At 40.5% G+C, this 106,903-nt stretch carries 86 protein-coding genes; 52 read left to right on the top strand and 34 right to left on the bottom strand.

What is annotated here, in order from left to right:
- Together ABDW16_RS12400 and ABDW16_RS12395 are read right to left on the bottom strand one after the other, a co-directional pair.
- On the bottom strand, positions 1 to 231 hold a 231-nt coding region (locus ABDW16_RS12400; RefSeq protein ID WP_343670106.1), incomplete at its 3' end, for a hypothetical protein.
- Between the two features lie 110 nt (positions 232 to 341).
- Entirely contained in the window at positions 342 to 1,640 is a 1,299-nt protein-coding gene (locus ABDW16_RS12395) for a thioredoxin family protein (RefSeq protein WP_343670105.1), read from the bottom strand.
- A gap of 404 nt (positions 1,641 to 2,044) precedes the next feature.
- On the opposite strand from ABDW16_RS12395, the gene ABDW16_RS12390 reads away from it, so the two are divergent.
- The gene (locus ABDW16_RS12390) at positions 2,045 to 2,959 is read left to right on the top strand and encodes an alpha/beta hydrolase (protein ID WP_343670103.1); all 915 of its coding nucleotides are present in this window, start codon (positions 2,045 to 2,047) and stop codon (positions 2,957 to 2,959) included.
- Here ABDW16_RS12390 and ABDW16_RS12385 read toward each other — a convergent pair.
- On the bottom strand, positions 2,956 to 4,032 hold the full coding sequence (locus tag ABDW16_RS12385; protein ID WP_343670102.1) for an acyltransferase: 1,077 nt from the start codon (positions 4,030 to 4,032) through the stop codon (positions 2,956 to 2,958). The two genes, ABDW16_RS12390 and ABDW16_RS12385, sit on opposite strands and share 4 nt — an antisense overlap.
- Positions 4,033 to 4,344: 312 nt before the next feature.
- A complete protein-coding gene (locus ABDW16_RS12380) occupies positions 4,345 to 6,915 on the bottom strand; it encodes a TonB-dependent receptor (RefSeq protein WP_343670100.1) in 2,571 nt (856 codons plus the stop codon).
- Positions 6,916 to 7,238: 323 nt separating this feature from the next.
- Here ABDW16_RS12380 and ABDW16_RS12375 point away from each other — a divergent pair, with 323 nt between their 5' ends.
- Positions 7,239 to 7,781, top strand: coding sequence for a sigma-70 family RNA polymerase sigma factor (locus tag ABDW16_RS12375; protein WP_343670098.1), 543 nt, complete (start codon positions 7,239 to 7,241; stop codon positions 7,779 to 7,781).
- Positions 7,782 to 7,821: 40 nt separating this feature from the next.
- Positions 7,822 to 8,922, top strand: coding sequence for a FecR domain-containing protein (locus ABDW16_RS12370; RefSeq protein ID WP_343670097.1), 1,101 nt, complete (start codon positions 7,822 to 7,824; stop codon positions 8,920 to 8,922).
- 103 nt (positions 8,923 to 9,025) lie between these two features.
- Here ABDW16_RS12370 and ABDW16_RS12365 read toward each other — a convergent pair whose 3' ends face one another.
- The 3 genes from ABDW16_RS12365 to ABDW16_RS12355 form a co-directional block, all read right to left on the bottom strand.
- Complete coding sequence (locus tag ABDW16_RS12365; protein ID WP_343670096.1) at positions 9,026 to 9,589, bottom strand: hypothetical protein; 564 nt, start codon at positions 9,587 to 9,589, stop codon at positions 9,026 to 9,028.
- 266 nt (positions 9,590 to 9,855) lie between these two features.
- On the bottom strand, positions 9,856 to 10,176 hold the full coding sequence (locus ABDW16_RS12360; RefSeq protein ID WP_343670095.1) for a LytTR family DNA-binding domain-containing protein: 321 nt from the start codon (positions 10,174 to 10,176) through the stop codon (positions 9,856 to 9,858).
- Between the two features lie 15 nt (positions 10,177 to 10,191).
- Complete coding sequence (locus ABDW16_RS12355; RefSeq protein WP_343670094.1) at positions 10,192 to 10,509, bottom strand: hypothetical protein; 318 nt, start codon at positions 10,507 to 10,509, stop codon at positions 10,192 to 10,194.
- 289 nt (positions 10,510 to 10,798) lie between these two features.
- Here ABDW16_RS12355 and ABDW16_RS12350 point away from each other — a divergent pair, with 289 nt between their 5' ends.
- From ABDW16_RS12350 to ABDW16_RS12335, 4 genes are all read left to right on the top strand, one after another.
- On the top strand, positions 10,799 to 11,671 hold the full coding sequence (locus tag ABDW16_RS12350) for a hypothetical protein (protein WP_343670093.1): 873 nt from the start codon (positions 10,799 to 10,801) through the stop codon (positions 11,669 to 11,671).
- A 19-nt stretch (positions 11,672 to 11,690) separates the two neighbouring features.
- Complete coding sequence (locus ABDW16_RS12345) at positions 11,691 to 12,269, top strand: hypothetical protein (RefSeq protein ID WP_343670092.1); 579 nt, start codon at positions 11,691 to 11,693, stop codon at positions 12,267 to 12,269.
- Positions 12,241 to 12,879, top strand: a complete 639-nt coding sequence (locus ABDW16_RS12340) for a hypothetical protein (RefSeq protein WP_343670091.1) — start codon at positions 12,241 to 12,243, stop codon at positions 12,877 to 12,879. The genes ABDW16_RS12345 and ABDW16_RS12340 overlap by 29 nt, the downstream gene beginning before the upstream one ends.
- 66 nt (positions 12,880 to 12,945) lie before the next feature.
- Positions 12,946 to 14,520, top strand: a complete 1,575-nt coding sequence (locus ABDW16_RS12335; RefSeq protein WP_343670090.1) for a prolyl oligopeptidase family serine peptidase — start codon at positions 12,946 to 12,948, stop codon at positions 14,518 to 14,520.
- Here ABDW16_RS12335 and ABDW16_RS12330 read toward each other — a convergent pair.
- The 4 genes from ABDW16_RS12330 to ABDW16_RS12315 all read right to left on the bottom strand — a co-directional run bounded on the left by ABDW16_RS12330 (position 14,506) and on the right by ABDW16_RS12315 (position 20,110).
- Entirely contained in the window at positions 14,506 to 15,036 is a 531-nt protein-coding gene (locus ABDW16_RS12330) for a sigma-70 family RNA polymerase sigma factor (protein WP_343670089.1), read from the bottom strand. The genes ABDW16_RS12335 and ABDW16_RS12330 overlap by 15 nt on opposite strands.
- A gap of 257 nt (positions 15,037 to 15,293) precedes the next feature.
- Positions 15,294 to 15,632 carry a hypothetical protein gene (locus ABDW16_RS12325; RefSeq protein WP_343670087.1) on the bottom strand — a complete coding sequence of 113 codons (339 nt, stop codon included), beginning with the start codon at positions 15,630 to 15,632 and terminating at the stop codon, positions 15,294 to 15,296.
- An 85-nt stretch (positions 15,633 to 15,717) separates the two neighbouring features.
- A complete protein-coding gene (locus ABDW16_RS12320; protein ID WP_343670086.1) occupies positions 15,718 to 17,046 on the bottom strand; it encodes a RagB/SusD family nutrient uptake outer membrane protein in 1,329 nt (442 codons plus the stop codon).
- A 13-nt stretch (positions 17,047 to 17,059) separates the two neighbouring features.
- Complete coding sequence (locus ABDW16_RS12315) at positions 17,060 to 20,110, bottom strand: SusC/RagA family TonB-linked outer membrane protein (RefSeq protein ID WP_343670085.1); 3,051 nt, start codon at positions 20,108 to 20,110, stop codon at positions 17,060 to 17,062.
- Positions 20,111 to 20,336: 226 nt separating this feature from the next.
- Here ABDW16_RS12315 and ABDW16_RS12310 point away from each other — a divergent pair, with 226 nt between their 5' ends.
- The 4 genes from ABDW16_RS12310 to ABDW16_RS12295 all read left to right on the top strand — a co-directional run bounded on the left by ABDW16_RS12310 (position 20,337) and on the right by ABDW16_RS12295 (position 24,136).
- Positions 20,337 to 20,885 (top strand): sigma-70 family RNA polymerase sigma factor, encoded by a 549-nt coding sequence (locus ABDW16_RS12310; RefSeq protein ID WP_343670083.1) that lies wholly within the window; start codon positions 20,337 to 20,339, stop codon positions 20,883 to 20,885.
- Positions 20,886 to 20,959: 74 nt separating this feature from the next.
- Positions 20,960 to 22,120 carry a FecR domain-containing protein gene (locus ABDW16_RS12305; protein WP_343670081.1) on the top strand — a complete coding sequence of 387 codons (1,161 nt, stop codon included), beginning with the start codon at positions 20,960 to 20,962 and terminating at the stop codon, positions 22,118 to 22,120.
- Between the two features lie 26 nt (positions 22,121 to 22,146).
- Positions 22,147 to 23,142 carry a hypothetical protein gene (locus ABDW16_RS12300; protein ID WP_343670080.1) on the top strand — a complete coding sequence of 332 codons (996 nt, stop codon included), beginning with the start codon at positions 22,147 to 22,149 and terminating at the stop codon, positions 23,140 to 23,142.
- 745 nt (positions 23,143 to 23,887) lie between these two features.
- A complete protein-coding gene (locus tag ABDW16_RS12295) occupies positions 23,888 to 24,136 on the top strand; it encodes a hypothetical protein (protein ID WP_343670079.1) in 249 nt (82 codons plus the stop codon).
- A 47-nt stretch (positions 24,137 to 24,183) separates the two neighbouring features.
- Here ABDW16_RS12295 and ABDW16_RS12290 read toward each other — a convergent pair whose 3' ends face one another.
- From ABDW16_RS12290 to ABDW16_RS12280, 3 genes are all read right to left on the bottom strand, one after another.
- Positions 24,184 to 26,784 (bottom strand): prolyl oligopeptidase family serine peptidase, encoded by a 2,601-nt coding sequence (locus tag ABDW16_RS12290; RefSeq protein WP_343670078.1) that lies wholly within the window; start codon positions 26,782 to 26,784, stop codon positions 24,184 to 24,186.
- A 153-nt stretch (positions 26,785 to 26,937) separates the two neighbouring features.
- The gene (locus ABDW16_RS12285; protein WP_343670077.1) at positions 26,938 to 28,431 is read right to left on the bottom strand and encodes a RagB/SusD family nutrient uptake outer membrane protein; all 1,494 of its coding nucleotides are present in this window, start codon (positions 28,429 to 28,431) and stop codon (positions 26,938 to 26,940) included.
- A 26-nt stretch (positions 28,432 to 28,457) separates the two neighbouring features.
- On the bottom strand, positions 28,458 to 31,874 hold the full coding sequence (locus tag ABDW16_RS12280; protein ID WP_343670076.1) for a SusC/RagA family TonB-linked outer membrane protein: 3,417 nt from the start codon (positions 31,872 to 31,874) through the stop codon (positions 28,458 to 28,460).
- 186 nt (positions 31,875 to 32,060) lie between these two features.
- Between ABDW16_RS12280 and ABDW16_RS12275 the strand changes: the two genes are divergently transcribed.
- The 6 genes from ABDW16_RS12275 (at position 32,061) to ABDW16_RS12250 (ending at position 39,485) form a co-directional block, all read left to right on the top strand.
- Positions 32,061 to 32,603 carry a sigma-70 family RNA polymerase sigma factor gene (locus tag ABDW16_RS12275; RefSeq protein ID WP_343670075.1) on the top strand — a complete coding sequence of 181 codons (543 nt, stop codon included), beginning with the start codon at positions 32,061 to 32,063 and terminating at the stop codon, positions 32,601 to 32,603.
- A gap of 219 nt (positions 32,604 to 32,822) precedes the next feature.
- Positions 32,823 to 35,402, top strand: coding sequence for an outer membrane beta-barrel protein (locus ABDW16_RS12270; protein WP_343670074.1), 2,580 nt, complete (start codon positions 32,823 to 32,825; stop codon positions 35,400 to 35,402).
- A 202-nt stretch (positions 35,403 to 35,604) separates the two neighbouring features.
- Positions 35,605 to 36,156, top strand: coding sequence for an RNA polymerase sigma-70 factor (locus ABDW16_RS12265; RefSeq protein WP_343670072.1), 552 nt, complete (start codon positions 35,605 to 35,607; stop codon positions 36,154 to 36,156).
- Positions 36,157 to 36,215: 59 nt separating this feature from the next.
- Positions 36,216 to 37,328, top strand: a complete 1,113-nt coding sequence (locus ABDW16_RS12260; RefSeq protein ID WP_343670071.1) for a FecR domain-containing protein — start codon at positions 36,216 to 36,218, stop codon at positions 37,326 to 37,328.
- Between the two features lie 45 nt (positions 37,329 to 37,373).
- Positions 37,374 to 38,363 (top strand): hypothetical protein, encoded by a 990-nt coding sequence (locus ABDW16_RS12255; RefSeq protein ID WP_343670070.1) that lies wholly within the window; start codon positions 37,374 to 37,376, stop codon positions 38,361 to 38,363.
- Positions 38,364 to 38,483: 120 nt separating this feature from the next.
- Entirely contained in the window at positions 38,484 to 39,485 is a 1,002-nt protein-coding gene (locus ABDW16_RS12250) for an AraC family transcriptional regulator (protein ID WP_343670069.1), read from the top strand.
- Here ABDW16_RS12250 and ABDW16_RS12245 read toward each other — a convergent pair.
- On the bottom strand, positions 39,446 to 39,895 hold the full coding sequence (locus ABDW16_RS12245) for a MauE/DoxX family redox-associated membrane protein (protein ID WP_343670068.1): 450 nt from the start codon (positions 39,893 to 39,895) through the stop codon (positions 39,446 to 39,448). The genes ABDW16_RS12250 and ABDW16_RS12245 overlap by 40 nt on opposite strands.
- A gap of 186 nt (positions 39,896 to 40,081) precedes the next feature.
- Here ABDW16_RS12245 and ABDW16_RS12240 point away from each other — a divergent pair, with 186 nt between their 5' ends.
- The 13 genes from ABDW16_RS12240 to ABDW16_RS12180 all read left to right on the top strand — a co-directional run bounded on the left by ABDW16_RS12240 (position 40,082) and on the right by ABDW16_RS12180 (position 59,983).
- Complete coding sequence (locus ABDW16_RS12240; protein WP_343670066.1) at positions 40,082 to 42,970, top strand: SMEK domain-containing protein; 2,889 nt, start codon at positions 40,082 to 40,084, stop codon at positions 42,968 to 42,970.
- A 313-nt stretch (positions 42,971 to 43,283) separates the two neighbouring features.
- Positions 43,284 to 43,520, top strand: coding sequence for a helix-turn-helix transcriptional regulator (locus tag ABDW16_RS12235; protein ID WP_343670065.1), 237 nt, complete (start codon positions 43,284 to 43,286; stop codon positions 43,518 to 43,520).
- Positions 43,521 to 43,616: 96 nt separating this feature from the next.
- Complete coding sequence (locus tag ABDW16_RS12230) at positions 43,617 to 44,501, top strand: DUF4007 family protein (RefSeq protein WP_343670063.1); 885 nt, start codon at positions 43,617 to 43,619, stop codon at positions 44,499 to 44,501.
- Positions 44,491 to 47,709 carry a hypothetical protein gene (locus ABDW16_RS12225; RefSeq protein ID WP_343670062.1) on the top strand — a complete coding sequence of 1,073 codons (3,219 nt, stop codon included), beginning with the start codon at positions 44,491 to 44,493 and terminating at the stop codon, positions 47,707 to 47,709. Before ABDW16_RS12230 ends, ABDW16_RS12225 begins: the two co-directional genes overlap by 11 nt.
- On the top strand, positions 47,706 to 48,812 hold the full coding sequence (locus tag ABDW16_RS12220; protein ID WP_343670061.1) for a phosphoadenosine phosphosulfate reductase family protein: 1,107 nt from the start codon (positions 47,706 to 47,708) through the stop codon (positions 48,810 to 48,812). The genes ABDW16_RS12225 and ABDW16_RS12220 overlap by 4 nt, the downstream gene beginning before the upstream one ends.
- Positions 48,813 to 48,823: 11 nt before the next feature.
- Positions 48,824 to 49,501 carry a hypothetical protein gene (locus tag ABDW16_RS12215; RefSeq protein ID WP_343670060.1) on the top strand — a complete coding sequence of 226 codons (678 nt, stop codon included), beginning with the start codon at positions 48,824 to 48,826 and terminating at the stop codon, positions 49,499 to 49,501.
- On the top strand, positions 49,501 to 49,902 hold the full coding sequence (locus tag ABDW16_RS12210; protein WP_343670059.1) for a nucleoside 2-deoxyribosyltransferase domain-containing protein: 402 nt from the start codon (positions 49,501 to 49,503) through the stop codon (positions 49,900 to 49,902). Before ABDW16_RS12215 ends, ABDW16_RS12210 begins: the two co-directional genes overlap by 1 nt.
- Positions 49,895 to 51,043, top strand: coding sequence for a cysteine desulfurase family protein (locus ABDW16_RS12205; protein WP_343670057.1), 1,149 nt, complete (start codon positions 49,895 to 49,897; stop codon positions 51,041 to 51,043). The genes ABDW16_RS12210 and ABDW16_RS12205 overlap by 8 nt, the downstream gene beginning before the upstream one ends.
- Positions 51,044 to 51,072: 29 nt before the next feature.
- Positions 51,073 to 52,671, top strand: coding sequence for a DEAD/DEAH box helicase (locus ABDW16_RS12200; RefSeq protein ID WP_343670056.1), 1,599 nt, complete (start codon positions 51,073 to 51,075; stop codon positions 52,669 to 52,671).
- Positions 52,672 to 52,805: 134 nt separating this feature from the next.
- Positions 52,806 to 54,611 carry an ATP-binding protein gene (locus ABDW16_RS12195; protein ID WP_343670055.1) on the top strand — a complete coding sequence of 602 codons (1,806 nt, stop codon included), beginning with the start codon at positions 52,806 to 52,808 and terminating at the stop codon, positions 54,609 to 54,611.
- Between the two features lie 2 nt (positions 54,612 to 54,613).
- Positions 54,614 to 55,588 carry a hypothetical protein gene (locus tag ABDW16_RS12190; RefSeq protein WP_343670054.1) on the top strand — a complete coding sequence of 325 codons (975 nt, stop codon included), beginning with the start codon at positions 54,614 to 54,616 and terminating at the stop codon, positions 55,586 to 55,588.
- 222 nt (positions 55,589 to 55,810) lie between these two features.
- Positions 55,811 to 57,322, top strand: a complete 1,512-nt coding sequence (locus ABDW16_RS12185) for a hypothetical protein (RefSeq protein ID WP_343670052.1) — start codon at positions 55,811 to 55,813, stop codon at positions 57,320 to 57,322.
- Between the two features lie 120 nt (positions 57,323 to 57,442).
- Complete coding sequence (locus tag ABDW16_RS12180) at positions 57,443 to 59,983, top strand: alpha-glucuronidase family glycosyl hydrolase (protein WP_343670050.1); 2,541 nt, start codon at positions 57,443 to 57,445, stop codon at positions 59,981 to 59,983.
- 446 nt (positions 59,984 to 60,429) lie between these two features.
- Here the strand turns inward: ABDW16_RS12180 and ABDW16_RS12175 are convergent, their stop codons facing one another.
- The 3 genes from ABDW16_RS12175 to ABDW16_RS12165 form a co-directional block, all read right to left on the bottom strand.
- A complete protein-coding gene (locus ABDW16_RS12175; RefSeq protein WP_343670049.1) occupies positions 60,430 to 61,098 on the bottom strand; it encodes a DUF2306 domain-containing protein in 669 nt (222 codons plus the stop codon).
- Between the two features lie 15 nt (positions 61,099 to 61,113).
- Positions 61,114 to 61,353, bottom strand: a complete 240-nt coding sequence (locus ABDW16_RS12170; protein ID WP_343670048.1) for a hypothetical protein — start codon at positions 61,351 to 61,353, stop codon at positions 61,114 to 61,116.
- Positions 61,354 to 61,916: 563 nt separating this feature from the next.
- Positions 61,917 to 62,762 (bottom strand): HNH endonuclease signature motif containing protein, encoded by an 846-nt coding sequence (locus ABDW16_RS12165; RefSeq protein WP_343670046.1) that lies wholly within the window; start codon positions 62,760 to 62,762, stop codon positions 61,917 to 61,919.
- Between the two features lie 161 nt (positions 62,763 to 62,923).
- Here ABDW16_RS12165 and ABDW16_RS12160 point away from each other — a divergent pair, with 161 nt between their 5' ends.
- On the top strand, positions 62,924 to 65,278 hold the full coding sequence (locus tag ABDW16_RS12160) for an ABC transporter permease (protein ID WP_343670044.1): 2,355 nt from the start codon (positions 62,924 to 62,926) through the stop codon (positions 65,276 to 65,278).
- Positions 65,279 to 65,291: 13 nt separating this feature from the next.
- On the opposite strand, the gene ABDW16_RS12155 is transcribed toward ABDW16_RS12160, so the two are convergent.
- The 4 genes from ABDW16_RS12155 to ABDW16_RS12140 are packed head-to-tail and all read right to left on the bottom strand — an operon-like array spanning position 65,292 to position 71,654.
- Positions 65,292 to 66,560, bottom strand: coding sequence for a hypothetical protein (locus ABDW16_RS12155; RefSeq protein ID WP_343670043.1), 1,269 nt, complete (start codon positions 66,558 to 66,560; stop codon positions 65,292 to 65,294).
- Positions 66,547 to 67,905: a radical SAM protein gene (locus tag ABDW16_RS12150; protein WP_343670042.1), complete on the bottom strand. Its 1,359-nt coding sequence runs from the start codon at positions 67,903 to 67,905 to the stop codon at positions 66,547 to 66,549. The genes ABDW16_RS12155 and ABDW16_RS12150 overlap by 14 nt, the downstream gene beginning before the upstream one ends.
- Positions 67,905 to 70,175, bottom strand: a complete 2,271-nt coding sequence (locus tag ABDW16_RS12145; protein WP_343670041.1) for a hypothetical protein — start codon at positions 70,173 to 70,175, stop codon at positions 67,905 to 67,907. The genes ABDW16_RS12150 and ABDW16_RS12145 overlap by 1 nt, the downstream gene beginning before the upstream one ends.
- Before the next feature lie 18 nt (positions 70,176 to 70,193).
- On the bottom strand, positions 70,194 to 71,654 hold the full coding sequence (locus tag ABDW16_RS12140; protein WP_343670040.1) for a ferritin-like domain-containing protein: 1,461 nt from the start codon (positions 71,652 to 71,654) through the stop codon (positions 70,194 to 70,196).
- A gap of 210 nt (positions 71,655 to 71,864) precedes the next feature.
- On the opposite strand from ABDW16_RS12140, the gene ABDW16_RS12135 reads away from it, so the two are divergent.
- From ABDW16_RS12135 to ABDW16_RS12125, 3 genes are all read left to right on the top strand, one after another.
- Positions 71,865 to 74,438, top strand: a complete 2,574-nt coding sequence (locus ABDW16_RS12135; protein WP_343670039.1) for a glycoside hydrolase family 78 protein — start codon at positions 71,865 to 71,867, stop codon at positions 74,436 to 74,438.
- A gap of 81 nt (positions 74,439 to 74,519) precedes the next feature.
- Entirely contained in the window at positions 74,520 to 76,013 is a 1,494-nt protein-coding gene (locus ABDW16_RS12130) for an acyl-CoA dehydrogenase family protein (RefSeq protein WP_343670037.1), read from the top strand.
- 250 nt (positions 76,014 to 76,263) lie between these two features.
- Positions 76,264 to 76,479, top strand: coding sequence for a hypothetical protein (locus ABDW16_RS12125; RefSeq protein WP_343670036.1), 216 nt, complete (start codon positions 76,264 to 76,266; stop codon positions 76,477 to 76,479).
- Positions 76,480 to 76,553: 74 nt separating this feature from the next.
- Here the strand turns inward: ABDW16_RS12125 and ABDW16_RS12120 are convergent, their stop codons facing one another.
- The 3 genes from ABDW16_RS12120 to ABDW16_RS12110 all read right to left on the bottom strand — a co-directional run bounded on the left by ABDW16_RS12120 (position 76,554) and on the right by ABDW16_RS12110 (position 79,523).
- A complete protein-coding gene (locus ABDW16_RS12120; RefSeq protein ID WP_343670035.1) occupies positions 76,554 to 77,543 on the bottom strand; it encodes an aldo/keto reductase in 990 nt (329 codons plus the stop codon).
- Positions 77,544 to 77,705: 162 nt separating this feature from the next.
- Entirely contained in the window at positions 77,706 to 78,557 is an 852-nt protein-coding gene (locus ABDW16_RS12115; protein WP_343670034.1) for a helix-turn-helix domain-containing protein, read from the bottom strand.
- Between the two features lie 54 nt (positions 78,558 to 78,611).
- Positions 78,612 to 79,523 carry a DNA/RNA non-specific endonuclease gene (locus ABDW16_RS12110; RefSeq protein ID WP_343670032.1) on the bottom strand — a complete coding sequence of 304 codons (912 nt, stop codon included), beginning with the start codon at positions 79,521 to 79,523 and terminating at the stop codon, positions 78,612 to 78,614.
- Between the two features lie 66 nt (positions 79,524 to 79,589).
- Here ABDW16_RS12110 and ABDW16_RS12105 point away from each other — a divergent pair, with 66 nt between their 5' ends.
- Entirely contained in the window at positions 79,590 to 80,294 is a 705-nt protein-coding gene (locus ABDW16_RS12105) for a hypothetical protein (RefSeq protein WP_343670031.1), read from the top strand.
- Between the two features lie 24 nt (positions 80,295 to 80,318).
- Here the strand turns inward: ABDW16_RS12105 and ABDW16_RS12100 are convergent, their stop codons facing one another.
- Genes ABDW16_RS12100 through ABDW16_RS12085 form a run of 4 tightly spaced genes read right to left on the bottom strand, consistent with a single transcriptional unit; the run spans position 80,319 to position 84,439 of the window.
- Complete coding sequence (locus tag ABDW16_RS12100; RefSeq protein ID WP_343670030.1) at positions 80,319 to 82,028, bottom strand: GMC family oxidoreductase; 1,710 nt, start codon at positions 82,026 to 82,028, stop codon at positions 80,319 to 80,321.
- A gap of 5 nt (positions 82,029 to 82,033) precedes the next feature.
- A complete protein-coding gene (locus tag ABDW16_RS12095) occupies positions 82,034 to 82,528 on the bottom strand; it encodes a gluconate 2-dehydrogenase subunit 3 family protein (RefSeq protein ID WP_343670029.1) in 495 nt (164 codons plus the stop codon).
- Positions 82,529 to 82,576: 48 nt separating this feature from the next.
- A complete protein-coding gene (locus ABDW16_RS12090) occupies positions 82,577 to 83,005 on the bottom strand; it encodes a hypothetical protein (protein ID WP_343670028.1) in 429 nt (142 codons plus the stop codon).
- A gap of 21 nt (positions 83,006 to 83,026) precedes the next feature.
- A complete protein-coding gene (locus ABDW16_RS12085; protein WP_343670027.1) occupies positions 83,027 to 84,439 on the bottom strand; it encodes a hypothetical protein in 1,413 nt (470 codons plus the stop codon).
- Between the two features lie 158 nt (positions 84,440 to 84,597).
- On the opposite strand from ABDW16_RS12085, the gene ABDW16_RS12080 reads away from it, so the two are divergent.
- From ABDW16_RS12080 to ABDW16_RS12070, 3 genes are all read left to right on the top strand, one after another.
- Positions 84,598 to 85,146: a hypothetical protein gene (locus tag ABDW16_RS12080; RefSeq protein WP_343670025.1), complete on the top strand. Its 549-nt coding sequence runs from the start codon at positions 84,598 to 84,600 to the stop codon at positions 85,144 to 85,146.
- Positions 85,147 to 85,523: 377 nt separating this feature from the next.
- Entirely contained in the window at positions 85,524 to 86,528 is a 1,005-nt protein-coding gene (locus ABDW16_RS12075; protein WP_343670023.1) for a hypothetical protein, read from the top strand.
- A gap of 461 nt (positions 86,529 to 86,989) precedes the next feature.
- Positions 86,990 to 88,195 carry a hypothetical protein gene (locus ABDW16_RS12070; protein ID WP_343670022.1) on the top strand — a complete coding sequence of 402 codons (1,206 nt, stop codon included), beginning with the start codon at positions 86,990 to 86,992 and terminating at the stop codon, positions 88,193 to 88,195.
- Between the two features lie 119 nt (positions 88,196 to 88,314).
- Here ABDW16_RS12070 and ABDW16_RS12065 read toward each other — a convergent pair whose 3' ends face one another.
- Entirely contained in the window at positions 88,315 to 89,556 is a 1,242-nt protein-coding gene (locus tag ABDW16_RS12065) for a DEAD/DEAH box helicase (protein ID WP_343670021.1), read from the bottom strand.
- 258 nt (positions 89,557 to 89,814) lie between these two features.
- Between ABDW16_RS12065 and ABDW16_RS12060 the strand changes: the two genes are divergently transcribed.
- On the top strand, positions 89,815 to 90,042 hold the full coding sequence (locus ABDW16_RS12060; protein WP_343670019.1) for a hypothetical protein: 228 nt from the start codon (positions 89,815 to 89,817) through the stop codon (positions 90,040 to 90,042).
- Between the two features lie 378 nt (positions 90,043 to 90,420).
- Positions 90,421 to 91,131 carry a DUF1345 domain-containing protein gene (locus tag ABDW16_RS12055; protein ID WP_343670018.1) on the top strand — a complete coding sequence of 237 codons (711 nt, stop codon included), beginning with the start codon at positions 90,421 to 90,423 and terminating at the stop codon, positions 91,129 to 91,131.
- Positions 91,132 to 91,134: 3 nt separating this feature from the next.
- Here the strand turns inward: ABDW16_RS12055 and ABDW16_RS12050 are convergent, their stop codons facing one another.
- Together ABDW16_RS12050 and ABDW16_RS12045 are read right to left on the bottom strand one after the other, a co-directional pair.
- On the bottom strand, positions 91,135 to 92,082 hold the full coding sequence (locus tag ABDW16_RS12050; protein WP_343670017.1) for an HTTM domain-containing protein: 948 nt from the start codon (positions 92,080 to 92,082) through the stop codon (positions 91,135 to 91,137).
- Between the two features lie 911 nt (positions 92,083 to 92,993).
- A complete protein-coding gene (locus tag ABDW16_RS12045; RefSeq protein ID WP_343670016.1) occupies positions 92,994 to 93,254 on the bottom strand; it encodes a hypothetical protein in 261 nt (86 codons plus the stop codon).
- 358 nt (positions 93,255 to 93,612) lie between these two features.
- Between ABDW16_RS12045 and ABDW16_RS12040 the strand changes: the two genes are divergently transcribed.
- The 5 genes from ABDW16_RS12040 (at position 93,613) to ABDW16_RS12020 (ending at position 97,161) form a co-directional block, all read left to right on the top strand.
- Entirely contained in the window at positions 93,613 to 94,287 is a 675-nt protein-coding gene (locus tag ABDW16_RS12040) for an NUDIX domain-containing protein (protein WP_343670014.1), read from the top strand.
- A 130-nt stretch (positions 94,288 to 94,417) separates the two neighbouring features.
- Positions 94,418 to 94,954 (top strand): NADAR family protein, encoded by a 537-nt coding sequence (locus ABDW16_RS12035; protein WP_343670013.1) that lies wholly within the window; start codon positions 94,418 to 94,420, stop codon positions 94,952 to 94,954.
- 7 nt (positions 94,955 to 94,961) lie between these two features.
- Positions 94,962 to 95,492: an RNA 2'-phosphotransferase gene (locus ABDW16_RS12030; protein WP_343670011.1), complete on the top strand. Its 531-nt coding sequence runs from the start codon at positions 94,962 to 94,964 to the stop codon at positions 95,490 to 95,492.
- Positions 95,489 to 96,430 (top strand): ADP-ribosylglycohydrolase family protein, encoded by a 942-nt coding sequence (locus ABDW16_RS12025; RefSeq protein ID WP_343670010.1) that lies wholly within the window; start codon positions 95,489 to 95,491, stop codon positions 96,428 to 96,430. The genes ABDW16_RS12030 and ABDW16_RS12025 overlap by 4 nt, the downstream gene beginning before the upstream one ends.
- Positions 96,430 to 97,161: a metallophosphoesterase family protein gene (locus tag ABDW16_RS12020; RefSeq protein WP_343670009.1), complete on the top strand. Its 732-nt coding sequence runs from the start codon at positions 96,430 to 96,432 to the stop codon at positions 97,159 to 97,161. Before ABDW16_RS12025 ends, ABDW16_RS12020 begins: the two co-directional genes overlap by 1 nt.
- An 18-nt stretch (positions 97,162 to 97,179) precedes the next feature.
- Here the strand turns inward: ABDW16_RS12020 and ABDW16_RS12015 are convergent, their stop codons facing one another.
- A complete protein-coding gene (locus ABDW16_RS12015) occupies positions 97,180 to 97,791 on the bottom strand; it encodes a hypothetical protein (RefSeq protein WP_343670008.1) in 612 nt (203 codons plus the stop codon).
- A gap of 56 nt (positions 97,792 to 97,847) precedes the next feature.
- Here ABDW16_RS12015 and ABDW16_RS12010 point away from each other — a divergent pair, with 56 nt between their 5' ends.
- The 7 genes from ABDW16_RS12010 (at position 97,848) to ABDW16_RS11980 (ending at position 105,752) form a co-directional block, all read left to right on the top strand.
- Positions 97,848 to 98,294, top strand: a complete 447-nt coding sequence (locus tag ABDW16_RS12010) for a DUF1572 family protein (RefSeq protein WP_343670007.1) — start codon at positions 97,848 to 97,850, stop codon at positions 98,292 to 98,294.
- Positions 98,295 to 98,521: 227 nt separating this feature from the next.
- A complete protein-coding gene (locus ABDW16_RS12005) occupies positions 98,522 to 100,747 on the top strand; it encodes a T9SS type A sorting domain-containing protein (protein ID WP_343670005.1) in 2,226 nt (741 codons plus the stop codon).
- A 228-nt stretch (positions 100,748 to 100,975) separates the two neighbouring features.
- Complete coding sequence (locus tag ABDW16_RS12000) at positions 100,976 to 102,559, top strand: flavin monoamine oxidase family protein (protein WP_343670003.1); 1,584 nt, start codon at positions 100,976 to 100,978, stop codon at positions 102,557 to 102,559.
- A gap of 9 nt (positions 102,560 to 102,568) precedes the next feature.
- On the top strand, positions 102,569 to 103,792 hold the full coding sequence (locus ABDW16_RS11995; RefSeq protein WP_343670002.1) for a histidinol-phosphate transaminase: 1,224 nt from the start codon (positions 102,569 to 102,571) through the stop codon (positions 103,790 to 103,792).
- Between the two features lie 8 nt (positions 103,793 to 103,800).
- The gene (locus ABDW16_RS11990) at positions 103,801 to 104,784 is read left to right on the top strand and encodes a Hint domain-containing protein (protein ID WP_343670000.1); all 984 of its coding nucleotides are present in this window, start codon (positions 103,801 to 103,803) and stop codon (positions 104,782 to 104,784) included.
- 201 nt (positions 104,785 to 104,985) lie between these two features.
- Positions 104,986 to 105,528: a hypothetical protein gene (locus ABDW16_RS11985; protein ID WP_343669999.1), complete on the top strand. Its 543-nt coding sequence runs from the start codon at positions 104,986 to 104,988 to the stop codon at positions 105,526 to 105,528.
- 11 nt (positions 105,529 to 105,539) lie between these two features.
- A complete protein-coding gene (locus ABDW16_RS11980) occupies positions 105,540 to 105,752 on the top strand; it encodes a hypothetical protein (RefSeq protein WP_343669998.1) in 213 nt (70 codons plus the stop codon).
- 100 nt (positions 105,753 to 105,852) lie between these two features.
- Here the strand turns inward: ABDW16_RS11980 and ABDW16_RS11975 are convergent, their stop codons facing one another.
- The gene (locus ABDW16_RS11975) at positions 105,853 to 106,602 is read right to left on the bottom strand and encodes a hypothetical protein (protein WP_343669997.1); all 750 of its coding nucleotides are present in this window, start codon (positions 106,600 to 106,602) and stop codon (positions 105,853 to 105,855) included.
- Positions 106,603 to 106,903 lie beyond the last annotated feature (301 nt).

Below are 106,903 nucleotides of genomic sequence, written 5' to 3'. Positions count from 1 at the left end.
CCATTTACCCCCTATTTTTTTGAATATAGCATCTACATGTTTATTAAGCTGTGTATTTGCATTACTTATTGTATAGCTTGCAAATTCACCATCATTGGATAGCATCCCGTTGCTAACTATCGGCCAATTTCGAGCACAAGAAGTATCAATTAATGGAAGGCTTGTCTGCCTACCAAATATGTGTTGGCTCAATAAAATTAAAACAAACAATATACTAATATATTTTATCATAAAATTTTATTTCTATAACACTAGCACTCGAATATAAGTACAATTACTGCAAAACAATGGCAATTCAATTACTCAATACAAAATTCCTACTTAGCTAAAACTTTTATAATCTACTCCTTTTTCCATGTAGGTATTCCTTGTTCCATTTTGGATTTTATATTCAAAAAATATTCATTTGAATGCTTATTATCTTTGGACAAATCTATTGCCTTCTGCTCGTTGAGGATTGCTTCGTTTTTCTTTCCTAATTTATACAATAAGTTTGCTCTTGTATCATAATAATCATAAACTCTAGGATAAGAATCTCCTGTAATCTCAATTACCTTATTTGACCAATCCAAGGCCCTTAATAATGCATCAGAATCATTACATTCAGAAAACATTAACCACGCTCTATTGTTAAGGTCGAATGCTACATTTACAGGTGGATTTGCTAACATTGCTTGATCCACTAAATTTGCGTATTCATTCCAATTTCCGACTTTCTGGTAGAAATATAATTTTTCCGGCGGCAAAATCAAGTCAGCAAATACCTTATTATATTTGTTCTTTATATTGGAATAGAGTGTGTTCCAATCAGGGGATAATGTTACAGCTTTTTTATTATTCCATAATTTACTTGAGACTTCCTCTTTATCAATTATTGCAGCCAAAAACCAATTTATCAATCCTAATTTAGCACTATCAACAAGTTTTGGATGATAATAACAATATTTAAAAAATCTATCTTTAGTACTAATAAGATTATAGTTAGATAATAAAAACTCAATATCTTTTTTACTATTCAACAGTTCTTTATCAGTTAAATGATCTAAATGGTTGATTTTATATCGTGTGCCAATCTGTATAGATAAGTCATCATCTCCAAATTTTTTTGCTAGGTTGGCTAAATCAGGTAAATCCTTTATTTCGATCTTGTTAGCTTTAAATTCTTCAATCCGTCGATAATATTGTTTGGTTGGATCCTGAGCTTCTTCGGCTAAATGCATAAAATTTAAACAATTCATAAACCCCACACCTCTATGAACCATTTCCCCATTGCTTGAGAAAAACAATAAAGTGGGAAATGCCTTTATATCATACTTTTTTATAAAATCTTTAACCATTTCATATCTTGATTCTATTAAAATATCATCTGAGGTTGTACTATCCATTTGAAGTTTTATGGATATATATTGAGAATTCATGTAGTTTCCAACCAAACTGTCTGAATAAACTTGGCTATCCATCATTTTGCATGGGCCACACCATGTTGTATAACAATCTATGAAAACTCCTTTATTTTGTTCTCGAGCCAGAGTTAAAATTTCATTCCAATTACCTTCCTGAAAATAAACCCCTTTATTTTGTGCCATAACGATATGGTTTTCAAGAACTATAAATAGTAAGATTATTATTCCCTTTTTCATACTGTAACAATTTTACAATTATATGTTGCAATGCTTTCTTCATTGTAACATGTAACAGGAATTTATTAATTTTAAGCAGTGATAATATATATCATTTTCTATATGCAAGTATGAAATGAATTCCCCAATCATTTTAGTTTAATTTATTAGTGGCATCAAATTCTCTGGCAGAAGATCAATATGAATTAGAAAAAATTACTACCTTAATTGGGCTAAATAAGAAAAAGACAAGATTTTCTGAACCTCTAATTATCTCTTTTTGAGGCAACAAGAAGCAAGTATGTTCATAAAGGACTTAAGCAGTAAGAGAAGCAACCAAATATAGCTGAAAGATTAATTATAGTAGTAGAATTCCCAAACCGTATTACTTTTATAAAATTCTCAAAAAAACAAAAACATATTTAATGCTAAAATGGTTTACTACTTGTTCTTTGCTAATTGCCACTATATCTGCAAAGGGGCAATTTTTGATACCATTGTATAAGGATAGTATTCTTAATTATAAAGCTACTAATGAGAAGGAAACTATAATTGGTGACCCTAATTGTCCAGATTTCTATATAAAAACTATATTTCCATCATTAGAAATTTATTTTCCTGATAGCAGCTGTAATAAAAAATGTGGTGTATTAATTATCCCCGGAGGTGCATATAAGTTTCTTGCTTATAAAGATGAGGGAAGAAAAGTAGGTATTTGGCTTTCCCAACATGGAATTACTGCCTTTATATTAAAATATCGGTTACCTAACGATTCATTAATGTTAAATAAAACTATTGCCCCTTTTCAGGACGCAGAATCGGCTATTAAAATCATTCGACTTAATAATCTAAAATGGCATATAAATATTAATTCAATCGGGGTTATGGGCTTTTCTGCTGGAGGTCATTTAGCCTCATATTTAGCCACTCAATTTAGCAATCCTAGCATCCCAAATTTAGAAAGAATCAACTTAAGGCCAGATTTTTGTATTTTAATATATCCAGTTATTAGTATGAAGGACTCATTAACACATTTAGGTACAAGAAATAATTTACTCGGAAAAAATCCTTCACTAGAGAATATCGAAAAATATTCTAATGAAAATTATGTTACGAATAACACTCCTCCGACTTATTTGACTCATGCCAAAGATGACAAGCTAGTAACTATTAACAACAGCCTTATTTTTTACCAAGCCTTATTAAAAAATAACGTTGCTGCCGAAATGCATCTTTTCCCAAAAGGTAATCACAGTTTTGTGTTAAAATTAAACGAAGATGAGTGGCTAATTCCCATCATGAAATGGCTGACTAATGGAGGATGGTTAAACAATAACTAAACTTTAAGATTAAACCAATACATTATTTTTTTTTCTATCAATAAATAAAATAAAATTCCTGAGAAAATAGCTATAATGAAGAAAATAATTACACCTAAATCTGGATAAAAATTTAACCCTGCTTTATAGTGAAGTATAATAATCACATATAATACAGGAATATGTAAAAGATAAATTGCATAGGAAGCATCACCTACAAGTAAGAATAATCTGCTGTTCCATAATTTATTTAGTCCGTTATTTGTTTCTAAATAAACACATCCTGCTACAAGAAAAGCACTTGGTATACCCCAAATGATTACTCTCAAAAATCCTTGACCGTGAAGGAGTATATTACCAAACTCAGAAATATTCCCATAACCATTAAATATATTAAAGAGATAACTAATAATGCCCAATATGATAAGCAAATAGCTTATTGAAGCACTTATTTTGAATTTATGATAAATTTGGTAAATTATGATTCCTAATACAAATTCAATCATAATAGGGCTTGTAAAAAAGAAAATTCTTAAATCGTTATGTCTAAAACAAACACCAGAAATAATTAAAGCTCCAAATATTAATATTAAGCACAAGAGCTTTTTTTCGAGTTTAAAGAGAATAGTTCCCAGGAAAATCAAATAAAACCACCATTCAAAACTTAAGGTCCAACCGACTGATAAAATTGGGGAAATTGGATGTGAGCTATCGAATAACGGGAATAATATAACTGTATCACATAATTTATTTATCATTTCCTCCAAAGGAAATGGAGTGTAGTAATAATAAAACACTATTAGTTGAATAAGAGAAGCCAAATAATATATTGGATTTATTCGAAGAAACCTCTTTATTAGAAATTCCTTTGCTTTTGTTAAGCCTATATATTCATTTGCGATATAACTAATAATAAATCCCGATATCACGAAAAAGAGATCAGCGCCAATAGCACCAAAGTTACCCCAGTAGAAAAAAGCGCCTTGCTTTGAAATCGAAAACTTCTCCTGTACATCTATTACATGTGAATATACAACGAGTGAAGCGGCAATGCCACGCAAAAATTGAATACTATTTAGTTTTTTGGGCATCATTAAAGTTAATCTGATAAAGATATCAAATGAAACTGAAGAACAATTTCAGTAATCAAGTAATGTAGATTCCGGATTATAGTAGCGAAACTTGTTGATTCTTCGTCACTTTTGGTGTCAATTAATTTAACAGCACCAATCCCTTGCGTAAAAGATTGAATCTCGTTAGTCTGAATATTTGCAAAAGAAATGAAGAATCACCTTCCTCAAAATACACAATAGAAAAAGAACTCATAATTACTTTCTGGAATTACGTCGTTCACCACTGGTATTATCAAATTCAAAAAATAGCGTTGAATAATCATTCTTTGTTTATTAATTGACTCTACGGAAATCATATATTATATTAACCATCAAATAACGCCCTCTATTATTTATATTAGTTGATGCAATACCATTTGAAGTAAAACTTTGAGAGATAGTTGCTTTATTATCCAACACATTATTTACATATAAGGAAGTAATTAACCTCCTATTCAACGACCAAAAATGAATTCTTGAATCTAAAAGCAAAGAACCATTATTGAACGTCTTATCGTAACTGAAATTCTTTTGACCAGAATATACAAGCTCTACAGAAATACTTTTAGTTATTTTAAAATGATTATAACCATTATAATTTATTGAATGGATATTAATTATGGTATTATTTCCATTAAATACATTTCTATTATAAGAATACATAACACTTGGTGAAGTGCTCCAAAACCCCAATCCAAATTCAAATCCAAATTTCATACTGGCAATAAGTGATGTAACCCTCCATTTTGCCGAATTATAATATTGATCATTTGCAGAATAAGAAACCCCTTCCTCTAAATTAATATTACTTCTCTTGCCAACCTGTTTACTCCATCCACTTTTATTCCCAATTGAATAATTCCCGTTTGTATTCAAAAAATGGGTTTCTTGTTTTACTGTCCCCAGCCCATCTTCAACTAACAGAATACTGGTCGTTATCTTATTCCTTATTGTACCTAAAGAAAAATTTGAGAACAAACTACTTTTACCTTTACTTCCCCTATATTCTATTGTTAATGAATGATTATTAACTGGCTTAAGATCAGGATTGCCTATAAGCGGATTTTGTAAATCCGAATAATCCGGAACAATTGATAATTGATTATAAGTAGGGTAATCATTATTCCCTTTATACAACATCCTAACGAAAGAACTCTTCGAAAATTTATAATCAAATTGCCAAACAGGATAAAATGAAAATCCTCTTTTTTCAGAAGAACCCAACAACATATATGAAAGAATATTCCCACCAATCCAATAATTCAGCTTATCACTATTATACTCATAACTGATCTCCCCCTCCATTTGACGAATAACGAAATGAAAGCTATTACTTAAAGAATCAACAGGCTCCAACTTACCGCCTGTTTCCTCAATTCTGGTCTTATAATCATTACTGGATAATGAATTAAAATAGCCGTACTTGATTTCCAAACTTCTTTTATCTCCTATAGGTTCAATAAATGAAACCGCTATTTTATTTTCATAGGTATCATTATTCCTGTTTATCAACTGATGTATGCTTGAATCCTGGAATTGAGTAGTATCTGTCTGATAGTAGCGAATGCTATTCTTCGAATTCAAATCGGTATTATTTTTTTTCAAATTCCCGGTGTATAAGAAAGCCAGGTTTCTACCCGGCTTTTTGAACGAATGAATATAAGATAAGTCTCCATTCAATGAATTGGCTTTACTTTCAGTACTATTGATTGAATACTGATCTTTTCTTTGGAATCCTGACTGAATATTTGTTATTTCACTATAGCTCTTCCCCTTACCAAGATTCCCATCTAGATGGATAATGAGCTTATTATCCTTATCAGGATTAAATTTCCATTCTGATTTGAAAGTTCCATTTTCGGACTGGCTATTTCCAGTTGAATTTATATTATTATATAAAGTTCCATCACTGGTAATTGTTTCTGTTGAACTATTTGAAATTATCTCTGTATTCTCACTTTTATAATATACACCAGTATTAAACGAAAACTCATCATTATTTTTTTTTCTTAGCCCAATATCGATATTAGAATTATTCGCTTTCCCGGTATATTGTCCCATATTGCTATTTGCCAAGGCTATATGATACTCTTGCTGATCACCAAATCTAAAGGCACTTGCAGCCAAACGATATAGGTTATATTCTCCATACTGTGTCGACAATCTCCCTGCTGTTATATCTTTAATACTTTCACTGGTTCTCAGATTAATAATTTTCTGCGTCTCCCCCCTTGACGTTCCCCTCATTCGGTTAATATCTCCATGGTCATCTATCAATTGTATCTTATTAATAAGAGATGCCGGAATCAAACTTGTCAACGTCTTAATATCACTGACCATAAACTCCTGCCCATTAATCATAATCTTAGATACCTTCTGCCCCATCATACTGATTGTACCATCACTATTCACCTCTAGACCTGGCAATCGCTTCATCAGATCCTCAACCATATCATGCTCTGATAGTATAAAACTGTTCACATCATATTCAACCGTATCTTTCATAAAAGTAACTGGTCGTAAAGTTCCTTTTACGACAAACTCCTTCAACATCTTCATACTAACCCTTAATACCACCTGGAAGTCGAGTCCCCTACCCGGCGAAGAATTTCTCTCCCACGAATCAAAGCCCAAAGAAGTAACCCGCAATCTAAAAACCGGATTTTTCACTCCAACAATCCTGAAAGTTCCATTGTCGGTACTGATACTTCTTAACGTATCACTCGCTGTCATTAATGTCACATTCGCCCCGATAATTACTTGGCCTGTGGAATCTCTAATTGTACCCGTAACTATATAGTCTGATTGCCCGTATAAGCAGAGAGAAGCAAGAAATGAGGATAAGATTAACAAAACAATTTTCATAATTGGGTAAACAGACGTAGACAATGGAGATACTTCTTTTTGAAGTTAAAGTATTAACCCGTCGCAAAAGTTAGGAGGAAACGGATATAGTTACTATTCACCTTTCATTAAAATAAAAGAATAAAGCAATACTTAAGCTATTCATTTAAATAAGTCATCAATCTAAAAACTTCAATTAAACCATATATTCATCCTACCCACTCCTACCACTCATAATAAATTCTCCATCATTAACTTCACATTAACCACTCCCTATTTTTTTATCAATAGATTTGAATCGGTATCAACAATTGTCATGTAACCTATATCAGAGGGGGCTACTTATGTTACACAAATCAGACGAAGAGTTGCTTAGGGAAATTAAAGAGGGCAACGAATCCACTTTCGCAGCGGTGTATAACCACTACAAACCATTATTATTAATGGAAGCCTATTACAAAATCAGGTCTACTGCCGAAGCAGAAGATATGGTACAAGAAATCTTTACTTCGCTTTGGAACCGGAGAAAGGAGATTCCGCTAACTATCCCTCTGAAACATTATCTGTACAAAGCAGTGCACCTCCAATACGCCTATAAGTGCCGTAAAAGTGAGGTAGCCAAAAAATTCATCCAGCACTCCATGTATGTCTCCAAGGAAGGCACAATCACCCATGCATTAGAAAATAAAGAAATATATCACCAAATCAAGGAAGCGATCGCTACAGTAACTGCCCCAGCCACCAGGAGGGCTTTTGAGCTACTGTACATAGAGGATAAAAGCCACAAGGAAATAGCCATAGACATGAATATCCAACCCCAGGTAGTTAAAAACCAGGTAAGCCGGGCGCTTAAAATAATCCGTTCCCACCTCAAAAAAGTAATATGATTATGTTACTTTAGGTTGTAATCCGCAATCTAAAAGCATCATGAATACAGATTATGAACTGATACACCGTTTAACTTTAGAAGAGTTGGCTGAGGTGATCAGTGATGAAGACCTTGTCTACCTCAAAACAACCATTCGGGAAGACCCGGAAGCCTTTAATATTTGGTTCGAAACCAGGAATATCCTAAACGAACCGGATGTAAAAGAATTCCTGGAACGATCTCGCCCGGTAGAAATGATATTTCAAGCAACATTAAAAGGCAAAAAAAGGCCGGGTTCCTGGAAATTTTATTTGTTAAGCATAGCTGCTATCATTATAGTTGGTCTTTGCCTCTTCCATTTTTATTATCCCCCAGTAACCAGGTTCCCGGTCACTAATGACGCCTTTTCTAACAAAGATATTCTCCTGGAGCTCCCCGGTTCAGGTAGTATTAACCTATCTGATAATCATGATTCCGTCAAAGTAAATGATGTCACCATTCATCACAAAGGTGATTCAATGACTTATGCTGCAGCTGTTGCCCCAAGAGGAATGGCCAAATTGACTATACCGAAGGGAAAAGATTACAAAATCACATTAAATGACGGTACTATAATTTGGCTGAATTCCACCACCACACTTCAATTTCCCTTGTCTTTTGAAGGTGATACAAGAGAAATATCACTCAACGGAGAAGCATACATCGAAGTGGCGAAAAGCACCACACCATTTTTCGTAAGATTGCCAGGTACTACCTTACAGGTATTGGGAACTTCATTTAATGTTAATACTTATGATAACAATAAAGTGCAAATAGCACTGGTCAATGGAGCTGTCAAAGTACAAGATAAAATATTGCACCCAGGCCAGCAGCTGATTTATGCACCTAATAGTATGGATATAACCTCATTTGACGAATCAGCTCTCTTAGGTTGGCGTCGGGGTTTATATATTTTTAATAACACTTCTCTTTCGGAAATAATGCAGGTAATACCTCGTTGGTTTGATAAGCAGGTTATTATGGATAATCCTTTAAAGGGGAAATCTAGATTTACGGGGGTAATTTATAAAAATGAGCCTGTAGAGTATTCATTAGACATCCTAAAAGCAACCAACGACTTTGATTATTATATTCAAGGGGATATTATCCATATTAAATAAAGGATACTGATTAGACCAATACATCATTTTAAATATACCAATTACTCTCCTATCAAGTTTACCCCAAAAAGGCGCTTCGCTCAATGCGAAGCGCCTTTTCTACTTACAACTGCACCTCCATCACCGTTTCATTCGCCGGTAGATCCTTCGCCACCGCTCTCACCTTGCCTCCTGCTACCGCACCATTCGCCACCGTCGCCGTATACAACCAATCCAGCCCATTCGCCTCCAGCACCGCATCTCCCTGTTCAATTACATCACCACCCGCTGAATAAATACTCACTTTCACACTCGCCACCTTGAAATCATCCACTGCCCGCACAGTAATTGTAGATCCAACCTGGCCATCATACAGCTCTGTATTAATCTTCGTAATCTCCGGTGCCTTAAACGCATCTCTCACGGCCACATTATAAGCACTCTGATCGCCCTTCACCGCCGCCGCATACAGCGCCTTCAAATTCGGATCGGCCATGGCCGCCCTGCCATAAATGATACTTTGTTTGAATTTAGACTGTACCTTCAGCTGCTCCTCCGTAGACGGCACACTACTTGCACCCCGATGCTTACCCACCTGAATATTGCCGGATTTCCGCCTTGTAATAGTCAAAATTTTACCGATCGACCCTGAACCATCCTTCAGGATCAAATTATCTGATTTTGCCATAAAATTCTTTTTAAAGGGAGTTAAAAAATCAACTTTTTGAAAGGCCTTTGTTCGACGCTAGTTCGTCGCTTCTTCGTCGCTTGTTCGATTAAAAACCATCCAGTGAAATGAAAGGTGCCTCTCCTTCACTCCGGGCACTGCCTGGATGATTGATGCCTTACGACAACAATATTAAAACGACAATCCACATCAAAATGAAAAATCTTTTGAGGAAGCTATAAGTATAGGTTGAGAAGCAATAAAGTGGAGTTAAATAAAACAAACAGTCACATGATAATATGAATCCGGCTGAATAAATTGGGAGCATAAGCTCTTGACAGGGGAATATCCCTGTCAAGAACTTTAACGCTATTCTCTGTCACACTGGTAATATGCTCTAATGCAACAATGTAACTACGATGTACACGGCAAAAGAGTACCACGGGTAGTTGTTCCTCTAGCTGGCTGAGCGTACTACTTACCAGGTAATTACCCTCTCTTGTGATGATCCGGGAACATCCGCCACTGGCCTCTACCAGTATGACGACTCGGCTATTCACCTTCGTGAAAAGCCCCTTACTTTTTCGGACAAACAAGTCTACATACATAAATAAAAGTAGTTTTTAAATCCCTTTCTTCAGAATATAAAGCCGTGCAGCCGTATACTCAGGTTCAAAATCCGGAAAGGCTTTACAGAACTCTCTTAAAGACAATGGATAGTCTTCAGATTTACCCAATACGGCACGTGCTTTACTCAGCTTTCTACATCCGGTTTTGTGGGATTTTCGGGTTAATAATGCGATATCTTCTGGTAATATCGCTGTTACAAGAATGACATTAATAATGTCATTTGAGACATTATGGACATTTGCACCACGTTCCAAATTCGAATAGTTTTCATCATTAAATTTATTTTGGGTTTCATTAACGTGGTATAACAAATATAAAAATTTTTGTTCTTATCACGATCATTTTTAATCATTAAAATTCACAATTATTGATGCTTCAAAAATTGAAACAGCGTACCAGCAAATGGCCACGGCCGAAGAAAAAAGTATTTACTGAATTGAAACACGTAGCACGTGTGGCAAAACTAAATTACACCGGGTGCAGTCGTGACCTCGTCTACATGCAGCCTGATCGCAGTAGATTTTATCATTTCTCAAAAATTATTGGTGGGTATATCCTTTGCTAACCCATTTCCATCTCATCAACCTAAAATGCAATCCCATGACCTTTCCATTTTTACCCCTTCACCACCTCAGAAATAGCATAGAAGATTATCTATCTACCCCCGATGACGATACTGGGCACTTCTATGAGCAAGCCCAGTCCAGTATAGAACATATGCACTATACAATAGCCGACTTCATGTTATCCTCAAAAGATGACGCTGTACTAAAAAGGTACATGCGCACCTGGCAGGAACAGATCAGGCAATTATTCGACCTGGTACCTTTGTCCTGGGTAGAAGACCTGGATATTGATGATCTGCCCGACTTTGACGATCCTGCCTCCCGGCATAAAAACTTATGCTATGAATCCTTCCGTCTCTTAAAAGAAATGCAGGCGCAATACCCTGCTTATTTTGACAAAAGCGGCGCACCTCCACTCATTTATATAGAGATAGAGAAATCAATGCATCATCACCAGGTACTGATCATCGCCCAGTGGATGGACGAAAAAGGCCGACACCTGAAAAAGCTGTGGAACATTTTACATTTCTCTATTCAGCGATTATGGCATCAGGGAGCCAACCGGTTTAGCTACCAGGACCATGATTATACCTGGAACCTGCTGACCCAGCTGATGACCCAGATTAACACACATGGAGACAATTTGAATCAGGATCACCTATATGCCTTGATGTTTTATCTCAACTTCAATGATATCGGCTTCTTTCATCACCTCACATCTACCACCACAAAAGAGATCGCCAGCACCGTCATCCCCAACGAAAAAATTAATATCCTAAAGGATCTCGATAACATGATGGAAGATCTCCTCGTCAGAAATGACCAGGTCCTGGACCCAGGCAATCCGTCCATTAATATCATGTTCCAGCGCTGGCTAAAAGGCCAGCTGGAAGAGCTGCAATCCTGATTCTCAAAACTATATCAATATGAATTATATCATTCATCTCAACGCTTTCCTGGCCAAGGCTGCAAAGGAGGAATGGATGGTACCCCACCATATTTCCCTTTACATGGCACTGTTCCATACCTGGAATAAACTAGGGTTCAGAAAGGCTTTTAACGTACGCCGGGAAGAAATCATGCAGGCGGCAAAAATCAAGGCTAAGTGTACCTATTACCGCAGTCTACGTGAGCTGGATGCCCGGCAGTACCTGGTTTACCTGCCATCGGACTCCCGGTTTACCCCTGCCACAGTTTCTATGATCCCAATGGGTATGCATAATGGCCCCGAACAGGGACCACTAAAAAGACCATTATTAAAAACTAATACAAACGTTATTACAAATGATGTGTCAAATGGTCTGCCAACCCTGGACGAAGTACTAATTTTTTTCGCTACCCACAAGTATAACCTGGAAGAAGCCCGGAAATTCTGGTTTCACCACGAAGCTACCGGGTGGCTGTCAGGAAATACACCCATTCAACACTGGCAACCACTTGCTCATAAATGGATGTTAAGCGCCCCTCAAACGAAAAATGATGAAGATTATCACCAGCCTTTTTGATTACAAACAGATTCTTCATCTCCTAGCCGAAAAAGGCAGGGAACAGTTCGGAAAACACTTCCAGATCTACAACGAAGACCTTTCCGTACTGCTCCCTGTCATCGCCTGGATGCTTCGTGATGAAGAAGTAGCAAAGCAGTTCAATATCGACCTGCAGAAAGGTATCTTCCTGGGCGGACCCGTAGGAGCCGGGAAAACGCATATCATGCAACTCATGCGCCTGGTAGTGCCAGCGCCTTTTGACTACGACATGCACAACTGTGACCGGATCAGTACAGAGTTTAGCCGGAAAGGGCCAGGTATCCTGGACAAATACATAGGTAACCCCGAAAATAGTAGTAAAAACAATCATCGCGCCTGGTGCTTTGACGACCTGGGAAGGGAAGACGTAGCACACCACTATCGAATCACCTGCGAGGTCATGAAGAAAATCCTGGTGAGAAGATATGAGTTATTCACCTGTTTTGGAACTATCACTCACATTACATCTACACTGACCACCGCTGCTATTGAACAGCGGTATGGTTCGGAAGTAAGGAGCCGAATGCGGGAGATGCTGAATAGAATTGTTTTTGATAAGGGGACTAAAGACAAAAGAAGAATGATGTGATTCATACCTTTCCACCCATCAGTATTGTCTTATAATTGATACCATCATGCCTTTAAGTCAGGTACTATGCCAACCTTTTTCACAATTTTACTGTTCACCCTCCTACTGGGTCCGACAGCTGATACCGGGATGCGGCAGCTGAATGACAGTAATACAGAAATTTGTTTTATAGGTAACCATTATGCTCTCTTGCAAAACAAACTCAATTACCAGGAATATTACTGGAATAAAACAATCATTGCCACCCTCTATCTTGTAAATATTACGACTGGTCAGAAATTGAAAATTGCGGAAAACCCAAAAGCTTTACTCATTAATGGTACTTTATCCCCAACCGAAAAATATGTAACCTGGTATGATGCCGCACTAAAATGCTATCGCATTTACGATATCACTACCGGCACCACACACTCACTTCCCAAGCAAATCACCACCATCTTAAAATGGCAGGGAAGCGACACCTCATTCATAGCCTATGACAACTACGACATATGGGAAATGAATCTTACCCGTGCCCGATGCCTGACCAACAACTATGGCCAAAAGCAAAAAATTATTTTTCGCCAGCTGGATGATACCTTACTCATTGCCCTCGATACGAAAAACAAACAAAACGGGTTCTGGCGACTTACACAATCAGACCCTGTTAAATACACTATGGATGATTGCCTATATTACTTTCCGATCTACCCCATTGATCAATATAAACCCATTTATGCCAATGGGACTTACCTGGTCAGAAAACAAACCGCTCAATCCCCGCCCAATCTATACACCACAACTGACTTCAAATTATTTACACCACAAACAGATCTACCACCTGCTTATACCATTCATGCACAGCTATTGCGCTTCAAAGGTATTACCGGAATCTTATACACGCCCCGAAATATTGACCTCGCTCAAAAACATCCTATCATATTTACCTATTATGGTCAATACAGCAATAACCTAAACCGTCACCTTCCACTCCAACTCAGCGAGGGCACACTCAACATTCCTACCTATATCAGCAAAGGCTATATTGTTTTCATCCCCGATATCCACGTCAAACCAGGTGCGCCTGGCCCAAGCACAGCACATACGGTTATTCAGTCAGCAAAATACCTAAGCAAGTACCCGTTTATAGATAAAACAAAAATGGGCCTCCAAGGCTTCAGCTTTGGCGGATACATTACAAACTACATCATCACCCACTCCAATCTATTCGCTGCCGCACAGGAATCCTCTGGCCCCACGGACTTCATTAGCGGGTACGGCAGCATTCGGAAACTAACAGGCAATACCTATCAACCTTTATATGAAACAGGACAAAACGAAATGAAGGTGCCTCCCTGGAAGAACCCAAAAAGATATGAACGAAATTCACCTATTCTAGAAGTTCATCATATCAATACACCGCTATTGATGATGCACAACGAAAATGATAACCAGGTCCCCTGGGCACAGGCAGCTGAACTCTTCACGGCTTTACGCCGATTACAAAAACCGGTCTGGTGGTTACAATACAAAAACGAAGGCCATCAACTTACCAACCTTGACAACCAACTAGATTTTTCCACAAAGCAAATGGAATTTTTTGATCATTACCTAAAAGGCGCGCCAATGCCTGGATGGATGCGCTATTTAGGACAACCCTAATATATCCCTTAATGACTTCCTGGCCTTACAAATCTGGTTGCGCACCACTTCCACCGTGATCTTCATATCCCGGGCAATCTCTTTATAATTCTTGTGCTCCACTACATGCATCCGTAATATCTCTCTACACGCAGGTGGGTATACCTGCAAAATCGCTTCATGTATTTTGGCCAGAAATTCCTTTCTGGCCAGCTCACTATGTCCATCTACTTCGTCTTCAATATCTGGTAATTCATTTGCCAGGTTTTTCCGTCGCAACTCATACTCAACACAAGCCTCCTGGGTACGATGATATAGATAATCCTTTAGAGGTACATCCACATCAATCTCCTTTCTATTTTCCCATAACCGGGAAAACACTTCCTGTAAAACATCATCTGCCGCTGCAGCATCTTTTAAGGTAACTAAAGCATGATAGTGTACAAGTCCTCCATAAGTAGTATAAATGTGAGTAAATACAAGGTTATTGCCTTTCTTGAGTAGGGATAACATTGATCTTTCATCTGTGTTATGCATAACGGGCTTTTTATTTGGTATAAAATAGTTTCCGTACTATTTCAATTAAAATAAATTCCAGGCTGGCACGAATGGGAAACCACCAAAATGTAATAGCATTCGAATCATTATTGTAACATGACTAACTTAATGATTAACAAATATTCACATTGATTTTAACATTCCCACAACACTTGTCATTGCCCCCTGCCGGAGGCAGTAGCTCCGGAAATCGATTCTCTTTTCCCGGAGCACTCCTCCCAAAAAGAAAAGTTTCTTCATTGATCCTCATCTGCATAAATCGGCAAATTCCATGAAAGCCCATACGGCACCGAATAAGTAACAAAAGACCCCCCGATAGTTGTAGTAGCCAATGTCACATCCAGGTATAATGGGAAAGTTGGATGCACACTTAACTGCGTAGGCACTGTCTGAAACGTTCTGTATGGCCCCAAGGTTGCATATTTTAATTGCAATGTGGCCCCATTTGCAGAAAAAATACCTGTTGTTGTCAGGTACAGGTTATTTAAGTTATAATTACTGACTTTATAAGCCAGTAAAAAATTGACCACTAAAAAAAAAGCAGTCACACCGAGAAAGATTCTTGCTTTTTTCATGTCCCAAGTTTTATACATAAAGGTAGAATTACCCTTACGGATATACTTAGGACTGCTGTCCGCTAATTAGGACAAAGAGCATTGATTAATAGCCTGTATTCTGCTTCAGGTAAGGATTTGCCTTCAACTCATATTCCGTGAGCGGGTACAACTGTTGATAAGCCTGCCAGCTACTGGTTTTCATTTTCATCACCTCATCTATGTTTCCGCCCCGTTTTAAATCAAACCATCGATGCCCCCATTCACTGAACAACTCAACCCTACGCTCCTGCATAATGGCATTTAATATTTGTTCCTGTGTACCAGCCGTTACGCTGGTAAGTCCAGCCCGCTTCCTGATTACATTCAGGTCTGCCAGCGCTCCATCCAGGTTCTTCAAATGCGCGTTTGCTTCGGCATGAACCAGGTAAAGTTCACCAACCCTTATCATCATCAGGTATTCTAAAGGATTATCTACAGGCGAGGTATTTTTATACTTGAAAGGATAACCATTCAATGTCCAGCTTTGCATCCTGTTATCCCCGGGTTCAAATGCAGCTAGCAAAGATTTACTGCAGATAGCCAGGGTATCTACAAGAAACAGGTAACCTTCTTCAGTATATTTATTCTTCACTGGTTCTAATTGCCAGATGGCCTCCTTGCTACTTTTGACAAATACATCCGCCAATGGTACTGTATCAAACAAATACTTTTTGTTTAGAACGGTATCAGCGGCTTTAATTGCCTTTTCATATTCACCAGTATATAAATAAACACGGGCTAGTAATGCTTTGGCAGACCAGGTAGTCGGTCGTAACCGATCTGTAGAAATCGATTCAACGTCGGCACCCAGGAAATCGCCACTCAATATCGCTATCGCATTATCCAGGTCCGTTACAACCTGCGCATATACAGTTAATAAAGCCGTCCTGGGTTGCACCGCGTTATATTTATAATCTGTACCCAATAACAATGGCACATCTCCATATAAATTAACCAGGCAGAAATAACTAAATGCCCGCACAAATAAAGCTTCGCCCTTTAATTGCCGTCGTATTCCCTCCTTCAATGACTGACTCTTTTCCAATCCTTCCAGTACTAAATTTGCCTGGTAGATATAATTATAGAAATCCTGCCAACAATCCACATCTCCTGCCACCAATGTATTTTGATACAATGCCTGTTGGATAAAATCTACTGTCTGCAAGGCAAATTCGTCTGCAGAGAGCCCACATAAAAACGACAATCCCTTGTTCCCGGTAATGGAACCGCCACTGCTCATTGTAGAATAAATACCGTTGATGGCAGCAATCGCGGTGGCATTATTCTCGTATACCGTTGTCGATGTGACTTTACCAGTAGGCTGCCCGGCATCTAAAATCTTATTACAGGCGCCACCCAAAAGTACAATCATTAAAATGTATAAGTATTTCATGTGTGTGTCACTTTTAAATTTGTATCTGGATCCCTATGTTAAAAGATCTAAGTAAAGGAAGCTTAGAACGGCTTTGTGTTTCCGGATCCAATCCTTTGTAGGGCGTAATTGTAAACAGGTTCTGGCTTTGCACATATACATTACCATCTTCCAGGTGTAGTTTCCGTAATGGTAACCTCCTGGACAAGGTGATGGATTGGCACCGCAAATAGGAACAATCCACATAGGCCATATTGCTTTCCAGCATCTTCAGGTAACTTGTTCTGTAGGTGCCTACCGTCAAGCGCTGATGCATGGCAGTTTCACCCGTATTATCCCAAATTCCGGCAATTGCATGCTTGTCCTGGTTACGCTGCATGCCTGGTGCGTATACACGGTCATACAGGTCGGTGAGTCCCATTGTCTTCACATACACAAATAACATATCCAACCGCCATCGCTTATACATGAAAGTATGTTGGATACTCCCATAATACGTTGGGGATTTGTTTATCCAATAGGACCTGGATAGATTTTCGTTGGCCGCCACCGTATTTCCATGACCGTCAGAAAATACATAAGCACCGGTTTGTTTATCCACACCCTCAGACTTATACACGAAAACGGAACCCACTGGTTTGCCTACCAGTAAATAATTGCTGTTGGCATCTGATCCCGGGTAAGACAGCAACTTATTTTTAGGGATAGTCATATTGACTACCGATGACCAGCTAAAATTTGCCGTCGTAAGATTCTGTGTACGCATTTCCAATTCCCACCCGTTATTCCTGATCACTGCCGGAATATTGCCCACAATATTGTTGATGCCCACCATGGTGGGTAACGGATACGAAGCCAATTGGTTTGTAGAGCGATATAGGTAATAGCATGCTGAGACCATCAACCTGTCGTTCCAAAAACCCAGGTCTAATGCCAATTCCAGTTTTCTCGTCTTCTCCCTGGCTAAATCGGGATTAGCCAGGCTATTAGGAGACAGGGCATAACCATTCTGATAGTTATTTACCGGCGAATATTCATCCGTGTATTGATAGTCCCCAACCTGGTCATTTCCTGTTGAACCATAGCTCACCCTTACTTTACCAAAACTCAGCACCTTCAGATTTGAATCAATCAAATGTTCTTTGAAAAAAATCCAACCGGCACCTATTCCTCCAAATGTGGCATACCTGCTCCTGATACCCAACCGGCTACTCCCATCTCTTCTGACACTTAAATTCACTAAGTACTTTCCTTTATAATTGAACCCGATTTTACCGTAGGCAGCCAGGTACTTGTACAGGCTTTTGTAATTAGTGGCGGAAATAGAATCTGCATATGCCAGGTTATCATAATGCCCGTCATCTTTATATCCACTGGCAACCATTGTGGTTCTGCTTTCCATAGCACCCTGGTAAGTACCTCCTATTAACATATCCAGTTTTAAGTCGCCTATCGAATCGGCGTAGGTAATTTGTGGTTCCATGATGGTAGATCCCGCCTCGTAATGATACAAAGTCATACTGCCAGTTGCGCCACTCCTGACCGAAGGTGCTATCATAGCAATCGGCATGATCGTTTTACTACTTCCTTTCAGCAACTGGTCACCCAGCAATAACTTCAATTCCAACCCTTTTCTAACCCGGTATTGCGCTACGAAATTCCCAAACCGGTTATGCACATTGGCGGTGAAAAGAGGGCCTACTAACCCAATATAAGGATTGACCCAGGAGTAGTTCAACTCATTATCAATGTACGCTGGTGGTGTATTGGGTGGTAAAAAGATATAATTAATGAAATCAGAGGATGGTAAAAAAGAATGGATATTAAAATAGCTCCAACTTCCACCCAGGTGAAGGCGTTGAGTGGGCGCCCCCCGGGAGGCATTTAAATGCACACCCCATCCTTCCTGGTAAAAATCGCCTGGAAACACCGTTCCATTTTTCTGGTAATTCGTACCCACATAATACTGGGTAGTATCATTTCCACCAGTAAAGGCCGACTGCATATTGTAAAATTTGGCCGCTCTACCAATTAATTCCTTTTGCCAATCTGTATACCGGGTGGTATCCCAAGTCAGCAGGTCAGGCGCATTCTGAGCAGTAGGCAAAATTTTATCATTGATAAGTGCTTTCCTACGCATATCCAGGTACTCTTGTGTATTTAACAGGTGATAGCGCCTGGGCACATTCGCAATTCCAGTCTTCACATTCAAGGATAACCTCCCTGGTCCTTTCCTTGCAGTTTTTGTTGTGATAACAATGACCCCATTGGCGCCTCTCGAACCATAAATAGCAGTAGCATCGGCATCCTTTAATACATCTATACTCTCTACATCGGCAGGATTAATATAAGCCAATGCAGAAGCCACCGCCCCCCAGATGGTGGAACCCAGTCCATCCGTAATCTGGGATTTCACAGGTACACCATCTACGACAATCAAAGGCATAGTGCTATTCATCAGGCTCAACTGTCCCCTGATTTTAATATCTATGGCAGTACCCAACATACCGCCGCTCATACTGATTTGCAATCCTGTCACCGGCCCTTGTAATTGGTTCAGGATATTACCAGTCTGTTGAAATTGAGGTTTTATTCCCGGCGCTCTTACAGCTGGCACGGTATTTCCCGTATTCAGCAGGATAGTTGTTATTTTATACCCGTTTACAACTATTTCATCCAGGTTCCTATGCCACATGATTTCCTTAATCCCCTGGTCCAGCTTCCGCTGGTATTGTAAGATCTGCTCATCAGGCTTTCCCTCCCTGATGGCAATCCCATTGGTGTCAATTTTCCAGATAAACCCTCTTTTAATCAACAGATCCGCTAATACTTCTTCTAATGGCCACCTACAATAACTGGCATTTACCTTGACATCCTGGTTCAGTTTATCATTACTATACCCAATTATCAACTTTGTCTGCCTTTGAATTTCCTCAAATACCGTTTTCAATGTTACATCTTGTGCATTGATGGTTATTTTATATCCGGAATACTGGCCATACACCTGTTGCGGACCACAGGTTAAGACGAAAGCGCAGATATAAAAAGTAAGAACTTGGAAACTTCCAGGTATAAGAAACTGCATACGCTCGTTTTACATTATTTCAAAAAACTCTAAAGTGTCTTTTAACTGATCGTCTCATATTCACAATAATACCCTAGTAATCTCTTTGCCTATATAAGTAGCCGTAGATGTCAAAAAGTACCCATATACGAAGAAGAATAAATTTCCGCAACCATTAACAATGAGTTAACTAACGACGGAATTCCTATTCGTAGCTTAGATATTCAAAAAGAAACAATAGTGTTATATGAGCAATAGCCATAATCACATTGGGGATGACTTACTGGTACTCATAAAAAAGGGGGATGAGTTAGCATTCGCAGCGTTCTGCGATCTGTATCGCACATTCCTCTTCGTAAATGCCAACAAACGTTTACAGAATGAAGATGAGTCAAAAGATGTAGTACAGGAAATTTGCATCTGGATATGGGAGCACCGCGCATCCATCGATGTTTCAAAGGGAGTACAGGCCTGGCTGATGGGCGCTGTACGCAATAAAACATCGGACCTGATCAAGCAGAAAATTGCGCGCCGGCGCCGGGAACAACATTTTTCCGATCAGCAACAACGGATCGTTCAAATGGTACCCTACATTGAATTAAAAGAATTAGGGGCACAGATTCATTCAGCCATCAATGGCATTTCACCTGCCACACGTCAGGCATTTATTTTATCTTATCTTGAAGATAAAAGTCTGAAAGAAATTGCCGAGGAAATGGGGATTAATGTTCAGTCTGTTAAGAACCATATTCACCGGGCATTGAAACTGCTCAGAAAAAAATTGCCAAAAAAATAGGCGAAACGATAAGTACCTTTTTCATTTTGATCCTACATAGTAAAGTATCAAAGCTTTACTCAAAATTCCAGAACATGCCGGTAGACGACGACTATATAGAGCAGCTTGTGCTGGAAGAAATTACCGGGGTTATATCCCCGGAAGATCGTGTGAAGCTTTTGGAGCTAATAGCGCAGGAACCGCAAGCGAAATCTATCTGGGATGAGCTCCATGCCCAGTTGCCGGAAAACTATATGGAAGAACTCCGCCAGAAACTAGCTGTGGAGCTTCCAGCTGATCGGATTATTGAACAGGTTCGGGAAAAGCGCAAGGTAAAACGGCTCAAGGTAGCCTTTCAAACCACCGCTTACCTGGCAGCTGCAGGCCTATTATTATTTGTGGTCAAACTATTATGGTGGCCGGCACCTAAGGTGGCCCAACCCATTGTGGAAAATACCATCTCTACCAGGGGAGTCAGCCTGGAGGTCCCAGGCAAGGGGACCTTTTCATTGAATAAGCGATTTGACACCCTGTCTTTGGGGGTTGTCACAGTATATAAAAATGAAGACACGATCTGGTGGGCAAATGGGGACAAAGTAACAGATGCCCATGCGGTCATTCCTGATGGAATAAATTTGTACATGCGGTTTCCGGATGGAAGCACCATCTGGATGAACGCGGGGTCTTCGATCAATTTCCCCATGGCATTTCATGGCAGCACCAGGGAACTTTCTATAAAAGGAGAAGCCTACCTGGAGGTAGCCAAAGATCCAACACGGCCATTTATAGTAGACGTACCCAATGCAAAGGTAGCCGTATTGGGCACTGCATTCGGTATTAATACCCTGGATGGGAAAAAGGTATCGGTTGCCCTGACCAGGGGATTAGTACAAATGAGGACCTTTAAGGACTCCCTGCTACTCACACCAGGTCTGGCTGTCAACTTTAAACAGGGACAAAAATTAAAGGCAGTACCTTTTGATACAACAGCATTGCTCAAAAGACAAAAGGGGATATATACGTTTAATAAGGCGACAATTGGGGAAATCGCCAATGTCCTCAACCGGGTAAGGCCGGTTCCACTGATGATTCAAGACAATGTAGACACAATGAAGTTTACAGGAGCGATAAATATGAAAGCCCCCTTATCAAGAATATTTGAAGATGTGCGGTGGGAAAACCCGGAATTAGATTATGACGTTTCTCTGAACCAGGAAGATTCGGTAATTCATCTGCTTAGAAAAAAAGGTAGATAGCTTATTCATCTCATTAAACCATTATCATGCGGTCAACGCTTAATAAAGCTAATAAACTATTACTCATAGAGAAAAAGAATAAAGCAATCCTACCTGACGGAGACCTACCTGAGGAATACCGTAAGCTACGGATTCCATCCACAGGTTATTATTTTCGCCAGGATGGGGATTGTGACATCCTTTCTCAACATATCGATGTCGGACCTTTCAGCCTTTGGATGCACGATATCTTCGCGAAAGAAGATATCGTGCTGTTACCCTACTCACCGTATCACATATGGGCATTGCATTATATGTATGAAGACAGCCTGGTCGTTGAAAAAGGAAATGGAAGTGAGTTTAACCTGGAAGAAAAGGAGTGCAACCTATTCAACCTCCAACCAGGGCTACACAAAGTACCTATGGAGTCTGATAAAAAGGTATTATCTGTTCACATTAATATCAACCCTGGCTCGATACAGGGATTAGTTACAAAATATCCTTCGTTAGAAAAGCTATTGAGTCAGCCTTCACCAGATGTCAGTAGTCTGATCAACGAGTCATCGCATCATATCAATCCAGTTGCCGATCTGCTGATCCAAAAAATGCTCAGTTGTCAATACACCGGTAGTCGGGCTTATTATTTCATCCGTCGTTGTTGTGCCGATCTCTTTCTGAATTTTGCCAAACAGGATGAAGACGCCAGGGAGCCGCTCCTATTTTCCAGTATACTCCACATGGATACTTATATCCAGTTATTCGAATACCTGGTAGACCATCCTCATCGTATACATTCAATCCCTGAACTCGCGTATATGTATTTTCAAACCCCCGAGGAGCTAAGCCTGGGGTTTGAGCAACATTTCTCCATCAGTATAGAAGGATTTATGCATATGATGTTTATGATGACGACATATAGCCTTCTTCATAAACAACAGCTTTCATTGACGGATGTAGCCGAAACGAGCAAGTTCAATAGCGTGACAGAGATGGTCGCCCAGTTGGAAGCCTATTACGATTGTACCCTCAAACAAATGCAATAGTATCTTAATTAAGTCGTTTTAACCCTATGTAAACCTACCGTGTCCTGGTTCCCAGGACACGGCTTTTATTTCCCATAAATCACCCGGATCTCCTAAGTAATTGCCTCAGATCTCAACCTACCTTTACACTAACGAAAGCAATATTTTTCTTTTTTCATTCTGTCATCCATTTTTTCAGTTTCCCACCAAAACGACCAATATCCTGGTCAACATTTGCTTTTTTCATTACCAATATCCATGCGCAGCAGAAGTGAATCCGGGGAGGAGAAAAACAGGTGCCGGATACCTGGATTGTCATTTGAAGAGAAGTGATACCATGGCCCGGGTTTACTTTCTGCTGTTTTAAAGCAATCCGTCATCTCCAAAAAATTGGTCCACCATTACTAAGTTTAAAAGAGGCATCCTACCGTAACTTTATCATCGTAACCCAAATGAGACCACCGTATCATTTAAAACTTATTAGAAATAAGAATTTTCTATGCAAACTATTATCACACATATCCACCGATGTTAAATTGATTCTGAAAATCTCACATGCTTACCTCACAGATTAGCTAATAGCAAAGCTATATTCAAAAATATTATTTACGGGAATAACCCTATGTATGCGATATGGTAGACAAGGATCCATCTACACGCGCATATTGGGCCATCAAAGGGAAGAAGCCGAAAACCCTTAAAAGAGAGTAGGCATAATTATTAAAAGACAAAGTTTAGCTTTTTGAATCAAAAAGCAAATTTTACTATGAAAAGAGCAAAATTAATCCTTGCAGCAGTTGCTGTTCTCGCTATCGCAGGTGGTACATTGGCTTTCAAAGCAACTTCTCGTGGTACCCAGGTTTACTACACTACTAACGCTTTCAATGCAATTGCTCCTGCTGCTAACTCTGTAGCTAATGCTTACATTACTACAACCGGTACTAACAGAAAATACTGGACAATTGAACCAGGCACTGAAGCTGTAGAATACAACACTATCGCAACTGGTCTGTAATTAAAACAATCTATTAAGAAGGGAAGAGCTCATCGCTCTTCCTTTCTTTAATTATTATTTGCCTTCATCCATGAAGGCATTTCTGTATTCTTCAGGTAGTAATTAAAAAAAGCGGTTTGTCTCAAGGTATAATCCAAAGAATTCCGCTCACTTCGAAGTACATGATTTTCCCCTTCATATACCAACAACCAAACCCTCTTCTTAAATTGCCTTAACCCATTAAATAACTCCATTGCCTGGCTAAAAGGCACAGCCCGATCATCTGTAGTATGCATTGCTAAAAGTGGTGTGGTGACCTTATTAAGAGAAAATAGCGGGGAGTTTTTGATAAAACGTTCAGGATTACTCCATAATATTTCACCCATACCCAGTTGTCCATTACTTGCCATCAAATGGTTGCTCTTACCCGATGCGCCTAAACCTCCCGCAAAACTAACAATATCGGTAACACCAGAGGATGAACACGCTGCGGCAAAAATATCTGTTTGGGTAATAATGTAGTTAGTTTCATAACCACCAAAACTATGTCCTTGAATAGCCATCTTTGTTGAATCAACATAGTCTTTGGTTTTCATATACATCGCTGCAGATACAATAGAATTATAGGCACTTTTCCCAGTCTCACCCACTTTGAAAATTACATCCGGTACAAACACCAAATAACCCTGGCTTACATACCAGGGAATATTAATTGGACCAATAGATGGACCCGGATTCAGATAAGCATGCAAATTTCTGGACCATTGATCATAATAGTGAAAAATAATAGGATACTTTTTATGCGAATCAAAATCTTCTGGCTTATATAATATACCCTGTACAGTACTCCTATCAAATGACTGCCAGGTATGTAATTCCGTTGTCATCCAATTAAATCTCTTTTCTGGATATATAGCAGTAACGGGAGCAAATACTTTAAAATCTTTAGTGACAAACAAATTGGGAAATTCCTTTTCGCTCATTTTCTTAACCAACCATAAATTAGCATCTTTGGCTTTAATAGGACGCGTGTCAAATCCATTTTCTATAGGAAGGTATGGCATATAATAGGAATACGCATTCATTACCAATTTCTGCGGGCCCTTTTTATCTCCCAACTTTATGCGGTAAAATCCATTATCCTTATTTGTATAGTTATATCCCATTAAAACTAACTGCTTGCCATTTTGAAATGAGAATTTTTCCAAATTCTCTACTGGATAAAAAGCAATATCTGTTCTTGCTCCATATCCATTTGTTAAATTAACGGGCTCCTTCAGGCCTTGTGGATCTATTTTCCAAATGTCACGCTCCGCGTACAAAATAAAAGCGCTGTCATTATCAAACCAATAACTTCTATATCCATTTGACTCCATAAATTCATGGGCATATTTATGGGAAGGCACCTTATTGAATTGTGAAATGCGTAGAGTCACGTTAGTAACTTTTCCTGAAGAAGTCTCATACGTGCAATAATCTTTACTATCATTTTCGTAATATAAAAGATATTTGCCCCCGCGAGAAAACATAGGGTTCTTCATTGGCAATTCCACCTTATGTCCATCAATTAAGGAAATGAGGAACATCTTGTTCTGGCTTCTGGGATTCCAATATTCATCATCTGGATCTCCTTTTCCTGAGTATTGCTGGGTAATCCCAAAATCTCCAGCATAGTCCAACAAAAGTTCGTTTCTTGCCGTAATAGGGATTACCTTTCTTGATATTAAGTTAACCACATACTGTATTTCAGTTGATGATCGCCCATTATCTTGTTCAGATTTCAACCGGGTATCAGCATAATTCCATATAGTAACCGTGGCGCCTGTTGAATCCGCCTGCTTAAATGCAGGAGTATTCTTCATACCGAAAACAAGGAACAGCTTTTTATCATCAGGCGAAAAGCCACCGATTCCCTTCAACATCAGCAAAGAATCAATTTCTAAACTATGCTCTTTCAATATTAATTGCACGTCCTTACGCACTGGGGAGTATAACCAAACCCCACTCATACCATTTTGCTTTCCTGTAAAAGCTACCTGTCCAAGTCGATGATCAAGGGTAATATTATCCACATCTAATCCTTCCCAAAACTCAGTACTACTTTTATGCTTTAAATCATAACAAGATAATATGGATGTTCCATCATTCCCTTTTTTCGTGAGTACTAACCTGTTTTGCTCTTTATCAAACAAGTAGTCATTAACTTTATCTATCAAAAAATGACTATTATTCGATATTTGTGTCACATGGAGATTCTCGGCATCACCAGCTACTATATAAAAGATATATTCGGGGTTGGCTTGATACCTGGTTACATGTTGGATATAATCAACCTTATCAGAGCCGATTTCAAAAACAGCCACTGAATCTCTAGATAATCTAACAACCGCCTTCTTTCCATCCAAAGAGAAAGTAAGATCTGAAGTTGCATTAGGTAATATTTTCTTCCATTTTCCAGAAACAGCCTGAATCACAAGCTCTTTTCTTCTAACTCGCCAATAGGATTTGTAAGCAATTTTATATGAAATATATTTCCCATCACTACTGATCTGTCCACCTTCTATTGAAGGCCACTCTCTAAACACCGCTGTGTCTAATGCTGGCTTTTGCCCATTTACTTTAATTATAAATATTAAAAATACAACCAGGGCTGAAGTATAGTGTTTCATTGATGATGGATATTAATGAAGAAATGGGCAAACATAAAGATCCAGGATGCAGCATGAAAAGATTTCGTCCTTTCATCCATCCTGAATCTTACAATAAAATCACAACGAATTTACTTAGTACAAAAATTATTTATTTAGGAGATCAGGGTTTTCTTAATAGCCCTCATTCTGAACCAGGTTAGGATCATTCGTCAATTCTGACTGATATATTGGGTAATACTGGTCGTAAGAATTCCAGGTTCCCCCTTTTACAGTAGAATAAACACTCATGACTTCGTCTACCTTACTTAACCTTTTCAAATCAAGCCATCTATTTCCCCACTCTGAAAAGAGCTCAATACGCCTTTCATGCAATATCGCCGACAGCAAGGATGCCTGGTTATTACCACCTGCATAATCAGCCAAACCTGCTCTATTCCTGATAGCATTTAAATCATCGGCAGCGGCAGACAGGTTATTTTGCTGTGCATTGGCTTCGGCCCGAATCAAATATTGCTCCGCCAACCTCAATACCATCTTATATTCTGTCACATCCGCATTTAAAGTGGCGCTTTTGTATTTATAAGGGAAATAGTAAGAAACGCCGTCCGCTATTGTCGTATCCACCCAATTTATCCTTCGCTGATCATTGACTTCAAAACTATTCAATAAACTATCACTCAGGTAAACGGGATTAAATTCACTTGGTCCGGTTTCCGGAATCACAAACAACTTTGCATCCTCTGTATTCCAACCTAAATTCACTGGCTGCAATTGCCAAATCGCTTCCTGGCTATTACTTAAAAAGACACTGTTTAAATCCGTCAAGCTAAATAATGAACTATTATTAATTACTTCGGTTGACAATGCTACTGCATCCTTATAATCCTTTGTGTACAAATAAACCCTTGCTAACAAAGCCTTAGCCGCCCATTTATTAGGAACAACCCTTTCACTGCTCGTACTGTAGCCATTGCTTCCCACAAAATTTTCATTCAACAAGCCTTCAGCCTCTACCAGGTCCTTCACTACTTGTTGATAAACAGCATCTACAGAAGATCTCGCTAACACCGAATTTTCTTTATAATTGACAGTCAACACTAATGGAACAGGACCGTATAGATTAACCAGGTAGAAATAATAAAATGCTCTTAAGAATTTAGCTTCCCCCAGCAACTGACTTTTTACTTTTTCAGAGATCCCACTAGAAGCATTTATACCATTAATTGCATCATTTAATTTATAGATAACCGGGTAAGAGGTCAACCAGGGATTAGGACCACTAGTGTTTAGCAAATCATTTTGATAAAATGCTATATAGCTGCCATTTGTCACCCCACTAAATAAAGTAAATTCGTCAGCCGACAAACCAGGATACAATGACATAAAACTATTGATAGAACTACCATCCGAAAGAGCGACCAAACTCATATTGGCATATATACCATTCAAAACAGCAATCGCATTCGCGTCCGAAGCAAAGGCATCACCACCAGACGTATATATCAAAGGCGTGTCCACTTCCACAAGTTTGTTGCAAGCCGATATTGAGAAAACCATACTCATGCATAACAAATAAAATCTCCCCCGGTAAAATTCAATCTGTCGAAGACCTGTCAGGAAAAACCCTCTAAAAGCCACAAATATTTTAAGATATATTGAGTTCATATTGTAAATGATTTATACTAAATTTTTCAAAACCCTACTTGCAGCCCAAAAACAAATGTCTTTAATGGAGGAAGTGTTGTACTTTTCAAAGATTCAGGATCCAGTCCTTTATATCCAGTAAAAGTCAACAAGTTCTGAGCTTGGGTGTAAACTTTAACATTCGTAATATTTGCAGAGCGTAGCCATTGCTGTGGTAACTGCCAGGAAAGAGAAATATTTTTCAACCTGCAATATGAAGCGTCTCTATAGGAAATAGTACTAGCCGTAGCATTACTATAAGCACCAGCAAGCGAATTATTTGCGTTAAAACGTTGATGAGGTGCATCATCTCCAGCCTTCCGCCATCTATCCAATACAGAGGTTGGCTGATTCCGATTAAAAGAACCAGGATAGGTAGATCCAGTAAAGTAATTCTGGCCTTTTCTTTTCATGAACTGGAACAGAAAATCAAGTGAGAATCCCTGGTAGCTGAAACTGTTACTAAATCCAGCATACCAATTAGGGGATGTAATGACATAATTATATTTATCGGTCGCGAAATTTGGCGTACTTGTTAATTCACCTTTGCTATTGCGAAATTGGTATTTACCCGTCTCAGAATTAACACCGGCATAAGTGTAAATCTTTGTAATATTGATAGACTGTCCAACAATTAAGAGGCTTGCATAAGATGAGCTGGCAAGATTATCAAACCTAATGAGTTTATTTCTTGGAATGGTGAGGTTGAAATTCGCGTTCCAGTTAAATTTTTTATTTTGAATCACATTGCCGCTCAATGTAAACTCCCAACCACTGTTCTGAACAGTTGCTGGATAGTTAGTGGTTATTGACGTTACCCCCGTTATACTAGGAAGTGCATAGGGCATTAACTGGTTTGATGAGCGATTGATATAGTAATTGGCATTTAAAATCACCCTATCTCGAATGAATCCTAAATCTAATCCAACATTTGTTTTCTTTGTCAATTCCCATTGCAGGTAGGGGTTGTAAATTCCGTTTGATTCCAATCCAATGATACCTCTATAAGGCACCTCTACAATAACAGGGTAATAAAGATTTAAAAATTGATAATCACCTATCTGGTCATTCCCCGTTGTACCATAGCTAAATCTCAACTTTCCATAGCTTAAAGTAGGGAAATAATCTCTCAAGAAGTTTTCGGCAGAAAATACCCATCCTATACCCACTGCTCCAAAATTCTGAAACCTGTTCGCAGGTCCAAACCGGCTACTCCCATCACGGCGTGCGGAAAGGTTTACAATATACTTGTTATTATATATGTAGTTAATTCTCCCAAATACACCTGAATATTTATACACAGATGCAACGGCACCGGAACTGGTAAGACTGGCAGCAGAATTCATATCCTTAATGGCCTGGTCAGTGTTATACCCAACCCCCATTATCTGGTTGCCTGTACTATTATTCCGCTGAATAGAACTGCCTAATAAAACATCCAACTTGCCATTGCCCAAGGCATGGTTATAAGAAATTTGAGGTTCAACAATCCAGGTATTAATATTATACTTACCATAGTACCCCACCCTAGTAGCAAATGGCTGCGCATCAGGAGCATAGGATGAAAGTGGCACCTGCACAACTTCATCCGTATTCATATCTGTATAACCAAAACTGCTTTTAATGTTTAATCCTGGCAAAATATTATAAGTCAATGCCAGGTTGCTAATCAGGTTCTTGGTTTTCGTATCAAATTTGTTATTTAAATCAGCCAACGGGTTTTTGAATGTAGAAGCGCCTGCAGCATTCAACATAAAATTAAGCGTCCCATCGGCATTATACAGCGGTGGCGCATCAGGCGCCAAATAAGAGGCATAGGAAGCAAGGTCAGATGTCGGCAATTGATTATTATCAAATAAATAACTGCCTGAAAACTGCAATTGAAACTTATTATTATCTGTATTGCTGGTTATGCTAAAATGAGCGGATCCTTTCTGATCTGTAAAATTTCCCGGTATAACGGAGGTCTCCCTATGAAAGGTGCCACCAACCAGGTACTGAATATTATTATTGCCTCCCGACACTGATCCATTTAAATTCATATACTGGGCAGATTTCCCTATTAATTCTTTCTGCCAATTAGTATTACGGGTGGTATCCCAAAAACCGTTTATATCATAATCAGTAGATTTTACGGTTCCTTTATCATTGACAATGGCTTCATGACGCATTTCCAAATACTGTGGCGTATTCATCAGGTCCAGGTATCTTGCCACCTTTCCAATTCCCTGGGAATAATCAACATTAACTTTTGACTTACCGGCCTTCCCCTTTTTGGTAGTAATTAAAATAGCACCGTTCGCTGCGCGCGATCCATAGATTGCTGTTGCATCCGCATCTTTTAAAATGGTTATACTCTCGATGTCGGAAGGATTGATAAAGTTAATCGTACTCCCCTTGGCAAGTGTGTTTACACCACCCACTCCCTGCACATTTCCTGTAATAGACAGTCCCTGGGAAGGGTATGGCACACCATCAATAACATAAAAAGGATCGTTCCCTCTCAAAATGCTGTTTTGCCCTTGGACGGCAGTAACCACGCCTGAATTACTATAACCTGTTTTCTGGTTAATGTTGAGTCCCGGCACCCGGCCAGTCAGTGCCAACAACGGGTTGGACACGGGACTATGCTCTATATCCTCAGCTTTTATCGTAGACACATTACCAGTAAGCATTCTTCCAGAAGTTTTACCGTACGCGATCACGATAGCCTCATCCAAGGCGCCAATAGCAGTCTTCATCTTTACAAATACCAATTCTTCCTCCTTTACAACCACTTCTTTGGTCTCATATCCTATGGACGTGATTAACAGTACAGCACCTGGCTCTACATTATCTAATTTAAAAGAGCCGTCGACATTTGTTTTAGTCCCTCTTTTTGTGCCTTTTATCAAAATGGTTGCACCTGGTATGGGGGCATCATTTGCGTCAAGTATTTTACCATTAATAATACCATCTCCTTTCGGGGTTTCGCCTGGTATAATGTCTCCTCCTTTCCCAACATTGTGTTTCAGCAAGATAGTGCCATCACGATATTGCCATACAATACCTTTTACCCCGAGCAAACTAGACAGTACATCGTCTAACATTGTTTGTTGAAAAGATGCCTTTACTTTTTCATTCATGTTAAATGCACCAATAGCATACATAAACCGTAACCCGGTTTGTTTCTCAATTTGCTTCAGTACATTGTCAAGAGAAATGTCATTGGCTACGATGGTGACCTTTTGTTTACCATATTGCTGATGAGCTGAAACCCTTTGAAAAGCAAGGGTATTAATAAGTAATACACAAAGCAGTATCCTGGCTACTATCGTACCATAAGGTGTAGGAACACACATAACAGAAAACAGTTGGTTTTTGTGAAAAATACAGGCATAAAACTGAATAGACGTAAGCTTCCCCCACTTGACTAATGGGATCATTCACAAGCATTTAATTAACAATTCTCGAACATACTCTTGCACCCCTCTAAACAATAACGCTAAAACCTGGTATTGGTTGAATTGGTCTTAAAACTTAAAATCGTCACAAAACAAAAAAAGTACTCATGGGACTTAACAAAAAGTTCATACAGTACTTTTTGCCGCAGTGTACGATTAAGGGGTATCATGTTACATTTAAAAGATGCCGAACTGTTAGAGATGGTCCGGAAAGGTCAGGAAAGCGCCTTTACCATCCTATACAACCGTTACCAACCAGTCATGCTGACAGTAGCCAAGAAAAAACTCTCAAACTTGCAGGAAGCGGAAGATGTTGTTCAAGAAATCTTCACGTCCTTCTGGCAACGCCGGGAACAGATCTCGCTATCGATCCCGGTAAAGCATTATTTCCTACGCGCTGTGCATTTTCAGTATGCTTACAAGTGCAGAACGAATGCCGTTGCTAGAAAGTATGAGCACTTTCTGTCCGGAACCATTTTGGAAGATGGGAACCTGGCTTTCCTCGAAAACAAAGAACTTGGCTACCAAATTAGATCAGCTATTCAAAAAATTTCAGCTCCTGCATGCAGAAAAATTTTTGAACTGGCGTATATAGAAGATAGGAGTTGCAATGAGATCGCTACTTCTCTGAATATTTGCGCCCAGGTAGTCAGAAACCAAACCAGCCGTGCATTAAAAGTTTTAAGAGCAGAGCTCAGGCAAGTTGTTTGAACATGTCTTAGCCTTTATAGATTCCGCGTTATTGAAAGAGTCAATCCTCCTTTATTTTTCCTCACTGCAATTGTATTACAGCACATAAGTTTACATTCACTAAGTAAAAAATTATAACCCACAGGATACTGATGCCATTGTATTAAGGACCCGAGACACAATAATGATAACCTAAAAGCCAGCGATAATTGTATCCATTGTAAACTGATACCCCTTCTCATGATAAGGATATTATTTTCAATAGCCCTCGTTATTATGCCATTGATAGTCAGTGGGCAAAACAAATTCTATGTAAGAGGCCAGGTAAAAGACACTTCAGGACAGCAATTAATTGGTGCTAATGTATGGCTATTTACCGCTAAAGACACCTTTCATACAATCACTGATGACAATGGGAGTTTTGGCTTCAAGCAGATCCCGGGAGCCGCATTCTCTATTAAAATTACAATTTTGGGATATGAAATATTTAATAATACATATTCATTAAATTCAGATAATTATAATATTATTTTACCAATTATATTTTTAAACACCAAACCTAATATTCTAAGAGAAGTAATTGTCAAAAGTCGATTTTCCCCGATAACCTTAAAGGAAGATACGATTGAATACTCAATAAGCCAATACCATTTAAGAGAAAATGCTCAAATTAACGATCTCCTTAAACGACTACCAGGTATAGAAGTCGACAGAGATGGTAATATCAAATTCATGGGCAGGCCTATTAGTAAAATAAAAGTCAACGGAAAGGAATTCGTAGTAGGTAATATCCAGGACCTCTTAAAATTAATCCCATTAGAAACTTTAGAAAAAGTACAGGTAATTGATGACTACGATAAAATGGCAGAACTTACAGGTAGGCCTACCGAAACGAATGCCAAAGTTTTAAACCTGCAAACCAGGCATCATCTCAATACTACCAATAACCTAAAAACAGAAGTGGGTGCTGGTACAAATAAAAGATACGCAGCCGATGTATTAGGATCGGCTTTCGACAATAAAAAACAAATCATCATCAATGGCAGGGCGACTAATTCTATACCTGGGCCTGGAGAAACTAGTTACAAAAAAGGTATATTATTATACAGGAATCAGTTAACTCAATCGTTGTATACCAACGGTGGCATTTTTGCTGAACATGGTAGCCACAACGAACAAGTCTATAGTAACATTACTAACCAAACCGCAGATGGCAATATTCGTCAGAATAATACAACACACCAGGCAAGTACTTTTGATAATTACAATTTTGCTGAGACAATAGATCTCAAAGATCAAAAACAGAACACCGTTAGCATGCAAGTAATTGGTGAAAGAAAATTACAAACAGATAATAGTAGCATACTATCTTCACAAAGTGGCCTGCAACACTTAGATCAATCAATAGAAAATATCACCAACAAAGTTTTGCCAAATATTCGAGGGAGTATTTATGGCGCTCACCACTTTCGTCGTGCGGGAGAACTCTTAGCTCTCGGCTTCAATTTTAACTATGCAGGCAATAAAAGTGACCAATATATTCATAATAACACTATTTACTACAATAATGACGGCACTATAGCTTTAGACTCTCTGCTACATCAATTAATATCTAAAACTAATAACCTCCAAACAATATCCCTACAAACATCATATATTAAGCCATTCAATGCCAATTCTTCCATGGAATTGAATTATACATTGCGCTCAAACAAAAACATATTCAAACAACAAACGCAATGGGCGAACAAAGAAGGGAAAATGAATATAATTGATTCATTAAGTAATCAATTTAACTATCTTAAAGTAGAACAGAAGATCGGAATTAATTATAAAAAAACAAGTCTCAAAATTGATTATACATTCGGAGTGAACTTATTCTATGCCTCCTATGGTACCAACCGTAGTAAATGGCTATTACCAAGTTCAAATGTAAGTTATAAAATAGATAAGACTTCCCGGTTAGCATTTCGCTATGAGGGCCGTCCTATTTATCCTGACTATAATCAGCTTCGCCCTATCCCTGACAGATCGAACCCATTATTTCCAATCGTAGGAAACCCCAATCTGAAGGCAAGTATTTCCAACCTCTTTACTTTGGATTATAACAAGGTTTCAAAATCAATATTATTTATCTCCTTATCGGTTTCCCCTATTTTGAATCAAGTAGTCTCTAACACTATATTGATACAAGATACGCTCAACACCGTTATTCAAGAAACCCACTACCGAAACTCCAATGGTGCTTACACACTATCAGGCAATTATTCCTGGTCACATCCATTTTCTGAAGGTAAATACCAGCTCTTCCTGGATGGTAGCAGCTACTTTAATAATAATATCTTTTACTTACAAAACATACGCAATACCAGCCAAAACCTTACAGTCTCTCAATCTCTTCGTACTGGCATTTATCAAAAGTGGATCGAGCTAAACACGGGAATAGGGTTTACTTTCAATCACACTAATTACTCAAGTCCTCTCACCCCTTCTTCTAATATTCGGAGTTGGAACATGAATCTTAACACAAAATTCTTTGTTGGAAAGTCATGGTCCTTATGGTTGGATATTGTCAAACAAATTAATACAGGCTATGCAAATGGGGTAACTGCCAATCCCACCGACCTGGGCGCCACTATAGAAAAAACATTGCTAAAAAATATGCTCATATGCCGCCTGCAAGGGTTTAACCTATTAGACCAAAACTCCGGCGTCGCCCAAACTATCTCCGCTAACACCACCACCCAAACTCGTACCAACCAACTCGGCCGCTACATCCTCTTCTCCCTCCTTCTCGACCTCAAAAAAACCAAAAAATAAAACTTTCGTACCATTAACAATAAGTTAACTTAACTATACCCCCTATTTATTAGCTTAGTAGGTGTAATTATGGGGGATACCACTACCAGGTAATCAATAAAAGACATATATTGTGTCACTCATTTCGTTATCGTATATATGTCATGTGAGTACACAACAACCTGACAACATTACTAACCAAGGCTGAAATTTAACTATCGTTATGCAAAATCTAAACAGCTATAACGACGAACAACTATTTCTGTTACTGCAGGGGGGAAACGAGGATGCATTCAATACACTGTTTGAACGCTACCGCAAACGCCTGTTCCTGGAGGCCTTTACCCGTTTACAAAACGAGGAAGAAGCCAACGACATTGTACAGGAAGTTTTCATGTGGCTCTGGAAAAAAAGATCCACACTCGATATCGGCAACTGTCTTAAACCGTACCTGGTACGGGTAGTACGTAATAAAGTAGTAGACCATATCCGTAAAACTACCACTGCGAGAAACCACCAGCAACAATATCACTGGATTGCAGATACGCACACGACTAAAATACCTATGGAAAATAAAGAGCTCGGTCAGCAACTTTCTGATGCCATTAATAGCATCACGCCTGCCAGCCGTCTCGCCTTCGAACAACTCTACCTCCAGGACAAAAGTCTCCGGGAAATAGCCGTAGACATGGATATAAACGTTCAGTCCGTTAAAAACCACATTCACCGCGCACTAAAAATGCTTCGTAAGAATCTGAAACACAGCTTATCTTAATCAGAAATTTCTTACCCAAATAAGTACTTTTTCAAATTTTATACGATCTAAAGGGAAATATGTCTGTAAATCCGGAATATATTGAACAATTAGTGTTGGATGAGATAGCAGGGGTCATTACACCGGAAGACAGTGCTGCCCTCAATAATCTCCTCGCGCAGGAACCGGAAGCGCTTGTCATTCGTAATGACCTATATGCTCAGTACGGCGAACACCCCGTTCTCGAAAAACTTGCTGATACACTCCCCGTTGAAAAAGTATGGGCGGGCATCAGGAAGCAAAAACGAGGAAAGATCTTATTGCGTACCAGTATCGGTATTGCCGCTGCTATACTCGTTATCGTCAGTGTCTATACTATTTTATTAATACAGGGCACCCGCCAGCCTGAAATTGTCCATGTTCCGTCCCCAAAAAATGTTGCGCTGCAGTTGCCAGGTGGGCAAGTGGTCAACCTGGGCAACGCGCAGCGACAGGTACAGCTTGGCAACCTGACCCTCAATAACAAGGAAAAGACTTTATCATATACGGGTAGCACAGATCAACAAGCTACCCTCATCGTACCTGCAGGCAAAGACTATTCAATCACATTGTCCGATGGTACCTTTATACAGCTGAATGCCGCCTCCAAATTGGTATTTCCCTTTGCCTTCAGGGGCAATACCCGGGAAGTTACTATCAGGGGAGAGGCCTACGTGAAAGTAGCCAGGGATGCTACTCATCCATTTATCGTACACCTTCCTAACAGTACCGTACAAGTACTCGGCACCGAATTTAACATCAATACCTACGATAGTGGTCAGGTAAAAATCTCCCTGGTGAGTGGCGCAGTCCAGCTAAAAGCAGCGCAGGATTCCCTGCTCCTGCACCCCGGGTATGCAGTTAATTATACACAGGGCAATAAACTCCAGGAATCCCCTTTTGATGAAGATTATGTGCTTTCCTGGCGCAATGGCCTTTATATATTTAATAACACCTCCCTGGCTTCACTGTCCACAGTCATTACCCGCTGGTATGGTATTCCCGTTGTTACAGATGGCCCAGCTGCCGCCAGCCACCGCTTTAGTGGTGCCATGAATCGCAATAAGCCCATTGCTACTTTCCTGGAAGGCTTAAAGTTCACAGGCCAGTTTGATTATTATTTCGACAAAGACAGCGTATTGCATATGAAGTAAAAATAGCCAGGGGCCGGTATAAAAAGAACCCCATTACAGTTAATCATGCATTCCACATTGTATAACGTGAACAAAAGTTTACCGCTCGAAAGAACCATTTATAGGTATACACCTGCTGATGCAATTCCTGCTGAATTTCTCCAGCTTATAATACCAGGAGCCGGCACCTTTTTCCGCCAGGATCCGGAATGTGATATACTCTCCCAGCATCTTACACTAGGTCCATATTCTGTATGGCTCCATGATATCTTTTCAAAAGAAAATATCCAGCTACGAACATATACACCCACTCCTATTTTCAACATCCAGTTCATGTTTGAAGATAGTCTACCCCTACCTAAAGCCGGCTATACCCTGGACGAAAGAGAATGTAATGCTTTCTATCTCCTCCCTGGTCAGCCGCAACGGGCACCGATGAATGCGGACAAGAAAATCTTTTCATTCCAGGTTAATATCCAGCCCACCAAGATGGCGGAACTCATCAATAAATTTCCCCAGTTCCAGGAATTGATGCATGGCATTCATCCCCGGGTGTCTTCCCGGATCAATCCCCGCCCTTACCATATTAATGCAGTCTGCGATATGCTGATTTGCAAATTCATGACTTGCCATTATGGAGGTACTGCCGCTCAATACTTTTTACAACGCTGTGTCACAGATATATTAGTCAATTTCACGGCCCAGCACACTGATTCGCAACAGCCCTTCCTGTTTGCAAGTATGGTGCATACGGATACCTGTCATAATATCTTCAATTACCTGGCCGACCATCCTCACAAGACAAATTCCCTCGCCTCCCTGGCTTATATGTATGATATAGATGAAAAGGAAATGGAACAAAGCTTTCGGCAACACTTTGCCATATCCATAACCGATTACATGCATATGATCAAAATGATGATGGTCTGGCACTCACTACAAACATCCTCCTTTCCATTATCAGAGATCTCACGGGTAGCTGGATATCAATCCACTAATGAACTGGTAAATGATTTAGTAGCCTATTATGGGGTAAACCCAACCGATCTCCTTTAGGAGATGTTACGTTTTGAGTAAAAATGCAATGAAAATATTAGCTAACATGGAAATTATCAAATTTAGAAAGCTCAACGTTCATCATCGCCATTAAAGAATATTTTTCAAAATGCTACTGCTATGTTTATTGATTCAGCAGGAAAAACTGAGAAACTCTTCTATGTAGAAAGAGAAGAAGCCGCTTACGACGAGGTGACAGCCCTCCCGGAAGAATATCTTCAATTAATTTTACCTTATGCTGGTGTATTTTTTGAAACCGATGAGTCCTGCGACATCATCAGTCAACACAAGCAGTTAGGTCCATTTTCATTTTGGATTCAGGAAGTCTATGCACATACAGACATAGTGCTTTGTCCATACACACCTTATCACATATGGGCACTACACTTTATGTATGATGCAAGCCTGGAGGTAGAATTATACAAGGATTCATCTTTTACCCTGCAGGAAAGAGAATGTAACCTTTTTAGCCTGGAATCGGATTTGCATAAAGTACCCATGGTAGCAGGGCAAAAATTGCTCTCCTGTCATATAAATATTATCCCGGAAGAATTTAGGGAATTAGCGTTGTTACATCCAAAATTATCTCGTTTGGCAGCTTTGCAATCACAAGGGGTAACTGGTCCCCTCAATCAATCTCCCTATCATATTAACCCAGTTTGTAACTTTTTGCTGGAAAGTATGCTCTCCTGCCGCCATATCAATATACCGGCAGAGGTATTTTTATTACGTTGTTGCCTGAATTTATTCTACAACTTCGCACAGCAGGATTTACAACTACCGTTGGTTGTAACGGATATATTGCACAGGGATCAGTTCAGCGAGCTGTTCAAGTTCATGATCCAAAAGCCTTACAAAAACTTCACCATTCCAGAACTTGCATGGATGTTCGACCTTTCAGTGAAAGATCTCACAGAAGGTTTTCTCAAACTGTACTCCGTTCCAATACATCACTTCATCAGGATGATAAAAATGATGATGGTATTTGAATTACTGACAGAAAAGGCGACTCCACTTTCGACCATAGCAAATGCAGCAGGTTATGGATCCTGGCAAAATATGGACAGGGTTTTCAAATCATATTATGGATGTGAATTGGAGGAACTAAGGCGTGCAATGTGATGCCCTTTCCGGTAAAGCCAAATGCCGGCTATTGCCAATAAAATATATGCACAATTCAGAATCAAATGATCCTTCCAGGACAATAATTCTATTACACCACCACAACTACAAGGTAAGTGTGCGCTCAACTTCATAATCAATAGGATATAGATTGTGAAAGACAACATCAACCCTAACGCAAAATATAATCCCTTTAATCGCCAGGCTGGCACCATCAGCATGATGGAATCGGCGATCTCCGCTAGTGGAACAGCCCATGCTATCAATTTTGCAACGGGGGCCAATACGGGAGACATACCAATCTGGGCACTGAATAAAGAAAAATCCAGGAATTTACTAATAGCGGTATACACAAAGAGGATAACAAACAACATACTGATTACCTCTAGGATGAAAGCATATTTTTTCATGGTTTGAGTACTTGCAGCTTTAAAGATAAAGTCCGGGAGGAAATAGATTTTTAGGATATCTAAACAATACTTAGTAGAAGAATAGGTACTGCAATTATTATAAATATAATTTCAGTATAAAATATAAAAAGTATGTTACAAATTGTATATAAATGCAACTACTTTGAAAATTAGCTAATCAAAGACATGTTCCAACGAAAGCTATTAGAAAGTATTAATTTTTATTTTTCTACGTTTAGTGCCCAGGTAAAAACCGCCAATGCAAACAATGAATATGATATCAATATCCATGCAGAGAATGTAATTATACCAATATTGAATACCATCTTTGGTTACAATCTAAAAAATGCGAACTACACTGATCAAAAAAATGTAAAAGCCATTGACCTCGTTGACATAGAAAAAAAAGTCGCTTTCCAGGTAACCTCCACTAATAATATTGAAAAAATAAAAAACACCCTTGAAAAATTTATCAATTCAGATTACATAAATAAAATTGATAAATTATACATATATATACTCACAGAAAAGAAAAAACCTGGTTTAAGATCTGAATTAGCAATAGAAAATATAGTCCAAGGCAAACTGGATTTTTGCATCCAGGATAATGTCCTTGATGCAACCGACATGTATGTAATATTGAATCAGAAGAATGACTTGGAAACGCTGATCAGGGTAGAAAAGCAATTACACCTCCAATTTGGAAAAGGAGAAAATAAGGATAGAACTTTCTATAATAGGCTAAGCAATTTTATTGAAAAATATAAGGAGAGCTGCATAAATAATTTTTCCCGAATTAATTTCTTTGGCCTGGCCATTACCAAAAGACCGAGAGAGGTTGAGTTATATGACCTATTTGTAGCCCCTAATTTTCGACTTTCCGGCCTCTATGGGCAAAATCTCCATGAACTACTTTTTGATGACGAAAATTTAGCTGCTATTAGGAAGAAAATAATTAAGTCCAAAAAAAAACACCCCAAGGAGATCAAGGAGCTCAAGGAGATCAAGAGACTCTACGACTTGTACTACAAACTCCTTCGTAGCAAAAGCGTAAAAACAGGGAGAATGGAATTTGACAAATTTTTCCTCTCATCGAAACATATTGCAGTAATTGGAAACCCCGGGGCAGGAAAATCGCTCATGATAAAATATGCAATCTGCAAAATACTTGAAAAAGACTCCAATGTATTTTCGTCAGCGGAAATATTTAATTACACACCTTTTCGGATTGAATTACACAAATACAATAAAACTAAAAAAAGTGGGTCTTACAATATTCTAACTTACCTGAAAAAAAATTTAAGTGAAGAATACCAAATTGAAGATATTACAATTGATGATCTGGCTCAAATATTCAGCAAATACAAGACATTGGTATTTTTCGATGGGCTAGATGAGATCTTTGATGTCCATGAACGAATTGACATCAGGAATGATATTGAAATTTTCACAAAGCAATATGAAAATTCCAGGACAGTTGTTACATCAAGGTTTGAATCCTACGAAGAGGTAAAGCTGAATGAAAAGATTTATCACACCTACGAAATATTAGATTTCGACGATGATCAGGTAAAGGATTATGTAAATAATTGGTATACCTTAGAAGAAACCAACCGGTCAAAAAGGAATTTTGAAATAAAAAATTGCCTGGAACAATTAAATTCAGTAGATGATGAAATAAAATATAACCCCCTACTATTATCATTGATCATCATCCTCTACAGGAACCAACTCGAAATACCTGCCAGCAAACTGGAAATTTATGAAAGCTGTACCAATACAATCGTAGACCAACGGGATGAAAGAGAGAAAAAACTGGAAATAAAGACCGCTGTAGGGAATCGTATAGCAATTTTTTCCAATCTCGCCTACTGGTTATTTAAAAACGAAAGCGAGGGAAAAAACCATGTCAATTACGATAATGTAAAAGAGTTCACCAAAAATTACCTGCTTAACAAAGGTGAATTCCAGGAAGAAAATATTGCAGAAAAAGCGAGTAAAGAATTCCTGGAATTTGCAAAAGTGAGATCTATATTTCACGAAAATAAATTCACACACAAAACATTCCTGGAGTATTTCACGGCATTTTATATTTATAGCTCCATCTATAATAAATCCAAAAAAGAAGACTTAACAAACCTTATAAAAAATTATATCGGATCTTCCTCCTGGTCCATCGTACTTGAATTATTAATCTGCAAGATTGATAATAATCAATTGGATTTCGAAATAGTAGATGAAATAATTAGTACGCAGATCCAATTGAAAGAGTTGGATGCTATTATATTTTTCCTGCAGATCCTGAAGCACTTAAAAAATATTAGCCCAAAGAAAACCACCGACCTAATCAAACAAGCGATCGAATATTGTTTGAAGATGAATGATGGTAGTTCAGAATACAAACCAGATTACCAGGAGATAATTATTAACCAGTTGCACTCACTTGCCCAGTATAGCAAATACGAACAATATTTACTCAATTCTTTTAAAGAGGTAGCCTTAAAACCGGGAATAGACCTGGTATGCCTAAATGTATTTGCTTATGAATTTTCTATTCTTTCAAATTCTGACATCTTTATCCAGGCGATCACTGAAACTAACAAGAGCATTGAAACTGATTATATTTTCCTTTTAAGAAACTATGCGAGGCTCCAAAATGAAACTACATACCTGGATACATTAAAGTTGTTTATAAAACAATATGGAGTAGACAAAACAGAACATATATATTCATCCTATTTTAATCTACCTATATTTAAAACTGATACAAAATTCAACTGGAACATCTATTACATATTTACTGGCCCACTGGATTCGAATAAAATTTATGAAAAATATAAAACATTGATCAGTGTAGGCATTTCTCAAAGCTCCTTGCAAAATTCAGCTAAGGCCATTTCTGTTTCTTCTGATCCAATACTATACGGGTTACTGGGGCCGATAAAAACGGAAAATATTTACTTCAATAAGTTCATAATTACATTACGAAAAATCCATGGCACTGATAAATTCTATGAGAATATATCGATGCCCCTTGAAATTAAAAACTATATTTCAAAAATACTTCTAAAGTAGTTATTGTGTATTGGATATTATGATCAATGGTTATTGTAGCCTAAAACGGAAATATCGGGTTTGTTTTCCCAAAACTAAATGCCTTATTGCCCAAAGTATAAATGCTTTCAGAGCGAATTTTTTGCGTAACGAAGGAGAATCTTGCCCCCAAACCTTTCCTTGTGCTGATCTGGTCAGGACGAAAGAGCGACAGAAGCGAAGCATGCCTTTGGAATAGCCCGACCTGGGGAGCAGTGCTTATCAAAAGCTTTTCAGAGGTTTTGAACATTGTGTTGATAAAAGGTAATACTATTTAGGTTAATATTACATATTTTTGCCTAAAACACAAAATATTTTGACTTCCAAAGAAATGAACAGGATCAGGGTTGTATTAGCCGAGTTAAACAAAAAGAATAAATGGCTAGCAGACAAACTTGGCAAAAATCAAGCAACTATTTCTCAATGGTGTAATAATGCAAGACAACCATCCGTAGAAACGTTGTTTGACATTGCTGAAGCTCTTGATGTAGATGTACGAAAACTATTGGTTTCATCAAAATATAGTGATTGATTTGACAACACATGAACATAAATGGCTACAATAGTAAACAAATTTTGATTATACAAGAATAAGTTTAATCGCTAAAAAGTAAGACAAGGAAAACAAATGAGCACATTGACTATAGATACACTTAAATATACGTTTTCTGGACACGATTCGTTTCAATGCCGACAACTTTGGCTTAAAAAAGGATTTGACTATATACAAGAAAAAAGATCTTTCAATGATGAATCGGCAGTGGTAGAATTAGGCGTTGGTAAAAATATGGTTTCAGCTATCCGGTATTGGATGAAAGCATTCAACATTATTGACAGTAAAGACAACCTTACTTTCTTTGGAACGAAGCTGTTTGACGAGAAAACCGGCTATGACCCATATCTAGAAGATGAAGCAAGTATATGGTTATTGCACTACCAACTTGTTAAAACAGAATTGGCTTCTATTTACACTATTATCTTTAATGAATTTAGAAAAGAGAAGATTTTCTTCACGAAAGAAACTTTTTTAAATTACCTGAAACGTATTCAGGATTCAAATACGGGATTAAGTTTTAATGAAAATACTGTTGCAAAAGATTTTGCCGTTTTTGTAAATATGTATAAGAATGACAGTGAGAATAACGATGTGGAAGATAGCTTTTCCGGAATTCTTTCAGAAATAGGACTACTTAAAGCAATCGGGAAAGGTAAGGACGAACAATTTCAAATTGAAAATAACGAAAGAGATAGCTTACCAGAAGCAATTGTGCTCTTTTCAATCTTGGATAATCCTAACTATGGCAATTCAATCAGCTTAAATTCTTTGGAATTCGACGCCAATAGTCCAGGTTCCATCTTTGCATTGAACCGCTCAGGATTGATGAACAAAATTTCCAGTATTGTTAGTGAAAACAAAAGCATCACCTTCACTGACCATGCAGGCATCAAAGAACTTCAATTTAAGAACAAACCAAACGCATATTCAATTTTAGATAAATATTATGGCCAATAATTTCACCACATCGGTAAATATCCTCAGAGATACTGAGAGGGATTTCAACTATATCCCTACACCCAATGCAGGGCAAGTTGTGAGCCAGATTGTGAACGATTTTAAAAAGGGAATTCGTTCATTTAACATTGTGGGTACATATGGAACTGGAAAATCTTCCTTTCTTTTAGCATTGGAACAAAGTATGAATGGAAAGAAACGATATTTTGAACCCAATTTCATTGCTAAACCCCAGGCCCATTTCATAAAAATTGTTGGTGCATATACCTCCATAGTAGAGCAGTTTGCCGATATATTTGAAGTAAACACAAATAAAAATAAGCACGAAAATATTCTATCCGAAATTTTCAACCGCTACTATTCTTTGGATAAAAACAATGGTATTTTGTTTTTATTGCTAGATGAGTTTGGCAAGTTCTTAGAATATGCAAGCAAGCATAATCCAGAAAACGAATTGTATTTCATTCAGCAATTAGCTGAGTTTTGCAATAATCCCAAATATAACATTGTACTGATTACTACGGTTCATCAAAGTTTTGAATCATATGCCTATTCATTAAGCAGTACACAAAAACAAGAATGGATAAAAGTAAAAGGACGTTTCCGTGAAATTACGTTTAACGAACCTGTAGAGCAACTTCTCTATTTAGCATCAGAGTATGTTGCTGACAACTTTGAAAATAAACTACCAAAGTCATCCATTGAGAAATGTTTAAAACAAGCGGTTTCCACGAAGGCATTCAATTTCAATAAAGATTTCCTCCATAATATAGCTATTAAACTATACCCGCTGGATATTCTTGCGGCAAATACCCTTACGCTTTCGTTGCAGCGATATGGACAAAATGAAAGGTCATTGTTTACATTCCTCGAATCAACTGACCATACTGGCTTAGCAAAATTTAATAAGCGGGAAAATCCATTTTATAATTTAGGTTGTGTATATGATTATTTGAACTTCAATTTTTATTCATTTCTTACTTCTAGGTACAACCCGGATTTTTCTGCATGGAGTTCCATCCGTTCGTCGATAGAGAATGTAGAACGAACATTTGAAACGTCTATAAACGATTATGTCAAAGCCGTTAAAACCATTGGATTGCTGAATATCTTTTCTGCAAACGGCGCTGTATTAGATGAATCTTTTTTAGTCAACTATCTTGACATAGCCTGCGATGTTTCAGATGGGACCTCAATCATTAAAAATCTTGAAGCAAAAAATATTATTCGTTTTCGGTCACATAGTAAGCGTTACGTCTTATTTGAAGGAACAGACCTGGATATTCAGAGTGCGCTCATTGAAGCCGGAAATAAAATATCGGAAGTAGGAGATATAACAACCCTGCTGAATAAATACTTTCAATTTACACCTGTATTTGCCAAGCTCTATTCATACGAAAAAGGTACGCCAAGATTCTTTGAGTTTAAAATCTCGGAGTTCCCTATTAAAGATGTTCCCAAAGGAGAGATTGATGGAATTGTAAATCTTGTGTTCAATAGCAAATTGAGAATTGCCGATGTACAGGAAGCCTCAAAGACTCAAAAAGAAGCTATTATTTATTGCTTTTTCAAAAACTCTACCGAGATAAAAAGTTTATTATTTGAGATTGAGAAGATCCAAAAAGTAATTGACGAAAATAAAGAGGACAAGGTTGCAAAGCGTGAATTGGAAAATATTGCTGATTCACAAAAACGATTGCTGAATCATTACATTGCTGATAACATTTATACAGGAAGCAAAGATGTAAAATGGTTCTTTAAAGGAGAAGAAAAACAAATTGTTGATAAAAGGGATTTCAACAAACTACTTTCACAAGTATGTAGCATCGTATATGATGCTACACCTGTTTTTAAAAATGAATTGGTCAACAAACATCGTATTTCATCATCCATTCATACAGCCAAAAAGAATTATTTCAAAGCCTTAGTAAATAATTGGGATGAGGAAAATCTAGGATTTGAGGAAACAAAATTCCCTCCCGAAAAAACGATTTATTTATCCTTGTTAAAAGGAAACGGCATTTCACCGGTTCGCGAAAATACATTTGACATTGTTACTGTCAATAGAACCTCTTCTTTCAATAAGCTTTGGAAAGCATCAGAGAAATTTTTAGAAACTGCGAAGTCTGAAAAGAAACGAGTGTCTGAATTTGTGGAACTGCTGAGCAAACGACCTTTTAAATTAAAACAAGGGTTGATTGATTTTTGGATTCCGACTTTTCTCTTTTTGAAGCGTGACGATTTTGCTTTGTTCAATGAAGATATATACATCCCTTCTCTATCAGAAGAAAATCTTGAATTGATTGCAAAGTATCCAAATGACTACGCTATTAAAACTTTCGATATTGAAGGCGTGAAATTAGACATCTTCAATAGTTATCGAACATTTCTTAATCAATCCACAGAACTGAAGTTTGATAACAATTCATTTATAGAAACGATAAAACCATTTATTGTCTTTTACAAGCAACTGCCAGAATACTCTAAACAAACCAAACGTCTTTCATCTGTTGCAATAAAAGTTCGGCAAGCAATAGCTACGAGTAAAGACCCAGAAGAAACATTTTTTGAGGCCTTTCCTAATGCTTTAGGCATTTCACTCGGTATGTTGCAAAAGGATAAATCGAAATTACAAAGCTATGCTACAAACTTGCAAAATGCTGTTCGTGAATTACGAACCTCTTATGATGAGTTAACAAAACGATTTGAAGAATTCATTTGTAATGATTTTGTAGGGAAAAAGGTTGAATTTGAAGAATATAAAGAACACCTACAAAGCCGGTTTTCCAAACTTAAAAAGCATTTACTTTTAGCCAATCAAAAGACGTTTGTACAGCGTATTGACTCAGCATTAGATGACAAAAAGGCATGGCTAAATTCCATAGCGCAATCTATTACAGGCAGAACACTTGAAATGTTTACCGATGAAGATGAAATGGCATTGTATGAGAAGTTTAAAGGAATAATATTGGAATTAGATAGTTTAACCACTATTTCAAAAACCGATATTGACGAGAAAAATGAAGAAGTAATTGGCGTAAAGATTGACACATTCTTTAGTACCATCAATCCAAAGATTGTAAGAGTGCCGAAGAATAAAAGTCAAGAAATTGAGCAATTGAAGACTGCTATGAAGAAGAAGCTTGGCAATGATAAAACATCTAACTTAGCAGCCGTTTTAAACCTATTAAAAGAGTTATTGCAATGAGTAAGGTGAGACATGTATTAGGCATCTCGGGCGGCAAGGACAGTGCTGCATTAGCTGTCTATATTAAAACCAAATATCCGTTATTAGATATCGAATTCTATTCCTGCGATACAGGAAAAGAGTTAGACGAAACATACCAGCTTATTAAAAACTTGGAAGTATTTCTTGGCATAAAAATAAAGCTGCTACAAGCTGCCGAAAACAGCTCTGAAGATCCATTCGACCATTTTTTGAAAATGTACGGCGGTTTTCTTCCTTCTTCAAATTCGCGCTGGTGTACCAAGAAACTAAAATTGGAGCCGTTTGAAAAATATGTTGGTGCTGACCCTGTCATCTCTTATGTAGGTATTCGCGGCGATGAAGAAAGAGAAGGATATATTTCAACTAAAAAAAACATTCAATCTATTTTCCCTTTCCGGAAAAATATTTGGAGTGAAGATGTAGTGGCTAAGATGCTTTCTAATCAAAACATAGAAGCAACTGAATCTTTTGCTAAAAATATTGACTTTGGAAGGTTCCAGAATAAAGTATTACAAATCATCTCAAGAAGAATTGACCCTTCATTTACACAAGTACAAAAGTTAAACATGCTACTTGATACCGATGTAAAAGGGTTCAATCATTTAGTTTTCGAGTTTTTAAAAACAACAGATTATCCATTAGCCAACGAAACTTCATTTCCATTGCTTGACAATGAAGATGTATTGGTGAGGGACGATATATTTAGGATTCTAAAAGAAAGTGGTGTAGGTGTGCCTGCTTACTACAATATGATTGACTTTGATGTGAAAGGCAAAACCGGGCAGTATGCGAGAAGCCGTTCGGGGTGCTATTTCTGTTTCTTCCAGCAAAAAATTGAATGGGTTTGGCTATACGAGCAACATCCGGAGCTGTACAAAAAGGCAATGGAATATGAGAAAGATGGTTACACCTGGAGCCAGGGCGAAAGCCTGGAAGAACTGATTCAACCTGAAAGGATGGAAAAAATAAAAACTGAATACTTAAAAAGAATGGAACGAAAAGCATCTCAAAACCAATCACCTTATCTTATTGATATCTTAGGAGAGGCTGAAGGGGTAGGTTGCGCAAGTTGTTTTATATAAAGCTGTAAAATATGGAAAGTGTAAAAAGTTTTTTTGATTCTTTCAAAGAATTTATTTGGGATATTATTGGGTATTTATTACCTGGAAGTTATATTCTGATTATACTTTCTGCCTGTGTTAATAATGAATTTTTCGTATTTCCATCCCTTGGAACAAGCCCAACTGATTTGTATCCATTTATTTTTCTCGTTGTCTCTTATCTTTTGGGCTATGTAGTTTATGGCTTTGGGTGGTTAAAAGAAAGTATTCTTGGAAAATATTCTTATGTTAAGAGGATAGAAGCGAATGTAGCAAGACGAAAAGAATTTTCTATTTCTAAGGAATTTATATCAAAATCCCTTCAAAATAAAGGCTCTACTTATGATTTAAGTACTGCGACTGTAAGAGAGATAAGAAATATTGCAATGAGTTTCGCTCCTGAAAGTGACCAGAAAATTTACACCTTTACATTTAGGTCTGAGCTATCCAACCAAACAGCAAATGCTTCAATTGTTGTTGGATTTCTGGGACTGCTATTTTCAATTTTCAAATCAATTCCATTGCACATCTTTAAAACAGACACAGCTCATATTATGATTTATGTATGCCTGATTATATGCTATTTTTTTTTAAATCAAACTAGAAATAGGTTTTATGATATTGCAATGGGGCTTCCATTTTCAATTTTCACAGCAAATCAAATTAAATAATGAGCTATAAACCGAAAGTTTTTTTATCTGGAGGATTTAAAAGTAACTGGCAATTAACGGTCATTGAACAGCTTAATGACCAATTTATTTTTTTTAATCCAAGGGAACATGGTTTAGAGCATTCTGATTTCTACACAACTTGGGACATTCATTTTGTAAAAGAATGTGATATTCTTTTTGCCTACATGGAAGCATCAAATCCTTCTGGATACGGTTTAGCATTTGAACTGGGAGTTGCATATTCATTGAACAAAACAATAATTCTGGTTGACGAAAAGTCAAAGGAGGACCCAATGTTTGCGAAATATTTCAAAATTCTGAATAAACCATCAGGAGTTGTATTAAATAATTTGGCTGAAGGAATAGAGTATTTGGAAAAATTTTCACTTCAAAATGTCTGATATTAATTATACAATATATTTTGATAACAACGCTACCACCCCTGTCGACTATCGGGTGTTAGACACAATGCTTCCATTTCTGAAAGAAAACTTTGCCAATCCAAGCAGTACCCATCAATTTGGGACTACGGTAAACAAAGCCGTAAAAATAGCAAGGACACAAGTTGCGGATTTAATTGGGGCGGAAGAAAACGAAATCATTTTTACAAGTGGCTCAACCGAAGCCATCAATATAGCACTGAAAGGTGTTGCAGAAAGTTATGCAACTAAAGGTAAACACATTATAACAGTTTCAACCGAACACAAAGCTGTTTTGGATACCTGTAAACATCTTGAAACCAAAGGTTATGAAATAACTTATTTACCAGTGCAAAAAGATGGCCTAATTGACTTAGATGAATTGAAGGGATCCTTGCGCTCAGATACCATTCTTGTTTCCATAATGTTTGTAAACAACGAAACTGGTGTAATACAACCTATTAAGGAAATAGCTTTGCTTGCTCACGAAGCTGGAGCATTATTCATGACCGATGCAACCCAGGCAACCGGTAAAATAGAGATGGAGGTAGATGCTTTAGGAATAGATTTGCTATGCCTGAGCGGACATAAAATATATGCACCAAAAGGAATAGGAGCATTGTATGTAAGACAAAACATCAAACTGCCGGCGTACACTCACGGAGGTGGACACGAACATGGTTTGCGTAGCGGCACCTTGAATGTTCCCGGAATTGTTGCTTTGGGAGCAGCTTGTGAAATTGCTATACGGGAGATGAAACAAGATGCTGAAAGAGTTGCTATTTTACGTACTGAATTAGAAAATGAATTGCTGAAAATCCCAGAAACATTTGTCAACGGAAGCCGTGAAAGTCGAATGTATAATGTGACCAATATTTGTTTCAGAGGATTTGATGCGAATGTTTTGATAGGTAGAATGAAAAACTTAGCAGTTTCCAATGGTTCTGCTTGCACATCCTTAGTTGTTGAACCTTCGCATGTTCTTACTGCTATGGGATTATGTGATGATGATGCTTTTGCTTCACTGAGATTTTCCTTAGGTAGGTTCAATGTGGAAAAAGAAATTAAGGAAGCTATTGAAATTATAAAAGCACAAATGAAAAATATAACTGTTGTTTTTTAATTAAATACGCTTAATGTTAAAGAATAAATATGCTGAAGTTTGAGAATTTTGTTACCCGACTTAATGAAGAAATAATTCAAAAAATAGTTGGCCGGTCTGCAATTCAAATTCTGAATTCGCTAAATACTGATTTAACGAGAATTAGTCGTTTGCAAAATGTGTTACTAAATATTTATTCACCTATTGAGCTTTTACAGCAAAGGGAAATCAGGAATGAACTCATAGATATTTTAAAAGAGTCAGAGGCAAAAAACCTGTGTTCTTTACTTAAAAAATCTGTTGAAAACGATGTTTATTCGACGTTAAAATCCGTTAAGTTTAATTCGGAAAATGACAGGAGTAAGTTGTTAGAATTTTTTGAAATTGTTATTGAAGACATTCCTAATGAATATCAGTTTGTTCCTGTAAAATATGCTGAAGCGAATTATTCGCTTTTCAAACATCAAAGAAAAGCTATTAGAGAATTGAACCACAAGCTTTACAATGATGGAAAAAAAGTGATGCTTCATATGCCCACAGGTTCCGGCAAAACACGAACGGCAATGAATGTGATTTGCAACCATTATCGGATTCATGAGCCAACCGTTGTCATCTGGCTTGCACATACAGAAGAACTTTGTGAGCAAGCTACAATGGAATTTGAAAGAGCATGGAAAAACCTTGGTAATCGAGAACTGAAAGTTGTACGATATTGGGGTAACAGTTCCGAAAAGATTAGCGACTTGAAAGATGCTTTTATTGTTGGTGGTTTAACTAAAGTGTTCAATCTCCTGAAAACAGACGTGGCTGAGATAAGTAAGTTAGCGAGTCACTGCTCTTTAGTTGTAATGGATGAAGCACACATGGCTATTGCGCCAACATTTAAACTCAATTTACATGTGCTTACGAGTTTTAATTCTTCCTTGCTTGGTTTGTCTGCTACTCCCGGAAGAACCTGGAACGACCCTAATGCAGATTTGGAGCTTTCTAAGTTTTTTAACCGCCAAAAAGTAACTTTACAAATAGAAGGATACCCCAATCCTGTTGATTATTTAACAGCAGAAGGATATTTGGCCAAAGTACAGAATGTTCCGTTATTCTACCAAAGTGGGTTCAAAATTTCAGATAAGGATCTTGAGTACTTAAAAAATAATTTTCAATTATCAGATTCATTTTTGAAAAAGCTTTCCGAAGATCAACAGCGCAATATTCTAATATTAAAAAAGGTTGATGAGCTTATTACACGGCATAAGCGTATAATTTTGTTTGCCATGAATGTTGAACATTCAAACCTACTTGCTACTTGCTTACAAGCAAGAGGGATAAACGCTTTTTCAATAACAAGCAGCACTGCATCAGACCAAAGGAAAAGGCTTATTGATAGATTTATATCTGATGGGGAGATACCGTTAGTGCTTTGCAACTATGGCATTCTGACAACTGGTTTTGATGCACCTAAAACAAGTTGTGCTTTAATTACAAGACCAACTGACTCTTTAGTTCTTTATAGTCAAATGGTAGGCAGAGCTATTCGCGGTACAAAAGCGGGAGGGAATGAAACGGCAGAAATAGTAACAGTTGTTGATAGCAGTTTACCAGGCTTTGATGCAGTTGCAAATGCATTCTTTAATTGGGAAGATGTATGGTAGTCTATTAATAGAGTATATTATGCTATGTTCTAAAATAAGGATCAATAACATACAATAGCTGAAGTGAGTAACACAACCCAAGCTTAATAGTAGTATTACTACTACGTTTATAATAATAAAAAAGAAATTAAAATATGGATAATTCAATAGTTCCAGCTCATTTGGCTGTAAAAGCGATGAGAGATAATGGTTATAAAAATGCTGCTTATGCTATAGCAGAATTAATTGACAATTCAATTCAGCATGGAGCAAAACTAGTCGAGTTATTGTGTTCAGAAATTGAAGTTCAATTTTCATCAAGGACAGTTAGAAGAATAAATAAGATTGCAGTTTTGGATAATGGTAAAGGGATGAATAAGGATATTTTAAGAATGGCGTTACAATTTGGTAATGGCACCAACTTAGAACCAAGTAATCAAAAAGGAATAGGAAAGTTTGGAATGGGGCTGCCTTCTTCATCTGTTTCTCAAGCAAAAAGAGTTGAGGTTTGGACTTGGCAGGATGGGATAGAAGGAGCAATCTATACTTTCCTGGATATTGACCAAATCATTAATAGAGAAATGAAAGATGTTCCAGAACCAACAAGTAAAGCTATTCCGGAGTTATGGAAGTCGGCCGGAAGCAATTTCGACAAAACTGGAACTCTTGTTGTGTGGTCGAATATTGACCGTTGTATTTGGAAAACTGCTCAAAGTATTATTGATAACTCTGAGTTTCTTATTGGTAGAATGTACCGTAAATATATAGATGAAGAGACAGTAAGCATAAAAATGGTTGCATTTAATGAAAACAATCCAACAAGACCATATATTATAAAAACTGCGTTACCAAATGATCCTCTTTACTTGATGTCAAAGACCTCTTGTCCGGAGCCGTATAATGACAAACCAATGTTTAATAAGTGGGGAGGTGAGGATTATGAAGTAAAATACACAATTCCATTCAAAGGAGAAAAGCATTATGTATTCCTAAGATTTACTTTAGCAAAAGAGGAAGCAAGAAAAGGATTTAACCCTGGTTCAAGACCATATGGCAAACATGCAGCTAAAAATATTGGTGTTTCCATTATTAGATCAAATAGAGAATTAGACCTTGACCAAGCATGGGCTATACAATATGATCCCGTAGAAAGATGGTGGGGAATAGAAATTGAGTTTCCCCCTGCACTTGATGAGGTTTTTGGAGTAACAAATAACAAGCAATTCGCTAATAATTTTTCAGATTTAGGGAAATTTGGTTTGGAAGATTTGGTAAAAGATGGGAAGACATTAGTTCAACTCAAAGAAGAACTTCAGGAAGAAGGTGACCCTAAGGCATTGCTTATTGAAATTACAGAAAGAATTGAATCCAGTTTAGGAACAATTAGAAAATTGCTGAGAGCGCAAACTAAAAACGAAGAAAGAACCGTAAAAAAAAGATATGAAGATCAAAATTCTGCTGAAAAAAAAGCTACTGAGGCAACAGCCGAAAGAATAAAGGAAGGACATAAGGGAACCAGTGATATTCAGGAGGAACAGGAATCGGAAAATGAAAGAAAAGAAAATGTCGAAGCCTCTTTAGAAAGTGAAGGAATTGGAAATGCTACTGAATTAACTGATTGGTTATTCAAAAGCAATCTTAAATATTCGTTCGTTGAAGCAGATATTGAAAGTCATGCCTTTTTTACTGTTAAGACTAAAGGTGGGAAGATTTTGATCTCGTTAAACACAAACCATCCAGCATATAAAAATCTGGTAGAAGTGTTAGAGTCATCAACAGAAGGTGTTACTTCTGAAGACTTAATGTTAAGATTAAGAAACGCTTCTGATGGCTTAAAACTTCTGTTAATGGCATGGGCAAGATATGAAGATGAACAGGCAGATGGTCCTTTGAAGAATAGGGCACAAGACACAAGACAAGATTGGGGACGGATTGCAAAACAATTTTTACAAGAAGATTAACGATGCTGCATAAAAACGGGATTAACCTTCATACCAAACTCAGCGAATACATTAGTAATTCGCAGGCCCTTTTTATTTTCTCTCCGTACATTAAACTCGAAACACTTAAAGAACTTATTGATGGCAGTGAGAAAGTAAAAGCAGTTTTTGTTAGATGGGAAACAAAAGATCTGATACTCGGTGTATCAGATTTGGAGATTTATCCTTACTTAAAGTCAAAGGGTATTGCTTTATTTCGCAATGCACGACTTCATTTAAAAGCATATCTTGACGAATACAAGAACTGTTTTCTTACCAGTGCAAATATTTCTTCACGTGCATTGAATTTACCTACTCATTCAACTTACAATTATGAACTTGCCACAGTTGTAGAAAACTTAAGCATTGAAGATCGTCTATATTTTAGCATTATTGAAAGCGATAGCATCTTAATCACAAATAGTATATACAAGCAATTAAGTGAGCAATTGCCAGAAAAGAAAAAAGAATTCCCTAATGAAGACGAATTTGCATTAAAGTTCGAGGCTCCCGATAAGAACTTTTTAATTTCAGCACTTCCAATGACTTATAACATTGATACACTTTATAGAATTTATGAAGACAAAGAATTTGTAACTGAGACAGAGCTGAACTGTGTATTACATGATTTGGCTATTTACAAAGTCCCCTTAGGATTATCTTCAAGCGAATTCAGACAGAAGCTTTCAGAATCCTTTTTTGCTCACAAATTCATAAAAAGTTTCTTAGAAAATTTAGAAGCGACTAGTGAGATTTATTTTGGCACAGCAAAAGACTGGATACATAAAAACTGTACAGATGTACCCGTCCCAAGGAAATGGGAAATCACTGAAAATATTCAAATACTTTATAGATGGATTGTAAAATTGGGGGATGGCAAATATGTTGTTGATAGACCTAATTACTCTGAACGATTAAGCATTGTTTTCGACAAAAAATTGACAAAAAAAGACCGTTAACGCATTTTCATTGAAGGAGAAATAAAGCTCAGGATTGTCGAGTTTAAATTTCATCGAGAACTATGGAGCAGGTTTAATATCCCAAATTTAGATTTACAATTAGAGGCAACAAAGCAACTTCCTGTAATCTAATCATACTCTCTATCTCCTAACTAAATCCCCGCCATAACCATTAAATTATCATACAATACCATTTTCATTCATGCAATAACCCTGAATAACATGAACCCATTGCCATCCCTCGAAAGTAAACAAATAACCACCTATAATACACAAAATTACTACTTCTCGATGATAGCCATTACGCTAAGCATCGTCATTTATACCATATTCAAAACGTTCTACCCCTTTCCCAATCTTAATTTTGACTCCTACTACTATGTAAAAGCGGCTGTATACAACTACAATGTATGTAACTGGCCGATAGGATACCCTAAATTCATCAGGTGGCTCGGCTATATTTCCCATTCCGCCAACTTCCTGGTAGGCACACAATATTTTTTGCTAAATGCCTCTTTCTTGTATTTCTTCTTATTCGTAAGAAAATATTTCGGGCTCGGCCTGGTACCATCTATCCTGTTATTCATCTTCTTATTCCTAAATCCTATTTTTATATTCGCATGCAACCATTTGCTATCCGACTGGATCTATACAGCATTTAGTATTATATGGGCATTACAATTATTATTGATCCTATTTAGGTTTCGTCCTTACCTGGTATTCACACAAGCAATATTATTATTTATAATATTCACATTGCGGTACAACGCCACCTACTATCCGGTCATAGCTATTTTAGCAATCCTGATGGCTCGAATCTATCTTAAATGGAAGATCACAGGGATCATCTTGTCCATTTTATTACCACTGATATTTATCGAATTCACCAGCAGAGCCTGGGAAAAAGAAGTAGGTGTCAAACAATTCTCCTATGCAGGCGGTTGGAAAATAGCCAGCAATGCCCTCTACATGTACGAACATGTGTATAAAAACGATACAGCCCCTGTTCCTGGAAAGTTCAGGGAACTAGATACCAGGGTCAGAAAATACTTTGACGGCCCCCATGTAAACGTAAGCCTATGGTATGCTGATAAGGAAATTACGAATGGAAGTTTTTACATGGCCGTAGTGCCAACGCCATTAATGGACTACATGCTATACAAAAATGGGCTAAAACAATGGACCTTGGAATTTGATAAACTGGCACCATTTGGTGTTTTATATAAAGAATATGGTACTTATTTAATTAAAAAACACCCCATCGCTTTTTTCAAATATGTAGTAATGCCTCAGACTAAATCGTACCTGCTTCCCTATCCTGAAAACCTAAAGGAGAATCTCCCCGCCTTTTATCTACAGACGGATGACTATGGGAACATAGCAGCAAAGTGGTTCGGACTCTACTCCCTGACTATACCCGAATATTATATCAACCTGAGGACCACTTTACTGTCTCATCAAAAAGGCCTATTTGCCTTCATTCACGGCTTCTGTTTATTGTTATCCATAAGTTTTCTCCTGGCGCGTGGCATCAAGCATACAGAAAAAACATTACTCAAAGGGCTAGCTATCATAACAGGTATTTGCTTATTGAACTTCCTCTTTATGATAGTGACCCAAACCAGTGAATTAAGGTACCAGTTCTTTGTAATCGTACTGGAGCTATTCCTTACGCTTTATTTTTTAGAATCCATTTATTTAATAGCGATCAATAAACGCAGGGTGACTCATTAAAATAATTCACTTTTTCAATAGGAAATTACCGCGGGGAATACTTATAAACTATTAAATTGAGTACTTAACCTCGACTCACACGATAGCTTATATTCAATTTCTCACATGTAATAATTAGAAATGAGATTAATCCTGCTTTTAAGCTTTTTTATACTCCAACAAATAGCAGTCTTCTCGAAAGTTCCGCCAATTTTCATTGACAAAGCGGCCAAAGGGCGGACTGTACTGGCAGCCAAAGAACTGCAAAGGTACCTTTACTTGAGGACGGGGCAGTTACCAGTAATAAAGACAGTCACTAAAAATGAAAAATTACCTGGCAATAGCATATTTGTAAGTACAATTCAAACGATACAGAACTATCCTGCTATTAAAGACGGGGGTATCGATAACCAGCTTACCGGGGAAAGCTATCAACTACTCTCCATCCCAGGTCCAAAATTACTGATCATAGGTGGAGATGAAACAGGTACCCTATACGGCGCATACAAATTCTTGACCTCTACAGGAATTGGGTTTGAACCCGGAGATGATATTATTCCCGATCAAAAAATAACTGGAATAAAATTGTCAGGTTTTAAAAATACCTATAAACCAGCATTTAATCTCAGGGGTATATTGCCCTTCCATGATTTTCCAGAAGGACCTGATTGGTGGAATGAAGATGATTACAAGGCATTCATCACCCAGCTGCCTAAAATGGGCATGAACTTCATAGGCTTTCACACCTATCCGGATAGTAAATTTACCGGCTATTATAAACCAGAACCATTGGTGTGGATTGGTACAAAAGAGCACTTTGATTCAGTTACGGGAAAAGTCACTACAGCTTCTCCTGTCATGCATTTCAATACCAACGATAGTACATTCGATTACTATCCCAAAAATACGTCTGACTTTAGTTTTGGTGCGGCCCAGCTATTTGAAACAGGTAACTACGGCGCTGATTACATGAAAAACAGGTCTAAATGGCCTCATACACAAGAGGAGAATATTGACATCGTCAATCAATCCGGCACTATTTTGCAACATGCTTTTTCGTGGGCCAACAGTCTTGGTGTAAAAACATGCCTGGGTACGGAAGTTCCCCTGGCCGTACCTGGTAGCGTGCTGCAGGAACTAAAAACTGATAAAAAAAATATCAGTGATTCCTTAAAACAAGAACTATACAAAACATTATTCAACAGGATAAAAGCAACTTATCCACTCGATTATTACTGGTTCTGGACGCCAGAACTATGGACATGGATTGGAGAAAGGCCCGGAGAAGTAGATCGCCTGGAAAAAGATCTCATGAACGCAATCACCGCGGCAAAAACGGTAAAAGTCCCATTTACCCTGGCTACCTGTGGATGGGTATTAGGTCCATCCCGCAACCGTGCAGAATTTGACCAATTACTACCTAAAGAAATGCCGTTTAGCGTAATCAACCGGCAGCAAGGATATGCACCAGTAGAACCTGCATTTGCGAGCATCACCGATCGGCCTAAATGGCAAATCTCCTGGTTGGAAGATGATCCTGCATTAATCTCCCCCCAATTTTGGGCGGGTCGTACCCGGAAAGATGCACAAGATGCCTATAACTATGGCTGTACCGGCCTGATGGGCATTCATTGGAGAACACAAAATCTGTCACCTGCATTTTTATCGCTGGCAAAAGCAGGTTGGGAAGCCAATACCTACAAAGAAACCATAGTTGATACCCAAAGAGACTACCCCGTAAAAGATGTCTACGACGAATGGGCTTCCCTGCAATTTGGCAAAGAAGCGGCAGTATCCATCTCTCCCATTTTCCAAAAACTGGATGGCGCGCCCAAAATTCCTCCTGGTGTAGATAGCTATCCTGGAAATTTCCCAAGAGCATCCAACTGGGGAATCATGGGGCCAGGAATGATTGTAGCCAATAAAACCCCGTGGGAAGAAGTGAAAAAGCAATACAGCTTTATCAACGACTACGAGCAATGTGAACAACTCGTCAAATCTCCCTCCAATAAAGCACACTATCAATATTGGTTATACAACTTCTACTATGCACGTTCCCTGGCCCGAACCGGGTGTATGCTGGGGCAGATGGATACCATTGCCGCATTGCTGACCAAAGAACCAGGGATGACGGTCAAAAAATCATTAGCCGAAAAGTTACTGCTGACGAGGGATAGCACGGTCCAGGTATGGAAAGAAATGGTGACGTGGTTATTACAAGCTGTAAACACAACTGGAGAACTAGGCACGATCGCCAACCTGGAACAACATAATATGGAAAGAATGCAATTCCTGGTAAGGTATGATAGCCTGATCAGTGCTGTTAAAGGAAGTCCTGTTGCCCCTGTACACCTGACCCATGAATATGCTGGGCCTTCAAGAATAGTAGTAACCACTAAAAGAACGATATTATCACCTGGTGAAGACCTGAATTTACGAATCAGGATCTTAACAGCTAATAAAATTGAATCAGTCGTATTCCACCATAAAAGATTTGGTTTATCCCAATTTGAATCGAAGCAGGTCGAAAGAGAGGGGGGCAATGTTTATAAATTGAACTATTCTACGAAGGATATTAAGCAACAGGATTTCGAATATTACATCACTGTAAAGTTATCTACTGGAGAACAGTTAAGATACCCAACGGTTGACGATAAGACACAGACAATCGTGATCTGGTAATACCCAATCTCATATTTTATTCAAAATAAAAAACAGGAATTACCAGAATAGGCGGTAAAAATATACTATATCCTTACTGCCTATTCCAAACTTAACCCCCTCGGAAAAATATTCTCAAAAAAAATAAAAAATTTTTCTCCTTCCTCTCATACTTTTCTCATTTCAGCTTTGTCTTACTTATACCCTCTAAAATGAACCAGGTTGGTATTCATATCAGCCATGCTCTTTGCTTTCCCTTTTAACCTCAAAGGCACCTGGAATTTAAATAAAACCAGGAGTCACGTATGTGGAAAAGCTGCATACAAGATCACCTCATAATAAACCAGATTGTCTTACCATACGAAGACAACGAAGCCGAAATTGTTTGAAATCATTACCCATGTCACCCGATCAGCCACCGCAAAGGAATTTCCTTTGGAACGGTGGCTGATCGGTGGTGTTTTACTTTATAATATTGTTTTGAAACGGCGCTTAAAAAACCTTCTCCTCCGACTCCTCCAAATCAAAATCTCTACAAAAAGCAGGTTAGGAATAAATCCCATCCATGCATTAATAGAATAAACAATTAATGGGTTAAAATGCAGGATCGATATAAAAATGGTGCTCCATACCCTCAATGTGATCGCCGAAAAAGTGAGCGCATAACTTCTCATCATAAAATTCTTGTGCGAAAACACATCATGATTTCTTATAGCAGTGACCGCTTTGAAGGTAAAGAACCACCAAAGGCAATCCAGCACCACAAACCCCAATTTGGAGATCCAAGGACCAATAGCTGTAACAGCTAACACCATCCCTGTTGGAAAATTGACAACTAAAATATCATAAGCATACACCTGTCCTAATATTCGATGAACACTTTTAAATTTAGTTAGTACTGTATTTGAAAATTGGGGAATGCCACTTAACAAAGCTAAAAATGCAGAGAAAACATGGATATAGAAGGAAATTTTCCAGATAGGAATATGAATATATTGTTGTTTAAACGCCAGGAAGCTTATATTATCTTTGAAAGTTGTATAGGGCAATACAAAAAGCAATACAAACGCGGCAGTTAATAATATTAATGAAGAATATAATAATATTTTGAGGACGTCAGTTATTAACTTCTTCATATTACATTACTTATGTTATGCATTAACTGTAACTCTTTTGGGAGTAGCATCCTCTCTTACTCCACCACAAATTGTACAAAACAATGTGAAATGATTACCAAAAGTTGTAGTATATCTCACTGGAAAAAAATTGGTAGCGGATATAGTAGTCAGGCACTGGTAACTTCCGCCAAAATGCTTACCAGGCCTATAAGCAATACTACTACCAACCGTAATCAATCCAATAGCAGACAACATGATTTTCGCTCTTTTCATAATGTATGCATTTAAAAGTGATGAATAGTAGTACCTGTCTCACTGATAAAGTTATCACTAACAGAAAAATAATAAGATAGTAAGCAATTAAATTGATTGAGAGATTCAACTCCACGTTTAGAATTAGCTATAACTATTATTTTGGGAGTAGCTATGCGAGCGGAAATATGCCTACAAGCATTTCATTTTCTATAATTCCTAATTAACCCGGCGTTTAAAACGCACAGGAGAAAATCATCATAATCACATCATTATCAATATAATACAAACAGTATAATTTAAAAAATTTATTGCCCCAATTTAATTTTGTATTCAAAATTTGTCTTAATATTACCTGGGATTTTTAAAATATTAGTTTAATAAAAAGCCGTGAAGTAAATCCGCAAAAGTTCTCTTTAATTGGATTTCAGGCGAACTGCTTCGTGCCATTTGTATAACCATACAAAATACAATGGCCCCGTTCCATTTGATTGGAGATCCAGTAAATCTTTACTGGATCTTTATTATTTGTCAGGTTTTATTGAATTCTTCCCTTAGCCCACGCTAAAATTAAATTATTACTATCAGACGCTAACACTTACAAACTTTTTCCACCTTTGTGCCAACGCAGCTCTATCAGGTCTCATTCCATCTTTCCGCTGCCTTAATACCATCCCATCTAAATATTCATATTCACTCCCCTTCAATTTTCTCCCTATCCGCACTTTTAAGGTATCAGGTTCAATCCCAATTAAATTTGCATCAAACAATATATGTAAATCTACTCTCATGAGCAGCCCATTAGTCGAATGATTATTGCCCTTTTCCTTATGTGGTTCAATATGACAAGCGATGAGTAATTGTTCTATGCTGGAGCCACTAATGCAACAACGTCCTTCATACAGTTTCATGAGTCCTTCCTTTAATGCCCTTTGTCCAGTTCGCAACCGCTTTAAAGCGGCTACCATTTTTTTGATCACATCATTAGGCGCTTCTGCATGAGTGACAATTGCTTCAATTACTTCATCGATGTCCTTTTCCCCTGACGGCTGTATGATGTCCCATTCAATCTTGACAGGAGTTGTTTCTTCATGATTAATGGCAATTCCCAACCCTTCGTACAAAAACGGGCTCCTATCCTGATCTCTTGTAAAAATATGCACAGGCACCTTTCTACTTAACATTTCTTGAATGGAATTTTGTCCTACATGGGATTCATTCTTTCCATGCCAAACGAGTAAATCGTCTCCTTCCCAATGGTTGTCATAGTCATGGCCAGTTCTTCCCGCCACCCCAATATTTGCAAATATATAATAGCAGCCCTCATACTTGACGTAACCCGTGTTCCAAGAGCCTTTTTGCCTTTCTACGGGTACAGACAATTCTCTGTAGATGTCTTCTTTATAATATCTCTTTTTGGGTATTAGCATAATTTCGCAGTATAAAATTGACTACCAAATATACAAATTCGAACACCCTAATCTCAAATCCGAACACCATCTAATTATTTATAATATTTAAAATTAAAAACAATAACCACTTAAAAAATGGCCATCTTTTTGTGCCACCCCTTCCAGCCAAAAACCAACTCATGTTCAAAAACTATCTCAAAATCGCTTTTCGCAACATCATCCGTCACAAATCCTACACCACTATCAATGTGCTAGGCCTCGCAGTCGGTATGGCTTCCAGCATTTTGATCTTACTATGGGTACAACATGAAAAAAGCTACGACCGTTTTCACAAAAACGCCGACCAGACCTACCGGGTAATCGTCAACGCCAGTGGTTTTATAGCAGCTGTAAACCCTGCCGGGATGCCTGCAGGGTTGAAAGAAGCGATTCCACAGATAAAGAATACCGTAAGACTCAGTCATATAGGAACCCACCTCTTTCAGGCGAATGAACTGAAGTTCGAAGAGAAAAGGGTATTCTATGCTGACCCAAGCTTCCTGCAGGTATTCAACTTTGCCTTTGCAAAAGGAGATGCAAAAACGGCGCTCGATAGAGTAGATGGCGTGCTCATCACCCAGGACATGGCTAAAAAGTACTTCGGTACGGAGAACGCGATCGGGAAAACATTAAGACTGGATAACGCAAACCAGGTCACAGTAACAGGGGTATTGGCTAACATCCCATCCAACTCCCACCTGCAATTTGATTTCATCCTTCCCATGACGGCCATTGCGAATAGCAATGATGATCTAAAAAATAACACCTGGGGCAGCTTTAATTTCTACACCTATATCCAACTGGATAAAAGCTTTGTCCCTACACCAGCAGCTTTAAATAAATTAAACGCGGCCATGACCAGGGTATTTAAGCAACATGGATCCACCATGAAGGCTGAATTCCAGGCACAACCTATGACGAGCATTCACTTATCGCCTGCTATGCAGGTAGACTTACCCGGTCATGGAAATGTGCAATATGTAAATATCTTCTTCATAGTAGCCATCTTCATTCTGATAGTCGCCTGTATTAACTTCATGAACCTGGCCACCGCCCGTTCTGCAAGGCGGGCAAAAGAAGTGGGATTACGTAAAGTAATTGGTGCCGTAAGAGGACAGTTGATCAGGCAGTTCTTAGCTGAGTCTTTATTAATATCATTTTTCTCTCTTATACTGGCTTTGATTATTGTCTGGTTATTCCTCCCTGTATTCAATTTACTGGCAGATAAAGATCTTAGTCTCCATCTAAAAGATGCTGGCATCCTGGCGGGCATTGCATTCATCACCGGATTACTCTCCGGCATCTACCCGGCACTCATTCTTTCGGGGTTCCAACCTATCAAAGTCCTGAAAGGAAACCTCAACCTCCCCGGTGGAAATTTGATCTTCCGCAATGGACTGGTGATCGTACAATTTGTAGTATCTATTGTACTATTAATAGGAACAGCAGTTGTATTTAAGCAACTTCAGTACATCCGAAACAGAAATATGGGATTTGACAAATCCAACCTGTTATATATACCTATCACAGGTGAATTACCCCAAAAAATGCACGCATTACGCACTGCATTGGAACAAAATCCACATACCGCTAATTACACGATCATGTCAGAACTCCCCATCAATATTTACAGTGGGAATCTGAATGTAATGTGGGAAGGAAAAGATCCTAATCTACAGGTTGTCATTCCCAGCCTGGAAGTAAGTGAAGACTTTACAAAGGTTTTCCAGATAAACGTTTTAAAAGGGAGAGGCTTCTCTACCGCATTTAATGATTCAAGCAGTTTCGTGATCAATGAAACAGCTGTCAAACTAATGGGAATGACAGTCGATAACGCCATAGGCAAACCATTGTTTTACAATGGCACCAATGGCAGCATTATAGGTGTAGTGAAAGATTTTAATTTCAAACCTATCCAACAGGTAATTGAACCATTGATCTTACGCCTGAATAGATACGGCGGATATGTAGTGGTCAAAAGCCGACCCGGCAGTACAGAAGCGACTATCAAAGCTTTAGAAAAAATAAGCGAAGACTTAAATTCGGCCTATCCCTTCAATTATAACTTCCTGGACCAGGACATCGCCAACCAATATAAAGGCGAGCAGCAGATGAGCAAGATCTTCAACCTATTCTCTATACTGGCGATCTTCATTTCCAGCCTGGGATTATACGGTCTCTCCGCCTTCCTCGCGCAGCAAAAAACGAAAGAGATAGGTGTAAGAAAAGTACTCGGGGCTTCAATACTAAATATTATATATCTCCTGACGACTGGTTTTACAAGACTGGTACTGATAGCTGTTGTTATAGCAATACCTATTTCCTTATTAGCCATCAATCGCTGGTTGGAAACCTTCGCATACCATGTGCAAATCAGCTGGCTGATATTTGTACTCGGCCCTTTAACAGCATTAGTCATTGCCTGGATGACCGTAAGTTTTGAGATACTAAAAGCAGCAATGATCAATCCGGTGATTAGTTTAAAAAGAGACTAAGATACAAAAGCCTTCATGCATGAAGCATGAAGGCTTTTATCATTATCCTGTGATAAACCAGCCATCGCAGGATCTCCATTCCAAATAAATGAATGCCTTCATTTACACATCGCTGATCTAATTGCCTGATCAACTCCACCACAGGCTTTTCACTCACATATACAAAAGGCTCATCACTGTCAGGTAATTTTACCCCATATTCATAATGGATCATTTCACTCCCAAGCACCGGCACAGGCACTATCTCTGCATTTGGGTTGAATATTAATACATCCTCTTTTCTGATTGCCAATACCTGGTCCGGATGCAAAGGTGACAACTGCCCGCTTCGCTGCCGCCAAAAATTACTTTCATAAATTCCCTGGGATTGATAAAACTGCTGCGTCCAGCGTACATGTTTACTCACTTCACCTGATATCATATTCCTATAAAACGCTACGCCGGCTGATACATCCCCCTTCAATATCGTATTCACCACCACCGCTCCCTGCACTGCCGTTTTCAATGCCTTCTGCACGCCCTGTGCCGACAACGGATCCATCGTAAACACCGCATCTCCTATCTTAATAAAATTCCTCCCCACCGGCGACTCATCCACATAAGCAGTAGCCGTACACATGTTCACTTCCCCAAAATCTTTCAAAGACATTAACCGACACACCCGCATTTTCTCCGCAAAAAAATCTTTCACAGAACTAAACTGCTGCACCTCTCCCGGATCTGCAAATACAAAACTCAAACCGCCGCCACCCCAATACCAACAATCCCTCCCCGCCTCAATAAAAGTCTGTGAAATACACCTCGCATACGCCGCCACCGTAACCGGCAATATAGCACGACGGCGCCCCTTTAACAGAGGGCGCCGTCCGGTAGCTGCCACAAGAAATCTTGCTGAAAATAAAAGTTCCTGTTCTATATAAACATCCCACTCACTATGTATATTCTCTATCGGATATGCATTCCCAAAAATGACCCGCGCACCCGATGCATTCAATAATAACTGATCAAACCATCCCCTATCCACATGCCAGCCGCCTTCTTTTTCTACCACCTCATCATTCTCCCATAATAATAAAGAGCGCGGCGAAAGAGATTGATCCACCTCCACTTTTAAAACGCGCAACCAATGCTCCACACCCGGCGACAATGAAATCCCTACATGCGCTCTTGGAAACACCACCTTCTCAATCACCACTACACTATACCCCATTTCAATAAGCCGCTTTGCCATAGCACTCCCGGCAGGTCCGCCTCCGAAAATACAAACATCATATTTTGTCATAACCCGGCATCAACCTGTTTATCCTTTCATAAGACTGCAAGGTAAAATGCAGCCATCCCCTGATATAATCACAAGCGCCTCTTCCTCTTTCCAACACCTCATGATGACAACCACCCCCACATAAATACCTTGCCCAACACCCACTACATGGCTGCTGCTGATGCACATGCCGGTCAGTCAACCATGCCTGTTGTAAGGTAGCATCCACCCCATTATCCACACTCCCCATTCCTGCTCTTGCATCATTCACAAACCGATGACAGGCTGCCAACTCTCCATTCGCAGCTACACCTAAATACCCCGCTCCGGCACCACAGGGATAAGGTCGATGCGTAGACTTAGCAATCTCCTTATAAGCATTCACCATATTCAAAAACGGATACCGCCGTCCACTCAACACCGCCTCTTCAAACTGTAATCCACAAGCAATCATCTCCGCTAATAAATGTTCCAGGTCATACGCACTCATTTCATGAGCACCATCATCCGCCCGCAGCAAAGGCGAAAAACCTACACTATGAAACCCCATATCAATAAACGTATCCAACGCTTTATGTAACTCCATATTCATCGGCGTAACCGTCACCCTTGCTGATACCTGCATGCGTTGCTGCAATGATAACAACGGCGCTATATTCGCCATCACCTGGTCATACGTACCACGACCATTTTTCAAAGTTCGTATCCTGTCGTGATCCTCCTTCAATCCATCCAGACTAATCGTCACCGCAAAACCAAATTCCTCAAAAAACTGCGCATCTTCCGCTCTTATCAAAGTACCATTAGAAGTGATCGAAAATCCTATCTCCACCCCGCGCACAGCCGCCTGCTTGGCCGCATACGCCGTTGCCATACGAATACCGGCTCTGTTCATCAATGGCTCGCCTCCCATAAAAGACAATTGCACCTTATCACCAGCAGACTTATCCTTCAATAACAAATCCACCGCCTTAAAAGCCATCTCCACATTCATACTACTCGCCACACCCGTTCCAAACTCACCCTGACCTGCATAACAATAACTGCATCCCATGTTACAACTCTGCGAGATGGCCAATGATAACGCATGCAAAGGCGGGTCAGGAATCGCATCATCAATAAGAGCCGGACCATCTATTTCCATCCCTAACAAACCCAAAGCAATAGCATGATCATCACCGGCAGCTAATAGCGAATTGATAAAAGCCGTCTGCTCAGGGTTTCCCCTAAACAAACGGCTGCCATTTGGTAAAAAGATCAGAGGATCACCGTTCCCCGGAATCATATGCACATGTGCCGATCCAGGGGCCGCATCCTTTGCAATTCTGGCTGCCAGCTTAGTGGCAAGCGCTCCATATGTACCCATTACACCTGTTTTTTACTCCCATCAGAATCCAACGCATCATTCCCCTTCACCAGAAAATTCAACTCCCCTTCCCAATTCTCAAACAAATCATCATAAGTCAATAACCGACTATCCGCCCTATTATCCGGTATATAATTTCCACTCCGCCGCTTAGACATCCAGTTATCCCCACGACTAACCCCATCCGGCCCCGGCACTACATTCACATAATCAGGACGGGAAGCTGCCCAATAATAACAGGCACATTCCCTATAATCATTCTGCCAGGGCGCACATAAACCCTGTGTCAATTCCCCCGCTTTGATGATATCATCATTCAAAGCAGCACTCTGCTCTTCAAAGAAAGTATTCACCGTCATCACCACGCGCACCAGGTTAGTATTCCCCGTATTCAGGTCAGCAGCCTTCACCACCACCTCTGTATTAGACTCATCCTTTGTAAAATAACATTCCACCTCCTTACCCTGGTTCTGTAACACATATGCCAGCCCGTTAGACCACTCCATAAAAGACACCCCATTCGGATTGAAAGTATTGATCAAAGGCAGGTTACCGCTCCTCGGAAAAGTCGGTCCTTCTGTGGGCACCATGGTTGGTTTACCAGCTACACCTACTAAGCGATGATACAGGAGATGTGCAAATTCCTCCTCCGCATCTACAATAAAGTTGTTATTCTCAATCAAAGTGATCCCTTTGAAAGCCCGCCGCCACAGGTTTCTAAAGTCCATCTCCAAACCCGGGAAACAATTTGAAATGGCACTCCTTGCCATCACTGAATAAGGGTTCCCTTGTCCCTTGTAATGTAACTGGCTATATAAATCCGCAACAGGAATACTGCCAACATTCGAACTATTCAACTTAGCCGCACCAGCCTGAAACATGGCAGCAGCCGCACTCTGAATAATGGTATGAATCTGCCTGTATGTAAAGCACAACGCCCTGCCATCAGCCCCACGCATCATCGCCGGCATTTTTCGTCTTTCCTCATTGGATAAATTTCCAATACTATCCGGCCTGCGCAATGCACTGTCAAACCAGGCATTCGTAGCAGGCGTACCAATACCATTGAAGACCCTTTCATGAATGGCCAGCACCGCTAAGTTATCCACAATAGACGTAGCCATGATCGGCTCATACATCCTGCCAAAATCATTTGAATCCTGTGCCGGCATCATACTCGCAGGCCGTGGTCTGCCATAATAGTTATTCCCATTCATGATAGCCGTATTCATGAGTCGCACGGTCTCCAATGCTCTCCTAACTATCTCCTGCGCTTCTTCTATAGGTACCTCTTTATCCACATCAGGCCCTAATAAGATTTGCTCTATCTCATCCGTCACCACACGTACAGGCAATGTATCTGGCGCATACGCAGGTGGTCCGGCACATACATGCGCACTTGCTGTCAACAATGTATTGTCTGCTTGCTTCAACTCTATGGTAATACGACCATCACACTCATCATCCACATATCCCCAACTCACCCTGTTATCACCAGAATCATATCCTGCAAAGATCCCCGCAGGATTAGTTAAGATGGGTCTTTCCTGGTTCCCTTCCACATAGTTGAACCAATCCCCATCTTTATTATACAATAAAAAGTCGTCTCCATATTTTAAATACAATGGATCTGGCTCCGCCGCACTACCTTCTGCCGGAATCCTCGTAGTAGAACAGCCATAGATCCTGCCCGGACCCGGTGTAAACCTAAACCTGATCTGGGGAAACTCACTAGTAGGCTGAATAAACTGCACATGTCCTAACGGCAGTTTTTTACCATCAATGAAATTGTCACACACTCCTTCCACCGGTAACAGGTTATGGGATTGTATGTAAGTAATTTCCGCATTGATCTTATCTTTCTCACTCTGTGTACGACGATACAATTTGATATTCGCCAGATGCACATGCCATGATATACTACTCAGACTCAACCCTGCTTTTGTCAACAGATCAGTTGTCAAAGGTACCAGTTGATCCGGCTGTTCATCTGTAATCGCAAACACTTCAAGGAAAGGGGCCACAGGCCGCACCGTACCATTCTTTACATCTACATCCGCAGCATCTTTGAAGATGACTTTATCAGGTGTGAATTTCGTCATGATCCCCGTTGTAGGATCTACATTATAAGATTCCTCCACTGTAATTTTTCTAAAATCAAGTGGATTGGTAGGGTCCACATCCAGCCGGAAAGCATCCATAGGCGTTGCTGAAGAACCCAATCGACCAATAGCGATAGGAGGCAAAATCCTTAAACCAGAAATTTGCATACAATATTTTTTAAATGATTATTTCATACAAACCTTATCCCCGGCCAATATCGCATCCGCTACATCCATCAGTTTCTTATCAGCCGCCTGCAATGAATACAGATAAGTCTTGTAAGGCTGATTTTCAAACGCCAGCAATGTGGCAATAATCCCGCCCGAAGCATCCAGCAGATCCTTATGCACGCGCCATTTGTTCCTTTCTCCAAACGGCAGGTCTAATGTATAAGGCGTGAGGAACGGCGGCCCCGCCATCTTATCCGTACCTGCTCCCGCAGGCATATTCACCAATACATTTGCGATGGTACGCAGGTTATACATCTCCCCGAATGTCGCATGTATAATCATCCCTCTCGGTGAATGGACCATATCATTGTACCCATCCCCCAACAGGAAACTATGCGTTAAAAAATTCAACAACATCCGGTAACGAACATTGAATAAATTCGCCCAGAACCTCGCATGAAAATCCGTAATCACACTATCCCCATCACTTGCCACTGCCGTTTCTTCAGGCGATACATAAGGATTCGTGAGAATGTTCCTGGCAGGATTAAAACTATCCGGCAATTTTCGCCATGCCTTATAGATATTCAAAAATCGTTGGAAATGTGATTCATCTGCATCATCTGCATCGGGGTTTTCTCCCTGCTCTGCAATCGCTTTTACTGCGGCTACAGTATCTGTACGACAGGTGAGTGGCACCACCAGCACATTCGGTGTATTCGCCGGACTCGCATGGGTACTGTTTCCCCTCGCACCATGGTCATAACCCCGCTGCCACTCATCCGGCTTTGCCTGGAAAGGATACGTTTCCACACCAAAAACATCATCAGGTATCATCGCCTCATTTTCCAACAGTTCAATGATGCTTTCAAACAATACACTGATGGGATCACCCAGGTTCGATGTAGGCAGTAATGCCTTAATTTCCGCCTTGATCTCCTTTGTTTCCGCATCATCCCCATCCTGGATATTCAGCCAGCCGGCAGGTGACTCTGCATACACATACTTAGCCAGCGAGGCTTTGGACAAAGGCTCTAAAGTGAAATCGAATGGATACAACGTAGAATCATACGGAAAATCCTGTCTGCCGAAATTCAAAGGCGCACCTATCACCCGCAATACATTCTGAACAGACACAAAGTGCCCCATCTCTTCCTTTGCAATACCCATGATCACTTCCTGCCAGCTCCTCACCAGCTCCTGCTGTGCTGCAGGCACATGATCGCCACCCAGGCTGTACGCCGCATACAGGTATTGCACCATCAGGCTATGCTCCAGCTCTGCATCAATATGGAGCATGTAAGTGAGCCAGTCTTTAGGATTGAATTCCGGCGGAATGAGGGGCCCTGCGGTAATGCCTTCCGCTCTAACCCCGGATACGTTAAACACTGCTGCTCTCAGGGCTGTGACGCCCCTTCTTTCAGGACGTGCCTGATCCAGCAGAAAGGACAAATGTCGCTGCATGCTACTTCTCATAGATTCAAATAGTTAGGGTCGTGGAGATGATTGAGTCGTGGTTATAATTCATTTAATCATTATTCACATGAGGGCTTCCAATTTCCAGCATATTTAACGTATCGAAAAAGAATATGTTCACGGTATAGAAAAAATTATAATTTTCTAATTCATTTTGATAAATTTATTCTTCAGGTCTAAATTCATTCACACATTCCACATCATGCACTTATGAATAAGCGTCTCAGTCTTTTATTCGTAGCCCAGGCTCTATATCTTTCTCTCTCCGCGCAGCTACAGGTCAAACAACTGCTTACGGAAGGTTTAAAAGATCCACAATGTATTGACAATGCACATCCCCGCTTTAGCTGGATACTCAACACAGAGCAACCAAACACCCTTCAATCGGCCTATGAAATTACTGTGATGGATGGCAGGAAAACCACATGGACAAGTGGGAAGATGGCTACTGCCGAGTCGTTGCATGCCCCTTATGAAGGAGATGCACTCACACCCGGCAAACTATATAGCTGGAAAGTAAAGGTGTGGGATAACCATGGTCATAGCACCACGGCTACCGAACCGGCTTACTTTCGTATGGGAATTACCGACTGGAAAGCAAAATGGATTGAACCTGGTTACCAGGAGCCAGCCACCAACCGCCCATGCCCTATCTTCAAAACCAGTTTTCATAACGGCAAAAAAATAGCTTCGGCAATCGCTTACATCACCAGTCATGGTTTGTACGAAGCCCGCATCAATGATAAAAAAGTAGGTGATGGTTTTCTCACGCCCGGTTTCACCAGCTATAACAAGCGCCTGCAATACCAGGCGTACGATGTGACTAACCTGCTGCAACCCGGAGATAACAATATTGAAATAACTGTAGGTTCCGGTTGGTACAGGGGAACAATCGGTTGGGGTGAAAATAAATATGGTAAAACACTGGGTGTGTTATATCAAATGGAAGTCACCTATACCGATGGCACCAAAGAAACCATCATCACTGACGAGCACTGGAAATCAGGTACCGGCAAGATCACCTACTCAGAAATATACAATGGCGAATGGCAGGATAACCGCAAAGAGACTACCTGGACTGGTGTAAAAGTGATCAACATTCCGCTGAACAACCTGGTAGCCAGCGTATCACCCCCTGTTACAAAGCACGAGGTCTTCAGCAATATCAAAATGATTAAAACACCTGCCGGTGAAAATGTGATCGACTTTGGCCAGAACCTCTCCGGTTTTATTCACTTCAAAGCTACGGGCAATGCAGGCGATAGCATCATCCTCGAACATGGTGAGATCCTGGATAAGAAAGGTAACTTCTACAATGCCAACCTGCGTACAGCTGCTGCCAAAGACATCTTCGTACTAAGCGGCAAAGGTGAAGAATTCTTTGAACCACACTTTACCTTCCATGGTTTCAGGTATGTAAGAGTAAAGACCAAAGCGAAAATGACCGGCATTGAAGCTGTCGCCATTTATTCAAACACACCCGCCACCGGCAACTTTGAGTGCTCTAATCCCATGATCAATCAACTGCAACATAACATACAATGGAGCCAGGTGGACAATTTCGTAGACATTCCTACAGACTGCCCACAGCGCGATGAACGCCTTGGCTGGACCGGCGATGCGCAGGCATTTGTACAAACGGCTACTTTCAATCACAATGTAAATACCTTCTTTACTAAATGGCTTCGTGACCTGGCCGCAGATCAGGTACCGAATGGTGCCGTACCCCATGTGATTCCAAATGTATTGGGCAATGACGCATCAGGTTCTGCTGGCTGGGGAGATGTGGCAACGGTAGTACCCTGGACCATGTACCAGGTATATAGCGACAAGCGGTTGCTGGAAAATCAATATCCTTCCATGAAAGCATGGGTAGATTATATTCAGCTGCAATCCCCCAACAATATGTGGGCCAGTGGTGCACACTTTGGCGACTGGTTATCTTATAAATCAGAAAACCGCTCCGCAGACACCTATACTTACATCACTACCCAGTGCTACTATGCATTGTCCACACAACTGGTTATTAACGCGGCCAAAGTATTAGGCAAACAGGATGATGTGGCAAAGTATACCGCATTACTGAAAAAAATAAAAGATGCCTTTTGTGCAGAATATGTCACACCCAACGGCCGTATCATGTCTAATACCCAGACATCTTATGTGCTGGCCCTGGCATTTGACATGCTGCCGGAAAACATAAGGCCCATGGCTGCCAAATACCTGGTAGACGATATTGCCAGCTATAATAACCACCTGACCACCGGGTTCCTGGGTACCTATCTATTGTCAAACACGTTGACCAGGTTTGGGTATACTGACGTAGCTTATAAGTTACTGTTGCAGGAAACATATCCATCCTGGTTATATCCAGTAAAAATGGGTGCCACCACTATCTGGGAGCGTTGGGATGGTATGAAGACAGACAGTACCTTCCAGACCACAGACATGAATTCCTTTAACCACTACGCCTATGGGGCCATTGGCGATTGGATGTATAAGAACATAGCAGGGATAAATATGGATTCCTCCACTACCGGCTTTAAGAAGATCAAAATCATGCCCAGACCGGGCGGCAACCTGACTTACGCAAAAGCCGGTTATGAGAGTGGATATGGCAGGATCGGGGTAGACTGGAAGATCCAGGACACCCGATTCATCATGGATGTAGAGATACCTGTGAACACAACAGCCGAAATATATGTACCTGGAAAAGAAGGGAAAGAGGAAGTCGGAAGTGGTAAATATCACTATGAGTCCACGTTAAATAAGGCTGTTCAATAGTTATTCTCCCGGGGCAATCGCCGTTTAATATTGGCCAAAGTCCTATATTTAGGGCCGATTGCTTTTTTAAAGGAGGATAATATGGAAAATTCAAGGAGTCTCACGGAGTTCATTGCTGATTTTGAGCGGACGCTTAGACGAATATTTTACGAACAAAACGATATTAATCAGTTAAGTCTTCAACGAGGCCTGCCGGACAATATATGGAAAGACATTATGGACACGGCACCTTTGTCAGTGGCCATACCTACGGAATTTGGAGGAAGAGGATGTATTGTAAAGGAGTGTCTTTCACTATTGTCTGCTGCGGCTTATGAATCTTTACCACTGTCTCTGACCTTTGGGATTAATATCGCTTTGTTCCTGGAGCCGCTGGCAAAATATGGCAATAAGGAGGTAAAAAAGGAAGTCTTCGACAACTTCCTGCACCACCAGAGTATGGGGGGCCTCATGATCACGGAGCCGGATTTTGGGAGTGATGCATTGAATATGATGACGGCTTACAAGGAGCTGGATCATACATATGCCATCAAAGGCTCCAAGCACTGGCAAGGTCTGACCGGCCAGGCAAACTACTGGCTGATAGCTGCCAGAAGGGAACAGGAAGACGGCAGCTTGTCGAGAGATGTAGATTTCTTTATGGCAGACAACTGTAAGAAAGGGCAAAAGATCATCGTGGAGTCATATTACAATAATCTTGGTTTGTACATGATTCCCTATGGATTGAATAAAATTGACATCCAGGTGCCGAAAGAGCACATATTAAATCCTGAAAGTACGGGTATTAAGATGATGTTGGACATCCTGCACAGAAGCCGGATGCAGTTCCCCGGCATGGGCATGGGCTTTATCAGGCGTATGCTGGACGAAGCCCTGGATCATACCAAGAACAGGATGGTAGGTGCAGGTAACCTGTATGCAATGGATTCCATTAAGTTCCAGCTGTCACGTATACAAACTGCCTTTACCATTTGCTCCGCTATGTGCTACAAGAGCAGCAAGATCAGCGGGATTGAAAATAACCTGGCTACAGAAGGACTGGAAGCAAACAGTATGAAGGCGTTAGTGACAGACCTGATGCACGAATCGGCCCAGCTGTGTTTGCAGTTGTCCGGGGCTAACGGCTACAAGATCAGTCATATCGCGGGTAGAGGTATTGTGGATAGCAGGCCGTTCCAGATCTTTGAAGGCTCTAACGAGATGTTATACACACAGATAGCTGATGTGGTGATAAAGAAGATGAAACGCCATCATACCAGCAGCCTGTACAACTTTTTGTCTACCTTCCCGCTTGCACAGCGATCTGCTGAATACTTTAAGGAACAGCTAAGCTGTAATATATCCACGACATTGACCCAACGTAAAATGGTGGATCTGGGTAAAATCATCAGCAGACTCATTTGTACAGATTATACATTGGAAATAGAAGATGCAGGGTTTAGAAAAGACCTGGTAGAAAACTGTATTGGCAATGTGAAGATGGAAATAGCACACCTGGTGTCTAATCTTGGTATAGAGAACCTGTCGACCCCGGTAGATGATTATAAAGAAGATAGTGACTGGTTGTCCCTGTAATAACGATTTTTAGAACATAAGCGCTGGTGACAGCGCTTATGTTTTTTATAGCGGAAAATAAAACGTACCTTTGCCATAGTTTATTAGCATCTGTCTGGCACATTTTAATAATGCTAATCTTTATCCAACACTAATAGCGATCCAGACTAACACTACACTTGCTATTTCTTATCAGTTGAGATGATAGTTAACCTTTGTATTGGATAACATCATCCAGGGGTTTTATATTCTTTCACCAATTATTAATACTATGGCAATAAGCTGGAATAAAAAGACATTAGAGAATAAAAAGAAGGTTGCAAAACAGGAGAAAGAGAACAGGAAGCAGGAGCGGAAGGCAAATTCTGCGAAAGGACAGGGGCTTGAGAGTATGATGGCATACCTGGATGAGGACGGTAATTTGACGACGGTTCCACCGGAGGAACGGGAGAAAATTAAAAAAGAAGAAAAAGGAGAGGATAATTAAAGGGGGATCCCCCCTTTAATAAATCCCCACGCTGCTATAGTAACTTACGATCCGCTATGTCCGATACATCCCTATTATCGATTCAATGCCTTCATCAGGAATTCAGGATAACGGCTGCCTGATGCAATACCGGCAGGCATGATTGCTTCTATATCCTGCAGATCTTCCTGCGTAAGTTGAATATTTTCTGCTGCAATATTTTCTTCCAGTCTTTGAATTCGCTTCGTCCCCGGAATAGCAATGATATCTTCCCCCTGCGCCAATACCCATGCAAGTGCCAACTGTGTAGGCGTACAACCTTTCTGCGCAGCCAATGCTTTGATCTTATCCACCAGTTCCAGGTTTTTGTAAAAATTCTCCCCCTGAAAACGCGGCATGTTTGGCCGGTTATCTTTCAGGTCTTCAGGAGATTTTATTTCACCGGTTAAGAATCCCCTGCTCAAAGGTGAATAAGCAACAATACCAATACCCAGTTCGCGGGTAGTAGGAAGTACTTCGGCTTCAATCTCCCTGCTCCATAGAGAATATTCAATTTGTAAGGCTGTAATAGGCGCTACAGCGGCTGCTTTTCTAATGGTAGATGCAGCTGCTTCAGAAAGCCCGATGTAACGAATTACGCCCTTATCCACCATATCAGCCAGTGCGCCGACGGTTTCTTCAATAGGTACATTCGGATCTACACGACCGGGAGTATAAAGATCAATATAATCGGTTTTCAGGCGTTGCAAGCTGTAGAGAATGGCATTCTTCAAATAATCAGGATGGGCATTTACCGGGCCGAAAGTAAAACCTTTATTAGCTGCCGGTGCGAACAGCTGTCCTGTTTTTACGGAGAGAAAAGCTTTGTCACGCTTACCTTTAATGGCTTTTCCGATCAATTCTTCATTGTGACCGGTACGGTAATAATCTGCAGTGTCTATAAAGTTATGCCCCAACTCAAGGGCTCTTTCTATCACGGCAATAGATTCCTGGTCATCTGATGCGCCGTAAGCTCCTGACAAGCTCATACATCCCAGGCCGATGGCTGATACGAGTGGTCCGTTTGTTCCTAATTTTCTGTTCATAGTGCTGTTTTTTTGCAGGAACGAAGTTCTTAAGAAGGACAAAGGAGGAGCCGGACAAAACGTATTAGTTCCCTGACAAATCCTGGATAAAGGTGGCAAATTGTTGGGGTTAATATGAACAAAGTTCCTAAGAAGCACAAAAGGGAGACAGGACAACACGTATTAGTTCCCTGACAAATCCTGGATAAAGGTAGCGATGGTCTGACCGGTGACTTTCTTAAACAAACGGGAAAAGTATTCGGGATCATTGAACCCCAGGTCATAAGCAAGTTCCTTAATAGAAGAGTTTCTTGAATAAAACAACCTTCGCTTTGCCTCCAGTATAAGTCTGTTAGTAATGAATTCTTTAGGACTCAGACCAGAATATCGTTTGACGATGTTATACAAACTATTCGTATTCAAAGCAAGTTCTTCAGCAATCTCAATAATACTGGGATGATCCGTGAGATTGTTCTCTATTAATAACTTAAAATTGATGTATTTAGAGAGCTTATCATCCGCCGGTTGTTTATTCACTGCAAAATAAGCGGAGTTGATTTCTGTCAATAAGCTATTGAGATGTGCCAGGATAAGGTCGGGATCAGTATCCATAGTACTGAGCAGTCCGAGCAGCATTTCAAAAATGGATTTGAGTCTGGCAGCTGCAGGCGGGGTGAACCGGATTTTCTGGTTGTTTAATGGATTGATGAGAAAAGGATATTGCCTTGGCAGGAGAGATAAACTACTCTCATCAAAACCCAGTTTAAAAAAGTTGGTACCTTTTTTAGAATCAGGTACATGGTGGATTTGGTGGGGGAGTACAAAAAGCAACTCATCTGCCTGTATATCGAAATGCTGTAAGTCCACACCATGGCGGGTAGTGCCTTCCAGCACAAAAAGGAACAGGTAATGCGTTTTGCGATGAGCAGGCGAATAGGTATCCAGAATTTCCGGAGGCAGGCTCCCAAAGGTAGGAGAGATGATACGGATGGGGAGCTTGTTGTTTTGTGTATGTAGATGAAGGATGGAATCCATGGTGTAAAAGTAGGAAATAAATGGCTGCCTGGGGAGCTGATGCTTCTTTTTTACTTAAACCTTTATCTCACTCAACCGGGTCAGTTTTACAGCCAACACCCCACCATGCTTTTGCTCATAATCCGTAAACCCATCATACCCTTCCAATTCACCAAAATCAATCCCCGTCTCCTTTGCCACCTGCTGTACACTCACCTGATAAGTCTGATAAGCGCCGTATACAAACTCCAACGTCTTCAACTCCTTCTCCTGGCTGATCTTATACGCAGTCGCAGATTTACGCCCACTCTCCGTTACAATAGCTACTACTTTCCAGAATGCCAAAGGCACTAACGCATCCCTATATTTTAAATCCTGGTCAGTAAAAATAGGTCCTGTGAATACTGTTACCATCATCCCTTCTGTCTCTGCATTGTGTAAGATATAATCCTCCAACCCTAACCACGTCTGCTGGTTTACTGCCGCCATCTGCGGACAACTATTCGTAAAGTGAAAAGTATCTTTATTCGCCAGCAGCGCGATGGCCTTCGTACCCCACACGGGATCATCCCTACGTACCATATGCCCCCTGTCAAGGTTATTATTGTCATACAATGCATCTCCCCATTGATCAGTTTTATCTAAGCGACCATCATAATACCAGGCTTTCTCCCTGGCCACATTCCGCACTGCCTGCTTACCATCAATATTCACAGCAGTAATAATGGGCATTCGCCTTTCTGCAGACATCACCAGGGAAAAATGTTCATAGTTCAATACAGCCTTCCCCGTATCTTTCCCATACCGGATATTTCTGATAACTGCAGCTGGCGGCATAGGTAACGGAATATTCCATCCCTTTAAAAAGGAAGTATTATAACCGGTCCTGTCATCAAACTCACTGGCATTTGATACAGATTCCTGGCCAGCTTTTAAGAGGTCACCTAAACGGACCATCGATTCGAAGGTAGTATGTTGAGTACGCATAATTTAAAGCTAACAATTAATATGCCCCGGAATAGTTTTATCTTTATCTTAATAAAATTTTAACCCATGAAAATCCCCGATGCATTCAATGATATTATCAAAGATCACCTCAATGTCAATGCCGCCTGGCTACCGGTTACAAATACCTTTCAGTTAGGCGACTATGGTGTTTTCTCTAACGGTGTATTCATGCAATTGGGTAATATCAAGGAGTTTGGTATTCACTTCGATACAGCCAAAGGCCCGGATAGCAGTATTAACTTCACCTCATCCGAAACCAGTGTGATCAACTTTTCAGGTGGCGCGCAGGTAGATGTCATTCCCCCGACAGCCATCGATGCCAAAGTGACCATGAAGTTCGGCAGGAAAGGTTCTTTCTTTGTAAAATCACCTGTGATACATGTAAAGGTGATGCAGAACATTCACCAGGTTGGTGCACAGCTTAAAGCAACAGACGGCTGGAAAAGAAAGTGGAAAGTTGTACACCAGGTATACCACGCCAAAGATGCGGCAATTTTCTCAACGATAGCAGCAGATACAGACCTCACCTTTAGTGGAAATGTAAAAGCACTGAGAGCGTTGAATCTAGGAGCAGCAGATATCAATGTAAATACATCAAAAGAAATGGGGTTGGAAATGCATGGCAAGGCGGGGATCATTGCCCTTGGGTTGTTCAAACTGAGGTTCTTTGGGGGTGGGGTCAAATCACTGGAAGCGCATGGCGATGAAATAGAATTATTACATGGAGAAATAGAAGATGATAGCCTGTGAGCAGTGCTCACAGGCCATTTATAATTATATCGTTCCTTTCTTCATCTCCTTTACCGCATAATCCACCGCTCTCGCTGTCAGCGCCATATACGTCAGACTCGGATTCTGCGTACTGGTCGATGTCATACACGCACCATCCGTCACAAATACATTCTTCACCAGGTGCATCTGGTTCCATTTATTCAGTAAAGAGGTCTTTGGATCATGTCCCATTCTCACCCCACCCATTTCATGAATATCCAATCCGGGCGCTTGTTTGGAGTCACGTGTTTTCAAATCAGTAAAACCTGCTTTGGTATACATATCCGTCATCTGCTCAAAGAAATCTTTCACCATCTTCTCATCATTATCATCATACCCGATATCAGTATGTACTAATGGAATCCCCCACTCATCTTTCTTTTCCTTATCCAGGAACAGCCGGCTTTTTTCTTTCGGAATCGTTTCTCCCATCATATGAGAGCCCACACTCCACGGACCTAAATCTTTTTTGAACAAACTATCTTTCAGTTGTGCTCCAAATCCATCCGGTTTTGAAAACGAAGGCCGCATAGCATAGAAGCCTGCAGCATAGCCCCGGAGGAAATCAGTCTCCTGTTTTACGAGATTTCTGAATCGGGGAATATAAGCACTGGTAGGCCGTCTGCCATCAGTGGTATATTCCAGCAGACCTTCATACTTACCGGTAATCACCGCGCGGTAGTTGTGAAAAGCAAAGTACTTACCTAACAGACCATTATCATTCCCAATACCATTAGGGAAACGGTCAGAAGTAGAATTCAGCAGGATGATATTAGTATTCACCGCAGCGGCGTTTACAAATATCACAGGGGCAAAGTATTCAGTAGCAGCATGGGTCTTTGCATCAATCACACGTACACCGGTGGCCTTACCTTTCTGTGCATCGTAGATAATAGAATGTACCACGGTATCAGGTTTCAAAGTGAGGTTACCCGTCTTCTCCGCCCAAGGAATAGTAGAAGCATTGCTACTGAAATATCCGCCAAACGGACAGCCTCGCTGGCACAGGTCACGTTTCTGACATTGCATTCTACCCTGTTGTTTATGGATCTCCTGTGGTTCTGTGATGTGCGCACAACGGCCATAGATCACATGCCTGTCATGATAGTTTTTGCCAACAAAATCTTTGAAGTATTGCTCCACTTTTGTGAGCTCCATAGGTGGTAAGAACTCCCCATCCGGCAGTCCGGGTAGGTGATCCTTATTGCCGGAGATACCGGCAAACTTTTCCACATAACTATACCAGGGTGCAATGTCTTCATACCTGATAGGCCAGTCGACCGCAAAACCATCTCTCGCAGGGCCTTCAAAGTCGTAGTTACTCCATCGCTGCGTCTGTCGTGCCCACAGGAGTGATTTACCCCCTACCTGGTAACCACGGATCCAGTCGAATGGCTGATCCTGCACGTATGGATGTTCTTTATCTTTAACAAAGAAATGGACGGCATCTTCTTTGAATGCATAACATTTGCTGACCACCGGGTTGTCTTCCTTTTGCTGTGCAGTGAGCTGTCCACGATGTGGAAACTCCCATGGCATCAAACTGGTGGTGGGATAGTCTTTCAGGTGTTTTACATCTCTACCTCTTTCGAGTACTAAAGTCTTCAATCCTTTTTCCGTGAACTCTTTGGCTGCCCAACCGCCGCTGATACCCGATCCGATCACAATCGCATCAAAGTTGTGGCTGGTATCGCCAGTATTAATATTTGGCATACAATTTATCCTTTATTGACCAATACACTTCCGTGGAATCGCCCTGGCACAAGCTCATAGGGGAATACCTTTGTGAGATAATATTCAGAGCCGGTATAGCCCTGGATGAGTAAGTTTTTGTAAGTGTGATAGAAGTTGGAAGCATCTCCCTCAGCAGTCTCTTCCATTTTTTTCAGATAAGCTACATCTCCTTTTTTCCAATCTTTCCGGAATGCTTTCAGGCCAGTGAGGAATTTTTCACGGTCTGCTTTTGTAAAGCAGTCATCGACCAGGGTGAGTGCATACTGATCAGCCTTTACCTGTATGGCGCCTGGCTTCTCGCCGCCAGGGATGAGGGTGTCGGCAAGGGCCGTGAGAGTGTCTGTTTCCTCAGAGCTAAGTGCGAAATTATTTAGTTTTTTTCCCGGTGGCTTTTTCCCATTAAAACATGAGGGTAAAATAGCCAGCCCGGCAGATACGAACAGGACCTGTTTTAAAACGGTTCGTCTGGATACAAGCATTGGCGCGATAGTTTTTCATTAAGGACAATAAGGTAGTGGGAATATCTATTATTTCCAAACATTTTGGGATGAGCGGGGTAATAATTTAGGGCAATTAAAAAACCATATTTCAGCATTATCACAAATATAACATTCCGCACGTTCCACAGTCAACAGGTCAAAGGTGCGGATAAGCAATTGGTAGGTAGCGCTGTCGCCATAAGAAAAATGAACCCCATGCAGGGTATCTCCACTTTCGATTATTTCATGTACTCTCAATTGTGCAAAAGACTGCTTGATATTATCCTTCCATTCATCTCCGGTAAAATGAATTTCAACATAATCTCTTTTTACCATCTGCCGGCCGGGGAGTCGAACATAACAGACATCTCTTAGGGGGATAGGGCGCCAGTTAAAAAACTCCCACAAACAAGTTATGATTACCAATATAAATATGGTAGCACTAATAGCAGGTAACAGGAACAATTTCTTTTTCATCTTCTAAAGATGCGGTTGCTATCACTTTCCATACACCTTCATATCCCACAACATACCGCCAAACGTAGCCCCTACAATTAAATTAAACAACTGGTACCGCAGCACCACCGGCGAAGCCAGCACACTAAAACCAATATTGATCAGCCAGTAATAAGTAACGATGGTCAATGCATATCTGAAATGTTCATTGGCAATTGCACGACCTTCCATGTATAAATATCTCACCCAACCAATCGCAAATAAGAGCATAATGATGACTACCAGGTAAGGGTAGAAATTAAATAGCTTCAATTCTCCTCCTGCACGTTTATACACATGTGCATCTTTATACCGGAACCACTCCTTTGCCACTGGCAGCACAGTATCTACCCCATCATTATATACAGCGAGATTCTCTGCCGGTGGAAAGATATACTGCAACAAATTAGGCCAGATATAATATTCAACATAAGGTACAGGATACCGTGCTATCAGGTACTTGCCATAATCATTTAGTAACGGTGCTATTTGCGCCATCTTGCGCAGATGACCGGTATTGTCAGAGATATTTTGTGCCCCCGGTTCTGGTTGTAAAGGAGATCCCGGATCCCAGATATAGTAAGCCATAATTGGCCTGTTGGGTCTCTCAGCCATAGGCACTGAATCGAGCCATTGATCCACCCGCGATTGAATATCGCTGAACTGCTCAGGCACAGTATCTTTGGGTTTTACAGGCATACGAGCATATGCATACACCGCATTGTTCGCCATTTGCCATCCACTAAAAACAGAGAATTGCCGCTTGCCCATATGCATCTCCGTCTGCCTTGTAGTATACAACACAAAGGCGCCAACAAGGAAGACTGCCATTCCTACCGCCCAAATTTTCACACCTTTTGAATACTGGCAAAACACAATCACCGTCATACTGATCACGGGGTAAATCAATGCATGATATCGCACAGTAAATGCCAGTAACAAAACGACCAGGTGCACACACAATAAAAAGAAAGTAGGTTTATAAGTAAGCCGGAATAATTGCGCCATCCACACGAGGCTTATCCCGATAAAATACACATCGCTGGTAACGTAATTACTTAAATAAAGAATAGCGGGGTTTAGAAAGATAAAGGCAAACAGGGTCCATTGCAGCAATTTGCTACAAGGCCGTACTTCCAGTAAGGTATAGAAATAGTACAGTCCACAGATGTGGTAGATGAAGAACTGAATAAAAACAAGTAGCGTATCACTATGAGAAAAGAATCCTGTAAAACGAATCAATTTTGCATACCCAACCGGCCATAAATTAGCGTCGATATTGGTAGCAGCACTCCGCAGGTAATTGTAAGAGTCCTGCATAAAGTTAGGATACGGATACAGGTATTTGATCAAAATAAATTGCAGGACCATTGTTACTCCTGCTAAGAAACAGTAATGGTATCGCATTCTCATCATACGGCAGGAATTTAATCATTTCATTGAATATAAAGTTAGGAGATCCCGAAAAAACCAGCTGCTCAATCATTAAAAAAATAAAATGAACCTTTAACCAAATCTTAACTAATCTCAAATTTTACTTTATTAGTTTAGTGTAAGAAATCAAACCCGTGAGTATGCAAAAAGACCTTATCAGGATATTTGAAGAAAAGGCCCCAAATGAATTAGCCCACTTTTTTTTCGACAATGCTATCGCCATCGATCAGCTGATTCAGCAGTATGATGCCTGGAACATTGAAAACACCCGCCAGCAGATGCACCATATCCGCGAAATTAAAAAAGGAATTCGCCAGCGGACAGCCGATCATGGGTGGACAGATATCGACGGCCTGGATATTTGTTATCAGTTTAGCGGAACGGGTATTCCCCCCGTTAATATTGAAGCAGGGTTCACGGCTACGCGCACACAGGCGGCGGGAGAGTTTGTCATTCATGTAACCACTACCGGTATACAGGCCTGGAATTATTACGAAGACAGGTTGCTGCAGGAGTATAGGGCTTATGAGCCTGTGATAGCGATGCAGAAGACGATACTGCCGGTAGCAGCTATTGCTGGAAATCAACACGATAAGATCGTGGATGCACTGCAACAGGTATACGCTTTTCTGCAAGCTTTGTGCGGCCAGGTACAGGAGTACAAGGTGACAATGTCCGGATTATCCTGATCATAATCAATCAATTAACATCTCCTTTTACACCTTGCCCCCTGCCGTTTTCAAGCAGTCTTCTTTATCAATTTCATCTTTTTTATTTTATTAACAAGTCATTAACCACTCACCCCAATCAATTTATTAGTTTAGCACTATGCTGGTCAATGACGGGAAGAAAGGGTATAAATAAACTAACTATTCCGGTATTGGAACACAACATTTGCTGTAGTGGAGCGACATTCCCCCCAACAGTTTGGATACCTGGCATTGTTCAAACCCTGCTGACAAACTATCTGGCAATTTGATCATCATATTCAAGTTTCATATTTCATGTGAAAGTGTTAACTACCTTTTAAGAGGTATCAACAAAATCGCCGTTAAAAAACACGATTATGTACCCAGTATTGCACGATGAGAATAAGCTGCTTTTAATTGACCGGTTCATCACAGAGTATATTCATGCTGGCTATGTGCCGACGGAGTACCTGCAGTTGGTGATTCCGGCAGGGGGATTGTATTTTGAGTCGGATAACGACTTTGATATGTTGTCGCAGCATATGCAGCTGGGTTATTTTTCAGTGTGGCTACATGATATCTTTGCGAAGAAGGATATAGTGCTATGTCCGTATTCACCTTACCATTTGTGGGCGTTGCATTTTATGTATGAGGATAGTTTGCGGGCAGAGACGATTAGTATACCCGATTTTTTGTTGGAAGAGCGGCAGTGTAATTTATTCAATCTTTATTCGGAGATGCACCGGGTGCCGATGAAAGCGGGGCAAAAGGTATTGTCGTTTCATATAAATATCATGCCGGCGAATATTCCGAAGCTGGTGCAGCAATATCCGGGGTTGTATAACCTGGCGAATAAGCGGCTGCAGAAGATCAGTGGGGTGATTAATAACAGGCCTTACCGGATAAATGCCGTGTGTAATTACCTTGTACAGCATATATTATCCTGTAAATATATAGAGGAGATGGCGCAGTATTATCTGCACAGGTGCTGTGTGGATTTGTTTTTGAACTTTGCACTGCAGGATGCAACGCCTCCGCCTTCGATACAGTTGTATACACCGATACAGACGGTGATGTTACACCAGGTATTTAACTATGTGACGACGAACCCGCAAATGCAGCATAGTGTAGCAGAACTGGCGAATATGTTTAATATGCCGGGGGCGCAGTTGGCACAGGGGTTCAGACATCATTTTTGTATAGGGATTACGCCGTTTATAAATATGGTACGGATGATGCATATTTATGATAGTATTATGCAAAAGTCATTGACGTTAGGGATGATAGCAGCGACGACGGGGTATAGGAATACGACGGATATGCTGAAGGAGGTGGATGCGTATTATGAGTGTAATGTGATGTTGTTGAGAAGGGAGCAGTAGGAGAGTCTTTCTCTTTGTATGGGTCACCCTCACGCTTATGATAGCCGAAAGCAAACCTGATGAAAAAGATATCATGGCCCAGGTAGTAGTGAACCTGATCAATGACTATAATTAAATCAGCCGGGCAAGAATGCCCGGCCATATGGATATAGACTAAAAAATTCAATCAAAGTGCAATGCTAGACTATTGTTAGCAGAAATCAGTTAATGCGGAGTTAATTATCCCATATTTTTTCTCTTTTACTCACATTATTTATTATTTATAAATCATTGTTATTCATCTAAATCCTTATCAGTACTCAATTTGCACGCTGACTCTCTCTGAAAAATGAACGAAATGAACAGGCTGTATGAAGTATATTTTCATATATTGCATTTATTATCAGGATCACCTATACCTGATACCCTCCGAATAACTATGACTAAAATTTACTATTGTTAACCATTAGCGCTAACACATTATGAAAACTCCCTTGAACCCGCTGAACCAGCTGGTAGAAAGCCTGCAATTTCTTAAACAGCCAGAGGACAATGTTACAACATATGAACTGATCGCTACCATACACCAGGGTACTATCAATGCCATCAGTCATCTGAAAGCAGCACTGGAAACATGCCGGTTAAACGGGCTGCATGAACAGGCCATGCAACGCTATATTCTCATTTGCCAGCAAAGGTTGTGCACCGTGATCGGTGAATTGCCAACGTCCTGGTTGAATACAGAGCTATCATCCTCGCACACAATACAGGAGAACACAGCCTTGTTGCGCGCAGATATTTGTTTTCAATTAGATGAATTCCTGGTTTATCTGAGAGATACCTTCCCGCATTATTTCAACCGGTTGCTGCCCATGCCGGATATTCACAGGGAGATCATCAGACAGCAATTGCTACCCGGGATCCCGCTGATTAAAAGGTGGTTTGAAATTACTGATGACACCTGTCATGACCTGCAGACATTAATCATGCAGTTGTTTGATCAGTTGGATCCGGCGTTGCCTTATCAATTGAATGATGCCAAGCTGCAGTTTCTGGTGCAGTTACACCAGCATTTACTACGACTGCTGGAACAGGAGAACTATAATTTACAGCATCATCAGTTGCAATATGTGTTGTTTTGCCTAAACTGTAATACCACCGATTTTTATCATTATTGTACAACCTGGCTGACCAGGCAGTTGCATATGGCCAATTCATTTGAGGAGCAGATGAGGCTATTGAAGGAAGCATATAGTGATATGCAGCAATTGCAGCTACGATCTGGACAGGCATATTGTCCGGATGCACCATCCATCAGGGATTTATTGCAGGAATGGTTGTTTGTAGAGATCAATTTCCTGGAACGGAAGATGAAGGAGGAGCCAGGGGTATTGATAGCACCCGAGAGGATCCGGACGAATATGTCGGTGTCGATGATGGCGCTGATGGTACGGTTGCTAAGAGCAATGGGGCAGTTGTCGCATAAGCATGCAGAGGAAGTATTTCGGTTGTTGCCAAAGTACTTTTCAGCGAGGAAGAATGAGCCGTTTACAGAGAGTATTTTTAGGGCGAAGTATAAGGAGATAACGAATAGTACATTGACCAGGATAGCGGGAATAGGGCAGGAGTTGTTGAAGATGATAAAGCCGGAAGAAAGGACGAGCAGAACGAGACGATCGTCGCTGTAGGAGGATAAGATCTCTATAGCAGGAAATAGCTATCGTCGCTGTAATGCTTTACGCAAGGATATCCCAATCTCAATGATTGCATAAAAAAGCCCCCTCTGTGCGAGGGGGCTGAAATAACATTACTTCTTCTTTTTCTTCTTCTTCACCTTCTCCATCTCCGCATTATGCTGGTCTATCAACAACTGCCAGTTATCATTCGGAATATCCTCAGAAAAACTAATCGTCTCCCTATAATCATTCTTATCAATCTTCATCACAGTAATCTCCTTCCCCAGGTACTTTTGAATCTCCTCCAGCACCGGCCTCTCCTCATCACTACAAAACGATACCGCCTGTCCTTTCTGTACCCCACGCCCTGTACGGCCTACCCTGTGTACATAATTTTCCGGCACATCCGGCAGGTCATAATTCACCACATAATCCACATTCGGAATATCAATCCCTCTCGCATTCACATCAGTAGTAATCAGCAATTTCACTTTTCCGGTCTTGAAATCTTCCATCGCCTCCAACCTGTTCTCCTGCTCCTTTCCGCCATGCATCACCAACGCCGGAATCTCCACCCTGGCCATAGCCGCCTGCACCCGTTCTGCCCGCACCTTCGTTCTTACAAACACCAGGATCTTCCCTTCCGGAAACTCCTTCACCAATCGCTCCAGGAAAAATCGTTTATCGTCCATGCTCACAAACGCCACCGCATGCTGCACATTTTTTGACACCGGATCCTCCGGGGATATCTGAATCCTGATCGGATTAGTCACCACAGAATAAGCCAGGTCCTTGATATCCTTATCAATAGTCGCAGAGAAGAACAAAGTCTGATGTCTGCGGGACATATGTTTCAATACATCCCTGATATCCCTGATAAAGCCCAGGTCCAGCATATGATCCGCTTCATCCAGGATCAGGGTCTCAGTATAGCTCAGATCAATAAATCCCCTGCTGATGAGGTCAAACATTCTTCCGGGTGTGGCGATTAGTACATCCACCCCCTGGGCCAGCTTCTTCAGCTGGGGACCTTCATCCACCCCTCCGAAAAGGCCCAATATATTCAGTTTGGTATACTTTGCAATCTGGGTAAATACCTCGGCAATCTGGATAGCCAGTTCGCGGGTAGGCACCATCACAACACATCTTACCTCTCCTTTTGTCTTTTTAGGGTGCTTTTGTTGCAGCAAATGCAGCACCGGGATGGCGAACGCCGCGGTCTTTCCGGTACCGGTCTGGGCTATCGCCATTACATCGTCCCCCTTTAATATAGATGGGATCGCCTTAAATTGGATATCTGTCGGGCGTTTAAATCCCAATTCCTCCAGGCTTCGTTTAATCTCCGGGGAAATACGATACTGTTCAAATTTCATAGTGCAAAGATATGGGTGTAGGGGGAATGTACCGAATATGGGGGGAAGACAGGGGATAAAAGTGGTTTTTGAGGTATGAATTTGAGGCGGTCTGTTACCATTTTAAATGTGAAAAAATCAGTTTGACCAAGGGGTAATTTTTGTTTTTTTATTCAGAACAATCGCTGTAAATTCAATACCAGTAAAGGTTTTAAAATAAAAACAAATTAAATTATGAATGTCAATTTGCAACAAGAAAAGCAAACAATTTTGGAGGCAATGGATCGTACCAAAAGTGGTATTTGGGCGACGCCGCCAGAAATATCCCGGTTTTCCGGCATCGATTTAGAAAGTGTATTAAGGATTATCTATAATTCTTATGAGTTTATGCAATGCGCCTACAGGAGTGAAGATGGACTGCCCTTATTCACTACCAGGAAGGTGTATAAAGAAAGGACACCGTCCTGGAATAAATTATTGAGAGCTTTAAAACATACCAATGTATAGTATCCCAGCACCAATTTTTTGCTGCCTTTTAGGCGCCTTTACAGTTATGTCAGTAAAGTTTATTGACGATTCGAAGCAACTGCCTGAGAATAGGCCAGATTACCTTTCTCCTCTGTACTATATCAGAGGAGCAATGATGCTTTTATTGGCAGGCATTCTTGGTTATATCTATTATGAAAGCGAACCAACAGGCGTTGGCAATAGGGCCATTTACTTCCATACTGGAATATCTGCCCCTTTCATAACCAGAGCATTAATGAATACCCTACCTCCTGGTATTATTTCAAGAATGAATGACTAATAACTACTGTGTACATTTTTCCCCTAATTTTTCTCCCTCTTAATGCCTAACTTGCTCATATACAAAACACATCCACTTTGGCAAAGGCAAAAACAGACTTCAACATACCAACACGCTCCCCTCTCTCCCGGTTCTTCACCAACCTCCACCCGATCAAAAGAATCCTGATCGCCCTGCTTTCCTGCGGAATAGTCTGGTTCTTCATCAAAAACCAATACATCACCACCCTCCTCAGAACCATGATCCTCTGGGACGTATTCTCCCTCGTCTTCTGTGCCCAATGCCTATACATCTTCTTCAACCGCACCACCAAAGAAATCCGCGAATACGCCAGACAGGAAGATGGCAGCCGCCTCCTGGTATTCGTCCTGATAGTACTCGCCTGCTTTGCCAGCATGCTCATGGTCTTATTATTAATGTTATCCTCAGAGTCCAAAGAGGCTGGGGTATTATTATACCTCCCCGTAGCCGTGGCAGGTATCTTATTTTCCTGGGCCATGGTCCACTGCATGTTCACCCTTCACTACGCCCACATCTATTATGATGATGACGACGAAGACAATACCCGCCACATCGGTGGATTGGAATTCCCGGAAGAAAAGAACCCTGACTACCTTGACTTTGCTTATTTCTCTTTTGTAATAGGCATGACATTCCAGGTGTCTGATGTGGAGATCAGTAATAGAAAACTAAGAAGATTAGCGCTCCTGCATGGTTTATTGGCCTTCGGCCTGAATACTTTCGTAGTAGCCTTAACGATAAACCTGGTAGCAGGGCTAAGAAATTAGCCCTCACTCCAAACTCCAAAACGCCTGCGTCGCCAGCACCTCCGCCCGCCTCAACATCCTCCTCTCCCGCAATGGTCTTATGAGTCCCCCATACACCTGCGCTATATACGCCCATCCAAATGCCGCTGTACTAAACACTATCATCATCCCGGCAAACAACTGCAATCCCATAAACACCGATATTCCCACCAGCAACAACACCATCAGCACATATGCATATACCCTCGCCTTTCTCCACCATATAAATACCGGATACCCCATCTCAATCAATAATGTACACCAGCAAATCGCCTTCGCTACCCACGGATACCCCGCCAGCCACTGCATATCACCTCCCTGCCTGACCATCTGCCAGATCGCGTCCCCATTCCACCACTGTGCCTCCATGGCTTTATCCACACCAGCGGCTACATACACAATACATAAATGTATCTGCAATACCCTTATCGACAACCTGTTCCACTCACTCACACTACTCTCATTATTCTTCCAGGTAAATGACTCACCCACCGGCATAAGAATACAATAAAACAAAGCGATATGCAAAAACGGCTCCACCCCATATGCTGCCAAAAATCCTGTATTAATAAACACCAGGTGCAGGCCACAGGCCACAATAGCCGCCACTCTTGAGAACATCCCCATCAACAAAAAGATCAGGCACATTAAATACACGCCCATCAATATATACATCATACTATCCCCAGGTATCCCCGTCGCTGCCGCCAGCGGCTGTAACCAGGACGGTTGTGGCGGCAGGGGTGATACAATCCCCTTACTCAATTCCCATGGAATCAATCCATTCATCCCATATAACATTACCACATTTCCCAACCACCAACATCCCTGTACTAACCCAATAAACGCAGTCCCAATTCTAAAAAAAGCCAATGGCTCGCCTGATGCAGGGGATAAAAAAAAACGCTGTAACACGCCGGAATACCTGTTCATAAAATAATATTTTAATATTCCCCGGCAGGAAGTATCCATAAAATCCCCCTGCCGGAGATGTTCACAATCATTGACTGTTCTTTATAATGAGCAACAACCATTAAATGGACTAGCACGATGCTCATCCAACAAATATGCTTCCACGTTATCATAAAAAAGGTTAAAATGAAGCAGGAAAAAAGTTAAAAGAAATGAGCCAGCTGAAAACGTATGTAAGATTTCCAGCTGGCCCCGGGGTTAAGTAGTAATAGATGGATAAAAGACCAAAAATGTAAAAGGGGTTAATCAAAAAAACTTCTAAACAAGACCAACTCAAAATTCAAACCGGTACAAAACATCAGCTTACTCCCTGCACCAGACAGATAAAAAAAGGAATAAGCATTCGACCATCGCCGAACCTGATTTCATCGAAAAAACTTCCATAAGTTATTTTGGTGATGTAATTATTTCCCGGGCAATCCCTCAGATAGGTATCCGGTAAAAGGGCTTTCAATATCGCCTCCATCTTATCACTGCTCACGGCAGCAACTACTCCCGAATCAGGGCGAAGGAAAGCCTGTTCTTTTTTGCAGGAAAACAAAGTCAACGCAGGTACACCCGCGAATTTACCTCTTGACCACAAGAGGTTTCACAACGTAGTAATATGAAAAATATAAACCGACGTAGAAGGAACCATAAAATCACCTCCCACATTTCACAACGTAGCAATACGAAAAATATAACCCAACATAGAAGGAACCGTAAAAATTACCTCCCACATTTCACAACGTAGTAATACAAAAATATGGGGTCAACAAATCAATGGAAGGTGAGCTATACCATAAGGCATAGCCCACCGGATATATAAGTCATCGGTAATGTTACTTACATATCAATTTCGCTAGCTGTCATATAGGTGGTAGTAATCAAGATCATCTGATCCAAACGATCTTACCAGCTTTACTGGATTTGTAAGTGCCAGTAGCGGCATCATAATAGTACGTACAGGTACCAAAGTGATCAAATTGGCATTCGTAGTCATAACCTTCTATACCTGCTTCTACATAAGTGGTGCCGTTCCAGTAATATTGAGTTTCCTCACGGTGATCTTTGGTGAAAGAGCTGGCGATAGCGGTACCGGTACCAATTACAACAGCCAGTGTCATTAACGATAGTTTTAAATTTTGATTCATGGGTTTACATTTTGCGGGTGACAGGGTTAACAAAACTGGGTACGTACTTTTAAAATATGGATGATCAAGGCCGTAAAACAATGTAACAAAGATATAATAGTCTGCTGCAATCCCGCCGCACTATCAGGCAATAATTATTTTTAACTTTTCATGTTGAACATTCACTGCTAAAACGGAATAATATTGAGCTTCATGGCAAAGACATCGTACACACAACAAGGTAAATTTCCGGTTTAATAAGGCTCATTTCTATACCCATCCTGAGATGAGCAAAACCGGATCGAACCAGTAAGCATAAAAAGATTTCTCTATGTCAAATATTCAACCTAGCTTTGCGTCAAAATAACACAAAGACCCCATGCCGTCATTTAATAGTTATAGAAACCCTTCGCTGGCTGCGGATCTCGTGGTGTTTGGTTATCAACAGGGTACCCTCTCTATCCTGCTCCTGAACAGGAACGCGGAGCCCTTCAAAGACAAATGGGTACTCCCCGGCGCCTTCCTGCTAATGGAAGAACGCCTCCGCGAAACCTGTGCCCGTGTGCTGAAAACCAAACTAGGTATGGACGACCTCTATCTCGAGCAACTCTTTACCTACGACGCACCCGATCGCGACCCCAGGGGCCGCGCCATCGCCGTTGCCCACTATGCACTGGTAAACCCTGCCCGGTTCGCCATCACCGCAGGAACTATGGCTAATGATGTGAAATGGTTCAATGTGAAAGAGTTACCACCCCTCGGCTTTGATCACGACATTATCGCCGCTGATGCATTGAAAAGACTACAGAACAAAATCCTCCATTATCCTGTAGGCTTCGAACTGCTCAACGACCTCTTTACCATGCCGGAACTGCATGAACTGTATGAGTGCATCCTGGATATCAGTATCGACAGAAGGAATTTTCGCCGCAAAATTCTAGATGCAGGATACATTATTAATACAGGCAAAAAGAGAGAAGGACTGCACAACCGGCACCCCGACCTCTATCAATTTAATAAGGAACTAAAAAGTATTCACCTGAGTTTTGGTTAAGCCATGAAATTATCCACATTCAACGATCATATCATAAATGGTATCCACATGGTAAATGCCTTCTTCGGAGACAATTTCACCCGGCCCACAACCCCCATTTTACAACAAACCCTTTCAAAATTTTATTAAAATGACATACGATACTAATTGGCTCCTCGCCCAAAAACCAACTCCAACTTTCTGCTTCTTCTGGGGGCACCAACCCTCCAAAGACGGCAGTATTACCAAATCCTGTTTCAGCCAATGGTGGCACGCTCCTTTTACCGTAAATGAAAAGACTTACCCCACCGCCGAACACTGGATGATGGCAGGCAAAGCCACCCTATTCGGAGATACAGAAATTGAAAAACAAATTCTCAACACACCTTCCCCCGCTGCTGTAAAAGCACTCGGAAGAAAAGTAGCCAACTTCGACCCTGCTAAATGGGATGCTGCCAAAAGAGAAATCGTGACCCAGGGAAATTTTCACAAATTCTCCCAACACCCGGAACTCAAAACATTCCTGCTCGCCACAGGCAAAGAAGTAATCGTCGAAGCCAGTCCCATGGATAGAATATGGGGCATCGGCATGGCTGCCACCAACATAAACGCCCCCCACCCTGAAAAATGGCGGGGACAAAATCTCCTCGGCTATGCACTCATGGCCGTGCGGGATATGCTTAAATAATAATCCCATGAATCAAAAAGAAACATCCAAATTCCTTAGTCTCATCCTCCGCCACCAACCAGAGCTGATCGGATTAACACTCGATACCAACGGCTGGGCAGACGTAAATACCCTGCTTGCCCTCGCCGCACGCCGTAAACGCATTACCAGGGAAGAACTCGAAAAGATCGTTGCCGAAAGCGACAAACAACGCTTTGCTTTTAATGAAGATCACTCTAAAATAAGAGCCAACCAGGGCCATTCCATACAGGTAGACCTGGAACTCCCTGTCACCACGCCACCGGAATTTCTCTACCACGGCACCACCGGCGCCTTTGTAGCCGACATTCTGAAAACCGGTATTAAAAAAATGAGCCGTCAACACGTTCACCTCAGTATCGACAAAGCCACTGCCACCAAAGTAGGCAGTCGCCGAGGCGTACCAGTTATACTAACCATCCGGAGCGGTGATATGCACAGAGACGGCATCCCATTTTTTATATCTGCAAACGGTGTATGGCTGACGGACCATGTACCGTCAAAATATATTTCACAATGAGTTCCCATATTAAGGGCGCCCTGCTTGGCCTCGCTGTCGGCGATGCCCTGGGCGTACCTGTTGAATTCCAGTCAAGAGACCTGCTTGCCAGGTCTCCTGTCACCAACATGAGAGAATTTGGCACCCACGGTCAACCCGCAGGTACATGGTCCGACGATAGCTCCCTCACTTTTTGCCTGGCAGAAACGCTCGTTAAAGGATATGACCTGCAAGACCTGGCCAACCGCTTTGTCAACTGGCGCAATCATGGTTACTGGACAGCTCACGGCAGCGTCTTCGACGTAGGCAATGCTACCAATACTGCTATATATTATCTTTCGCAGGGGGCGCCTCCCACCACCGCGGGCGGCGATGCTGAAGATTGCAATGGCAATGGCTCCCTCATGCGTATCCTGCCCCTTTTATTTTATATAAAGGACCTGGATATCCATGATCGTTACCTCCATGTACAGAAGGTATCCAGTCTCACCCATCGTCATGTCCGTTCAATCGCCTGTTGCTTTATCTACCTGGAAGTCGCCCTCCATATCCTGAAAGGTGACCAGCCGGTAGCGGCCTATCTCAATGCCATCGCCGCTGTAAATGAATACTTCAAAGAGAAGGATATACTCAATGAGAAAGAACAAGACATACTGGCACCCACACTTTCAGGCTCCCTGACAAAGAAACCAATCAGTGAAATTCACGGTACCGGCTATGTGGTACACACCCTCGAAGCGGCTATCTGGATTCTCATCCATACCAATACCTATGCAGCAGCAGTGCTTACCGCTGTCAATCTCGGTAACGACACCGATACCACCGCAGCTGTGACTGGTGGGCTCGCTGGTATGCATTATGGTTGGGAAGAAATTCCTGCAGAATGGTTAAACATTTTAGCCGGAAAGGATAGAATTGAAGAACTGATTGCTAACTTGCAGGTCAAATTCAAAATCTAATGGCCCGGACGTTTGTAATCGGAGATATTCATGGCGCATTAAAAGCATTAGAACAACTGATAGGTCAACTCCTGTTGCAACCGACGGATAGACTCATATTCCTGGGCGATTATGTAGACGGATGGTCGCAATCTTCACAGGTGGTTGAGTACCTGATGGCGCTGCAGGAACAACATGACTGCCTCATCATCAAAGGGAATCACGATGCCTGGTGCGAACGCTGGCTGAATGGAGAAGATCCGGACCCTGTGTGGTATAGAAACGGTGGCAAAGAAACTATTGCCAGTTATGAAAATATATCTCCCGAACGTAGGTTAGTACACCTGGAATGGTTTAATCGCCTGGCCCTGTATTATGTAGATGATCAGAACAGGTTGTTCCTGCATGCAGGCTTTGCAAGTATGCATGGACCGGAGAAGGAGCATTACGAAACAAACTTTTATTGGGACCGCTCTCTGTGGGAAATGGCGCTGTGTATGGATAAGCGGATAAAAAAAGATTCCAAACTCTACCCGAAAAGATTATTACTCTATAAAGAGATCTTCATTGGCCACACTCCTACGATAAATTATGATGAAACGATACCAATGAATGCCTGCAATGTGTGGAATGTGGATACAGGAGCGGCGTTTATGGGTAGAATCTCCGCAATGGATATTGATACAAAAGAGTATTGGCAGAGTGAACCAGCATATGTTTTTTATCCCGGAGAAAAAGGTAGAAATAAATAAAAGACGGTCTCCCGTCTTTTATTTTATCCCCATTTCTTTCTTTACTAAAGTAAGGTGCTCATCATCCGGATCTTCCTGGTAATAATACACAATCCCATCCTCTACTACAATCCTGTTCTGCAAGTCGTCATCACTTAAATAATTACACCCATTATACACCAGCCACGGATCTGAAATCTGTTTCCATCCATTCTTCGTAAACGCCCAGCTACTCATCACATACGTACACCCATGCAAAGGCGCCTGGTACACAGAAATATCTTCCCTGCCATCACCATTTAAATCGCCCTCATTAATCAACCTGATTTCCCCATACCCTGTTACCAATGGTTTGATATCCGGGTTTGAAAAACGGATCACATATTCATCCTGACCTTCTTTTTCCATCGCCTTTCTGTACAATACGCCAAATGCCAGATCCAAATTTCCATCTCCATTAAAATCTCCTTCAATCCTGATGGTATCCGGTACGGCCTGTGGATTTTCAGGCGGAGCACCTACTGTCATTACACCTGTATCTACGCCTGCGGAATAGCTTCCAATAGAATCCGGGGTATTAGCAGATGTTTTTCCGGAGGAGTTGCATGCGACCACACCAGGGAGAAGGATGAAAAGAAGGTTTTTATACATGGATTTAGCTTATTCAGACAAAAGTATTAATTTCATTTCGATAATACATAATCCATATGCTCACTACTACTCTTAAAACGCTATTTCGCAGAGATCTTGAAAAATTGATCCAGGAACTTTCTCAATATACTAATGAAAGTAAGATATGGCATACGGAGAAAGGGATCAGCAATAGTGCGGGCAATCTCGCATTGCATCTTGTTGGTAACCTGAATACTTTTATCGGGTTGCACCTGGGAGATACAGGATATGTTCGTCACCGTGAGCTGGAATTTTCTCAAAAGGATGTAGCCAGAGCGACGCTGATTAAAATGATTGAGGATACAATTGTGATGATTGATAAAGTGATGGATGAATTAACTCCTGAAAAGGTAGCAGCGTTGTATCCGATTGAGGTATTTGGCGGGCCTATATATACAGATCATTTTTTGGTACACCTGAGTGGACATCTGACATATCATTTAGGTCAGGTAAATTATCATAGGAGGTTGTTGGATTTTTGATATCGCTTTGGAGATATACATTATTCGCGATATGCATGATTTTTCACTTCATGCATATACAATCCTACTTTTCATTTCCTTATCCATCAATATAATAGCCACACCACACTGCGCCCTGATTATCACTGAAAATCCTTTACCCGCAAACGTTTGCGTAAATTTATCTACCCATACCTGATCCCCCGCCAAACAAATCCATGTAAATTCAGGTAAAATACCTTTCCGTTATGAAAACACTTCTACTAGCGCTGCTATGTCTGGCAGGAGCTAACCTCTCCTATGCGCAAACCCTCTATGTTTCCCCCAGCGGATCTGCCTCGAACCCCGGCACCAGCATCAGTGCCCCTACTACACTTGCCAACGCGCTGGCAACCGTGACCGCCGGAAGCACTATTTACCTGAGAGGAGGCACCTATAGTTTAACCGCCTCCGTTATTATCACCTCCAGCAACAATGGCACCTCGTCGGCGTACAAGAATGTCGTTGCCTATACTGGCGAAACCCCTGTATTAGATTTCTCTGCCATGGCCATTGCCGATGCCAATCGCGGCGTAATCATCGATGGCGACTACTGGCACTGGACGGGTATTACCATCCAGGGCGCTGGTGATAATGGTATGCTGCTGGCAGGTAACAGCAACATCATCGAACGCTGCATCTTCAAAGGCAACCACGACAGCGGACTGCAATTGAGCCGGTACGTGACTTCAAACACGACTCTCGCCTCATGGCCTACTAACAACACCATCCTGAATTGCGAAGCCTACGACAACCAGGACCCTGACAATGAAGACGCCGATGGATTTGCTGCCAAACTCACCTGCGGCACCGGCAATGTATTCAACGGCTGTATCTCTCACAACAACATTGATGACGGATACGATCTCTATGCAAAGTCAGAAACAGGCCCCATTGGTCCTGTCACCCTCATTAATTGCATCGCTTACGGCAATGGTACGCTGAGCAGTGGCGGTACCTCCGGCGATGGCGATAAGAATGGCTTTAAACTGGGTGGCGATGGTATTGCGGTAGCACATATTGTGCGTCGCTGCGTATCTTTTAACAATGGCCACCATGGCTTTACTGACAACAATAACCCCGGTGCGATTGAAGTAACCAACAACACCAGCTATAACAATGCGGAGTCTAATTTCAATTTCCGCACAGGTAGTACAGCTACTTTCAAAAACAACCTCTCTTACAATGCGGGTTCATCAGATGCCACCAATGGCACAGATGTAACGCCAACGAACGTATGGTGGAAGAGTGGTGCCAGTTCTAACACAGGAGGTCTGGTAGTGAGCAGTGCCGACTTCCAGAGTCTGACAGCCTCAGTTACAAAAAACAGCGATGGCAGTCCTAACCTCGGCACCTTCCTCGCGCTGGCATCAGGTAGTGACTTAATAGATAAAGGGGTGACCACAACTGGTATTACCTATTCAGGTGCGGCACCAGATCTTGGCGCACGTGAGTCAGGAGGTACAACCAATCCTTCTACCTATACTGTGAGCGTAACGGTATCTCCATCAGCAGGTGGTGCGGTTACATTGAGTCCGGCTGGTGGATCTTACACCTCAGGTACTGTCGTGACGCTGACAGCAACACCGGCCAGTGGCTATACTTTCAGTGGCTGGAGTGGTAGTGCAAGTGGTACTTCGACTACCACTACCGTTACGGTAACTTCGAATTTATCAGTTACTGCCAGTTTTAACAGCACCGGTACAGGTGGTGGTTCTACCTTGCATATTGATGATGCCGCTACCAGTACCGGTGGGTATTGTAGTGCAGATGGCAGCAGACAAAATTCTTATTCCGGTGCTGATGGCGGGTATTATATCAACCTGAGCAACTCCACCGGCAAAGGGGTGAATTATAGTGTGAGCGTGCCTGCAGCAGGTACTTATTCTTTTGTATGGCGCTATTCGAATGGAGGTTCGACAGTATCAACCACTGCACAATTGCTGGTAAATGGCAGCACAGCTGTATCAAGTGTATCCTTCCCCAAAACCAGTAGCTGGACGGCATGGACCACAACAACCGCAGTGACCGCAACATTGGTAGCAGGCGTGAATACAGTCAGGATTGAAACACTCTCTTCTACAGAATTTGCATTGATAGACTGGTTGGAAGTGACAGGAACAAGTCCGACAGCAGGAGCATGTAGTTCATCTGCAAGAGTTGCGGCGCCTAAATTAGCATTTACAGAAACGAAGGTGTACCCCAATCCGGCAACGAATACTGCTGCGGTTAGTTTTTATAATGAAAAAGCGGATCGGGTACAGATCAGGATTTATTCATCAAATGGCCAGTTACTGAAAACAGTTGCAGATAAGGAGTTTCCTGCGGGGAGTAACCAGTTGCCGGTGGATGTGAGTGCTTTGCCACAGTCTTTGTATTTAATAAAAGTAGAAAATTCAGCAGGTAGTAATACCCTGAAACTGATTAAACAATAATTGACAGACCTCGCCTTTTGCCAGCTGGCAGAGGCGAGGTTTTATTTTAGAGCACCCACTGCCATTTATCCTGAATCCATAAGCCTCTCCAACCCACTACCATCATTTTCCACCTTTCATATATATAAATTTAAGCCATACAATCAAGTTACTATAAATCCTCCCTAATTATTCTTATTTTAATAGCAGCAAGGAAGTATTACCAGAACAACCCATATATCAACCAAAATGTCAATTTCCAGAAGGGAGTTCCTCACCAGAACAGGAACAATGGCTGCTGCCTACCCGGCTATGCTGGCTTTAGGGATGTTACAGGAAGCACCTGCACACGCCTTTTCGCTCAATGGCAGTGGCAAGGGCAGGCACATCATCATTCTAGGCGCCGGCCTTGCAGGAATGGCAGCTGCTTATGAACTACTAAAACTCGGCTATCAATGCACCATTCTTGAAGCCCGTCAGCGGTCAGGAGGACGTGTGTGGAGTATCCGCAAGGGAGCAACGCATACTGAAACCGATCTTCCCGTCCAGACAGCTACATTCGACGAAGGACTTTATTTTAATGCAGGGCCTTCCCGCATCCCACATCACCATGCATTAACTTTGCATTACTGTAGAGAATTGCAGGTTCCTATCCAGGTGTACAACAACATCAACGAAGCGGCCTATTTCTTTGCCGAAGGCAAAGGGCCCCTATCCAATAAAAAAATCCGGGTTCGGGAAATTCATAACGACCTGCGGGGATATACTGCCGAACTCCTCGCCAAAGCAATCGATCAGCACAAACTCGACACCGGACTGACGACTGAAGATACCCAGAAAATACTGGAATACCTGCGGGCAGAAGGTGGGCTGGACATTGATAAACTGTACAAAGCATCCGACAGAAGAGGGTACACCGAAGGGCCTGGTGCCGGCGATCTTCCCGGCAAAATAGCCCCGGCGCATAGCCTGGCAGATATCATCAATTCCGGCCTCGCAGATCCTGACTTCTACAATGTGTCTGAATATGTGTATGAACTACAAATGACCATGTTCCAGGCAATTGGTGGCAATGACCAGATCGCAAAAGCCTTTGAGAAGAAGGTAGGACAATGCATACATTTTGGCTGCGAAGTAACAGGCATTCACAACCTGGTAGAAGGAGTGAAGATTAATTATAAAGATAGCAAAGGGGCGAAAGAGATCACAGGGGATTATTGCATTTGTACGATTCCTACACCAGTGCTGAGCAATGTGGATAACAACTTCTCTTCTGATGTGAGTCGCGCGATTGATTACATTCCTTATATGATCACCGGCAAGATAGGCATGCAGTTCAAAAGAAGGTTCTGGGAAGAAGATGAGCACATCTACGGCGGTATTACACATACGAATAATGAACTCACCCAGATCTTTTATCCTTCTTATGATTATTTATCTAAAAAAGGGATTCTGCTGGGTTATTACAATTTTAATGAGAAAGCGCGACAGACAGGTAATCTGTCGCACCAGCAAAGAGAAAAATTAGCGATGGACAAAGGGCGATTGATTCACCCACAGTATGACAAGGAATTTGAAAGTTCTTTTTCTGTAAGCTGGCATAAGACACCTTACAGCATGGGTGGATGGGCCTTGTATAATAGCGCCACCAGACAATCACATTATAAAAGCCTGTTGCAGGCAGATAAGCAGGTATATTTTGCAGGAGAACATACCACTTATCTGAATGCATGGATGGCAGGGGCACTGGAATCTGCAAGAAGAACAGTGACGGATTTACATGCGAGAGTATCAGAACAACGGATCTCTTATCCAATTACAACCAACATCTAAAATCTTATTATGATGCGTACCACCAACAAATCAATTAACAGGCGGGATTGGTTAAAGACCACCGCGCTATTTACAGGCGGGTTGACAATGCTACCGCCAGTGCTGCAGGGATTGCAGGCGGCGCCGACTGCTTCGGAGGCGGCTGTTACATCTTTGGTGTCGTCCGGATTATCCGCCAACGGCCTAACCGGCCTACAAGCCGATGCTGCTCTTGAGCCCCGTATATCCGGTGTACTCAAAGCCCGCTTATTTGCCAATGAAAACCCTTTCGGTCCATCTCCTGTTGCTAAAAAAGCAATAACAGATACGCTGGATAATGGCTACCAATATCCTTTCATGCTGCTGAAAGACCTGGAAGCAAAGATTTGTGCCTATGAAGGTCTTGATGCAAAAATGCTGATGACCAGTGCAGGCTCTTCTCCACTATTATTAGGCACAGCGATTACATTATTGGGGAATGGTGGCAATATAGTCAGTGCAGATCCTACTTATGATGATTTACCCACCCGTTGTGAAAAAATAAAAGCCACCTGGATCAAGGTACCATTAAAACCAGATTATACACATGACCTGGATGCAATGGAAAAGGCGATTAATAAAGATACCCGGCTCGTTTACATCTGTAATCCCAATAACCCAACAGGCACTATTGTAGATGTAGCAAAACTAAAAGACTTCTGCGAGCGGGTATCTAAGAAAGTACCTGTCTTTGTAGATGAAGCTTACATTGATTACCTCCCTGATCCGGCAGCTACCACACTTATCGAAAGCGTAAAAAAAGGACAGAACCTCATCATCGCACGTACCTTCTCTAAAGTATATGGCCTTGCCGGACTTCGTATTGGCTACGTGATTGCACAACCGGCGATGATTGATTTATTAGGAGAATATGCTGCCTCCGGTGGATATGCATTGTCACTACCAGCTATTACAGCCGCATTGGCAAGTTACAATGACAAAGCTTTTATAGCCGAAGTGAAAAAGAAAATGGAAGCCAGTAAGAGCTTCCTTTACGAAACACTGAAAAGCGAAGGGTATACTTATATACCATCTCATACCAATTTCGTGATGTTCCCTTTAAAAATGGAAGGTCCGCGTTTTGTAGAGGAAATGATGAAACGGGGGGTAGGACTCCGTAACTGGAAACTGAATAACGAGGACTGGTGCAGGATCAGCATTGGCCGGATGGATGAAATGCAGGCATTTGCGGCTGCTTTTAAAGAATTATCTTAATTATAAATATGCGCACACTATTATTATCATTGAGCTGTATCTTGGGAATGTATACAGCATTTGCACAATCAAGACCCATTCGCACGGACGAATACGAAAAAGCAAAGACATTTACTGTAAAAGACCTGGATAATGATACGTATGTAAAGTTTAACAACGCTTACGTACTGGATCGCTATGAAATGCGGAAGCCATATATCATTACGGGAGATGATGGCTTAAAAAAACGGATCGACCTTTATCGCTTAGTGGCCAAAGACAGTATGATGGATATTGGTACGGTTATTTTCTACACAAATGAGAAAGGTACATTATATACAGCGGTATTACCTTTATTCAACAGTAATCCTGAAATATGGAATAAGTACTTCGAAGATATTCATGCGATTGACAAGGTAGAGAAAAACTATGTACTGAAATTATCTTATGTGCTTTCGCGTGAATTTAGTTTTCAGCTGTATAAAGCTATGAATGCAGGAAAAGATGTGAAAGCGGAAGGAGCTACCTATGGTACCGATATTTGTTTTCCGGGAGATGAACAGGTGACACTTGCAGATGGTTCTCAGAAGACACTAAAAAGCATCTTACCCGGGGATAAAATTATCAGTCTTGATGCAGCAACACACAAGACCAGTATTATGCAGGTAAAAGAACTGGTGGTGCATCGGCCAGCGAATTATGCAATTACACAATTGCTGGCAGTGCATGTAGTCACTAATGATACACAGGATGTACATGTGGTGAGTATTTCAGGAAAAATATTACAGGCTACACCGAATCATCCGATACAAACATCAGCGGGAAAGAAGAAGATAGGAGAGGTGAGTGATGGAGAAGAGTTGTTGTGTATAGATGAGCAAAGCAAACAGGTACTCACTTATGTAGTGGTAAACAAAACAGAAAAAGCGAATGGTACGCAGCCAGTGTATAATATAGTTGCAGAAGGAGAGGGGACGTTTATTATGAATAACATGATGGTTTTGCAGAAATAATTTCCAGGCATATTTGCTTAGAAAAAGCCGGCATTTACTTGCAGTAAGTACCGGCTTTTTCTATGAATAATAATCGTATTATCATTTAAAAAATCAGATTATAAAGTGAGAAAAATATTGGATTAGGTGCGTATGTTTTCCAACATATATTCGTTAACTTTAGATAGAAAATCCATTGAAGAAAAACCAAAAAATTAAAAAATGTCAACCTCATTTTACAATTTTGATCACTTTATAGAAGCAAATGAAAAACGGGATGCCGCAATAAGAACTGAATATGATAAAACGATCAGTCGGGTATCAAACATTTTAATTATTTATTCGGGCATATCTGCATTTCTGATTTCTATATGTAAAGACTTTTTCTCCTCACCTTTTAATATCTGGTATTTTACTGCACTTATGTTATTTGGAATCCTTTTCCTGATTTCATTTGCGTATGCTATCCGATTCTTATTTCCAATCGTTATTCCATTTCTTTTGGCTCCCAAAAAGTACTTCAAAGACTTACGATCAGAGCTGGAAACTGCCTTTTCTAATGAGTCTGAGATTACAGATGAGATAAAAGAGCAGATAAATCAGCAAATAAAAAACTCATATTTAAGAGAGTTAGAAGGTGCCATTAATTTTATCACCACGGTTGTTATGCGTAAACAAAGCTATTACATCAAAGCATTGAAACATGCAATATTTTGCATATTCCCTTTCATCATATGCATCATATTTTATTTAAGTCATAAATAAAAACCAATAAAATGAATAAAACCAATAAAAAGAATGAAATAAGGATTTCAGACCTTAAGCCGCGAACTGAAACTGAACCTAATGCGGGAACCATGTTCTTTGGTATTCCGGAAGACCAACAGGTAAAAGTAGAAATTGGGTTTATTAATTTCTGGACTGGTAAAATCACTCCGGGCAAGTTCATATTACCTAATGGAAAAGTAATATTAAATTACCCAGTTTAAAAAAGAGCGCATTTGCGTAATGGCAAATGCGCTCTTCTATTAAGTAAGGTTCTTTATGCTTTCCTCTATCTAATAAATCATTAAATATCAATCAAACCATTTATTGTTGCAACAGCGTATCCACCTCCGGTACCACCCCTTCACTATCCACCATCACATCATTAAACTCAATCCTACTCGTCTCCGACAAATCCCTCCTCACATCCGCCTCCTTCATCCTCTTCGTAAACTCTCCTTTCTGTATAATACATATCGCCCCATACACATTATTCATACTCAACTGCACCCATACCTCCGCACCTCTGTTTCTCAACACATACGTATTCAACTCAATCCCTCCAAATCCCACCGTAAACCCTCTCTCCTTATCATAAATCTCCTCATCTCCCACTCTCTCCATCTCTGCCTTCGTTGGTATATCCGTACTCACCTTCACCCCTCCCGCACGCGCTATCATCCTGTCATAACTCCGCTCCACCCTCGACATACTAAACATCGCCGGCTTACTCTCCTCCCTCACTAACTCTGCCTTAAACGTCTTCCCTTCCACCGGCATCAACTTCCCATCTGCAAGAAAATACTCCTCACCACTATCCTTCAATTTCACATTCCTATACTGATACCCCTTCGGAGCCGGGAAAAAAGGGAAACTCCCCAGGTCTAAATTCGTCTCGGGCACCTTGTTTATATCAAATGCAGGACGTGCAACAGTAGGATAAGTCTGCGCAATATCTGCTGCGACCATAGTATCTGTAACAGTGCTATCTCGTTGAACAATAGGTTGTTTATGCGGCTGACATGCTGGAAGTATAAATAATAGAGGGATGATAGCACAGAAATACCGTTTCATAGAATGCATAAATTTGGCTGACATTAAACAACAATCATGCTAATAAAAGTTGGATGGCTAGGATGGCAAATATAATACGCTCATACTCAATATACAAGAGGCCAGCTAAAAAGATTCGATTGGCAGCTGGTCTATTAGGATTTTTCCAATTTATAGAGTCAGGCTATCATACCCACAGAATACAAGGCATAAGCCTACATCCAATTATAGATCCCCCTACCATACCCGCAGCATACAAGCCTGCATCCATTCACAAATCACCATACAAACCATAAGCCAGCACCCAATCATGCTTCCGCAA

Source organism: Chitinophaga sp. (assembly GCF_039596135.1).
Lineage (GTDB): Bacteria > Bacteroidota > Bacteroidia > Chitinophagales > Chitinophagaceae > Chitinophaga.
Note: the sequence above shows the minus strand (reverse complement) of the source record. Positions and strands in the feature narration are given on the sequence as shown.

Coding starts and splice junctions, on each gene's coding strand:
- ABDW16_RS12395 (WP_343670105.1), bottom strand. CDS start 1,640: ATGAAAAAGGGAATAATAATCTTACTATTTATAGTTCTTGAAAACCAT.
- ABDW16_RS12390 (WP_343670103.1), top strand. CDS start 2,045: ATGCTAAAATGGTTTACTACTTGTTCTTTGCTAATTGCCACTATATCT.
- ABDW16_RS12385 (WP_343670102.1), bottom strand. CDS start 4,032: ATGATGCCCAAAAAACTAAATAGTATTCAATTTTTGCGTGGCATTGCC.
- ABDW16_RS12380 (WP_343670100.1), bottom strand. CDS start 6,915: ATGAAAATTGTTTTGTTAATCTTATCCTCATTTCTTGCTTCTCTCTGC.
- ABDW16_RS12375 (WP_343670098.1), top strand. CDS start 7,239: ATGTTACACAAATCAGACGAAGAGTTGCTTAGGGAAATTAAAGAGGGC.
- ABDW16_RS12370 (WP_343670097.1), top strand. CDS start 7,822: ATGAATACAGATTATGAACTGATACACCGTTTAACTTTAGAAGAGTTG.
- ABDW16_RS12365 (WP_343670096.1), bottom strand. CDS start 9,589: ATGGCAAAATCAGATAATTTGATCCTGAAGGATGGTTCAGGGTCGATC.
- ABDW16_RS12360 (WP_343670095.1), bottom strand. CDS start 10,176: ATGTATGTAGACTTGTTTGTCCGAAAAAGTAAGGGGCTTTTCACGAAG.
- ABDW16_RS12350 (WP_343670093.1), top strand. CDS start 10,799: ATGACCTTTCCATTTTTACCCCTTCACCACCTCAGAAATAGCATAGAA.
- ABDW16_RS12345 (WP_343670092.1), top strand. CDS start 11,691: ATGAATTATATCATTCATCTCAACGCTTTCCTGGCCAAGGCTGCAAAG.
- ABDW16_RS12340 (WP_343670091.1), top strand. CDS start 12,241: ATGATGAAGATTATCACCAGCCTTTTTGATTACAAACAGATTCTTCAT.
- ABDW16_RS12335 (WP_343670090.1), top strand. CDS start 12,946: ATGCCAACCTTTTTCACAATTTTACTGTTCACCCTCCTACTGGGTCCG.
- ABDW16_RS12330 (WP_343670089.1), bottom strand. CDS start 15,036: ATGCATAACACAGATGAAAGATCAATGTTATCCCTACTCAAGAAAGGC.
- ABDW16_RS12325 (WP_343670087.1), bottom strand. CDS start 15,632: ATGAAAAAAGCAAGAATCTTTCTCGGTGTGACTGCTTTTTTTTTAGTG.
- ABDW16_RS12320 (WP_343670086.1), bottom strand. CDS start 17,046: ATGAAATACTTATACATTTTAATGATTGTACTTTTGGGTGGCGCCTGT.
- ABDW16_RS12315 (WP_343670085.1), bottom strand. CDS start 20,110: ATGCAGTTTCTTATACCTGGAAGTTTCCAAGTTCTTACTTTTTATATC.
- ABDW16_RS12310 (WP_343670083.1), top strand. CDS start 20,337: ATGAGCAATAGCCATAATCACATTGGGGATGACTTACTGGTACTCATA.
- ABDW16_RS12305 (WP_343670081.1), top strand. CDS start 20,960: ATGCCGGTAGACGACGACTATATAGAGCAGCTTGTGCTGGAAGAAATT.
- ABDW16_RS12300 (WP_343670080.1), top strand. CDS start 22,147: ATGCGGTCAACGCTTAATAAAGCTAATAAACTATTACTCATAGAGAAA.
- ABDW16_RS12295 (WP_343670079.1), top strand. CDS start 23,888: ATGAAAAGAGCAAAATTAATCCTTGCAGCAGTTGCTGTTCTCGCTATC.
- ABDW16_RS12290 (WP_343670078.1), bottom strand. CDS start 26,784: ATGAAACACTATACTTCAGCCCTGGTTGTATTTTTAATATTTATAATT.
- ABDW16_RS12285 (WP_343670077.1), bottom strand. CDS start 28,431: ATGAACTCAATATATCTTAAAATATTTGTGGCTTTTAGAGGGTTTTTC.
- ABDW16_RS12280 (WP_343670076.1), bottom strand. CDS start 31,874: ATGATCCCATTAGTCAAGTGGGGGAAGCTTACGTCTATTCAGTTTTAT.
- ABDW16_RS12275 (WP_343670075.1), top strand. CDS start 32,061: ATGTTACATTTAAAAGATGCCGAACTGTTAGAGATGGTCCGGAAAGGT.
- ABDW16_RS12270 (WP_343670074.1), top strand. CDS start 32,823: ATGATAAGGATATTATTTTCAATAGCCCTCGTTATTATGCCATTGATA.
- ABDW16_RS12265 (WP_343670072.1), top strand. CDS start 35,605: ATGCAAAATCTAAACAGCTATAACGACGAACAACTATTTCTGTTACTG.
- ABDW16_RS12260 (WP_343670071.1), top strand. CDS start 36,216: ATGTCTGTAAATCCGGAATATATTGAACAATTAGTGTTGGATGAGATA.
- ABDW16_RS12255 (WP_343670070.1), top strand. CDS start 37,374: ATGCATTCCACATTGTATAACGTGAACAAAAGTTTACCGCTCGAAAGA.
- ABDW16_RS12250 (WP_343670069.1), top strand. CDS start 38,484: ATGTTTATTGATTCAGCAGGAAAAACTGAGAAACTCTTCTATGTAGAA.
- ABDW16_RS12245 (WP_343670068.1), bottom strand. CDS start 39,895: ATGAAAAAATATGCTTTCATCCTAGAGGTAATCAGTATGTTGTTTGTT.
- ABDW16_RS12240 (WP_343670066.1), top strand. CDS start 40,082: ATGTTCCAACGAAAGCTATTAGAAAGTATTAATTTTTATTTTTCTACG.
- ABDW16_RS12230 (WP_343670063.1), top strand. CDS start 43,617: ATGAGCACATTGACTATAGATACACTTAAATATACGTTTTCTGGACAC.
- ABDW16_RS12225 (WP_343670062.1), top strand. CDS start 44,491: ATGGCCAATAATTTCACCACATCGGTAAATATCCTCAGAGATACTGAG.
- ABDW16_RS12220 (WP_343670061.1), top strand. CDS start 47,706: ATGAGTAAGGTGAGACATGTATTAGGCATCTCGGGCGGCAAGGACAGT.
- ABDW16_RS12215 (WP_343670060.1), top strand. CDS start 48,824: ATGGAAAGTGTAAAAAGTTTTTTTGATTCTTTCAAAGAATTTATTTGG.
- ABDW16_RS12210 (WP_343670059.1), top strand. CDS start 49,501: ATGAGCTATAAACCGAAAGTTTTTTTATCTGGAGGATTTAAAAGTAAC.
- ABDW16_RS12205 (WP_343670057.1), top strand. CDS start 49,895: ATGTCTGATATTAATTATACAATATATTTTGATAACAACGCTACCACC.
- ABDW16_RS12200 (WP_343670056.1), top strand. CDS start 51,073: ATGCTGAAGTTTGAGAATTTTGTTACCCGACTTAATGAAGAAATAATT.
- ABDW16_RS12195 (WP_343670055.1), top strand. CDS start 52,806: ATGGATAATTCAATAGTTCCAGCTCATTTGGCTGTAAAAGCGATGAGA.
- ABDW16_RS12190 (WP_343670054.1), top strand. CDS start 54,614: ATGCTGCATAAAAACGGGATTAACCTTCATACCAAACTCAGCGAATAC.
- ABDW16_RS12185 (WP_343670052.1), top strand. CDS start 55,811: ATGAACCCATTGCCATCCCTCGAAAGTAAACAAATAACCACCTATAAT.
- ABDW16_RS12180 (WP_343670050.1), top strand. CDS start 57,443: ATGAGATTAATCCTGCTTTTAAGCTTTTTTATACTCCAACAAATAGCA.
- ABDW16_RS12175 (WP_343670049.1), bottom strand. CDS start 61,098: ATGAAGAAGTTAATAACTGACGTCCTCAAAATATTATTATATTCTTCA.
- ABDW16_RS12170 (WP_343670048.1), bottom strand. CDS start 61,353: ATGAAAAGAGCGAAAATCATGTTGTCTGCTATTGGATTGATTACGGTT.
- ABDW16_RS12165 (WP_343670046.1), bottom strand. CDS start 62,762: ATGCTAATACCCAAAAAGAGATATTATAAAGAAGACATCTACAGAGAA.
- ABDW16_RS12160 (WP_343670044.1), top strand. CDS start 62,924: ATGTTCAAAAACTATCTCAAAATCGCTTTTCGCAACATCATCCGTCAC.
- ABDW16_RS12155 (WP_343670043.1), bottom strand. CDS start 66,560: ATGACAAAATATGATGTTTGTATTTTCGGAGGCGGACCTGCCGGGAGT.
- ABDW16_RS12150 (WP_343670042.1), bottom strand. CDS start 67,905: ATGGGTACATATGGAGCGCTTGCCACTAAGCTGGCAGCCAGAATTGCA.
- ABDW16_RS12145 (WP_343670041.1), bottom strand. CDS start 70,175: ATGCAAATTTCTGGTTTAAGGATTTTGCCTCCTATCGCTATTGGTCGA.
- ABDW16_RS12140 (WP_343670040.1), bottom strand. CDS start 71,654: ATGAGAAGTAGCATGCAGCGACATTTGTCCTTTCTGCTGGATCAGGCA.
- ABDW16_RS12135 (WP_343670039.1), top strand. CDS start 71,865: ATGAATAAGCGTCTCAGTCTTTTATTCGTAGCCCAGGCTCTATATCTT.
- ABDW16_RS12130 (WP_343670037.1), top strand. CDS start 74,520: ATGGAAAATTCAAGGAGTCTCACGGAGTTCATTGCTGATTTTGAGCGG.
- ABDW16_RS12125 (WP_343670036.1), top strand. CDS start 76,264: ATGGCAATAAGCTGGAATAAAAAGACATTAGAGAATAAAAAGAAGGTT.
- ABDW16_RS12120 (WP_343670035.1), bottom strand. CDS start 77,543: ATGAACAGAAAATTAGGAACAAACGGACCACTCGTATCAGCCATCGGC.
- ABDW16_RS12115 (WP_343670034.1), bottom strand. CDS start 78,557: ATGGATTCCATCCTTCATCTACATACACAAAACAACAAGCTCCCCATC.
- ABDW16_RS12110 (WP_343670032.1), bottom strand. CDS start 79,523: ATGCGTACTCAACATACTACCTTCGAATCGATGGTCCGTTTAGGTGAC.
- ABDW16_RS12105 (WP_343670031.1), top strand. CDS start 79,590: ATGAAAATCCCCGATGCATTCAATGATATTATCAAAGATCACCTCAAT.
- ABDW16_RS12100 (WP_343670030.1), bottom strand. CDS start 82,028: ATGCCAAATATTAATACTGGCGATACCAGCCACAACTTTGATGCGATT.
- ABDW16_RS12095 (WP_343670029.1), bottom strand. CDS start 82,528: ATGCTTGTATCCAGACGAACCGTTTTAAAACAGGTCCTGTTCGTATCT.
- ABDW16_RS12090 (WP_343670028.1), bottom strand. CDS start 83,005: ATGAAAAAGAAATTGTTCCTGTTACCTGCTATTAGTGCTACCATATTT.
- ABDW16_RS12085 (WP_343670027.1), bottom strand. CDS start 84,439: ATGATGAGAATGCGATACCATTACTGTTTCTTAGCAGGAGTAACAATG.
- ABDW16_RS12080 (WP_343670025.1), top strand. CDS start 84,598: ATGCAAAAAGACCTTATCAGGATATTTGAAGAAAAGGCCCCAAATGAA.
- ABDW16_RS12075 (WP_343670023.1), top strand. CDS start 85,524: ATGTACCCAGTATTGCACGATGAGAATAAGCTGCTTTTAATTGACCGG.
- ABDW16_RS12070 (WP_343670022.1), top strand. CDS start 86,990: ATGAAAACTCCCTTGAACCCGCTGAACCAGCTGGTAGAAAGCCTGCAA.
- ABDW16_RS12065 (WP_343670021.1), bottom strand. CDS start 89,556: ATGAAATTTGAACAGTATCGTATTTCCCCGGAGATTAAACGAAGCCTG.
- ABDW16_RS12060 (WP_343670019.1), top strand. CDS start 89,815: ATGGATCGTACCAAAAGTGGTATTTGGGCGACGCCGCCAGAAATATCC.
- ABDW16_RS12050 (WP_343670017.1), bottom strand. CDS start 92,082: ATGAACAGGTATTCCGGCGTGTTACAGCGTTTTTTTTTATCCCCTGCA.
- ABDW16_RS12045 (WP_343670016.1), bottom strand. CDS start 93,254: ATGAATCAAAATTTAAAACTATCGTTAATGACACTGGCTGTTGTAATT.
- ABDW16_RS12040 (WP_343670014.1), top strand. CDS start 93,613: ATGCCGTCATTTAATAGTTATAGAAACCCTTCGCTGGCTGCGGATCTC.
- ABDW16_RS12035 (WP_343670013.1), top strand. CDS start 94,418: ATGACATACGATACTAATTGGCTCCTCGCCCAAAAACCAACTCCAACT.
- ABDW16_RS12030 (WP_343670011.1), top strand. CDS start 94,962: ATGAATCAAAAAGAAACATCCAAATTCCTTAGTCTCATCCTCCGCCAC.
- ABDW16_RS12025 (WP_343670010.1), top strand. CDS start 95,489: ATGAGTTCCCATATTAAGGGCGCCCTGCTTGGCCTCGCTGTCGGCGAT.
- ABDW16_RS12020 (WP_343670009.1), top strand. CDS start 96,430: ATGGCCCGGACGTTTGTAATCGGAGATATTCATGGCGCATTAAAAGCA.
- ABDW16_RS12015 (WP_343670008.1), bottom strand. CDS start 97,791: ATGTATAAAAACCTTCTTTTCATCCTTCTCCCTGGTGTGGTCGCATGC.
- ABDW16_RS12010 (WP_343670007.1), top strand. CDS start 97,848: ATGCTCACTACTACTCTTAAAACGCTATTTCGCAGAGATCTTGAAAAA.
- ABDW16_RS12005 (WP_343670005.1), top strand. CDS start 98,522: ATGAAAACACTTCTACTAGCGCTGCTATGTCTGGCAGGAGCTAACCTC.
- ABDW16_RS12000 (WP_343670003.1), top strand. CDS start 100,976: ATGTCAATTTCCAGAAGGGAGTTCCTCACCAGAACAGGAACAATGGCT.
- ABDW16_RS11995 (WP_343670002.1), top strand. CDS start 102,569: ATGATGCGTACCACCAACAAATCAATTAACAGGCGGGATTGGTTAAAG.
- ABDW16_RS11990 (WP_343670000.1), top strand. CDS start 103,801: ATGCGCACACTATTATTATCATTGAGCTGTATCTTGGGAATGTATACA.
- ABDW16_RS11985 (WP_343669999.1), top strand. CDS start 104,986: ATGTCAACCTCATTTTACAATTTTGATCACTTTATAGAAGCAAATGAA.
- ABDW16_RS11980 (WP_343669998.1), top strand. CDS start 105,540: ATGAATAAAACCAATAAAAAGAATGAAATAAGGATTTCAGACCTTAAG.
- ABDW16_RS11975 (WP_343669997.1), bottom strand. CDS start 106,602: ATGAAACGGTATTTCTGTGCTATCATCCCTCTATTATTTATACTTCCA.